Raw genomic sequence first — 115,343 nt, 5'->3', positions numbered from 1 at the left:
TCCTGAAATGGTGTCACCAGTACGTAAGTTAAAACGGCGGATTTGACTAGGGGAAACATAGATATCATCTGGGCCTGCGAGGTAGGAGCTGTCAGCTGAGCGGAGGAAACCAAATCCATCCTGCAATATTTCCAGCACGCCATCGCCAAAAATATCTTCTCCACTTTTCGCATGCTGCTTCAGAATCGAAAAGATAATATCTTGCTTGCGCATACGGGCCAGGTTTTCCAGTCCCATATTTTCGCCGAGAGTAATCAACTCAGAGACCGGCGTATTTTTTAGTTCGGTAAGATTCATAATGGTGGGTTCTTTAACTCGGGGTCTGTCTCGAAAAGTCTTCGTGAATAGCTGGCGGTATACGCCGCGCCTGTATTATTAGAATATTCGGTCATTATTTTATATCAGAAAAGTAGTATGACGATGCCTGACCACATATCAGAAACTCAGAAATAATGCCCGGATATACATTCTAAACCTGTTTTAAAATCATAGCATTCACAGCCTATGCTCATGATTGAACTGCTCTAAGAACTTTAAGCTACGATTTTAAAACGAGTACGTATTACGTATATAGATAAGATTGCATGAAGCGTGATTAAAGGTAGCACGCTTTATTACCAGAGTCTACGGTTCAGCCAATAAATTAGCACCCACAGACAGCTTTTCCGGTAAAACTCGCTTTGATATCACTATTTTTTATTTAATCTGATAACCAGCGCCTCTTGTTTACCCATAAAAAAATGGATAAACAAGAGCAAACGCACAGTAAGAATTAATTCAATATCAATTAAATACTGGCATCCAAAAACTCTTTCAATTGAGATTTTGACAGTGCGCCAACTTTCGTTGCAGCAACCGCGCCATCTTTAAACAGTAGCAGAGTGGGAATACCACGAATACCGAACTGAGGTGCCGTCGCTGGGTTTTGATCGATATTCAATTTAGCAACCGTTAGTTTACCTTCATACTCAGCCGCCACTTCATCCAGAATCGGGGCAATCATTTTGCATGGACCACACCATTCGGCCCAAAAATCCACCAGTACAGGACCATCAGCTTTTAATACATCATTTTCAAAGCTGCTATCGGTTAAGTGAATAATTTTTTCGCTCATGTTTGACTCCACAGGATTAGATATGTTTCATTGGTGTTATATTAGCCAAAGAAACGTTGAATATATGTTGACTTTATTTCAACGGATACGCATTCGTAAAGCAATACTTTCGTGAATACAAGGTTAGCTGATATTCTACACCACTATGAGCAAAACACACTTAACAGAACAGAAGTTTGCCGACTTCGCACTACACCCTTCGGTAATCAAGGCCCTTGAAAACAAAGGCTTTCATTACTGTACGCCAATACAAGCACTGGCGCTTCCTTATACGGTTGCAGGGCATGACGTTGCAGGACAGGCACAAACGGGTACCGGAAAAACACTGGCTTTTCTGGCATCTACCTTCAATTATTTACTGACTCATGAGGCTGATAGCAATCGCAAAATCAATCAACCTCGTGCGTTAATCATGGCTCCCACCCGTGAGCTTGCAGTCCAAATTCATAACGATGCAGAAGCACTGGCTCAGGAAACTGGTCTGAAAATTGGGCTGGCCTATGGTGGCGATGGCTATGATAAACAGTTAAAAGTACTGGAAGCCGGCGTTGATATTCTGATTGGTACTACCGGTCGCCTTATTGATTACGCCAAGCAAAACCATATTGATTTAGGTGCTATTCAGGTTGTTGTTCTGGATGAAGCCGATCGTATGTTTGATCTGGGATTTATCAAAGATATCCGCTGGATTTTCCGTCGTATGCCACCGGCAACTCAACGCTTAAGCATGCTATTCTCAGCAACGCTTTCTTTCCGCGTTCGTGAACTGGCATTTGAACATATGAATAATCCTCAATATGTTGAAGTGGAACCTACACAAAAAACTGGCCACCGAATTCAGGAAGAGCTGTTCTACCCTTCCAACGAAGACAAAATGCGCTTACTTCAGACGCTTCTGGAAGAAGAATGGCCTGAGCGCTGTATTATTTTTGCTAATACTAAACATGCCTGTGAAGAGATCTGGGGGTATTTGGCCGCTGATGGACATCGCGTTGGTTTATTAACTGGTGATGTAGCACAGAAAAAACGCTTACATATTCTGGATGATTTCACCAAAGGTAATCTGGATATTCTGGTAGCAACGGATGTTGCAGCCCGTGGTTTACATATTCCTGAAGTTACCCACGTATTTAACTATGATCTTCCGGACGACTGTGAAGACTATGTACATCGCATTGGTCGTACCGGGCGAGCGGGCGCCAGTGGGCATTCCATCACTCTGGCTTGTGAGCAATATGCATTAAATCTGCCGGCTATTGAGCAATATATTGGTCACTCAATTCCTGTTAGCCGCTATAGTTCTGAAGCGCTACTGACCGATCTTCCGGCACCAAAACGTCTTTCACGTCCGCGTAATACCGGAAATCCAAGACGTAGTAGCGGACCTCGTCGGAATGGGCCGCCGCGTAACAGAAAGCGTCCAGGTTAATATTGATGCAGCCAGTACGGGTAACTAATTAAGCTTTATGAACAGACAGACAGATGAATTGCCTCTTTATGCCGCCATCGATCTTGGTTCGAATAGCTTTCATATGCTGGTTATCCGGAAAATTGCTGGCCGTATCCAAATTATTGACCGCATCAAACGAAAAGTCCGGTTAGCTGCCGGGCTTGACGGTGATAATTGTTTATCCGAAGAAGCAATGCAGCGTGGCTGGCAATGTTTACGTCTGTTCGCTGAACGCCTGTATGACATTCCCCCATCCCATATTTGTATTGTTGCTACTGCTGCGTTACGGGCAGCTAAAAACGCCAATACATTTATTACCACAGCCGAAACCATTTTAAATTATCCGGTTAAGATTATCAGCGGTGAAGAAGAAGCCCGGTTAATCTATCAGGGTGTGGCCCATACCACTGGGGGTGCACTATCCCGACTGGTGGTCGATATTGGTGGCGGCAGCACCGAACTGATTACCGGAAATGCGGATAGCATTTCTCAATTGGTGAGTTTACCAATGGGCTGTGTGACCTGGCTGGAACGTTATTTTAACGACAGAACGTTAAACACCAACAACTTTCATCAGGCAGAACTCGCAGCGCATCATCTCCTGCTTCCCATTGCCAATAAGCTAAAATATCAGGGATGGGATATTTGTGTCGGTGCATCAGGCACCGTACAAGCGCTACAGGAAATCATGGTAGCCCAGGGAATGGATGAGCAAATTACGCTGGATAAGTTACAGCAATTAAAAGAACGTGCGATTCAATGTGGCAAGCTGGAAGAGCTGGAGATCCCTGGTCTGACTTTAGAAAGAGCACTGGTTTTTCCTAGTGGGCTCTCTATTCTGATCGCTATTTTTGAAACCTTAAATGTAAACAGCATGAATTTGGCCGGCGGCGCACTGCGTGAAGGTCTGATATACAACATGCTAAATCAACCGGTAGAAAAAGATATTCGTCAAACGACCATTGAGGCTATGCAATATCAGTATGCCATCGATCGACAACAGGCCGACAGAGTCAGCCAGCTAACCCATCATTTTTGCCGCCAGCTAAAAGAGATCTGGGATATCAATGAGAGCATGACAGAGATGCTTCATTGGGCCAGCCAGATACATGAAATTGGATTAAGTATCGATTTCAAACAATCCCCCCAGCACGCGGCTTACTTGCTAAATCATACTGAAATGCCAGGATTTACCCCCGCACAAAGGAAATTGCTGGCAGCTTTGCTGATAAATCAAACCGATATCATTAATCTGTCAGTGCTGGCAGAGCAGAACGCATTATCACTACCGCAGGCACAACGACTGGTACGTTTACTGCGTATTGCCATTTTATTGTGCCGTTCACGGCATTCTGACCGCATTCCGAATATCACGCTTATCGGGCAGGGAGAGCAACTTAATCTGAAAATCAGCAAAGAATGGCTTTCATTGTACCCCTTGCAGACCGAAGCATTACAGCAAGAGAGCCGTTGGCAAACTTATAGCCATCTTCCTCTGGTAATAATTAAAAATTAGTCTTGGGACCGTGCTTTTGCCAGCTGTTCACGAATATTAGCCAGATGCCCTTTGCCTTTTTCCATTCTCTCTTCGGCAGACACAACCTTACGAGCACTTTCCCAGCGCAAATCATCCTGAGGCAACTCCAGTAAGAATCGACTTGGCTCCGGGCGCACCAACTCGCCAAACTGACGGCGTTCACGACAGAGTGTAAACGTCAGCTCCTTCTGAGCTCTGGTAATGCCTACATATGCCAGACGGCGCTCTTCATCAACATTATCTTCATCAATGCTGCTTTGATGAGGAAGCAATCCTTCTTCCATCCCCACCAGATAAACATAAGGGAACTCAAGGCCTTTCGAGGCATGCAGCGTCATTAATTGAACCTGATCGAAATCTTCTTCATTTTCACCCCGTTCCATCATGTCACGCAGCGTAAAGCGAGTGACTACTTGTGTTAGCGTCATAGGCTCATCCAGATCGGAGCCTTCTAACATTTCAGTCATCCAGCCAAACAGCTGATTGACGTTTTTCATACGCATTTCAGCCGCTTTCACGCTGGGAGAGGTCTCATATAGCCAGCTTTCATAATCCATACCGTGAATCAGATCTCTGACGGCAGCAACGGGCTCTCTTTCAGACGTTTCAGCGACAGAAGATAACCAGCGGGTAAAACGTTGTAGCGACTCAAGTCCACGCCCGGTGAGATATTGTTCCAGTCCAACGTCAAAGCTGGCACGGTATAAGCTAACGCTTCTCTGATTAGCCCATGTCCCTAATTTTTCCAGCGTTGCCGGGCCAATTTCACGGCGAGGAGTATTCACAATACGTAAAAATGCGCTGTCATCATCCGGATTGGTCAACACACGTAAATAGGCCATCAGATCTTTAATTTCTGGTCGGGAAAAGAAAGATGTCCCACCAGAAATCCGGTAGGGAATACGGTTTTGCATCAGCATTTTTTCAAAAATACGTGACTGGTGATTTCCCCGATACAGAATGGCGTAATCTTTGTAATCGGTTTTATTGATAAAGTGATGGGCAATCAATTCACCTACAACCCTTTCGGCTTCATTGTCTTCATTATTGGCCGTCACTACCTTCAGTTCTTCACCGTATCCCAGCTCTGAGAACAGCCGTTTCTCAAATACGTGCGGGTTGTTGGCAATCAGAATATTAGCTGCTTTAAGTATTCGCCCGGACGAACGGTAATTTTGCTCCAGCTTAATCACTTGTAAAGCCGGAAAGTCCTGACTCAATAACACTAAGTTTTGCGGGCGAGCCCCCCGCCATGAGTAGATTGACTGATCGTCATCTCCCACCACAGTAAAACGAGCACGATTACCCACTAACAGCTTAACCAGTTCGTACTGGCTGGTATTGGTATCCTGATATTCATCCACCAGCAGATAACGCAGACGATTTTGCCAACGTTCTCTAACTTCTTCATTTCGCTGTAATAATAAAGTAGGTAATAAAATCAGATCGTCGAAGTCGAGAATGCTGCAGGATTTGAGCTGTTTATCATACAGGTCATAACAGTGAGCAAATAACTTATCACGCTCGGATTTCGCCGCCGCGGCAGCCCCTGCCGGACCAATCAAATCGTTCTTCCAGTTAGAAATGGACGATATCAACTGCGAAATTAATACCTTGTCATTATCCAGCCACTTCTCTGTCAACTCTTTCAATAATGCTATCTGATCCTGATCGTCAAACAGCGAAAAGTTGGACTTCATATTCAATGCGACATGTTCACGCTTGATAATTTCCAGCCCAAGAGTATGGAACGTTGAGATAACAATCCCTCTGGCCTCTTTACGCCCCAGCGTTTGTGCCAGACGCTCTTTCATCTCTCTGGCCGCTTTATTGGTAAAGGTTACTGCCGCAATATGACGAGCCTGATAGCCACACTCACGAATCAAATAGGCAATTTTATTAATAATCACCCGAGTTTTACCCGAACCAGCACCAGCCAGCACTAAACAAGGGCCGGTAACAAATTCAACTGCCTGCTGTTGGCGGGGATTCATGCGCATAACAAAGCTACTTACTCAGAAGACCTAGGGGGAAGGATTATAGCAAAAATATGATTCCCCTATACACCAGGAAGGCTTGATGAATAGCGGAAACAAAAAAGCCTGCAATTTATACAGGCTTATACACTACATAACCATTAGTTATTATTTTGATGCTGGTCCAAATTAGTTAGCACCTGGCGTTCCTTCCAGACAGAAGAACACCAGTAAAACGATAGAACCAAACGGAATGAAGGCAATTAAATACCACCAACCGCTTTTATCCAGGTCGTGTAAACGACGAATAGCAACGGCCAGACTAGGCATAAAGATCGCTAACGCATACACAACCAGTAAAATCATACTAACGATGCCATTTGAACCAAAAATAGCATCTAACACACCGCCAACAATCATGAGTACAACCATGGCAATCATGCTAAACAGTACAAACATCCAGTACTCTTTACGACGCGCACGGCCGGAAAAATCAGCGTATTTCTCTAACAAACACTTTTTAAACCATTCCACAATTTCTTTCCTTGAAAAATAAATAAACTAAAAAAATCGAACGCCCGAATTATATCTGAAACCATTACATAAGTAATAATCATCCAACTGTAAATATTTCGAAAAGATTGATTATAAATAAAGGATTAAAATTCAATTGGGTAAAATTTTTCCAAAAAAAACCAGAGAAAAATTCTCTGGTTTCTGTATTCATTAATCTGAATTAACCGGCAACAGCGATACGTTTCATATCAGTCATATAACCACGCAATTTCTTACCAATCACTTCAATTGGATGATTACGGATAGCTTCGTTAACATCACGCAGTTGGGCATTATCAATTTCTGCTGCAGCAACAGATTTACCTAAGTCACCAGCCTGCAATGAACCCATGAATTTTTCACGCAACAGTGGTACTGCAGCATTAGAGAACAGATAGTTACCATACTCAGCAGTATCAGAAATAACCACGTTCATTTCATACAGGCGCTTACGAGCAATGGTGTTAGCAATTAGCGGTAACTCGTGCAGAGACTCATAGTAAGCAGACTCTTCGATAATACCGGAAACCACCATGGTTTCGAACGCCAGCTCAACCCCGGCTTTAACCATCGCGATCATCAATACGCCGTGATCAAAGTATTCCTGCTCGCTGATTTTACCTTCCTGTTGAGGTGCATTTTCGAAAGCGGTACGGCCTGTCTCTTCACGCCAGCCTAATAATTTGGCGTCATTATTTGCCCAGTCAGCCATCATGCCTTCAGAGAAGGCACCAGAGATGATGTCATCCATATGCTTTTGGAACAGTGGTGCCATCAACGCTTTTAGCTGTTCAGACAGTGCGAAAGCACGCAGTTTTGCCGAATTAGACAGGCGATCCATCATCAAGGTAATGCCGCCTTGTTTCAGAGCTTCAGTCGTGGTTTCCCAACCATACTGTACTAATTTCTCAGCATATGCCGGGCTGGCACCATCAGCCACTAGCTTGTCAAAACATAGAATTGAACCAGCCTGTAACATCCCGCACAGGATAGTTTGCTCACCCATCAGGTCAGACTTAACTTCAGCAACAAAAGAAGACTGCAGAACGCCAGCGCGATGACCACCGGTTGCTGCCGCCCATGCCTTAGCAATCGCCATGCCCTCACCTTTTGGATCGTTTTCCGGGTGAACAGCAATCAGCGTTGGTACACCGAAACCGCGCTTATACTCTTCACGAACTTCCGTTCCCGGGCACTTCGGCGCAACCATCACCACGGTGATATCCGGACGAATAGTTTCGCCAACTTCAACAATATTGAAACCGTGAGAATAACCTAATGCTGCACCTTGTTTCATCAGCGGCTGAACTGCCTGAACGACTGCTGAGTGCTGCTTGTCTGGCGTCAGGTTAACGACTAAATCTGCCTGAGGAATCAGTTCTTCATAGGTACCTACTTTAAAACCATTCTCTGTCGCTTTACGCCATGATGCACGTTTCTCATCAATCGCTTCTTTACGTAGCGCATAAGCGATATCCAGACCAGAATCACGCATATTCAGACCCTGGTTAAGACCCTGAGCACCACATCCGACAATAACGATTTTTTTACCCTTCAGAAAACCGGATTCATCAGCAAACTCATCACGCCCCATAAAACGGCACTGACCTAATTGGGCCAACTGCTGGCGTAAGTTTAATGTATTGAAATAGTTAGCCATTATTATTCTCCATTCCTGGTTGTTATGTTGCGCTTTGTTGTGTTGGTACTCATTAACTGCAGTACGCCTGAAATTCATAATAAGACAAGATCTGCATTGCTTAAATTGATATATTAAGAAGATGATATTGCAATTTCTGCAATACAAAATTTGGTGCCTTAATGTGGATCTTCGTGATTTAAAATTATTTCTTCATTTAGCCGACAGTCAGCATTTTGGCAAAACGGCTAAAGCAACCTATGTTAGCCCTTCCACCCTGTCAAGACAGATACAGCGAATGGAAGAGGAACTTGGGCAGATGCTGTTTCTGCGAGATAACCGCACGGTACAACTCACACATGCAGGTCAACAGCTTAAAGTCTTTGCTCAACAAACATTATTACACTATCAACAGTTAAAAAATGCCCTGACACAGGAGGGAGAGTCTCTCAGTGGTGAACTGCGCATCTTCTGCTCGGTAACGGCTGCCTACAGCCACCTACCAACCATACTTGATCAATTTCGCGCCCTGCACCCCAATGTAGAAATAAAATTGACCACCGGTGACGCTGCGGATGCAGTTGATAAAATTCAGTCTAACGATGCAGATCTGGCCATTGCTGGTCGCCCGGAAACCCTGCCTTCTACCATTGATTTTCGCAAAATTGGTGAGGTTCCACTGGTGTTAATTACGCCCGCACTACCTTGCCCGGTACATACTCAAATGCTGGAACATAAGCCTGACTGGGCAAATATTCCTTTTATTTTACCGGAACACGGTCCAACACGCAGACGTATCGACCAGTGGTTCCGTCGTTACCATATCAGCAACCCGCAAATTTACGCCACGGTTGCCGGTCATGAAGCCATTGTTTCTATGGTTGCGCTTGGCTGTGGTATTGCACTGATCCCCAGTGTAGTACTGGATAACAGCCCGGAAACTATACGCAGTCGGATTTCAGTAGCAGACCACGTCACCCTGACATCCGCCTTTGATCTGGGCGTATGCGTACAGAAAAAACGTCTTAATGAGCCTCTGATTCACGCCTTCTGGCAGTTGATATGATTTTAATTGCTATCATTCTTCAGGATTGCGTTTAATCATTTCTGCCCGCATCAGGTAATGATAAAGGGGTGCCAATTGCTTAAACCCTTTCTCTAACTGAGAAACCAGGCCGTTATTAAAGACCATTTCCATCTCCTGACTGGTATGCATAACGGCAAATGACTTACGGTTATACCAGTTAGCAATACTGGCATCCTGCTCTTTAATTAAAGGTCGTTTATAGCTCTCACCCACCAGTTCAAAGGGTGATTTACTGCATTTGGCTACGGCTAAAAAATCTTTAGGCTCGGTACGCATCAATAAACGTAGCACATCCATCGTTTGTCGGCTGGCGGAGTAATAACCCAGACCATAACGATAAAAATCAGGCGCTATTTCAAAAAAGTAGACCGGAGCATCTTTCCAGTCTTTGCTGTGTCGCTTGAAGGTTAGCCACATATGGCTGCGATAACGAGATTTATCATGGCTGAAGCGAGTATCACGATGAATTCTGGACAGAGTTTTACCAATTGCCGGGCGGGTTTCAAACTCTGGATCAATCAGCATCATGCACTGAGTCAGATCGGTCACCAGAGCACGAAAAGGGGTGAGTATTTCATCATCATAGATATGACGATGATCGTCGAACCAATCTTTGCTGTTTTGAATTCTGACATCCTGCAAGAATGTCAGCCCTTGCTGGCTAAACCCATTGAATTGCATTATCACTCCTGCCCGTTAGCCCATCATCAGAAAAACCAAATGCTGCGGAATATCATTCTTCGACAGCATTCAGATCATTGCCCTGATTATCCCGCCAGAAAAAAGCGGAACGCCGGATTATCCGTCTCATCGTGGTAATCATACCCCAACTGTTCAAGATGCTGTTCAAACTCAGCATCGTGCCCAATCAGTTCAAAAGCCGCAAGTACTCGGCCGTAATCGGTACCATGACTGCGATAATGAAACAGAGAAATATTCCAGTAGGTTCCCAGCGTCTGCAAAAACTTTAACAAGGCCCCACCCGATTCAGGAAATTCAAAGCTGTATAACCGCTCACTTAACGGTTTCGCCGGACGGCCTCCAACCATATAGCGAACGTGTAGCTTAGCCATTTCATCATCAGATAAATCAACCACCTGATAACCATCATCGCGCAGTTCGCGGATAATCTCTTCTCTTTCAGTCTGACCTCTGGTTAAGCGAACCCCAACAAAGATACAGGCATCTTTATCACTGGCGTAACGATAGTTAAACTCAGTCACTGAACGGCCACCTAACAGCTGGCAAAATTTCAGAAAACTGCCTTTCTGCTCAGGAATAGTGACCGCCAGCAGCGCTTCCCGCTTTTCACCTAACTCACAGCGTTCGGAGACATAGCGCAAACCGTGGAAATTCAAATTAGCACCGGACAAAATACAGGCCAGACGCTCGCCTTCCAAATTATGCTGTTCAGCATATTTTTTCAGGCCCGCCAGCGCTAACGCGCCCGACGGTTCTGCAATCGCCCTGACATCTTCAAATAAATCTTTTACTGCGGCACAAATTGCGTCGCTGTCGACGGTAATAACATCATCAAGATATTCACGGCACAGGCGGAAAGTCTCATCACCAATACGTTTTACCGCTACGCCATCGGCAAATAGCCCTACTCGATCAAGATCGACAGGCTGTCCGGCATTCATTGCCGCCACCAGACAGGCAGAATCTTCAGCTTCAACGCCAATAACTTTAATTTCTGGCATCAATTGCTTAATCAATACCGCTACACCGGCGGCCAATCCACCACCACCCACCGGAACAAAGACACGATCAAGATGCGCATCCTGTTGGATCAACTCCATACCGATGGTGCCCTGCCCGGCAATCACTGCCGGATGATCGAACGGAGGAATAAAGATATAGCCTTCCTGTTCAGACAGGGCAATAGCTTTGGCTTTCGCCTCATCAAAGTTAGCACCGTGCAGCAGCACTTCGCCACCAAAGCCACGTACAGCATCAACTTTGATATCCGGTGTCGTTAACGGCATAACAATCAGAGAACGAATACCTAAACCAGTCGCCGACAGCGCAACACCCTGAGCATGATTACCCGCTGAGGCTGCAATTACACCATTAGCTTTCTGCTGCTCATTCAGCCCGGCAATCATCGCGTGCGCACCACGCAGTTTAAAACTGTGCACCGGCTGTCGGTCTTCGCGCTTTACCAGCACGGTATTATTCAGACGAGCTGAGAGCTTATTCATCACCTGCAATGGCGTAACCTGAGCTACGTCATAAACCGGTGAACAGAGCACGGCTCTCAGATATTCTGCACCTGTCGGTGCAGAAGAGAGTGGTAATGGAACTGCCATAACAGTTAGCCTCCCAGCTTACTTTTATCCCTGACGGCGCCTTTATCTGCGCTGGTTGCTAAACTGGCATAAGCACGTAACGCGAATGAAACCTGACGCTCACGAGCCGCTGGCGTCCAGGCTTTGTCACCACGGGCAACTTCTGTCTGACGGCGGCTGGTTAATTCACTGTCTGATACATCCAGCACAATACTGCGTTTTGGAATATCAATATCAATCATATCCCCATCACGGACTAAACCAATTAAACCGCCATTGGCTGCTTCCGGCGAGATATGACCAATAGACAATCCGGAGGTACCGCCAGAGAAACGGCCATCGGTGATCAACGCACAGCTTTTACCTAATCCCATGGATTTCAGGAACGTCGTTGGATACAACATCTCCTGCATGCCCGGTCCACCCTTTGGACCTTCATAGCGGATAACCACGACATCACCGGCAACCACTTTCTTGCCCAGAATAGCGTCAACCGCATCTTCCTGACTTTCATATACTTTTGCCGGGCCGCGGAATACCAGATGTTCATCATCAACACCGGCCGTTTTAACAATACAGCCATCCACCGCCAGGTTACCGTTTAATACCGCCAGACCACCTTCCTGACTGTATGCATGCTCTTTATCACGGATACAGCCTTCTGCACGATCGTCATCCAGAGAATCCCAGCGACAATCCTGAGAGAAAGCCTGAGTGGTACGAATACCTGCAGGACCAGCACGGAACAGGGTTCTTACCGCATCATCACTGGTACGCATAATGTCGAACTTGTCTAACGTTTCCGTCAGGCTCAGCCCCATAATATTTTTTGTATTACGGTTTAGCAGGTCTGCACGTTCCAGCTCACCCAAAATACCAATTACACCACCGGCACGATGAACATCTTCCATATGGTATTTCTGGGTACTTGGAGCAACCTTACATAGTTGAGGAACCTTGCGCGATAAGCGGTCAATATCATTCATGGTGAAATCAACTTCACCTTCCTGTGCGGCAGCCAGAAGATGCAATACGGTATTGGTTGAACCACCCATGGTAATATCCATCACCATCGCATTTTCAAATGCCGACTTATTCGCAATAGCGCGAGGCAATACGCTTGCATCATCCTGCTCATAATAGCGTTTGGTTAATGCCACAATCTCTTTACCCGCATTCAGGAAAAGTTGCTTACGGTCTTTATGTGTGGCCAACAGAGAACCATTTCCTGGCAGCGCTAAGCCCAGAGCTTCGGTTAAGCAGTTCATGGAGTTGGCAGTAAACATACCGGAACAGGAACCACAGGTAGGGCAGGCAGAACGTTCTATTTGAGCACTGTCTTCATCGCTGACATCAGGGTTGGCACCCTGAATCATGGCATCAATCAAATCCAGCTTGATGATTTTGTCTGATAGCTTAGTTTTTCCTGCTTCCATCGGACCACCGGAAACAAAAATAACCGGAATATTCAGGCGCAAAGACGCCATTAACATTCCCGGGGTAATCTTGTCACAGTTAGAGATACACACCATCGCGTCAGCACAGTGAGCATTCACCATGTATTCTACCGAATCGGCAATCAGTTCCCGGGAAGGAAGAGAATAAAGCATGCCTCCATGCCCCATCGCGATACCGTCGTCCACCGCAATAGTATTGAACTCTTTGGCAACGCCACCTGACTCATGGATCTGATCGGCAACCAGCTTACCTAAGTCACGTAAATGCACATGGCCCGGTACGAACTGTGTAAAAGAGTTCACCACGGCAATAATTGGCTTACCGAAATCAGCATCGGTCATACCCGTTGCGCGCCATAGCGCACGGGCTCCTGCCATATTGCGACCATGTGTAGTTGTAGCTGAACGATACTTAGGCATGCTTTATTCACTCCCGTTGTTTTATCCGGGCGGAGTTACTCCGCCCGTTGGTATTATGTTTGCTTTATTTATTATTGATTTACTAAGTCTAACCAGCCGTATTTATCTTCTGTCTGACCATTGAACAGACCAAAGAAACGCTGTTGAATTTGCTTAGTGATAGGACCACAGCGGCCAATTCCGACTTCAATACCATCAACGCTGCGTACTGGTGTAATTTCAGCAGCGGTACCGGTCATAAACACTTCATCAGCAAGATAGAGTGACTCACGGGACAGAACCTGCTCACGAATTTCAAAGCCCAGGTCTTTAGTTAGCTTCATGATGGCATCGCGAGTAATACCCGGCAGGGCCGCAGAAGTTAAGGTCGGAGTAAAGACTACGCCATCTTTAATAATGAAGATGTTTTCGCCCGCACCTTCAGAAACATAACCATGAACATCCAGAGCAATACCTTCAGTATAACCATGGCGACGAGCCTCACTACCAACCAGTAAAGAAGAAAGGTAGTTACCGCCAGCTTTCGCCGCAGTTGGAATGGTATTTGGTGCAGAACGATTCCATGAAGAAACCATCGCATCGATACCCTGATCCAAAGCTTCTTCTCCCAAATAAGCTCCCCAAGGGAAAGCCGCAATGATGACATCAGTTTTGTATCCTGGTGGTGGGTTAACCCCCATACCAACATCACCGATGAATACGAGTGGACGAATATAAGCGCTGGTCAGGTTATTTTTGCTTAGTGTTTCACGACAGGCTGCCATCAATTCATCTACGGAGTAAGAAACCGGCATACGATAAATTTTTGCTGAATCACGCAGACGCTGCATATGCTCGCGATGACGGAAAACCGCAGGGCCCTTATGGGTGTTATAGCAGCGCACACCTTCAAATACCGAAGTACCATAGTGTAATGCATGAGACATCACGTGAACTTTTGCATCAGCCCATGGGGTCATTTCGCCATTGAACCATATGTAGTCTGCTTTCTTCGTACTCATTGTCTCTATTCCTTGTCGCGCTAGGCGCGTATTTGTTGTGATGTTTGATTGAGGATCTCAACGCTGTTGACATCCGCAAGTTTAGTTAACTGAGAAGATAATAAATTGACAGGGCGCTCACTGGAAACGGTTAAATGAATATTTATATTATCTCCATTGCCTGTCTGATTCATGTTCATTTTGCACACACGGAAACCTCTGTGGCGAACAACCCGCAGTAGACGTTCTAAAACCTCTGAGCGAAAGCGGGTTTGAATATAAAGTTGATGTTCTGTCATGATACTTTCTCCAGCATGGTTTCGTTACCAGCACCTGGTGGAACCAGAGGCCAAACATTTTCTAATTCATCAATTGAAACGTGAAGCAAGTAGGGACCTTCACTGGTTAACATTGCATTTAAAGCATCATCAACCTGATCTTTACGAGAAATACTCTGCCCAGGAATGCCAAATGCGCTGGCCAGTACCAGAAAATCCGGATTATCAGATAAATCGGTTTCACTATAACGTGCATCAAAAAACAGTTGCTGCCACTGTCTCACCATACCCAAACGCTGGTTATCTATTAGCACTATTTTTACCGGCAACTTTTTGCGCTTTATCGTGCCCAGCTCCTGAACGTTCATCATGAAAGAGCCATCCCCTGAAACACAAATCACCATGTCGTCAGGACGGGCCATTTGTGCACCAACCGCAGCCGGAATACCAAAGCCCATAGTTCCTAAGCCACTTGATGTAATAAAGTTTTCCGGACAACTGAATGACATATGCTGAGCGCTCCACATCTGATGCTGTCCCACATCAGTGGTGATTACGGCGCTTTCAGGCTTTTTATCAGAAAGTTGTTTTAACAATAGCGGGGCATAGATAGGTTGGCCAGGATGGTCATAGCGAGCAGCAAATTCGGTTTTCATTGTCATTACCGATTTACGCCAGCTCTCGATGGACATCGGCTGCTGCAACGCAGGCAATATCTCATTTAAATCTCCCTGCAGCGCAACATGAGGTGTTCTTAATTTACCTAATTCGGCCGGGTCGATATCCATATGGATAACTTTGGCATTCGGTGCAAAAGCATTTAATTTTCCTGTTACCCGATCGTCAAAACGCACCCCGATAGCCACTAACAGGTCACAATCCTGTACGGCTAAGTTACTGGCTTTGGCACCATGCATTCCTAACAGGCCTAAATAACATGGGTCCTGGGCATCAAAAGCACCTAAACCTTTCAGAGTCGATACGCCAGGCATTCCCGTAACGTTAACGAAGGTACGTAATGCATCAACTGCCTGAGCCATACCAACCCCGCCACCAACGTATAACATTGGCTTTTTGGATTGCGTAATCATCTCTCTGGCTAACGCCAAATCAGCATCAGCGACTTTAGGAAGCTCTTCAACAGAGAACAGAGCCGGCTTGAGATGATCTCCCGCGGCTAGCTGAATGTCTTTCGGAATATCGATGAGTACAGGCCCCGGACGACCGCTGCAGGCGGTAGCGAAAGCCTGAGCAATGATGGCTGGCAGCTCTTCCAGAGACTCCACCAGATAGCTGTGTTTAGTACAGGCCAATGATAATCCTAAAACATCAACCTCCTGAAAAGCATCAGTACCAATCAGTGGAGAGGCAACCTGACCCGTAATAGCCACAACGGGTACTGAATCCAATAATGCATCCGCCAGTCCGGTTATCAGATTCGTTGCCCCCGGGCCAGAAGTCGCAATACAAACCCCAACTTTCCCCGTTGCTCTGGCATAACCAAGAGCGGCTATCGCAGCACCTTGCTCATTGCGGCACAGCAAATGTTCAATACCGCCGTCAAACAGCGCATCATAAACTGGCATAATAGCCCCACCGGGGTAGCCAAAAACCGTCTCAACACCCTGTTCGCGTAATGTATGTACAACCCACTGTGCCCCATTCATCATTCTTACCCCGTTTGTCTTCATGCTCAGAACAGTTTTTTATACTGTTTGCTTCGTTATGCTTTATGTTGTGTTTTGCTTGAATTTTTATTACGCATAAAAAAACCCCCGACTTCTCAGTGCGGGGGTTCTTGAATTTCAGACCACTAATCAGGTCATTCTTCGTCCAAGTGCTGCCCCGCACGGTGGGATAATAATCACCACCACACTAATAATCACGAGGCTAATCACTTGGCTTACAGACTTCATAGTTTCAATAAAATTCTTTATCAGTCGAACGAATGAATACAGAGTTATCATAATTGTGTGTTAAGTGACAAGTTATTTTTTCATTCCATTTCAAAAACTCAAGATAATAAATTAAAAAATATCTTTATTTATCATTTAAATAAAACTCAATTCAGAATAAAATTTATTTTTTCTCGATCGGGGACACATAAAACCAGTGATATAAGCCATATAACTAGCAATTATTTGGAATATAAATCTAAAAAATGAAGCTCAGTTCTAAAATAAATAAAACTATTTCCCTCAAACCTGACAGGATCCGCTGAAAAATAAGTCGGATAATTCAGTATGTCATTAGCCATCGTTCACACCCGAGCATCAATAGGAATTCAGGCGCCAGCCGTCAGTGTTGAAGTTCATATCAGCAACGGAATGCCCAATTTTACTTTAGTTGGTTTACCTGAAATAACGGTAAAAGAGGCAAAAGATCGGGTAAGAAGTGCCCTGATAAACAGCGGATTTACTTTTCCTCCTAAAAAAATCACGGTGAATTTAGCGCCAGCAGATTTACCCAAAGAAGGGGGGCGATTCGATCTACCCATTGCGTTAGCCATACTGGCGGCTTCTGAACAAATCCCCGCGACAAAATTACATCAGCATGAGTTTTTAGGCGAACTCGCTCTTTCTGGAGAAATAAAACCAATCAATGGCGCAATACCAGCAGCTCTGGCAGCATCCAGAAACGATCGTATTTTGGTTCTTTCACAAGGAAATGCCACTGAAGTGGCGCTCATTGAACAAGGCAATAACCTGATTGCCGCGAATCTTGCCGAAATATGTCATTACCTGTCGGATAATGAAACTACGCTTTGCAAACCGGCTAAACAAGTTATTCAGGATGATTCATTATCCTTACCCGACCTGAAAGATATTATTGGTCAGGAGCAGGCAAAACGAGCACTGGAAATTTCTGCTGCCGGAGGGCATAACCTGCTGCTACTCGGTCCTCCGGGTACCGGTAAAACCATGCTTGCTACTCGACTCAATGCACTTTTACCTCCTCTAAGCGATCAGGAAGCTTTAGAGAGCGCAGCTATATCGAGCCTAGTCCATACACCACAAAATTCGTCAAACTGGCGTAAACGGCCTTTCAGAGCCCCTCATCATAGTGCATCGATGGCTGCACTGGTGGGTGGCGGTTCAATTCCCAGACCTGGTGAAATTTCTCTGGCACATAATGGCGTGCTATTTTTGGATGAATTACCTGAATTTGAGAGAAAAGTATTGGATGCTCTCAGAGAGCCATTAGAGTCAGGAGAAATTGTTATTTCCCGGGCTAGTGCAAAAGTCTGCTTTCCTGCAAGAGTTCAACTGATTGCGGCAATGAACCCCAGCCCTACCGGACACTATCAGGGGATACTCAGCCGTTCGAATCCTCAGCAAATTATGCGCTATTTAAACCGATTATCCGGCCCCTTTCTCGATCGATTCGACTTATCTATTGAAGTACCGCTGTTGCCTCAAGGTGTATTAAGCCAGCGCAGAGAAGAAGGGGAATCCAGTCAGTCTGTCCGGCAACGGGTGCTAAATGCCAGAGAACTTCAAACCAAAAGAAGTGGCAAAGTAAATGCGCAACTAAGCAGTAAAGAGGTGGAATCAAACTGTAAGCTTAATCCGGAAGATGCATTATTCCTTGAGCATGCCTTATTAAAACTTGGGCTTTCTGTTCGTGGATGGCATCGCATTTTAAAAGTCTCCCGAACTATTGCTGACTTATCCGGTAGCGAAGCGATAAGCAGAAGCCATATTGCTGAAGCATTAAGCTATCGCTGTATGGATCGGCTACTGTTACAGCTTTATAAAGCGGTAGGATAAAAAAACGGGGCTTTAAGCCCCGTTAGTTAATCATCAGTGTCGTTAAAGTCTTCGACAGTATCTACCTGTGGCTTACCACCAGATAGCGTGTGGAAGCGCTTAGGGCGACGAATACGATCAAGGTATTTAATCCATACCTTTTCAGACTCAGTTGCAGGTTCACGCTCTCCACGGCAAACAGCGACGAATAGTTTTTCTTCTTCTGTTGCTGGTTCACGCTTGCCTAAATCAAGCTCATTAAAAGCATAACCTAAACGTTCTAGCAATTGAGCTTCTTTAATGGTGAAATCCCCATGGCGGGAAAAGCCTCGAGGATAATTTTTATTGTCAAAAAAACGATGCGTCGTAGTGAAGCTTTCCGCCATCTGACATACTCCTAAGTATCTAAATTAATGCCGTTATGGCGCGGAGTATTAGTGAGGCTTGCCGGTGTGTAAAACAAAAAATTTAAATCGTTACGATAAAATTATTTGGAGATAGTGTGGATACAGAATTACTAAAGACTTTTCTGGAAGTGAGCAAGACCCGTCATTTTGGTCGGGCAGCTGAATCTCTGTATCTCACACAATCAGCAGTGAGCTCTCGCATACGACTGTTAGAAAATCAGTTGGGCGTTAATCTTTTTACTCGCCACCGCAATAATATTCGGCTCACGGCCGCGGGCGAACAGCTTCTACCCTATGCAGAGAATCTGATCATTACCTGGCAGCAGGCACGCTCGGCTATCACCAAAAGTAACCAAAAAAAGAATACGTTATCGATTGGCGCATTGCCTTTAATCTGGGAAACCGGCCTGACAGACTGGCTTGAATCGCTCTACTTAGTACATAAAAATTTACAGTTTGACGCCAGAGTTGCGCCACGAAATATTCAAGTACAGCAACTTCACGAAAGACAGCTAGATCTTTTGATTACCACAGAGCCTTCCAAAATGGATGAGTTGGTCAGTGAAAGGATAACCACAATCCCATTACAGTTAGTGATGTCTGAGCGAAAAACCAATGATAAAAAAAGAGCTTACATCTCCCTTGATTGGGGAATCGACTTTTCACAACAGGAAAAAGAGTGCTTCACCCAGGAGATCCTACCAATCCTGACAACCAGCTCGGCACTGATGGCAAAACAGCTGTTAAGGAATACCGCTGGCTGTACTTTTTTACCTGAATTCTGGCAAAAGCAACATCCTGAACTGAAACCTGTGTTACCACTTCAATCAATCAATCTTCCTTTATATGCCATCTGGCTACAAAATAGTGAGCATCATCAACTGATTCATAAATTGATTAGTAGCTTCAACGCTGCTGAAGATCTTGAATAATAGATTGATATTAATGAATTAATCTAAATTTTTAAGCTAAATTGCAGACAATAAAAAACCCTTTGTGAAAACAAAGGGTTTTTTACTTTTTTATGGCAGGGGCGGAGAGACTCGAACTCCCAACACCCGGTTTTGGAGACCGGTGCTCTACCAATTGAACTACGCCCCTAAAGAACGCTTACTACTACGCCTGCTAATATAGCAGGCATAATATAAATAAGTGGCGGAACGGACGGGACTCGAACCCGCGACCCCCTGCGTGACAGGCAGGTATTCTAACCAACTGAACTACCGCTCCACCGATTCTTTTTCATTACAAGAACAAATCATCTTGTAATCTATATTTAAAGCCTGGCAGTTCCCTACTCTCGCATGGGGAAGCCCCACACTACCATCGGCGCTACGGCGTTTCACTTCTGAGTTCGGCATGGGGTCAGGTGGGACCACCGCGCTGTCGCCGCCAGGCATATTCTGTACATGAACCGTTGTATGTCAATATCACTATCCACACAACCATCCATTTCAATCCTGAACATTCGCTGAAATTCGACTTCTCTCTCTCAATCTCATCTCACCAAAACACCTTCGGTGTTGTAAGGTTAAGTCTCACGGTTCATTAGTATCGGTTAGCTCAACGTATCGCTACGCTTACACACCCGACCTATCAACGTCATAGTCTTTAACGTTCCTTCAGTGGACTCTGGGTCCAAGGGAAGACTCATCTCGAGGCAAGTTTCCCGCTTAGATGCTTTCAGCGGTTATCTTTTCCGCACGTAGCTACCGGGCAATGCCATTGGCATGACAACCCGAACACCAGTGGTGCGTTCACTCCGGTCCTCTCGTACTAGGAGCAACCCCTCTCAATCTTCCAGCGCCCACGGCAGATAGGGACCGAACTGTCTCACGACGTTCTAAACCCAGCTCGCGTACCACTTTAAACGGCGAACAGCCGTACCCTTGGGACCTACTTCAGCCCCAGGATGTGATGAGCCGACATCGAGGTGCCAAACACCGCCGTCGATATGAACTCTTGGGCGGTATCAGCCTGTTATCCCCGGAGTACCTTTTATCCGTTGAGCGATGGCCCTTCCATTCAGAACCACCGGATCACTAAGACCTACTTTCGTACCTGCTCGAGCCGTCACTCTCGCAGTCAAGCTAGCTTATGCCTTTGCACTAACCTCACGATGTCCGACCGTGATTAGCTAACCTTCGTGCTCCTCCGTTACTCTTTGGGAGGAGACCGCCCCAGTCAAACTACCCACCAGACACTGTCCTCAACCCGGATCACGGGCCAAAGTTAGAACATCAAACATTAAAGGGTGGTATTTCAAGGTTGGCTCCACGATGACTGGCGTCACCGCTTCAAAGCCTCCCACCTATCCTACACATCAAGGCTCAATGTTCAGTGTCAAGCTATAGTAAAGGTTCACGGGGTCTTTCCGTCTTGCCGCGGGTACACAGCATCTTCACTGCGAGTTCAATTTCACTGAGTCTCGGGTGGAGACAGCCTGGCCATCATTACGCCATTCGTGCAGGTCGGAACTTACCCGACAAGGAATTTCGCTACCTTAGGACCGTTATAGTTACGGCCGCCGTTTACTGGGGCTTCGATCAAGAGCTTCGCTTACGCTAACCCCATCAATTAACCTTCCAGCACCGGGCAGGCGTCACACCGTATACGTCCACTTTCGTGTTTGCACAGTGCTGTGTTTTTAATAAACAGTTGCAGCCAGCTGGTATCTTCGACTGGCTTCAGCTCCATGGGTAAACCACTTCACCTAATGCCAGCGTGCCTTCTCCCGAAGTTACGGCACCATTTTGCCTAGTTCCTTCACCCGAGTTCTCTCAAGCGCCTGAGTATTCTCTACCTGACCACCTGTGTCGGTTTGGGGTACGATTTAATGTTACCTGGAGCTTAGAGGCTTTTCCTGGAAGCAGGGCATCAACTACTTCACCACCGTAGTGGCTCGTCATCACGCCTCAGTGTTAATAAGCAATCGGATTTACCTAATCACTCCACCTACACGCTTAAACCGGGACAACCGTCGCCCGGATAGCCTAGCCTTCTTCGTCCCCCCTTCGCAGTAACACCAAGTACAGGAATATTAACCTGTTTCCCATCGACTACGCCTTTCGGCCTCGCCTTAGGGGTCGACTCACCCTGCCCCGATTAACGTTGGACAGGAACCCTTGGTCTTCCGGCGAGCGGGCTTTTCACCCGCTTTATCGTTACTTATGTCAGCATTCGCACTTCTGATACCTCCAGCAGACCTCACAGTCCACCTTCGCAGGCTTACAGAACGCTCCCCTACCCAACAATATTTTCATATCGCTGCCGCAGCTTCGGTGCATGGTTTAGCCCCGTTACATCTTCCGCGCAGGCCGACTCGACCAGTGAGCTATTACGCTTTCTTTAAATGATGGCTGCTTCTAAGCCAACATCCTGGCTGTCTGTGCCTTCCCACATCGTTTCCCACTTAACCATGACTTTGGGACCTTAGCTGGCGGTCTGGGTTGTTTCCCTCTTCACGACGGACGTTAGCACCCGCCGTGTGTCTCCCGTGATAACATTCTTCGGTATTCGGAGTTTGCATCGAGTTGGTAAGCCGGGATGGCCCCCTAGTCGAAACAGTGCTCTACCCCCGAAGATGAGTTCACGAGGCGCTACCTAAATAGCTTTCGGGGAGAACCAGCTATCTCCCGGTTTGATTGGCCTTTCACCCCCAGCCACAGGTCATCCGCTAATTTTTCAACATTAGTCGGTTCGGTCCTCCAGTTAGTGTTACCCAACCTTCAACCTGCCCATGGCTAGATCACCGGGTTTCGGGTCTATACCTTGCAACTTGACGCCCAGTTAAGACTCGGTTTCCCTACGGCTCCCCTATTCGGTTAACCTTGCTACAAAATATAAGTCGCTGACCCATTATACAAAAGGTACGCAGTCACACCCCAAAGGGTGCTCCCACTGCTTGTACGTACACGGTTTCAGGTTCTGTTTCACTCCCCTCGCCGGGGTTCTTTTCGCCTTTCCCTCACGGTACTGGTTCACTATCGGTCAGTCAGGAGTATTTAGCCTTGGAGGATGGTCCCCCCATATTCAGACAGGATGTCACGTGTCCCGCCTTACTCATCGAACTCACAATCTGTGCATTTTGGTGTACGGGACTATCACCCTGTACCGTGCGACTTTCCAGACGCTTCCACTAACACACAAACTGATTCAGGTTCTGGGCTCCTCCCCGTTCGCTCGCCGCTACTGGGGGAATCTCGGTTGATTTCTTTTCCTCGGGGTACTTAGATGTTTCAGTTCCCCCGGTTCGCCTCATACGACTATGTATTCATCGTATGATAGTGCAACGAATTGCACTGGGTTTCCCCATTCGGGTATCGCCGGTTATAACGGTTCATATCACCTTACCGACGCTTATCGCAGATTAGCACGCCCTTCATCGCCTCTGACTGCCTAGGCATCCACCGTGTACGCTTAGTCACTTAACCTCACAACCCGAAGGTGTCTCGAAAGACAACATTCTAAAGTTGCAAACAATTGAGAGACTCGCTCAGTCCACTACATGTCAGTGTATTACTCATGTATGGCTGAGGATTCAAATTTCAGCTTGTTCCGGATTGTTAAAGAGCAAATATCTCAAACATGGCTCAGTAAGCCAGTTTTGAGATATTCATCGACAATGTCTTTCACCCATTATCAGCAAGTGGCGTCCCCTAGGGGATTCGAACCCCTGTTACCGCCGTGAAAGGGCGGTGTCCTAGGCCTCTAGACGAAGGGGACACAGATATGTCAGCTTCGCAGACGCTTTGCTCTCTTTTTATTTCATCAGACAATCTGTGTGGACACTGCACGCAACTGCATATCTTTCAGGTAAGGAGGTGATCCAACCGCAGGTTCCCCTACGGTTACCTTGTTACGACTTCACCCCAGTCATGAATCACAAAGTGGTAAGCGCCCTCCCGAAGGTTAAGCTACCTACTTCTTTTGCAACCCACTCCCATGGTGTGACGGGCGGTGTGTACAAGGCCCGGGAACGTATTCACCGTAGCATTCTGATCTACGATTACTAGCGATTCCGACTTCATGGAGTCGAGTTGCAGACTCCAATCCGGACTACGACGTACTTTATGAGGTCCGCATGCTCTCGCGAGGTAGCTTCTCTTTGTATACGCCATTGTAGCACGTGTGTAGCCCTACTCGTAAGGGCCATGATGACTTGACGTCATCCCCACCTTCCTCCGGTTTATCACCGGCAGTCTCCTTTGAGTTCCCACCATTACGTGCTGGCAACAAAGGATAGGGGTTGCGCTCGTTGCGGGACTTAACCCAACATTTCACAACACGAGCTGACGACAGCCATGCAGCACCTGTCTCAGAGCTCCCGAAGGCACTAAAGCATCTCTGCTAAATTCTCTGGATGTCAAGAGTAGGTAAGGTTCTTCGCGTTGCATCGAATTAAACCACATGCTCCACCGCTTGTGCGGGCCCCCGTCAATTCATTTGAGTTTTAACCTTGCGGCCGTACTCCCCAGGCGGTCGACTTAACGCGTTAGCTCCGGAAGCCACTCCTCAAGGGAACAACCTCCAAGTCGACATCGTTTACAGCGTGGACTACCAGGGTATCTAATCCTGTTTGCTCCCCACGCTTTCGCACCTGAGCGTCAGTCTTTGTCCAGGGGGCCGCCTTCGCCACCGGTATTCCTCCACATCTCTACGCATTTCACCGCTACACATGGAATTCTACCCCCCTCTACAAGACTCTAGCTTGCCAGTTTCGGATGCAGTTCCCAGGTTAAGCCCGGGGATTTCACATCCGACTTGACAAACCGCCTGCGTGCGCTTTACGCCCAGTAATTCCGATTAACGCTTGCACCCTCCGTATTACCGCGGCTGCTGGCACGGAGTTAGCCGGTGCTTCTTCTGTGGGTAACGTCAATACATGGTGCTATTAACACCACATCCTTCCTCCCCACTGAAAGTGCTTTACAACCCTAAGGCCTTCTTCACACACGCGGCATGGCTGCATCAGGGTTTCCCCCATTGTGCAATATTCCCCACTGCTGCCTCCCGTAGGAGTCTGGGCCGTGTCTCAGTCCCAGTGTGGCTGGTCATCCTCTCAGACCAGCTAGGGATCGTCGCCTAGGTGAGCCATTACCCCACCTACTAGCTAATCCCATCTGGGTTCATCTGATGGCGCGAGGCCCGAAGGTCCCCCGCTTTGGTCTTGCGACGTTACGCGGTATTAGCTACCGTTTCCAGTAGTTATCCCCCTCCATCAGGCAGATCCCCAGACATTACTCACCCGTCCGCCGCTCGTCACCCAAGGAGCAAGCTCCTCTGTGCTACCGCCCGACTTGCATGTGTTAGGCCTGCCGCCAGCGTTCAATCTGAGCCATGATCAAACTCTTCAATTAAAAGCTTGATGCTCAAAGATTACTTTCAATAATTCAAATGAATTACTGTCTGGTCACTCTTTAAGACTTGGTATTTTTTTGTGTCGTTACACCGAAGTGTAATGACGTGAGATACCGTCTTGTGAGTGCCCACACAGATTGTCTGATAAATTGTTAAAGAGCGATGTTGCGGCGAAAAACTTCCCGCAACACGGGCTGCGTATACTACGCTTTCCCGCGTCAGAGTCAAGTGTTAAATCACAGATTTATGCACGATAACGTCTGAACTGAAGCGGCTGTTGCCGTGTCAGTGGAGGCGCATTATAGGGACTCAGAATCATCTGGCAAGTGCTAATTGATAAAATAATTCTGACTGCTGATTGTTTAGCCAAAAAGCCTTCAGATTGACTGCTCATCGAGTGATTTAAAACCAAAGTGTTGCAAAACCGGAATTAACTTCCTGGATTCATCATCAACTTTCGAACAATACGCCAGATTAACGGCCTTCTCTTCTTGTTGCCAGTCAACATCCGCCAGCAGCGAGGATACCCGGCGGGCAATCGCTGCACCAGAATCAACCAACAGAGTGCCTTCCGGCAATACCGCACTTAATTCCTCTTTTAATAAAGGGAAATGAGTGCAGCCTAATACAATAGTGTCTGGCTTTTTATCACCATTAAGCCATGGAGATAAAATAGTTCTTAGCTCATCAGCGCTTACTGGTTTTCCATGCAACTTCTCTTCTGCCAGTTCCACCATTCTGCTGGATCCCATCAGTTCTATCTGGCAATCCTGCGCGAAATTAGCAATTAACTCATGTGTATAAGGGCGATTAACCGTTACCTTAGTTGCCAGTAACCCTACGATGCCATTACGCGTCAGACGTGCAGCGGGTTTTACCGCAGGAACCACACCAACAACAGGAATATCGAAGTGTTCGCGTAATGCAGGAAGAGAGACTACGCTGGCGGTATTACAGGCAATAACAATAATATCGATATGATGGCGTTGGCAAAGCGCACCAACCATTTTGACAACCCGCTCAGCAATCAGCTGCTCAGGTTTTTCACCATAGGGGAAAGCAGCGTTGTCAAAAGCATAAATGATGGATAAATCCGGCATCAACTGCCGGATTTCCTGAAATACGGAGAGCCCGCCCACGCCTGAATCAAAAACCAGTGCTGTTGGCATTGCGATCTCTCCTTATAGTGCCGTTAGAAAGTATAGGTGGCAGTGAGGTAGTATTCCCGCCCTGCCGTTTCATAATTGCTGGCTGTTTCATACTCTTTATCAAACAGGTTAGCCACTCTGCCACGAACGGTTAGCTGTTCTGTCACAGGGTAAGCCGCTGACAAGTCAACCGTACTGTAGCTGGATAAGCGTTTTTGCTCATTCGCATACTCAGAAGTGTTGTTGTCATAGCGTTTTCCATAATATTGGTATGATACATCCATATCTAAACCAAGCATATTCCAATCAATCTGATATTTTGCCTTATGCTTGGAACGGCGGGCTAAAACTTCATTGTCTTTATCCCGACGCGGATCCAGATATTCCAACGTGATTCGATGTTCGAATGGACCGGTATCAAAGGTTCCTGTCCACTCAATACCCTTAATGGTAGCAGATTCGATATTGTAATAACGACCTTCCCAGGTAACAGGATCGGACTCATAACCAATCAAATTGGTTATCTTGTTACGGTATGCTGCCAGACGCCAGTTTAATGGCCCGGTATCCCCTTCCAGCCCCGCTTCCCACTGGCGAGATTCTTCTGGTTTCAAATCGTCATTAGAGGAGATATAAAAACGTTCTGAACCATAAAGTTGTCCCAATGTAGGTGCCAGGAATCCTGTACCATAAGAAATGGTAAAGCGATAATCAGGAATAAATTCCCATGCCGCCGCAGTTTGCCAGGTTTCGTGCCAACCAAACTGTTGGTTTTTATCGGTTCTGAACGCTCCTTCCAGCGTAAAATCACCCAGTGATTTTTGCCCTGTCAGATACAAACCCGTGTTATCTCGTTTATAGCGATCGGAGGCATAGTTATCTGAAGATTCTAATTTCTCCTGACGCCAGTCAACGCCTGCACTCACTACACCACGATCTAACTTATAGCTATTTCCCCATTGAATATTGCGTTGAGTTACGTCATCCAGCGAAGTGCCATCGTTATACAAACCTTTATGACTATCGTAATTGTAATCTTTATAAGTTTGGTAGCTGGCTATCAGTTGAGATGAGTAGTTCCCTTCAAGGAAACGCAGTCCCATATCATAGTTACGGCTATACAATTGACGCTCATCACCATAGCTGCCGTCATACTCTGAATTGTTACCATAACCATAGCCGCGCAAGAAGCCAGAGAATTGAGATGAGAACTGATGTTCAATACCCGCCCAAATCGATTTGCTACGAAATCCGTCTTTATCGCTGTCCGGCGGATAGGAAGACTTTGGCTGTATATTGAAACCGCGGCTGTCCTCGAAAGCACCCGCTGCCGTCAGCGTAGTTTTATCACCAACGGTTTGACGAATGCTGGCATCATAAAGTTGGTAGTGATTGGAACCCAAACCCGCTTCCAGCTTCGCGCCATCTTTTTCAGCATTAGTAATAATATTAATAACGCCACCAATGGCTTCTGAACCATAAACAGCCGAACGTGGACCACGAATATATTCCACGCGTTGTATCAGAGAAATAGGAATTTGGTTGAAATCAGCGGTTCCCATAATGCCCGATATCGGTACACGAATGCCGTCCACCAACACCAGCACATGACGAGATTCAGTTCCGCGCACATAAAGGGTGGATAACTGGCCACGACCGCCGCTTTGGGAAATATCAACACCCGGTAAACGACGCAAAACATCGGTTAAGCTTTTTGCTTGCCAAAGATCAATCTGGTCACGATCAACCACATCTATTGGTGCCAGTACCGTAGAAACCGGTTGAGGAAACCGGTTGGCAGTGACCACCATCTTATCGCTCTCTTCCTGAGCCCATACGGAAAAGGCCGTAGCGGAAAGGGCTACGACTAATACTCTCTTTTTTATAGACATAACGTAAAGCATCCAACTTAAGTTGCAGGATGCCGCAAAAAAACAGCGCGTATACGCGACGGCTGCAATCAATGCGACAGAATACCGGCAGGTCTTCGGGCTCAAGGAGATTAACCTAACAACGACTTCCCATCTGTATCGACAGTGTCTGCCCTGCTCCAACCTGTTTGTGGAGAGAGCGGTTGTTATTTCCTGTTTACCGCTGCGCGTCAGCTCTGGATTTACACCAGATTCCCTTTTAACTCTAATGGGAGGCCGGAACACACACATGCTACAAGCAATCCTGTATGGATGTCTAGACTGCTATTGTTTTTTAATCATTTATCAAAGCTGGACATCACGTCATCATTCCCTACAATTCCGCCTTAATAAATGAATTTCTGATACTGATACCTGAGAAGACTTATGACCCCAGAGATGCTGCCTACCGACCAATACGATGCCCAGTTGGCAGAGAAGAAACATCGATTAATTTCGATGATGGCGCCTTATTCAGCGCCTGAGCCGGAAGTATTTCGCTCACCGCTTAGCCATTATCGTATGCGGGCAGAATTTAGAATCTGGCACCAAGGGGATGACCTGTACCACATCATGTTCGATCAGGCGACCAAACAGCGTATTCGGGTTGATGTTTTTCCTGCCGCCAGTGAACTGATTAACCGACTGATGCCAGAACTGTTAGCCGGTGTAAAACCTCATGCTTCACTACGTCATAAGCTATTCCAGATTGATTATCTCTCCACCCTCAGCGGTGAAATTGTAGTTTCCCTGCTTTATCATCGTCAACTGGACGACCTGTGGTTACAGCATGCGGAGCAATTAAGAGACGACTTGCGTTCTCGTGGGTTTAATTTGCAGTTAATCGGTCGGGCATCGAAACAAAAAATCTGTCTGGATCGAGATTATGTTGATGAACGCTTACCGGTAGGCGGACAAGAGATGATCTATCGCCAAACAGAAAATAGCTTCACTCAACCTAATGCGGCTGTAAATATTCATATGCTGGAATGGGCAATCGATGTCACTCAGGGCTCAAAAGGCGACTTATTAGAATTATATTGTGGTAACGGCAATTTTTCTTTAGCACTGGCTCGCAATTTCAACCGGGTGCTGGCGACAGAAATCGCTAAGCCATCAGTAGCTGCCGCCCAATTTAATATTGCCGCCAACCAAATTGATAACGTGCAAATTATTCGTATGGCAGCAGAAGAATTTACTCAGGCCATGTTGGGGGTCAGGGAATTTAATCGACTGAAAGGCATTGATTTAACCAGCTATCAATGTGAAACCATTTTTGTCGACCCTCCCCGCAGCGGATTGGATCAACAAACGGTGAAAATGGTACAGGCTTACTCGAGAATCCTCTATATCTCCTGTAACCCGGAAACCCTGTGTGAAAATCTACTCACGCTTAGTCAAACACATAAGATTTCTCGACTGGCACTGTTCGACCAGTTCCCCTATACCCACCATATGGAATGCGGCGTTCTGTTAGAAAAACGAGTCTGAATCAAACAATATAAATAGCGCAACAAAAAAGCCCCAATATCTATTGGGGCCAGTTTATACATCAAATTATAATTGTTATTGTTTTAGATGAACAACATTAGTCCATTTGTTTTGCTGCCTGATGGCGGGTAGTGATTTTTAGTTTATATCCAATCCAGAATACCAGCGCGACACAAATAATAGTCAACAAGAAGTTAGAACCCATTCCTGCATATTCAGCCCGAATAATTGCACTGTACAAAAATAGTCCCAGCAGGAAACAAGAGAAAGCCAGCATTGGTGTTCCTTCCGGCATAGGCTGGGTCACATAACGCTGGTGCAGGCAATAAATAGAGAATCCCAAAGCGATTAACGGAAAAATCGAAAAGGCAATCACTGAATCAAACAGCGCATTAAACGATCCGTTAAGTGATATACCGGCAATAAATGCCAGCAGTAGTGTTGCGTATTCTTTAGTCACTTTTTCTGTCATTGCTCTTTCTCCTTTAATTCGTCAATGCCTCTATTCGTGAGGCAATACACCTTTTTCTTGTTCACGGCGATACAGGTAATACACGCCTTTTGAAATCATTCTCAACTGTAAGACTAACTTTTCTTCTAAGAGTTTACGTTGGGCTATATCAATATCTAACGCTTCTGCACCAGCACTAAACACAATAGTGACCATTGCTTCGGCCTGAGCCTCTGAATAGCTACGTGGCATCTGATTTGCCAGCTCCAGATAATCCGCAAGTTCAGCGATAAAATGTTGGATTTCTCTAACAACCGCAGCACGGAACGCTGCCGAAGTACCAGAACGTTCACGCAGCAACAGACGAAACGCATTGGGATTATCGTTAATGAACTCCATAAACGTCGCCACCGATGTACGGATCACGCTGCCACCTTTGGCAATACGTTGGCGAGCCTGACGCATAAGTTGACGCAGCATCAGCCCGCTTTCATCAACCATGGTTAATCCCAGTTCATCCACATCACGAAAGTGACGATAGAAAGAGGTTGGCGCAATACCGGCTTCGCGAGCCACTTCCCTCAGGCTTAAGCTGGCAAAACTTCTTTCTGCACTTAGCTGACTGAAAGCCGCCTGAATTAATGTACGGCGAGTACGCTCTTTCTGTTGTGCTCTGACGCCCATCACGCCTGAATCCTTACTTATCATTTTGCGGCTTCAAATATCAACGGTTGGCCTCAAAACCATTAACCGTAAATTGTGTTAAAACCTGACCGTTGAAAAGCAAAAGGAATATCACTTTTACCCCCAACCGACAGAGCGATCATCCAATTGCAGCAATCTTCTTCTGTTCTGATTCAATCACGCCCGGCATATGTCCGGCAATTGTCTCAGCCAATTGCTCATAGCGAGCCCGCAGTGGTGAGCCAGGACGATAGACTAAACCGATGGTTCTTTTTGGCTCTGGCTTATAGCACGGTAAATAGCAGATACCATCACGTTCTTTCTCCGCAGGCGTTGCCAGCAACGGCAGCAGAGTGATACCACTGGCCGCAGCAACCATGTTGCGCAGCGTTTCCAGACTGGTAGCGCGAAAATGTGAATCTTCGTCCGCACCCGCCTGGAAGCAGAAGCCCAGAGCTTGCTCTCGCAGACAATGACCATCCTCCAGCATTAATAGCTTTTCACCGGCCAATTCGGACATCACTATCTTGTCCCGTCCGGCCCATGGATGATCGGAATAAATAGCCAGACGCATAGGCTCATCATATAGCGGAATCTCGATAAAAGATTCTGTCTCTTTTACCAGTGCCAGAATGGCGCAATCCAGCTTGCCACTGTCTAACTGAGCCAGCAAATCTTTAGTTTGAGCCTCGTGCAGATACATTTCCAGCTTAGGAAACTCTTTATGCAACATAGGGATAATATGCGGCAGCAAATAAGGCGCAACAGTTGGAATCAAACCAATGTGCAATGGCCCGGACATCGTTTCGCCCTGTTGGCTGGCCATTTCTTTTAATACTTTAACTTCCCGTAACACTTTTCTTGCCTGATCGACCAGCAACATCCCTGCCTGTGTGAACAGCACCTTACGGCTGGTTCTTTCCAGCAACATGACACCCAGCTCATCTTCCAGTTTGCGAATTTGCCCACTCAGCGTTGGCTGGCTCACATGGCAAGAATCTGCTGCACGCCTGAAGTGGCAGTGCTCAGAGAGTGCAACCAGGTATTCCAGATCGCGAATATTCATAGCTTAATCCCTTGCGTTTAGATAGATGGTGACAATAGATAGGATAGCGACTAACGATTATACCTATTAATCCCCAATATGGATAATCTTCATTAACAAAAACATGACGCGCGGCGATAAAAATTAACGCCAGGTCCAATCAATAAATAGAGGTTAAAGCATGTTCACTACTCAGGAAGGAAAAAAAGTCCCTGCAACCGTATTCCATACCCGTCAGGGAGATAAATGGATTGATATCACTACTGACGAACTGTTTGCCAATAAGACCGTTGTTGTATTCTCTCTACCTGGCGCATTTACCCCAACATGTTCTTCCAGTCACCTGCCACGCTATAACGAACTGACTCCAGTATTCAAGCAATACGGCGTTGATAGCGTCCTGTGCGTTTCTGTTAACGATACCTTTGTTATGAACGCATGGCAATCTGAGCAACATGCCAGCAACATTACTTTTATTCCTGATGGTAATGGTGAGTTCACCAAAGGCATGAATATGCTGGTTGAGAAGGCAGATTTAGGGTTTGGCCCACGTTCATGGCGCTATTCAATGCTGGTTCGCAACGGCGTCATTGAAAAAATGTTCGTTGAACCAAACAAACCGGGCGACCCGTTTGAAGTATCTGACGCGGATACCATGCTGAAATACCTGGCACCAGACTGCAAACTGCAAGAGTCTATTTCTGTATTGACCAAACCAGGTTGCCCATTCTGTGCTAAAGCTAAGCAGATGCTACAAGAACGTGGTCTTCAGTACGAAGAGATCATTTTAGGCACCGATGCAACAACCGTTAGCCTGCGCGCCATTACCGGCCGTTCTACCGTTCCACAAGTTTTCATTGGTGGACGTCACATCGGCGGTAGCGATGATTTAGAAAAGTATTTTTCCGTTCATAAACAAACAGAGACTGTTTAAAACTCATTTAAACCACCGTATTTAAAGTTAGCCAATGGTAAGTTTTGGCGGACTCTTGTCCGCCTTTTTTTTTGCATTTCAGGAGTTTTAAGGATGAAAAGATTACAGGTCGATGTTGCTGTTATTGGTGGAGGAACAGCAGGATTAGGTGCATACCGGGCAGCAAAACGCTTTACTCCCAGCGTCATCATGATTGAAGGCGGACCTTACGGTACAACCTGCGCCAGAGTTGGTTGTATGCCATCAAAACTCCTTATCGCTGCAGCAGAAGCTGTACATCATATTGAAGTCGCACCAGGATTTGGTGTTCATCCACAAGGTGAGACCCGTATCGACGGGAAAGAAGTCATGGATCGCGTTAAACGCGAACGTGACCGTTTTGTTGGTTTTGTACTGGAAGGGGTCGGTGAAATCCCTCAGCAGGATAAGATCGACGGCTATGCCCATTTCATTGATGACAATACCTTACAGGTAGACGATCACACTCAAATTCAGGCTAAACGTATTGTTATTGCCACAGGTTCTCGTCCAAGCTGGCCTCCGCACTGGAACGACCTTGGCGATCGTCTAATCATTAACGACGATGTATTTAACTGGAATGATTTACCTACCTCCGTTGCCGTATTTGGTCCTGGAGTTATTGGCCTTGAGTTAGGTCAGGCACTGCATCGTCTGGGTGTGAAAGTCACCATGTTTGGCGTAGGCGGAGCCGTTGGTCCATTAACCGATGGAGCAATTCGTCAATATGCCGCAGATACATTGAGTAAAGAATTTCCTCTTTATCCGGATGCTAAAGTAGAGCTGATGGAACGCCGGGATAATGGCGTATTTATTCGTTATCAGGACGATCAGGGGCAATCCCAGGAAATCACTGTTGAATACGTTTTAGCTGCCACTGGTCGCCGTCCTAATGTCGACAAGATTGGACTGGAAAATACGTCACTGGAACTTGATGCTCGCGGTGTGCCAACAGCCGATCGACTGACGATGCAAACCAGCGTTTCACATATATTTATTGCCGGTGATGCCAGCAACCAACTACCACTCTTGCACGAAGCCAGCGATCAGGCGCGTATTGCCGGTGAAAATGCCGGGTCATATCCAGAAATTCAGCCAGGCCTGCGCCGCAGTGCTATTTCCGTTGTATTTTCTGATCCACAAATTGCCATGGTTGGTTCTACTTACCGTGAATTAAATCAGAAATTTAGTGCCTGTGGCTGTTTTGAAATTGGTGAGATTTCCTTTGAAAATCAAGGCCGTTCACGAGTAATGCTGCGTAATAAAGGGTTGCTGCACGTCTATGGCGAACAGGGAACAGGTCGTTTTCTTGGTGCTGAAATGATCGGACCAAATGTTGAACATATCGCTCACCTACTGGCCTGGGCTCATCAGCAACAAATGACCATCAGCCAAATGCTGGATATGCCATTTTACCATCCAGTTATTGAAGAAGGATTAAGAACGGCATTGCGCGATCTTAATGCTAAATTAAGATTAGGCGACGATGAGATAGAGCGTTGTCAGCGCTGCCCAGGTGAATAAACTTCTAATTTACCGCTTTACCTGTTAAAAGCACCGCCAAACCTGTTATAACACAGGTAACTGGTGCCTTTTACCACACATTCATCTGATGAAATTATCAAATGTGAGGGAGTTAATACTACCCTCACATTTTGTAAATATAATACCTTATCACTATCAATAGCTGTAATATAAACAACGAGTAAGAAAAACCTTACTCGTTTTCGAGAAACAACTTCTCTGATTTAATGCGCTTGCAACTATTACGCTATTTATCTAATGGTGCTTAAATAGTAGTAGACAGCGTAATGCCTCTTATATAACTTACGCTCAGGCTCTTATCAATTGACATGGAACGCGTTCGTTTTTGGAATAGATGGAATTATTATTTTCTCAAAAATATAACTATATAAAATCATTTCCATTACTAATAACACTGATCCCTTTGATTAGTGAGGCCGCCCCTGAACTTAATCAAATCAACGATCAGCAAGTTATTAATCAACAAGAACGCCAAAAAGCACTAGAACAACAACTGTCCCCTAACCGTCCGGATGTACGAACCGAGCTGCCTGAAGGCAGTTCAACTATTGACCAGTTCCCTATTGAAGAGACCTGCTTCCCCATAAATCAGGTGGAATTGAGCGGCAGTCAATATTTGACCAATTGGTTATCGCTCCAGTCTATTGCCAATCAGGCTAATGGCCAATGTTTGGGTGGTGAGGGGCTCAATTTGCTAATGAGCGCCCTGCAAAACCGTTTAATAGATAAAGGCTACATCACTACTCGAGTACTGGCTCCACCACAGGATTTAACCAGTGGCAAACTAGAGTTGAAGATACTGGAAGGGAAAATCAGCCATATCGTACTATCTGCGGATAGCGACAGGTATATTCAAACATTTAATACGCTTCCTGTATCCGAAGGCGATCTACTCAATCTAAGAGATATTGAACAAGGGCTGGAGAATTTACGTCGCGTCCCGACGGCTCAGGCAGATATCAACATGATGCCTGGTCAGGAACCAAGGGAAACCGAGCTGGCCATCACCTGGAAGCAGAACCGTCACTGGCGATTAGGGGCTTCACTGGATGACTCTGGTACCGTAAGCACTGGCCGCTATCAGGGAGGACTAACCCTGTATGTGGATAACCCTTTATCACTTAACGATACCTTCTATATTTCCGGTGGTCACGATTTACAATGGAAAAACGATCGTGGAAGCCACAACTATGCTGCTCACTATTCTGTACCTTATGGATACTGGAGCCTGAATGCTACCACCAGTGCCTACAGCTACAACCAAAAAGTCGCAGGTCTGATAGAAGACTACAACTACAGCGGTGAAAGTAAAAATCTGACCTTTGGCTTAAGTCGTTTACTACATCGTGATGCATCACAAAAAACGACATTAACATATGATGTATTACTAAGAGAAAGCCGTAACTACATTAACGATACTGAGATAGAAGTTCAGCGTCGAAATACCGCAGCATGGCGAGTAGGATTGATACATCGCCACTATATTGATGCTATAACGCTGGACGCCGGCATCACCTACCAGCAGGGTACCCGCTGGTTTGGAGCACAGCCTGCACCAGAAGAATATGTCGGGCAAGCTACCGCGTTGAGTAAGATCACCCAATTGTCTGCAAATCTGGATTGGCCTTTTAACCTGCTTGAACAACAATTCAGTTTTCGCTCACAATATCAACGCCAGCTTCCTTCAAGTACCGCCCTGACCTCTCAGGAACGCTTTTCTATCGGTGGTCGCTATACGGTACGTGGTTTTGATGGTGAACTGAGCCTGTCGGCAGACCGCGGTTGGTTTACCCGTAATGAATTAGCCTGGCGAACACCGCTGCCAGCGCAAGAGTTGTATATTGGAATGGATTATGGCGAAGTCGGTGGCCCGGGAAGTAATTACCTGCTAGGAAAGCACCTCGCAGGTGCCGTTCTGGGGCTGAGAGGCTATGCCTTACGCACCAGTTATGATGTTTTTGCCGGAATCCCCACCTCGAAGCCGGATGGCTTCCGCACCGATCCGGTGACGTTGGGGTTCAACCTTAACTGGCAATATTGAGACTGCATGGATGCTGAAATTATCTAACAGAAAGACAACAAATAATAATTATGATGCCTTTGAAATAAAAGGAATTTATTTATGAACAAGAAATTGTATCGCGTGATCTTCAACCGGGTGCGAGGCATGCTGATGGTAGTTCCTGAAATAGCAGGCACTCACTCAGCAGAAGGATCATCATCCGGTCGTGGACAAACATTTGGTCAGCTCATTGCTGGCCTGTCCCCGTTGGTATTAATGACCAGTATTGCATTAGGCTTAATCAGCATAAGTTTACCTGCTCAAGCCAATATTGTGGCTGACCCAAACGCGCCTGGCAATCAGCAACCTACGGTGCTTGGTAGCGGTAATGGAACACCGCAAGTTAATATCCAGGCTCCCAGTTCTGGAGGGGTTTCACGCAACACCTACAGCCAGTTTGATGTAGATAACCGCGGTGTGATTCTTAATAACTCTGGTTCATCAGTCCAAACGCAATTGGGTGGCTATATTGATGGTAACCCTAATATGGCTAAGGGCAGCGCTAAAGTTATTCTAAATGAAGTCAACTCTCGCGACCCAAGCCGCCTGAATGGTTATGTGGAAGTGGCCGGACAAAAAGCACAGGTTGTTATTGCCAACCCGTCAGGTATTACCTGTGATGGCTGTGGATTTATCAACTCCAATAGAGCTACGCTAACCACCGGTACGCCGATAATGAATAACGGCAACCTTGAAGGCTATGATGTTCGTCAGGGAAAAATTACCATTCAGGGCAAAGGACTGGACGGCAGCAAACAAAGTTATACCGATATTGTTGCCCAATCTGTTGAAGTTAACGCCGGCGTCTGGGCCAATGAATTAAATGTGGTCACGGGTAAGAACAAAGTCAGTGCCGATACTAAACGTGTAGAAAAACAGGGTGGGCGTGACGCCAATAGCCCACAATTCTCAGTTGACGTATCTGCACTGGGCGGTATGTACGCGAACAGTATTCGCATGGTAGGCACCGAAAACGGCGTGGGTGTTCGTAACGCGGGTAATATTGGTAGTCAGGCGGGTTCCGTAGTGATTACTGCCGATGGTCGAATTGAAAACAAAGGTACCATCAGCAGTGCACAAAACCTGCAAATCTCTACTCAGCAAGGTATAAGCAATCAGGGAACTTTGCTCGGTAAGCAGGATGTTACTCTCTCCGCACAAGGCAAAATAGAGAATAGCAATACGGGTAAAATTAATGCTGCAGGAAATGCCACCATTAGTACTCAGGATAATCTGACTAATCAGGGCACGATTTCTGCCAGTAAAAATACCACGATCAAAAGCAACGTAAATATCAATAACAGCGGTACTATCGTTACCGGTCAAGAACTGTCTGTTTCTGCCAAAACGCTTGATAACAAGGGCACTTTAAAAAGTAGTGGCCGTACTACTGTCAGCACTCAGGGATATCTCAATAATGCGGCAGGCTCTAAAATTATCAGTGATGGCTTTCTGAATATTGAGAGTGGTGGTAGCCTGACGAATCAGGGCGACATCAGTGCATCTGACAGTGCAACACTCACCAGCCGAAATGCATTTGTTAATAGCGGCCGTCTATACAGTCAAGGTGACCTGTGGATTAACGCTGACCAGTCAATTTCTAACTACGGTACTATCAGTGCTAACCGCAATCTCAGTCTGACGACCTACGGAACCTTGTTTAATCAGGAGATGATTTACGGGAAAGGTCTGGTTTCACTGAATGCTGGCGGCAATATTACCAATCAAGGCACTATTGGGTCTGACAGTAGATTAACATTGACTACGCCAGGTAGTCTGTTAAATAGCGGCACACTACACAGCCACGGTACTGTTGAAATTAAAGCAGATAGCGGTATAAACAATAGCGGTACCATCAGTACCAACAGCGACCTGAACCTGACGACTAAAGGAAGTTTGCTCAATGATGGCTCCATTAATACTAAAAATAATGCCACCATCAGCGCCTCTGGTCCAGTCACCAACACCGGCACAATAGCGTCTGACCGTAACCTAACTTTAACCACTGCTGATTCACTGCATAACAGAGGCACGCTGTATAGCAAAGGCACCGGTAATTACCAGACCGGCGGCAACTTCATCAACAGCAAATTAATGCGCAGTGAAGATCAGTTATTACTCAATGCCGATGGCTCGATTGTTAATGAAGCGGACATATTCGCCTTTGCCGGCCTGAATCTTAGCTCGGGACAAAGTTTCTATAATCGTTCTAAAGTTTACAGTGGCGGCGAGCTCAATCTGCGAGCAACTAACAATATTGTTAACGCATCGGCACTGGTGGCCTTAAATAATATTATGTTAGTGGCTGCTAACTTTAATAACTCCAGTGAAGCACTACTCGCTGCTGGCGTTAATGATAATGGCGATATGGCTGGCCACGGCAATATCACCATCAGAGCTGAACAGCCGGCTAACCTACAAGGACAAATTGTTGCTACTGGCAAAATCGATGTGATGGCTAATGGCATCAATCTGTCCGGCGCTCAAGTCAGTGCTGACAGCATGATGTTACAGGCGCAGCATGGAGATATTATTACCGACTCAGCTCACCTGTATGTCGACAATGCTCTCAATGCTGAAACCACCGGCAGTTGGAGCAACTTGGGCGGTCGAATGTATGCCAACCAACTGACCCTGAATGCCGCCTCACTCAATAATGATGCTTTGGGTGAAATCAGAGCGAATACCACACAATTCAACATCAGCGGAACACTAACCAACCGCGGATTGATTGACGGTGTTCTTACCCGGCTACAGGCCCGGCAAATTGATAACTATGGCTCGGGCCGTATTCATGGTACCTGGCTGCAACTGCAAGCGGATACTATAAATAACCGTGCTGAAAATGGTAATGCCGCCACGCTGCTTGGCCGTGAGAGTATTAATATCGGTACCAATGTTTTAAATAACTACACCCATTCACAGATTTTCAGCCTTGGCGATATGTCAATTGGCCGAACACTGGATGAAAATGGCCATGCTTCAGGTCAGGCGAACGAGATCAACAACCACAGTGCTACTATCCAGGCTCTTGGAAATCTGGAGCTTACGGTTAATCAGCTACAAAATATTAATGATAAGGCTGTCACTGACTCTCCCCTTAACGACACTGATGTGGTAGAAAGCGATCCGGCCAAAATTTTAGCTGGTGGTAATTTGGACATTTTTGCGGATACCGTTCTGAATAATAAAAGCCAGATCGAAGCAGGAAAAGTTCTGAATATTGATGCCAATCAGATAATTGATATTAAAATGCCCGGTGTTCAGACTGCAGATAATGCTGATTCCCTGGCACCTCGCGGTGACGCCCCCCAGGCAAACCTTAAGCTTCATGCACCTGATACCGCAGTTCAAAATAGCACTTCCCATCTGGCTGAAATGCTGAGTAATTCCGTATCAGGCAGCGGCCAAACCTCAGTGAGCCCATATCTGGAAAGCTATAGGCCAAATATCAATCTTGGTGCGATGAATATTGATCGGGTCACTGTGCAATTTAATGAAATAAGTGCTCCGGGTGAAATAAATATTGTCGCCAGTTCACCGGTTCAAAATATGCCGTTACCAGACTCCAGCCAGTACACCACACCGCCTGCGGTAGGTAATAATGCTCAGGTAGAAAGCGATCCGAAGTTTACTGATTATAAAACCTGGTTAGCTTCAGACTATATGACCAGCAGGCTAACAACCGAGCACAATAGTACCCACAGACGTTTAAGTGATGGCTACCATGAACAACAATTTATTCGGGACCAGATAATCAACCTGACAGGACAACGTCTTTTAAATCATTACACCAATGATGAAGATCAGTACGCTGCCCTAATGAATGCTGGAATTGAATTTGCTCAAAAATATAACTTATCGTTAGGGGTTCCCCTGACAGCAGAACAGATGAATAATCTGACTTCAGATATCATTTGGTTAATCAATCGTGAAGTCATTCAGGATGATGGCACTAAGCAAAACATTCTGGTTCCACAAGTTTATGCTGTTATGAAGCTATAAGAATATTCAGCTAAAACCTGGCAACGGATAGTCATCCCTATCCGTTGTTATTTTTATATCTCAGTATGTTAGCATTCTGGCAATTAGTCCTTTTTTGCCACTACACCATGAGAAATATCCCGAGACATCCTGCGAACTGAGCGTAACTCACTTTCATCGATAATTTGAGCCTGTTCTGCCAGAGCTGAGAAATTGTTCACCGTCCAATAATTATCCGGTACCGGTAGCCGTTCCATATTATCGCCGGGCAGAAGACGAAACTCACCAATCTGATTTAGCACAACCCCCTGCCATACATCAGGCAAGCTCAGACGTAACAAGTTATCAGTTAACAATGAATCATGAGAAGGGATACGATTACTGCCCGTATCATAATTACGATAAAGCACTAAAAACTTTTCAGGTACCCGACGCTGGCTATCCCACCATTTTCCATCCAACAGCATAAATTGCCGCTTAGTACCTTCATAAGATTCTGCACCAAGTTGCTCCAGCGCTTTTGGTAGCAATTGAGTCATCGATTGTTGATATTGCTCCAGACTACCAGCATGCCCTTGCAAAATAGAAGTTAAAGCTAAACGTGAACCTAATAAATTAGAATAAAGATCTTCAGGTGAAAAACCCGATACCTCTTCGGAAAAACCAGGAACATCCAATAACCCATACCACTGAGCAATTTCATGCCAGGCGGCCATTTGAAAAGCGAGCTGTGCGGCTAAATAGGCGCTTAAGGTATAACGCTCTTCCGGACTGGATGGAGGGGTAAAAGCGGTAAACACAAACTGACGTTTAGCCAATTCATCACCCAACTCAAGTTGCCATGCCTGGCCCAAACGCGGATAAATTTGGCTAAACAGATAGAAAGTATTATCTGCCGTATCGCGAATATGAGCGATATCCAGAAAACCTCCCCGGTCGGTATAAATATGCCCAACTTGTTCATCAGAAACGTTCAGCAGGTTAGCAGCCGTGTCCAACAGGCTATCACTATAATGATGAGTACCCAGTTTATTGGCTTCAACAATATTACCAATTTGATAGACCGGCAGTGGAATACCAATAATGCTGACGCCAAGATTATACCCAAACGCACAACAAGGGCGTAAACCATCAGGTGGGTTTATTGGTGCAACCACCGGGTAAACCTGACGGGCTGATTCAACAGGAATGATTGAAAGATCGGGCTCTGAAGAGGCTATTGGTAATACATCATTTTTGCAGGCGGTCAGTAGTAACAGAAATAAAAAACTAAAATAGCGCATTAAAGAAGCCCCTCGGGCCAAATGAAAAATTATCAAAATCGTATTATTTCTTTGCCGCTATTCTATCTGGCACGCTCAGAAAAAATGAATAAGAATCGAAAACGCCTACTCTTGCCACTAATTATACCGCAGATAATAAAAAACCGATGACAAAAGCAATTGAAATCTCAGTAAATCAATATGATTATTATCTCCTTAATATATAAATAATAACTCTGAAAAATAATCAACAGCCTTACTTAATCACGAAGAATTCTTATATTTATTTATAAAATATTTCCATATAATGTGCTGCTATCAATGTTGAAATTTTTAGCAGGCAGTGAACCAATTAATAATCAATAAAATAATTAGCATTAAGAATTTAAGACACTCTGATTAAATAACACTATTAACAATAGGTTAATTAATCCATATTTAAAACCGTACAACCAAGAGTGCTAAAATTAATCAAAACAGCTAATTTAGATACAAAAATAATTTTATTTGTTATTAATTAAAGCCTGATTTCCATTTAATGAGAAATATGATTATTAATCATAGATAAAACAGTATTTATTAAAGATAACATCAAATTTTCAACAAAATAAAAGGGGTTTTATTTAATTAAAAAATAATATTTTTTATTAAATAATCAATTGGATAGTTTTTACAATAGCATAAAAGCAGCCTGCTTTTAATATAAACATACCAGGAGGGTAGTTAATGAATAAGGCTATTTTATCAGCAATGATGTTACTGAGTTTAGGCTCCACTCAAATTTCTCAGGCACAGAATCAAACCATTACATTAGGTTATTCTCAAAGCCACTTTGAAGAATTTGGTAGCGTTAACGGTGTGAACGTTAAATATCGCTATGAGTGGAACTCCCCATGGAGCATCATCTCTTCATTCACTTATATGAGTGGTGATACAGAGAAAAATTATCAGCGTAGCAGCTATAACGTCAAAGCCCATGGCGATGTGGATTACTACTCATTGTCCGTTGGACCAGCCTATCGTATTAATGATTACGTTAGCCTGTATACCACTCTTGGTGTGGCTACTGGCAAGTTTGATTACTCGGCTGACAAATACAGTAAACAAAACCAATATATGTACCATATGAATAAGGACGGCAGTAAGCGCAAGTCCACATTTATGTATGGTGCAGGTGTACAAATTAACCCGATGGAAAATTTTGCTATCGATGTTGGTTATGAAGGTACCCACATGGAATATGATGGTATGCAATTTACTTCTAATGGCTTTAACGTTGGTGCTGGTTACCGCTTCTAATTTCGTATGAGTTAAAAAATTAAAGCCCGTAAATAACAAAGTATTTACGGGCTTTTTATAACAACATGATTATCAGAATCAAATATCTAATCGAACTTTAGCCGCATCAATTGCACTGGCAACCTGTTGGGGATTAACTCCCCCCTTAGCACAGCGTTTTTCCAGACAGGATTGCAACGATAACGCAGGATAAACATCCTCATCGATTACCGCATTAAACTGTTTAAGCTGCGATAAGGATAATTCTTCTAAAGCCTTACCCTGTTTAATTGCTTCCAATACCGCAGAACCTACAATATGGTGAGCTTCACGGAACGGAATACCCTTAGCCACCAGATAATCCGCCAGTTCTGTCGCATTGGCATAACCCTGTTGAGCAGCTTCCTGACAGCGTGGGCGCTTAACCTGAATGCCGTCTAATACCAGCACCGCCATATGCAGACAGTCCAGCCAGGTATCCAGCGCATCAAAAATCCCTTCTTTGTCTTCCTGCATATCTTTGTTATAGGCTAACGGCAGACCTTTCAGCGTCATTAGCATACCGCTGAGTGCGCCCTGAACACGGCCACATTTGCCGCGAATCAACTCCAATGCATCCGGGTTTTTCTTTTGTGGCATCAGAGAAGAACCAGAAGTCACCCGGTCAGACAATTCAACAAAGCTAGACTCACCGCTGTTAAAGAAAATTAAATCTTCAGCAAAACGGGACAGATGCACCATACTGATAGACGCATCAGACAGTAACTCCAGTACATGGTCACGGTCAGAAACGCTATCCAGGCTGTTGCGAGTTGCTGAACTAAAACCTAACCAACCCGCTAACTGATCGCGATCAATAGGATAAGCGGTACCGGCTAATGCACCACTGCCCAGCGGGCTGGTATCCATTCGCTTTAATGCATCCTGCAATCGGCTTTCATCACGAGCTAACATTTCCGTATAGGCAAGGCACCAATGGGCGAAAGTCACCGGTTGAGCTCGTTGCAGGTGAGTATAACCAGGCATTACCGCATCCTGATTCTGCTCAGCCGTTATCACCAGCGCCTGTTGTAGCTCTTTAACCGCATTCAACAACAGACTAACCTGAACCTTACACCACAGTTTTAAATCAGTAGCGACCTGATCGTTACGGCTACGCCCGGTATGCAATTTCTTACCAAGATCCCCCACTTTACCAATCAGCTTTTGCTCTACCCAGCTATGAATATCTTCTGCATCGCTGGCTAAAATGGCTTCTGGTTCAGCCTGAACTTCAACTAACAGCTCATCTAACGCCTTTTCTAATTTTTTTTGTTCTTCAGCCGTTAATACATTCACCGTCACCAATGCTTTCGACCACGCCACTGAACCAATAATATCCTGCTCGGCTAAACGATAATCAAAACGCAATGAGTCATTAAACAGTTTAAAACGCTGATCTGCCGCCTGGCTAAACCTGCCGCCCCACAATGCCATACTTTTTACTCCTGAAAAATCAAAGCAATACCTATCACTTTGGATTGATGACCATAACTATATCTACGCCAGCGCTAACCCGAGGCTAACACAGACGCTGCATTCTTATGGCAAAATCTACACTAAAGTGAAAATAAACAACATGCTAAAGTAAAAGGGCGATACCAATATCGCCCTTTTATTATAAAACCCAATCGTTGGACCAGTTAAAAGAACTACTTCTTCAACTCATTCAGCGCACGAATACGGCCAGACAGCGAGAACAACCGAATGAATCCACCCGCATGGCTGTGATCGTAAACTTCATCTTCACCAAAGGTAGCAAACTCTTCTGAGTAGAGGCTGTTGGATGATTTCTTCTGAATCGCCGTTGCCTGTCCTTTATACAGCTTAACGATCACTTCACCGTTTACATCCTGCGCCAGCGACTCAGCGGCAGCCTGAAGTGACTTACGCAGTGGTGCAAACCAACGACCGTCGTAAACCACATAGGCCATTTCCAGACCTAACTGCTCACGCCATTTGAAGCTATCGCGATCCAGTACCAGTTGCTCAACGCCACGTAGCGCGGTCACCATAATGGTGCCCCCCGGGGTTTCATAGCAACCGCGGGATTTGATACCAACCAGACGGTTCTCAACGATATCGATACGGCCAACGCCATGCTTAGCACCCAGCTCGTTCAATGCTTCCAGACACTTGAATGGGCTCATCGCTTTACCGTTTACAGCGGTTACCCGACCTTTTTCTACCGTTACGGTAACCAGTTCAGCCTGATCCGGTGCATCTTCAGGAGAAACGGTCCACACCCAGCAATCTTTATTCGAAGCATTCCATGGGGTTTCTAATACACCACCTTCTGTGGAGATGTGCCATGCGTTTTCATCACGGCTATAGATTTTTTCCAGAGACGCCGTGGTTGGAATATTACGCTCTTTCAGATAGGCCAGCAGCGCTTCACGAGAACGCAGGTTCCACTCACGCCATGGCGCAACCACTTTCAAATGAGGAGCCAATGCTGCATAGGTGGTTTCAAAACGCACCTGATCGTTACCTTTACCCGTCGCACCATGACACACGGCATCTGCACCCAGTTTCAACGCCAGTTCAACCTGAGCTTTAGCAATCAGGGGACGAGCCATTGAGGTACCCAGCAGATAGCTGCCTTCGTACAGTGCACCCGTTTGCAGAACCGGGTAAACATAGTCTTTGATAAACTCTTCACGCAGGTCAACAACGTAGCAAGAGGAAGCACCAGAATTCAGCGCTTTTTGCTCTACACCTTCCAGATCCGCACGTTCCTGACCAATATCAGCCACAAACGCAACCACTTCACAGTCGCCATAGTTCTCTTTTAACCATGGAATAATCGCAGAAGTATCCAGGCCGCCGGAGTATGCTAAAACAATTTTCTTAATACCGCTCTTATTCATCACAAATTCCTTGATTGCTAAGTCTTAAAGTTATTCAGTTACTACTGGTTAATTAATATCTTACTGTTCTAAATCGGTTCTGACTGCATTAACTAGGCCAGAATACGGGTTCCTACCGGAACGCCATTAAATAATGCGGGTAGCTGTTCCGCATTGCGCCAGCTGGCAATATCCACCGGGCGCCCCAATGAACGGGCAGCATCCAGTGCTGCATTCACTTTTACCACCATGCCATCAGTGATAATGCCCTGGGCAATCAGCTTTTCGGCTTTATCCGCGGTAAGTTCAGCAATGCGCTGACCTTTACCGTCAAGAATACCGCTGACATCGGACAACAGAACTAAATCAGCGCCCAACGTTGCCGCCAGTGCTGTAGCTGCCTGATCCGCATTGACGTTCATCAACGCGCCTTCCGGTGTAATGCCAATGGAGCTGATAATCGGTAAATAGTCACCGGCCAGCAGCGTTTGAATCAGCTTATTGCTGCCCGCTTTGGCTTCACCTACGTGACCTAAATCTTCAGAAAGCTGGCTAACTTCTACCATATTGCCATCCGCCAGACACAAGCCAATGGCATTAATATCGTGCTTTTTGGCCGCTGCCATCAGGGTTTTATTCGCGGTTCCTGCCAGTGCGCCAGTAATGGTACCGATTTGATCTTCAGGCGTAACGCGCAGACCATTGCGACGAATCACCGGCAGAGTCAGTTTTTTCATCAGCTCATCAACCAGACAGCCGCCGCCGTGTACAATCACCAGTTGACGCTGATGTTTTTGCTTGTACGTTGCCAGGGCCACAAACAGACGTTCCATCGCTTCATCACTGTCCAGCAACGCACCGCCAAGTTTAATAATTAATGGATTCATCCTTCTTCTCCCTAGAGTAAGGACTGGGTTTCATTGAAGCCAAAGCGTAAATTCATACACTGTACGGCCTGAGCAGCGGCACCTTTCAGCAGATTATCTTCCGCCGACACCACGATAATATGTTGACCATCAACGGCAAAACCGATATCGCAAAACGGCTGACCAATCACCGATTTTAGCGCTGGCATCCCTTTTTCATAGACCCGGACTAACGGTTTATTGTGATAAGCATTGTAAAAAGCCGTTTTAATCTGTTCTTCACCCACACCTGGCTTTAAACGGCAGGTAATGGTTGCCAGAATCCCACGAGGAAAATTGCCAAGGTGAGGGGTAAAAATCACCGGAATACCCAAATGCGCAGCAATTTCTGGCTGATGGCGATGAGTGAACACGCCATAAGGTTGCAGGCTGACTTCGCAAAAACTGGTCGTCATACTGGCCTTACGCCCTGCTCCGCTAACGCCGCTAATCGCGTTGATCACCGGCCATTGTTGCTCGTCCAATAATCCGGCTTCAACCAATGGCTTAAGCGCTAACTGCGATGCAGTAGGATAACAACCGGCAACCGCCACCAACTGCGCCTGCTTAAGCTTTTCTGTTTGCCATTCCGCCAGACCATAAACAGCCTGTTTCAGCCAGTCGCCGTGTTGATGAGCAAACCCGTAATAACGCGTATAAAACTCAGGCGAGTCGACCCGAAAAGCGCCTGATAAATCAAACACCACGCAACCCGCAGCTAAAAACTGCGGTGCAAGATCGTGACTGACTTCATGAGCCGTGGCCAGAAACACCACATCGACGCCTTTTGCCGCTTCAGCTACATTAGTTAATGGTTGAAGCGGCAAATCCACTAAACCTTTCAACTGTGGATGCAGATCTGAAAATATTTTTCCCGCATCAGCACTCTGCGCTGATACCATCAATCCTTTGATATGTATCTCAGGATGACGGCGTAAGTACGCTGCCAGTTCTGCACCGGTATAACCACTTGCGCCGACGATAAGTGTCTCAAGCATAAAATAGACCTGTTTAGTTGCGTACAAGGTTTGGAAACAACGGTACGCTTACGGTAATGTGGACGAATATTGCTTAAGGTACGAAATTCTGTTCCCTTAGACAATCCCTTATTGTATTTTTATGCAAAATAAATGAATTTATATTGAATTAACCCGCAAAACAGGCCGTGAATTGTGAATAAAACATTACCCTCTTTTATCGAGTTGTACAGTAAGTTGATTGCCACGCCAAGCATTAGTGCTACCGATGCGGCGTTGGATCAGAGCAATGAGACACTGATTAACCTGCTGGCAGAATGGTTCACTACGCTGGGATTTAAGGTTGAAGTACAGCCCGTTCCCGATACCCGCAATAAATTTAACCTGCTGGCATCACTGGGTTCAGGATCTGGCGGACTGTTGTTAACGGGGCATACGGATACCGTTCCCTTTGATGACGGGCGCTGGACACGCGATCCGTTCACCCTGACCGAACATGACAACAAGTTATATGGTTTGGGAACTGCTGATATGAAAGGCTTCTTCGCTTTCATTCTGGATGCCTTAAGAGATATGGACAGCAGCAAGCTCACTAAACCACTGTATGTACTGGCTACAGCGGATGAAGAGACCTCAATGGCGGGTGCTCGTTACTTCTCCTCCACCAGTCATCTGAAACCGGACTGCGCCATTATTGGGGAACCCACCTCACTCCAGCCGGTACGAGCTCATAAAGGTCATATTGCGGAAGCTATTCGCATTACCGGTCAGTCCGGCCATTCCAGCGATCCATCGCGCGGTATTAACGCAATTGAACTGATGCATGATGCTATCGGTCATTTGATGGTACTGAGAGATTCACTCAAAGAGCGCTATCACCACCCGGCCTTTGCTATTCCATACCCAACCATGAACTTTGGTCATGTTCACGGTGGAGATGCCCCAAACCGTATCTGCGCCTGCTGTGAACTGCATATGGACATTCGCCCATTACCGGGCCTTACTCTGAATGATTTAGATGAACTGGTCCATCAGGCACTGGAACCGGTCAGCAGCCGCTGGCCGGGCCGGGTAACCATTGAGCACCTGCACAGCCCTATTCCCGGTTACGAATGCGCCGCTGACAATGCGCTGGTACAAGTAGTAGAGAAGCTGGTAGGTACCCCGGCCGAAGTGGTTAACTACTGTACCGAAGCACCTTTCCTGCAGCAAATGTGCCCAACGCTGGTACTGGGTCCCGGCTCTATCGATCAGGCGCATCAGCCCGATGAATTTCTCGCCACCTCTTTCATTCAACCAACCCGCCAGCTTTTGACCCAGGTTATTCACCACTTCTGCGCGGAAAAATAGTACACCATTAATCTTACATACCACCCCGACTTATTCGGGGTGGTTGGTTTCTTGTATGGTACGAAAGTAGATTTTTTTGTTGAAATTTTCCGGTTATAAGAAATGCTTAAAGGATTCAACAAAATTATGTACATACCCAAATTGTGTGATACAACTCTAACTTTAGTAGCCATAAAAATAACGCGACAACACAACATCATCTTCATGTTTTGACTAACCCGGCAGGAGACCTATGAACGAACAATATTCCGCGATGCGAAGTAATGTCAGTATGCTTGGCACCCTTCTAGGCGATACCATTAAAGACGCTTTAGGTGAAGAAATCCTCGATCGGGTGGAAAGCATCCGTAAGCTGTCAAAATCGTCCCGCGCCGGTAATGAGACTAACCGTCAGGCGTTACTCTCTACGCTACAGAACCTGTCTAACGACCAGCTATTGCCCGTTGCCAGAGCGTTTAACCAATTTCTCAACTTTGCCAATACCGCCGAGCAGTACCACAGCATTTCTTCTCGCGGTGAGGCGGCAAATAATCCCGCAGTATTTGCAGATCTATTCAATAAATTAAGACAGCAAAACATTACCGATGAAGCGGTCAGTAAGGCCGTCGATCAGCTATCTATTGAGCTGGTACTTACTGCGCATCCAACGGAAATTGCGCGTCGTACAATGATCCATAAACTGATTGAGGTGAATAACTGCCTGAGTCAGTTAGATCATAACGACCTGGCCGACTATGAACGGGATCAAATCATGCGTCGCCTGCGTCAGTTGGTTGCCCAGTCATGGCATACCGATGAGATCCGTAAGATTCGTCCAACTCCGGTTGATGAAGCTAAATGGGGCTTCGCCGTTGTAGAAAATAGCCTGTGGGAAGGTGTACCTGCGTTTATGCGCGAGTTTAACGATCAGCTGGTTGATGCCCTTGGTTACAACCTGCCGGTTGAAGCTGTGCCGGTGCGTTTTACCTCCTGGATGGGTGGCGACCGCGATGGTAACCCAAACGTTACCGCCAAAATTACTGAACACGTGATGATATACGGTCGTTGGAAAGCGGCAGAACTGTTCCTGAAAGATATTCAGGTACTGGTTTCTGAGTTATCGATGTCTGACTGTACCCCGGAACTACGGGCTATGGCCGGCGGCGATGAGGTTCAGGAACCTTATCGTGAGCTGATGAAGAAGCTACGTACCCAGTTAATGAGTACGCATAGTTATCTGAGCGCCCGCCTGAACGGTGAACGCGTCAATTGCCCGGATGATATGTTGGTTGATAATCAACAGCTTTGGGAGCCGCTCTATGCCTGTTATCAATCTCTGCAAGCCTGCGGCATGGGTATTATTGCCAATGGGCAACTGCTGGATACCCTGCGCCGTATTGGCTGCTTTGGCCTGCCGCTGGTACGTATTGATATTCGTCAGGAGAGCACTCGCCACAGCGATGTTCTGGCAGAGCTCACTAAATATCTTGAGTTAGGCGATTACGACGAGTGGACAGAAAAAGAGAAGCAGCAGTTCCTGATTAGTGAACTGCAGTCAAAAAGACCATTGTTCCCGCGTGACTGGCAGCCAAGTGCTGAAACTCAGGAAGTACTTGATACCTGTAAAGTCGTCGCTAAAGCGCCACAAGGTTCTATTGCTGCTTATGTTATCTCTATGGCTCGTACACCGTCTGACGTTCTGGCCGTACATCTGCTGTTAAAAGAGATGGGCTGTACTTTTGCTTTGCCGGTCTGCCCGCTATTCGAAACGCTGGAAGATTTAAATAACGCCAATGATGTCATGACCCAGTTACTGAATATCGACTGGTATCGCAATTTTATTGGCGGCAAGCAGATGATCATGATTGGTTATTCTGACTCTTCGAAAGATGCTGGCGTGCTGGCAGCCTCATGGGCGCAATATTACGCTCAGGAAGCGCTAATCAAAACCTGTGAACAGGCAGGCGTAGACTTAACGCTATTCCATGGACGTGGCGGTACTATTGGTCGTGGAGGTGCTCCGGCTCACGATGCGCTGCTGTCTCAGCCTCCGGGCTCGTTAAAAGGCGGCCTGCGTGTTACGGAACAGGGCGAAATGATCCGCTTTAAGTTTGGTTTGCCGGAGATTACGCTAGCCAGTCTGGCAAGCTATGCCAGTGCCATCCTCGAAGCTAATCTGCTACCACCGCCAAATCCGAAGCAGGAATGGCGTGACATTATGGATGAGCTGTCGGAGTTCTCCTGTAAACAGTATCGCGATATCGTACGCGAAGAACCGGACTTTGTTCCTTACTTCCGCGCTGCCACACCTGAACTGGAATTAAGTAAGCTACCTCTGGGTTCTCGCCCGGCAAAACGTAAGCCTAATGGTGGAGTAGAAAGCCTGCGAGCCATTCCATGGATTTTCGCCTGGACGCAAAACCGTCTGATGCTGCCAGCCTGGCTGGGTGCCGGTGCAGCGTTACAGCATGCGATTAAAAACGGTAAACAACAGCAGCTGGCAGAGATGTATCGCGACTGGCCGTTCTTCAATACCCGTATCAATATGTTAGAAATGGTTTACGCCAAAGCGGACCTGTGGCTGGCAGAATATTATGACCAGCGTCTGGTGGATAAAAAACTTTGGACGTTAGGTAGTAAGTTACGTAGCCAATTGGCGGAGGATATCAGCGTTATTCTCAAGCTGTCCAACGATCAGAAACTGATGGAAAAACTGCCGTGGATCGCTGAATCAATCGCCTTGCGTAACGTATATACCGATCCATTAAACGTCCTGCAGGCCGAGCTGCTTTATCGTTCGCGCCAGCAAGAAACTCCGGATCCAAGGGTAGAACAAGCCCTGATGGTTACTATTGCCGGAATTGCGGCAGGAATGAGAAATACCGGATAATAAAACTCTTCGGTCTTTATCCCAATAAATTGGTACATTATTGGGATAATTTACCGAAAAATATCGTCAAAAAAATAGCGCCAGACTTCAGGCGCTATTTTTTTATGATGGATTTAGTTCTTTATACTTTTCAGTACATGCCGCCTTCCATAAAGTTCCGGCTAAATTATCGTCTGTTTCACCAATAGTCCATTGCCCCGGTAAATTTAAACTGTATGCAGGCTCACCAGTGGCATATTCTGTCGTATATAAAACTGGTGGAAATAAAGAAAATTTATTTTTTATTGAGCAATCAAACAGAAATATTGATTTGGATGAACCAATCTCTTTTCCGCCGACTTCTTTCGGCTCTTCATAGTGCTGAATATAATAAAAATAGGATAAAACCGGATTATCATTATAAGTATGATTAACTTTTGATAAATAAATATCTCTCTCACCATCACTGTTTAAGAAAGTCAGTTCCTGCTCATCAAAATTATCATTCGCACAACCTGCGGTTATTAATGCAACCGAAAATACCAATAGTTTTATCAGTTTATTTTTCATTAATAACCGCCCTTAAGTCTGGTCTGATATTCAATAGATCTTCTGCCGTAACCGTTCCCTGAATAGAACAGAGTACATTTGTCTTTCCATTAACCTCTTCCAGCACCAGAAGCTTTTCCATCGTCGATGGTGCCGGAGCAACACCATCGGTTGCGCCAAGGTTTATTTGCCATGAGCCATCACCAACGCCCTTTATCAATGGGTTATGTTGAAAAAGTCCTCTGGATTTCTTAAGTTCAATATATTGACTTAATGTTTCATGGGCAGTGGCGAAATCTTCTTCCAGCTGAAATCCCCAAAAATAATACTCGCCATATTTATCCAGATTAACATATTGATTTAGGTATTTGACTATCGTTACGCCGCTGTCTTGCAAACGATTAATGTCAACACTAACATCTTTCGCTGTCTTTATATTATTGGTATTACTGACAGAAATAATTTTCTTTAATTCTTTCTTTTTATTCATCTGATTAAAAAACGTTGAATCACAAAGCGAAAGTGACTCAATTAACGTTTTTGCCTGTGTCGTAGATGATAAAAAGAAAATAATCAACGACAAGAATATCTTTATTCTCATTCAACTCTCCTTAGTGAAAAAGAAAATATCATATATCGATATATTAATAGCTCGCTTGAAAATAGAGTAAACAACATAAGCCATTATTCCCTTTTTTAAGGGAATAATGGCTGGAGCAAATTAACATACCACTCAGATAATTTCTAATAGATACTAAGAACAACTGAAAAGAGAAGGATATAAATAAGTCTTAAACTGGTCTTACTCCCAGCGTATGACAAATTGCATAACTCAGTTCCGCCCGATTCAAAGTATAAAAATGAAAATCTTTCACTCCTTCGCGGCTCAGAATCTTCACCATATCCATAGCAATAGAAGCACCGACGAATTTACGGGTTTCAGGGTCATCATCCAGACCAGAGAACATTTGACTCATCCACTGTGGAACACGCACGTTAGTCATGGTGGCAAAGCGCTGTAGTTGTTTAAAATTGGATACTGGCAAAATCCCCGGCACAATTTCCACGTCAATCCCTGTTGCTACACAACGGTCGCGGAAACGCAGATAGCTTTCTACATCAAAAAAGAATTGGGTAATTGCCCGGTTAGCACCTGCATCAATCTTCTTTTTCAGATTAATTAAGTCAGCCTGTGCGCTTTTTGCCTCAGGATGTACTTCCGGGTAGGCCGCAACGGAAATATCAAAATCACCAACGCTTTTCAGCAACTCAACCAGATCGGACGCATACATATTCGGTTTACCACCACCGGCAGGTAAATCACCGCGTAATGCCACAATGCTGCGAATGCCGCTATCCCAGTAATCTTTAGCAATTTCTCTTAGTTGCTCTGGGGTAGCATCGATACAGGTCAGGTGAGGCGCCGCGTCCAGACCGGTTTTGTCTTTAATGCCTTTAATGATGCTGTGGGTTCGATCACGCTCGCCAGAATTTGCACCGTAGGTCACAGACACAAACTTAGGCTTTAAATTCTTCAGGCGATCGATGGATTGCCAAAGGGTCTGCTCCATTTCCACATTGCTTGGCGGAAAGAATTCAAAAGAGACGTTAATCTGGCCGTTAATCTCTGCCAGGCTCTGATTCAGCGCTTCCCTCTGGTTAGCATGAAAAAAACTCATATTCTGTCCACCCTGTTTGTCTTTTCTGGTTTGCCTGATTTGTAGTTATACTTCTGAACGTTTAGACGTCTAAACATCCAAATAAGATGACGTAAGTAGGATGTTCTGTCAACAGGTAATTTGAAAATTAATGGAGAATTAGAAATACGAACGAGGGAGAGTCAGATCTGAATGGCAGTAAAAATTGAGTTGATGATAAGAATATCTATTTTCAGCTTTAGCAGACATTCCGGCCGTAAAGACAAAGCGCTCAAATCATCTTTGTGCCCAGCCGGAGGGGGCGTACTTTTAACATAAGAGTACGTCGGGCGTAGCCCGACGATTAACTGTTTTCAAACAAAATCACTATAGCAATTTCGCCAGCCTGTTCAGGTCCGACTGAATTGCGCCGGCGGTAACGTCTCGCCCGGCTCCCGGGCCACGGATAATCAGTGGATTATCCCGGTACCAGCGGCTTTCAATGGCGAACAGGTTATCGCATGGTAATAATGAAGCCAGAGGATGATCGTCCCGTACCGCTTCCACACCAACCCGCGCTTTGCCATTGGCGTCATAACGTGCCACATAGCGCAGAACCAGTCCCATCTCTCTGGCGGCTTCTAACCGTTCCAGCATTTGGTGATTGAGTGCTTCGGCATTTTCGAAGAAGTTATCAACCGAGCCTTTTTCAGCACCTTCAGCCACCAGTGATTCAACCCGAACCTGATCCGGTTCAATGTCGTAACCCGCTTCGCGCGCCAGAATCACCAGCTTACGCATCACATCCTGACCTGAGAGATCAACCCGCGGGTCTGGTTCAGTAAGCCCTTGTTGCCATGCCTGTTCCACCAGTTCAGAGAACGGAATCGAACCATCAAACTGCAGAAATAGCCAGGAGAGCGTACCGGAGAAGATGCCACTCAGGGAGAGAATAGTATCGCCGCTGTCGCGTAAATCCCTCACCGTATAGTTAATTGGTAATCCAGCCCCTACGGTGGCGTTATACAGCCAGTGGCGACCAGTTTTGGCGAATGCATCCCGAATCTGACGATATTCATTTCCGGACGATGCACCAGCCAGTTTGTTGGCACTAATAACGTGGAAACCATAGCTGGCGAAGTCCAGATATTTGCTGGCCAGCTCTTCGCTGGCGGTAATATCAAGAATCACCAAATCGTCAAACGGATGGTCACGCATCCAACTGACTAACGAACTGTCATCCATCGTTTGGGCTTCATCATTAAAGAAAGCCAGTACTCTGCTGGCATCCAGCCCCTGATAATCGAGCACACTGCGGCTGCTGTCGACGACCCCCGCCAGAATAAATTCAAATCCGGTACGAGCCGAAATATTCTTTTGTTCACGAGCAAACAGCTCTAACCAACGGGAACCTATATTGCCCTTACCGCACAACACCAGACCAATACACTTTTCAGCCCGGAACAGGCTGGCGTGCAGCCCCTGAATCAGATGCTCAGTTGGCCCAACGCGCAATACCGCCACCAGGCTGATATCATCTTCCGCGTGCCAGATAAACTCCACTGGCTGATCTTTAAGCTGTTGGTAAAAGCGATGACTATGCAACGGATTCTTACATACACCAGCCCCCACCAGTGCAACTAATGCCAGCCCTTCCCGCAATTGCAAGCGACCCGGTAATCTGGCGTCGTCCAAAATTTGCAATACGCTGTTCACCACTTCGGAGGTATAGCACAGTTGAAGCAGGTTACGGTCGTAATGAACTCCGGTTGCCAATGGTTTAACCTGCACCCGATTAAGAATGCGTTCTACTTCTTTTTGTATTTGAGAAAAGTCGTGCTGGGCTTCAACCTGTATTTCAATCAGGCAAACATCATCATGACTGGTAACGATTCTGGCGCCGGTACCGGATGCCAGAACGCGTTCAATACGAGTAGAGCCCTGTTCTGGCTGATAACTACAGCGCAGTTGCAGGTCGATATCGCTGCCAGACACTGGTTGCAAAGTACGGGCATGCAGTACCGGAGCCGCCAGACGAGCCAACTCGCTGGCTTCATCTAAACGCAGCAGCGGCAACAAACAAGCATCTTTTACTTTACGAGGATCAGCGCTATATACCCCGGCGACATCACTCCAGATAGTCACTCTAACTACCCCGGCCAGTGCACCAATCTGAGTCGCAGAATAGTCACTACCATTGCGTCCCAGCAATACCGTTTCCCCCGCTTCGTTACGGGAAATAAAACCGGTTACAACCAGGCGCTTATTCGGATATTGAGTGAGCAGTTGCTGTAACAGCGGGTAAGAACGACCTTCATCTACCTGCGGCTGAGCCGAGCGCTCTGCCCGCAGAAAATCACGCGCATCCAACCATTCTGCTGCCATGCCTTGCTGGTTCAGCAGTGCCGCCATCAAACGGGCCGACCAGATTTCACCATGGCCAACCACTTCAGCATAGACGGCATCGGACATCGCCCCGTCCAGCAGCGCGGCTAATCGTTCAAGATCCTGGATAAAGACTTTAACCAGTTCAGCAGCTTGCTGTTCCGGCAACAGACCATTAATCAACTCGCTCTGGTAGCGGCGCAACTCTTGCTGCACCTGATGAGAGGCAATGCGATCGGTCTGGCTAAGCTGTAGCCATTTAATCAGTTGATTAGTGGTACTACCCGCGGCGGACACTACCATCATGTCCCCTTCGCGGCTGTATTCTGCCATTATCCCTGCCACTCGCAGATAGCATTTGCTGTCTGCCAGGCTACTTCCGCCAAACTTATGCAACTGACGATTTGCAGGAAGCCCGGAAGCTCCTAATGTAGTCATACTTACCTCTTCGCTGACGCCTGGAAAGCCTGTTCCAGATCGGCAATTAAATCTTCACTGTCTTCGATTCCAACAGAAATACGCAACAATCTGTCTGATATTCCGGCAGCCTTACGAGCTTCTGCTGCCATCCCCGCGTGCGTCATGGTCGCCGCATGGGAAATTAAACTTTCAACGCCACCTAACGATTCAGCCAGTGTAAACAGTTCCAGCGCGGCAAGAAACTGCCGCATCGCCTGTTCATCACCATCAAACTCAAAACTCAACATGGCACCAAAGCCCAATTGCTGTTTGCGGGCAATTTCATGGCCCGGATTCTCCGGCAAGGATGGATGATACAACGTTTTTACCTGAGGTTGCTGCTGTAAATAAGCGATCACTGCCTGTGCATTTTGTTGCTGCTGTTTCATGCGTGGCCCCAAGGTACGCAATCCGCGTAATAACAGATAACTGTCAAAAGCCGCGCCGGTGACACCGATATTATTTGCCCACCAGGCCAGATCGACCCCCAAGGCTTCATCTTTACAGATGACCACACCCGCTACGACATCAGAATGACCGTTCAGATATTTAGTACAGGAGTGCAGAACAATATCCGCCCCCAGTGTGAGAGGTTGCTGCAGAATTGGGCTCAGGAACGTGTTGTCTACCACTGCCAGAGCCCCAGCCTGATGCGCCGCCTGGCAAACTTTAGCAATATCCACTACCCGTAACAGCGGATTACTCGGTGATTCAATTAACACCAGCTTAGGCTTTTGCGCCAGAGCAGCAGCTAAAGCCTGTTCATCTCCCTGATCTACAAACAGTACCCGATAGGCTCCCCGACGCGCCTGACTGTCAAACAGACGGTAGCTGCCACCATAGCAATCGTGTGGCGCAACCAGTAAATCATCCGGTGTTAATAACGCCGTACATACCAGATGAATGGCTGACATTCCGCTGCTGGTCAATACCGCACTGCTTCCCCCCTCCAGCTCCGCCAATGCCGACTGAACGACATCGCGAGTTGGGTTACCACGACGTGAGTAGTCATGTGCCCGGGGCTGATTAAAATCGATAAAGTTATAGGTGCTGGAAAGATGAATCGGGGGAACAACACAGCCATACTGCTCATCTGAATTGAGCCCACCCCGCACTGCAATCGTTGCCTGTTTGCGTTTCACTGAATCACTCCGGGAGAAAACCATAAAGTATGATGAATAAGATAATGCTTTCAATTATGGACGTCAATACATCTGGACATCTAAACTTCTTGCCGTGTAGATTGAGGAATCGCAAAATATCCGTTAAAATTGTCAGGTATAATCTTTTAATGCACTCGTGAGCGATGCCCAAGGCTCTGCTCATGAGCAGGTAAAGTTAGTTCACAATGGACTATCTTTAAAGTTTCAGCTTTCTATTGATTAAGGTGCCCCATGGCTGAGTGGAACGGCGAATATGTCAGCCCCTATGCTGAACATGGCAAAAAGAGCGAACAGGTCAAGAAAATCACGGTTTCCATCCCGTTGAAAGTATTAAAAATACTAACGGATGAACGTACCCGCCGTCAGATTAATAACCTGAGACATGCCACCAATAGCGAATTACTTTGTGAAGCGTTTCTTCATGCATTTACCGGACAACCTCTGCCGAATGATGAAGACTTACGTAAAGAACGCAGCGATGAAATTCCGGAAGCGGCAAAAATATTGATGCGTGAAAAGGGTATCGATCCGGACAGTTGGGATTATTAATTCCGGTTATCATATCGTTGCATAAGCCAAACGATCGCTGACGATTGAAGAAGATTAGTTACCTGCACCATCGGGGTAATGGATATTTTTACCGGGTAGGTATTACCAACAGCAATAATTCAATCTGCCGTGGTAAACAAAAAAACAGAATATTCAGATACAAAAAAGGCGCCCAAGGCGCCTTTTTCTTTCAGCTCAGTAAAATTACTTAGAGCCGCCAACCATGTTGAAACGCTTGTTGAAGCGGTCTACACGGCCACCGGTAGCAACATCACGCTGCTTACCAGTATAGAACGGGTGGCATTCGCCGCACACGTCCAGGTTCAGATCGTGACCCACAGTTGAGTGAGTTTTGATAACGTTACCGCAAGAACAAGTTGCAGTAATCTCTTTGTATTCTGGGTGGATACCTTGTTTCATGATGAACCTCTCTAATGTCGTGTCGCTATACGGTCACTATTGCCGTACACCACACGAAGTAAAAAATAGTTGAGTGGTTTGATCCAAGCACTGAAATTCGAGTACTGAATCAAAGGTTGCGTATTATACAGATCTAATATTCACCACGCAAGCAGCCAACCATTCATCTATTCATCACACTCTGTCGCCTGTGGTATGCTGCTGCATCCCATAAGATTTTAATTCTGCTTTGGCTATGTTTGTTTACCCAAAGCCCATTAACTGAGATTTGGACTACCTGCATAATGAGCGTTGTGAATGTCGTTTTACCGGTGCCGCTGGACCGTTCGTTTGATTATCTCCTGCCACCAGGAGAACAGGCGATTATCGGAGCCAGAGTCAGCGTGCCATTTGGCAAGCGGGAAGCCATCGGTATTATTGTCAGCACCAGCGAACAAAGCGAATTCCCACTATCACAGTTAAAAACCATTAATCACCTGATTGATGACCAGTCGCTGTTTACTCCCTCCTTATGGAAAACCTTACTTTGGGCCTCTGGCTACTATCAATTTCCTCTGGGGGAAGTACTGTTTCATGCCTTACCGGTTTTACTCCGTCAGGGAAAACCTGCTCAGGAACCGCCCATCTGGCAATGGCAACTCACCGAAGAGGGAAAAATAACCGACCCGGTTACCTTAAAACGAGCGCCTAAACAGCAACAGGCGCTGGCAGCGCTACGTAAAGCCAATATCTACCGTCACCAAATCAGCTCGCTGGATTTAAACGAGGCTGCTTTTCAGGCCCTGAAAAATAAAGGGCTGGCTCAGTTAGCAGCGCTCTATCCGGCAGCCACTCGCTGGCAGGATGATTTTAAAATTAATGGTGAACGCCTCAGACTGAATACCGAACAGGCAACCGCCATTGGTGCTATTCGTAGTGATGACCAGCAATTTGGCGTCTGGCTGCTGGAGGGAATTACCGGTTCCGGTAAAACGGAAGTGTACCTGAGCGTACTGGAAAATATTCTGTCCGAAGGACGACAGGCACTGGTTTTAGTCCCTGAAATCGGTTTAACGCCTCAAACCATTGCCCGTTTTCGTGAACGTTTTAATGCACCGGTTGACGTTGTTCACTCCGGTCTGAATGACAGTGAACGCCTTGCGGTGTGGCTACGGGCACGGCGAGGAGAAACCGCCATCGTTATTGGTACTCGCTCAGCGCTGTTTACGCCATTTAAACACCTGGGCGTTATCGTCATCGATGAAGAACATGATAGCTCTTATAAACAGCAGGAAGGATGGCGATACCACGCCCGTGATTTAGCCATTCTTCACGCCCGCGAAGAAAACATTCCAGTGATTCTGGGATCGGCAACGCCGGCGATTGAAAGCCTGCATAACGCTCAAAGCGGTAAGTATCACCATCTACGTCTTACTCTGCGTGCTGGCCATGCTAAGCCAGCCACCCAATATATTCTCGATTTGAAAGGCCAGCCGCTCACCGCCGGACTGGCACCCGCAATGCTCAAACGCATGAAAGAGCATTTGCAGGCCAATAATCAGGTCATTCTGTTTCTTAACCGGCGAGGCTATGCTCCGGCACTGTTATGCCACGAATGTGGCTGGATTGCAGAATGTAGCCGCTGCGAGCGTTATTACACGCTACATCAGAACCAGCGTATGTTGTGTTGCCACCATTGCGACAGCCAGCGTCCGGTTCCTTATCAGTGCCCTAAATGTGGTTCAACCCATTTGGTGCCGGTCGGTGTGGGAACAGAGCAATTAGATAACGAGCTTGCCCGCCTGTTTCCGGATACGCCAATCACCCGAGTCGACCGGGATACCACCAGTCGTAAAGGCGCACTGGAGCAACATCTTGCGGATATTCATCAGGGTGGCGCTCGTATTCTGATTGGTACACAGATGTTAGCAAAAGGGCACCATTTCCCGGATGTTACGCTGGTTGGCCTGATTGACGTTGATGGCGCACTATTCTCTGCCGATTTCCGCGCCGCTGAACGTTTTGCTCAGCTGTATACGCAGGTTTCTGGTCGTGCCGGTCGTGCGGGTAAACAGGGTGAGGTTTTACTGCAAACCCACCATCCGGAGCACCCTCTGCTACAAACCCTGCTGCACCAAGGCTATGACGCCTTTGCTAAACAGGCAATTGAAGAGCGTAAAAGCGTCTTCCTGCCACCGTTTACCTTCCATGCCCTGTTTCGTGCCGAGGACCATGATAACCAGCAGGCTTCACAGTTTTTGCAGCAACTGAAAGAGCTGTTGGAAAACGTCAGAGCCAGTGACAGTTCGCTCTGGATCCTTGGCCCTGTCCCCGCTTTACAAGCCAAACGCGGCGGTCGTTTCCGCTGGCAATTGTTGATCCAACACCCATCTCGTGGTCGTTTGCAGCAAATTTTGCACGCGCTGAGATTACAAATAACCGCTATGCCACAGGCCAAAAAAGTAAAATGGACACTCGATATTGATCCAATAGAAGGTTAGAGATCACATTATTGAGAACTGGCTCTAAAAAGTTGATTCACAACATACAAATTAGTAGCGGAATAGCATAAAACTGTTGCCATAAACGATAGGTCCCAACTATTTATTCATTGAGACAGTCAGATTAACATCAGGTCATCGATCTGCGTTCAGGCAGGGGTATATTGCTGCGCTTGATTTACTATTTCCTCTGAAAAACGAAAGAATAAATATCAGGGAGAATAACAGGCTATATCCTAATATATGCATAGGGCATATCGCCATTTGGGAGGATCCCCTCTTTGGAACAGAATAAATCCCCGGCACAGGTGACGATGAAAGATGTCGCCGATTTGGCTGGCGTATCAACAGCCACTGTCTCCAGGGCATTGATGATGCCGGAAAAGGTCTCCTGGCAAACCAAGGACAGAATAGAAAAAGCCATTAAGCAAACGGGATATGTTCCTTACGCGCTGGCTAAAGGCCAGAAACAGGGAGAATCCAAAATATTACTGGCTATGGCACTGGATATCACCGACCCTTTCTTTACCGATGTGATGCAAGGTATTCAGCAAACCGCAGCTGATTATGGCTATATTGTTCTGTTTCTGGATAATCGCCAGCAGCCTATAGAACCCATTTCGTTATCAACGATATTGCATCAGGTTAACGGCGTTATTCTGCTGGGAGCCAATTTTCCATTTGAAAGACACGATGAAACCAACCATCCATTACCCCCCATGGTGATGGCCAATGAATATCTGCCTGAGCTGAAATTACCTACCATTCATATTGATAATCTGACTGCCGCGTTTAATGCGGTGAACTACTTACAACGATTGGGGCACCGCCGTATTGCCTGCATTTCAGGCCCTGACCATTTGCACCTTAGCCATTATCGTCGGCAGGGTTACGTTCAGGCGTTACAACGGGGGGGAATTGCGGTAGAAAAGTGTTATATCACCTCAGGCCCTCTCAGTTTTGAGACCGGAGCGGATGCCCTCACTCAGCTAATGGCATTGCCTCAGCCGCCCAGCGCCATATTCTGCCATAGTGATATTGTGGCAATTGGCGCCATTTCTCAGGCAAAAAAGATGGGGATCCGTATTCCGGAACAGCTGTCTATCGTTGGATTTGATGATATTGCTCTGGCACAATATGTCGATCCGCCACTAACTACCGTAGCACAACCCCGGTATAAAATTGGCAGACAGGCAGTACTGATGCTGCTCGAGCTGCTACAGGGTAGCGAAACCAAGGGTGGATCCGTCCTGCTCGACAGCGAATTGATTGTTCGCGCCAGTACGGCGAAACCACATAACTAGCCAAAGTACCGCATATTACGTACTATAACGGTTCTCTTTTCATCTTTTTCTAAAAACAAACGTAGTGAAGTCATAGTGGCACAACGAGATTATGTAAGCCGTAGCCGATCGGGGACGCGGAGTAAAAAAAATAGCAGAAAGAAAAAAAGCTCATCAGGCGGCGCATCCAAGCTGATGATTGTGCTTGCCCTCGCCGTATTGGTCGTATTTGGCGGAGGCCTTTACTATATTACCCAGCATAAGCCTGAAGCAACACCTGCTGCCGGAACACCGCCGGTAAAACCAGGCAATGGCTTACCACCAAAACCGGAAGAGCGTTGGAGCTACATAAAAGAGCTGGAAAACCGTCAGGTTACCAATTCGCCTAATTCAACCGGCCAGCCTAAAACGAATACTCAGACACCACTAACGGCTGAACAAAAAAGAATGCTGGACCAAATTCAGGCCGATATGCAAAAGCCTCCGATTCAACTTTCTGGCGTCGATGCCAGTGGGCGTCCGTCTACTGCTCGTGATGGCGGAACTAAACCGGCGTTAAATAACACGGCTGCGACCAATACTCAGACACCGGCTCAGACGCAAACCCAGGCGCCACCAAAGAAAACCAATCCGCCAGCGTCAACACAAACCCAGACGCCACCACCGGTGACGTCAACGCCAAAAACCACCAGTCAGACTGCTGCTCAGGCACAAAGCCAACGCTGGATCATCCAGTGTGGTTCATTCAAAGCTCTGGATCAGGCCGAGTCAGTGAAAGTTAATCTGGCATTTTCCGGTATTGAAAGCCGAATCAGCACCAGCGATGGTTGGAATCGGGTCATCCTCGGTCCTTATAACAATCGTGAAGCCGCAGACAAAACTTTACAACGGTTAAAAAGTAATGGAGTAAGCAGTTGTATTCCGGTAGCTTCAGGAAAGTAATTAACTGTAATTTATAATGTTTATTCCTCATATCGGGCTACCTTATGGCAGCCCGATTGTTATTTATCACCCTGATTGCCTCCTGAATATTTTACTTCTGCAGGGTTGAAAACCTGACGCCATCCCCCCATCTAAATACCAATTATGCCTTGCCTCTGATGTAAGGCTGCTCTTATCAGCTAATGAGGATCTGCACGTGACAACAATTGTAAGCGTTCGCCGCAACGGTCATGTAGTAATTGGGGGTGATGGTCAGGTAACTCTGGGTAACACCGTAATGAAAGGTAATGCCCGCAAAGTTCGCCGCCTGTATAACGACAAAGTGATTGCTGGTTTTGCCGGTGGCACCGCAGATGCCTTCACCCTGTTTGAACGCTTTGAGCGCAAGCTGGAGATGCATCAAGGGCATCTGACTAAAGCCGCCGTTGAGCTGGCAAAAGACTGGCGAACCGACCGTATGTTGCGTCGGTTAGAAGCGCTGTTGGCAGTAGCCGATGAAACCGCTTCTCTGATCATCACCGGTAACGGTGATGTAGTTCAGCCAGAAAACGATTTGATTGCCATTGGTTCTGGTGGCCCTTATGCCCAATCTGCCGCCAGAGCACTGTTGGAAAATACCGATATGAACGCCAGAGATATCGTGGAGAAATCTCTGTCTATTGCCGGTGATATCTGTATTTACACCAACCGTTTCCAAACCATCGAAGAATTAAAAGCTAAAGAATAAGGACCGTAATGATGTCTGAAATGACCCCTCGCGAAATCGTCAGTGAACTTGACAGCTATATCATCGGTCAGAACAAAGCCAAGCGTGCAGTGGCCATTGCTCTGCGTAACCGCTGGCGTCGTATGCAGCTTGATGAAGTATTACGTCATGAAGTCACGCCTAAAAATATTTTAATGATCGGCCCTACCGGGGTCGGTAAAACTGAAATTGCCCGCCGTCTGGCTAAACTGGCCAATGCACCATTTATCAAAGTCGAAGCCACCAAGTTCACCGAAGTGGGCTACGTAGGGAAAGAAGTTGACTCCATCATTCGTGATTTAACCGATGCCGCCATCAAAATGGTGCGTCAGCAATCCGTTGAGAAAATGCGTTTTCGTGCTGAAGAGCTGGCAGAAGAACGCATTCTTGACGTCTTAATTCCACCAGCACGTGACAACTGGGGCCAGACTGAAAACAGTTCTGACAGCTCTACGGCTCGCCAGGCATTCCGCAAAAAGCTGCGTGAAGGTCAGTTGGATGATAAAGAGATCGAAATTGAGCTGGCGTCGATGTCCATGGGTGTAGAGATCATGGCACCTCCGGGCATGGAAGAGATGACCAATCAGCTCCAGTCGATGTTCCAGAATCTGGGTGGCCAAAAGCAAAAGCCGCGCAAGATGAAGATCAAAGACGCCTTTAAGTTGCTGATTGAAGAAGAAGCCAGCAAGTTAATCAATCCGGAAGAGCTGAAGCAACAAGCCATTGATGCCGTAGAACAGCACGGTATCGTGTTTATCGATGAGATTGACAAAATCTGTAAGCGCGGCGAAGTTTCCGGCCCGGATGTATCCCGCGAAGGGGTTCAGCGTGACTTACTGCCGCTGGTAGAAGGTTGTACCGTATCCACTAAACACGGCATGGTTAAAACTGACCACATACTGTTTATTGCTTCCGGTGCCTTCCAGACCGCCAGTCCTTCGGATCTGATCCCGGAATTACAGGGTCGTTTACCTATTCGTGTCGAGCTACAAGCCCTGACCACCGAAGATTTTGAACGTATCCTGACGGAACCAAGCGCATCATTAACCGAGCAGTACAAAGCGTTAATGGCAACGGAAGGGGTAACTATCAACTTCCAGGCAGACGGTATTCGCCGTATTGCGGAAGCGGCATGGCAGGTTAACGAACGCACAGAAAACATTGGTGCCCGTCGTTTACATACCGTTTTAGAGCGTTTAATGGAAGATATCTCCTATGATGCCAGTGAGAGCAACGGCACCAGCATTGATATTGATGCAGAGTACGTTCGTCGTCATCTGGATGAATTAGTTGATGATGAAGATTTAAGCCGTTTCATTCTGTAACGTTTTTTATTGCTCTACTCAATCAGTCGTATTTACGGGAGGCACTAGCCTCCCGTAAACTTATCCCTTAGTATTCGCTTGGTTTTATCCCAGAATCAAAGCAAACTCTCGTTAAATTCTCTATAATACGCGTATAGTTAGCGGCTAGCCGATCTGCCCGCTATGAAATTATTCTTAAATTAAAAGTTACTAAATTAAAACTAAAACATGAGCCAAACTCACTCAACAAGTAAAACAGCAGCCTGGATTGAAAGTCTGCGCCCCCGGACATTGCCTCTGGCATTAGCATCGATTGTTACCGGTTCTGCGCTGGCTGCCTGGATGCACCATTTTCAGTTGGATATTGCGCTGATGGCGCTGCTGACTGCGGCAATGCTACAAATTTTATCAAATCTGGCGAATGACTATGGGGATGCGATAAAAGGCAGCGATACAGAAACACGCATCGGTCCTAACCGGGGTATGCAAAAAGGGCTGATTAATCAGGCTCAAATGAAGCGGGCCCTGATTATTGTGATTATTCTTACTATCGCCTCCGGCATCGTGCTTATCGCTCTGGCCTGTAAAAAGCCAGAAGATATCATTGGCTTTTTAGGACTGGGCTTACTGGCTATTGTTGCCTCCATCACCTATACCGTTGGCCGCAAGCCATATGGCTATATGGGACTGGGGGATATTTCTGTCCTGATTTTCTTTGGCTGGTTAAGCGTTGCCGGTACCTATTATCTACAGGCCGGAACCTTCGATACTGTGGTCATGCTACCAGCGACTGCCTGTGGTTTATTGGCAACCGCTGTTTTGAATATCAACAATTTACGTGATATCGACAATGACCGCATGAACGGTAAAAACACGCTTGCAGTACGCTTAGGCCCACTATGGGGCCGTCGCTATCACTTTATGTTACTGGCCGGCGCACTTTTGTGTCTGGTTCTGTTCGCCCTGTTTGATTTACGCAGTTGGAGTGGCTGGTTATTTATTCTGGCGGTACCGCTACTTTACCGTCACGCCATGTATGTATTGCATGAACCAACGGCAGTGGCAATGCGCCCCATGCTGGAGCAGATGGTTAAGGGTGCATTACTGACCAATATTCTGTTTGCTATTGGTGTAGTACTTAGCTAACTCTGCTCATCAATCATTTTTATCATTATCCCTATTGCGTAAGCCGCTCCGGCGGCTTCAATACCAGGATGATTTTGCTATCCTTGTAAAAATCAGGATATACTGATTATTCATGGCGAAAAATGAACCAACGGAAACAGGCGACGATCTTATGAAATATGATACTTCCGAGTTATGTGACATCTATCATGAAGAAGTCAACGTTGTAGAACCCCTGTTCTCTAACTTTGGCGGACGCCCCTCTTTTGGTGGTCAAATCACCACGGTTAAATGCTTCGAAGACAATGGGCTGCTGTATGAGCTATTGGAAGAGAATGGTCAGGGTCGCGTATTGCTGATCGACGGCGGCGGTTCCGTTCGTCGTGCACTGATCGATGCCGAGTTAGCCCGTCTTGCCGTTCAAAACGAGTGGGAAGGCTTAGTCGTTTACGGCGCTGTTCGTCAGGTCGATGAACTGGAAGAGCTGGATATTGGCATTCAGGCTTTAGCGGCTATCCCGGTTTGCGCTGACTCACAAAACATCGGCGAAAGCGATATTCGCGTAAACTTTGGTGGCGTGACCTTTTTCTCCGGCGACCATCTGTATGCCGACAATACCGGTATCATTCTGTCAGAAGAAGCACTGGACATCGAATAAGCCATGATACGCGGAGACATTCAGGTTTCCGCTATTTTTGAAACAGACCCCGGGCAGCAACGGTTTCAGATAACATCAACCGCCTGTCCGCTGTTTTAGTTTGAACTTAATTTTCCTCCTGCCCGATATTCCCACATAATATTTATCATCACTCTGCATCTCAGCAAGATCGGTCAGGCTGTGCCGACGGTTTTCTGCCAAAGTATTGAACATGGAGGATGTAATGTTCGATGACAAAACCGATGCCTATGCCAGGCGCTTTAATAAGGTGTTCAGCTATATTGAACAACACCTGGATGACCCACTGACCGTTGAGTTACTGAGTGAAATTGCCCATTTTTCACCTTTTCATTTTCACCGGCAATTCACCACTTATTGTGGAATGCCGATAGGTCGTTATATTCAGTGGATGCGAATCAGGCGTGCATCGTACCGGTTGGCCTTTAACCCGCTGGAAAAAATCATCGATATTGCACTTGATGCCGGATTTCAAAACCCCGAATCATTTAGTCGCGCCTTCAAGCAAGCGCTGGGAAAAACACCCAGCCAGTTTCGACAGCAACCTGACTGGCTTGACTGGCATCAGCGCATTCCTGAGCAAAAATATATAAGGACCCAAACCATGGAAGTGAAGATAGTCAGTTTTCCTGATACGCCGATTGCCATGTTGACCCACCGGGGTAGCCCGGACTTGATCAATGCAACGGCTACACACTTTATTGAATGGCGTAAAAGCACCGGACTATCGCCGGTATGCACCAGTCAAACTTATGGTATTGCCTTTCACGATCCGGAGACAACAGCGGCTGAAGAGTTTCGCTTTGATATTAGCGGCTCGGTAAACGCACCTATCCCCGAAGATAATCCATTTGGCGTAGTCAATGGCCTGATACCCGGCGGACGATGTGCCGTGGCACGCCATCAAGGCTCACACCAAACCCTGACCGAGAGCGCTCGTCGTTTATACAGTGAATGGCTGCCCGCCAGTGGCGAGGAGCTACGTGATTTTCCGCTCTACTTCCATTACTTCAATTTTGTACATGAAGTGGCAGAGCATGAATTACTGACGGATATTTATTTACCGCTTAAGTGATATTCAATGAAAAAATCTTAATAAAAACGCCGCATAAGCGGCGTTTTTATTGTCTGATGGCTAACCGTTACAACGATTAAACTTCATCCATTTTACCCAACAGAAGACGTAAACGCTCCTGCCAGGCTTGTTGTTCTTGCTTCAACTGAGCGTTTTCGTTCACTAATGACTCGCGGCCGTTAGCAGACGTTTCAATTTCACGGGTTAAAGAGTTATTTTTTTCTTTCAGCTCTTCAATTTCCATCTGCAACAGGGTAATGGTATCAATGGCCTGTTGGACCTTAGCTTCCAGTTTTTCGAATACTTCAAATGACATTATTTTGTCCTCATATAGACATAACCGCAAAGCGGAAAACCTAACATTTATAACAGCCGCTAGCGGCAAGACGCGCACATCCCATCGGTGGAACGCCAAAATCAACAGCCTGATTGTATTTACCTGATCGAACGCTGTCCAGACATAGACCCATATAAACAGCGAATGTTCAGAAATTTTGTCAATCTGGCAGTACAGTTAGCGAATTAACGGCAAAAAACGATCAAACCCGTGGTTACTTATTCTTACTATGGCAACTACTCATTTCATCTGAAACGAATTCTACTCTAAGAGAAACCTGCTTCACTTATCACTTTTCGAACTCATAAGAGCAATAATTTGACCGAATACACAAAATTATACTTTCGTTATTTTTCGGTATGGCGCGATAACGATAAAATCAGTCCACTTCCTCTATAACTAAAAAAATAGAGGCTAATACGGGTAATCAGATTACCACTCTACCCTTCAATGGAGGATTATATTTATGAGCCAAAATTCTGGCCCTACTTTAAAAGGGCAATGTATTGCTGAATTTCTTGGTACGGGACTGTTTCTTTTTTTTGGTATCGGTTGTGTTGCTGCACTAAAAGTTGCCGGTGCCAGTTTTGGACAATGGGAAATTAGTATTATCTGGGGTCTGGCGGTGGCGCTGGGCGTTTACTTAACCGCGGGCGTATCCGGTGCTCACCTGAATCCGGCCGTTACCATTGCTCTATGGCTATTTGCCTGCTTCGATCGTAAAAAAGTTATCCCTTATATTCTCTCACAAGTTGCCGGCGCATTTTGCGGTGCGGCAATGGTATATGCACTTTACTTCAGCCTGTTTTACGAAGTAGAAGCCGCTCAAAATATTGTCAGGGGCAGCGTAGATAGCCTGTCACTGGCAGGTACCTTCTCTACTTACCCAAACCCAGCCATTAACGTCTTCCAGGCATTTTGCGTGGAAGTGGTAATTTCTGCCACCCTGTTAGCGTTAATTCTGGCCTTAACCGATGACGGTAACGGTGTGCCACGTGGTTCACTGGGGCCATTGCTGATCGGTATTCTGGTTGCGGTTATTGGTGCATCAATGGGCCCATTAACCGGTTTCGCCATGAACCCGGCCCGTGACTTTGGTCCAAAACTGTTCGCCTATTTCGCTGGCTGGGGTAACATCGCCCTCACTGGTGGAAGAGACATCCCTTATTTTATTATCCCAATTTTGGGGCCAATTATCGGTGGCTGCCTGGGTGCATGGGGCTATAAGGTATTTATCGGTGGTAATTTACCCTGTGAAGCCTGCGCTATCGAAGATAAAGAATAACGATCGTTCTTACCCCTTTTTACTACGTCAATTCACGGAGTTACCGCAATGACGACTGAGCAAAAATACATTGTCGCCCTCGATCAGGGAACCACAAGTTCACGAGCGGTGGTATTAGACCACGATGCCAACATTATCGGCGTATCACAGCGTGAATTCACCCAAATCTACCCACATGCAGGTTGGGTAGAACATGACCCAATGGAAATTTGGGCAACCCAAAGTGCAGTACTGGTTGAAGTACTGGCGCAAACGGGTATCAGTTCTGATGAAGTTGCCGCTATCGGTATTACTAACCAGCGTGAAACTACTATCGTCTGGGATAAGGCTACTGGTAAACCTATTTATAACGCTATCGTTTGGCAGTGCCGCAGAACCGCCAGTATTTGTGAGCAGTTAAAGAAAGAAGGAATGACCGACTATATCCGTGAAAATACCGGTCTGGTCGTCGACCCTTACTTCTCAGGCACCAAAGTAAAATGGATTCTGGACCATGTAGAAGGCGCTCGCGACCGTGCTAAACGCGGCGAGTTGCTGTTTGGTACCGTGGATACCTGGCTGGTATGGAATATGACTCAGGGCCGTACCCACGTCACTGACTATACCAACGCCTCCCGTACCATGCTGTTCAATATTAAAACCCTGCAATGGGATGAGCGCATGCTGGAAGTGCTGGATATTCCACGGGAAATGCTGCCGGAAGTTCGCCCATCGTCTGAAATCTATGGCAAAACCAACATTGGTGGTAAAGGCGGAACGCGTATTCCAATCTCCGGTATGGCCGGCGATCAGCAGGCGGCTCTATTTGGCCACCTGTGTGTTCAATCAGGCATGGCGAAGAACACTTACGGTACTGGCTGCTTCCTGCTAATGAATACCGGTAAAGAAGTGGTTAAGTCAGAACATGGCTTGCTGACCACTATTGCCTGTGGCCCACGTGGCGAAGTGAACTATGCGCTGGAAGGTGCGGTATTTATTGGTGGAGCGTCCATCCAGTGGCTGCGCGATGAACTGAAATTGTTCACCGACGCCATGGACTCCGAATATTTCGCCACCAAAGTGAAAGACAGTAACGGCGTTTACGTTGTACCTGCATTTACTGGTTTAGGTGCACCTTACTGGGACCCATACGCTCGCGGAGCCATTCTTGGCCTGACCCGTGGCGTTAACTCAAACCACATTATCCGCGCAACGCTGGAATCTATTGCTTATCAGACTCGCGATGTACTGGACGCCATGCAGGCTGATGCCGGAACCCGTCTGAAAGCCCTGCGAGTTGATGGTGGTGCCGTCTCTAACAACTTCCTGATGCAGTTCCAGTCAGACATTCTCGGTACTTCTGTAGAACGTCCTGCGGTTCGCGAAGTCACTGCACTGGGTGCTGCTTACCTTGCCGGCCTGGCGGTTGGTTTCTGGAGCGATCTGGATGAAGTGAAGAGCAAAGCAGACATCGAGCGCGTGTTTAAACCAGGCATTGAAACCACCGAACGTAACTATCGTTACAAAGGCTGGCAGAAGGCTGTAGAGCGCGCCCGTGATTGGGAAGAACATGACGAGTAATATTACTCAGTAACGTTTTTCTCTTTTCAGAGAGACTATTAAGGTCATTCCGACCGTAAAAACAAAGTACCGGTATTATCTTTGTTTGCGGTCGGAAAACCATCTCACTCAATAACAGAGAACGTAGGGCTTAGCCCGACGATGAATTCTGATGATAGATAAAGGGCCGGTATACGGCCCTTTATCTATGGATTATTCTCTCACCCCGCCATTTCACCACGCTTTAACTGTGATAAGATCCCGGCAGTTTTTTAATCATCTTAATTTTTCAATATATTACGGACTCCAATAAATGAAACGTGAACTTGCGATTGAGTTTTCTCGCGTCACCGAGGCTGCTGCACTGGCTGGTTACCGCTACTTAGGTCGCGGTGATAAAAACAAAGCGGATGGTGCGGCAGTTGAAGCCATGCGGATCGTGCTCAATCAGGTCAATATCGACGGCGAGATTGTCATCGGTGAAGGTGAGATCGATGAAGCACCCATGCTGTATATCGGTGAGAAAGTCGGTACTGGCCATGGCGATGCCGTTGATATCGCGGTAGACCCGATCGAAGGAACACGTATGACTGCCATGGGGCAGGCCAATGCGCTGGCAGTATTAGCGGTTGCGGAAAAAGGCGCTTTTCTGCACGCACCTGATATGTATATGGAAAAACTGGTTGTAGGCCCTGGCGCTAAAGATACCATCGACCTGAATCTGCCTTTGACAGAAAACCTCAAGCGTATTGCGTTAAAACTCAATAAGCCACTGCCTGAGCTGACAGTGATTACCTTAGCTAAACCGCGTCACGATAAAGTGATTGAAGAGATGCAGCAGCTTGGCGTTCGGGTATTTGCTATTCCTGACGGCGATGTCGCTGCGTCCATTCTGACCTGTATGCCGGACAGCGAAGTTGACGTTATGTATGGCATTGGTGGCGCACCGGAAGGGGTTATTTCCGCTGCGGTTATTCGCGCACTGGATGGCGATATGCAATCCCGCCTGTTGGCCCGTCATCAGGTAAAAGGCGACAGCGAAGAAAACCGCCGTATTGGCGAGCAAGAACTGGCGCGCTGTAAACAAATGGGAATTGACGCAGGTAAAGTGCTCAAGCTGGGAGAAATGGCCCGCAACGACAATATCATCTTCTCTGCTACCGGCATCACTAAAGGTGACTTACTCAATGGCATTCAGCGTACCGGCAATATGGCAACTACCGAAACGCTGATGATTCGCGGTAAATCTCGTACCATTCGTCGTATTCAGTCAATTCACTATCTGGACCGTAAAGATCCGGCGCTGTGTGATATTTTGCTGTAATTAACTATCCCGATACCTATTTCGTCCACTGATAGCACAGCGGACGAAATTTTTCGGCTCATAACACAATATCAAACACCATATTCATTCTGATAAGCCTTAATCGCCACCAGATGTTCTGCCATCTCCGGCTTTTCAGCCAGATATTCAACCAGATCGTCCAGAGTGATGATAGTGATCACCTCACACTGGTAGTCGCGTTTTACTTCCTGAATGGCGGACAGTTCTCCACGTCCTCGTTCCTGGCGGTCCAGAGAGATCAATACGCCGCTTAACGTAGCATCGTGCTGACGAATCACTTCCATTGACTCGCGAATAGCGGTACCGGCGGTGATAACATCATCCACCAGCATTACACGCCCCGCCAGCGGGCTCCCTACTAAGTGACCGCCTTCGCCGTGATCTTTGGCTTCTTTGCGGTTAAAGCAGTAAGGCACATCACGATCGTGGTGTTCAGACAACGCCACCGCCGTAGTGGTCGCAATAGGGATACCCTTATAGGCCGGACCAAACAGCAGGTCAAACTCAATGCCAGAATCCACCAGTGCCGCCGCATAAAAACGTCCTAACAAAGCCAGATCGCGACCGGTATTAAAGAGACCCGCATTAAAAAAGTAGGGGCTGATTCGTCCTGATTTCAGGTGGAATTCACCAAACTTTAATACCTGCTTGTTAAGCGCAAACTCAATAAACTGGCGCTGATAGGGTTTCATAAAAGGCATCTCCTTAACTGATTACACAACTTTAAATCGTAAAAATTCGATCGTAAAAAAAGCGACGTCTCCGTCGCTTTTCAACTTATTGTCCAAGTACTGCTTTTTGCGCCTTGATGATGGTATCAATTCCCTGACGCGCCAGCGCCAACAGACTCAATAGCTCTTCATGGGTGAAGGGTTCCCCCTCGGCGGTGCCCTGCACTTCAATCATGCGACCATCGTCAGTCATCACCACATTCATATCAGTTTCTGCTGCGGAGTCTTCTACGTATTCCAAATCACACACCGCTTCGCCGCCCACAATCCCAACGGATACCGCTGCTACCATGCACTTCATCGGGTTTTGCTTCAGTTTACCGTCGGCAACCAGCTTGTTTAATGCATCTGCCAGCGCCACGCAGGCACCAGTAATAGAAGCAGTGCGGGTACCACCATCAGCCTGTAACACATCGCAGTCTAAGGTAATGGTAAACTCACCCAGTTGGGTCAGATCCACCGCTGCGCGCAGTGAACGAGCTATCAGGCGTTGAATTTCCAGCGTTCTGCCCCCCTGCTTACCTTTTGCGGCTTCGCGTGGGTTACGAGTATGCGTTGAACGAGGCAACATACCGTATTCTGCGGTGATCCAACCTTGTCCCTGACCTTTCAGAAAACGCGGAACGCCTTCTTCAATAGTGGCAGTACATAATACTTTGGTTTCGCCAAACTCTACCAGAACAGCGCCTTCTGCATGCTTTGTGTAGTTGCGAGTAAGGGTGATAGGGCGTACTTGTTGAGCACTTCGACCTTCTGGACGCATGCAATAATCTCCGCTGATTTAGTTTCAGGATTGGCTCAGGAGGTGTTCCACAGTAGCTTCTCGATAATACTGAGGAACACACCCTGCTTCTGTGACCGCGCATTATACTGACTTCGTGACCTAATGCCTATCATGGGTTGGCACTCAAGGGTATAATCTTTTTTTCTTCGACAAACGGGTACCTGATTATGATCCGCAGTATGACCGCTTATGCACGCCATGAAACCAAAGGGGAATGGGGTAGCGCAACCTGGGAACTCCGTTCCGTTAACCAGCGTTATTTAGAGACTTACATCCGTCTGCCGGAACAATTCCGCAGTCTGGAGCCGGTAATTCGTGAGCGCTTACGTACGCGTCTGACCCGTGGAAAAATCGAGTGTAACCTGCGGTTTGAAATTGATCCTTCCGCCCAAACCGAGATGATGCTGAATAAAGAGCTGGCACAACAGCTGGTTCAGGCCGCTAACTGGGTGAAGATGCAGAGCGATGAAGGTGAGATTAATCCGGTAGATATCCTGCGCTGGCCAGGCGTTATGTCGGCCAAAAGTCAGGATCTGGATGCGATCAGTACTGAACTGATGGAATCTCTGGAAATCGCCATTAATGAATTTATCGATGCCCGCGAGCGGGAAGGCGCTTCACTGAAGACCCTGATTGAACAGCGTCTGGAAGGGGTAAGTGTAGAAGTAGTGAAAGTCCGTGCCCGTATGCCTGAAGTTCTGGTTTGGCAGCGTGAAAGACTGCTCAGCAAACTGGAAGAAGCACAGGTACAGTTAGACAATAACCGTCTGGAGCAAGAGTTAGTGATGCTGGCACAGCGCACCGATGTGGCCGAAGAGCTGGACCGCCTTGATGCTCATGTGAAAGAAACTTATACCATTCTGAAAAAACCGGAAGCCGTTGGCCGCCGTTTAGACTTTATGATGCAGGAGTTTAACCGTGAGTCGAATACGCTGGCGTCTAAGTCGATTAATTCAGAAGTGACTGCATCGGCGATTGAGTTGAAGGTGTTGATTGAGCAGATGCGGGAACAGATTCAGAATATTGAGTAGGTTTTATATTAACTCACAAGACCCCATAACTAAGTCCGTACAAATACGGGCTTAGTTAATCTTTTGAAATTCAATATAATGCCAACACAATACCTGTAAAGTATTACATGCAAATTTGAAAAATATCTCAGATATAAACATGAGAAAGTCACTTTATGTTCTATCCATTGTGTAAAAGGGTAAGGTTAAGGAAATGGTGAAGAAATCCTCTTGGTCTGGTGGTTGGGCTACATTAAGAGATTTAGAAATAATAAAAACAGTCATTGAAGTTAGAACCGCGACCTTAGCAGCAGAACTTCTGGGGATTTCTCAACCAGCCATAAGCCGAACATTAAGTCTCATTGAATCAAGATCCGGATGTGTTCTGTTTAAAAGGGAGAAAGGTAAGTTAATCCCAAATTCAGATGCATTATCACTCTATGAAGAGATCGTTAAAATTTCAGACTCTTTTGAGAGGTTAACAAATTTTGAGTGGAATAAAGAAGAAAAGAAATCGCTGAATATCATCTCTACCCCAACAATTGCCTATTGCTTCCTCATTCCTTTAACTGCTGAATATATAAAAGAAAATCCAGATGTAAATATCAAAATTGATATTGTTACCGCATCAAAATTATTAAGTAATTTAAATGAAGGCAGAGCAGACATTGCGCTTGGTGATTCGTCTCTTAATACGGCGAGTTTCAACGTTAGTGCTTTCCCTTTAAGGAGAACAAGAATTGTCTGTGCGATGAATCGATTGAATGAATTGGCAAGTAAAGATGTTATTACTCCAGAAGATCTTAATCAAAAGAGAATGGTCGTTTTCACTAAAAGAAATATCTCAAGAACCAAACTTGATCGAGTATTAGATAAATCAGGTGTGTCATATAACGTTATTGCTGAAGTTTCTGATGCATACTCAGCGTTAGACTTTGTCAGGGCTAATACCGGTGTTTGTTTAATGCCATATTTTCCTGTATCAACGCTTAACGACCCCCAAATTATCTTCAAAGACTTTATGCCCGAAGTATTAAATGATTCGTCATTTTTTACCGTTTCAAATTTAAACTCACCACACATACAGCGCTATCTTGAATATATTCATCAAAAACAACCGGCGCCCGATAGAAACTCTGAACCACTTTAATATATAGCTTAAGGTTGCGGTGTGATTAGAAATAATCGTATCGCAACCTTAAATTTTTTAGTCTGCCCAATATTGATTCATACAACCAAAAAATGAGTAAGTATTAGCATTAGAATATATGCACTTCCAAGTTGTAGCGCATTTCTCTTAATAATATCGAATGGTGTCAACCCAACTAATCCTGCCACAGCAATAGTTACCCCAGCTATGGGAGAAAAACTCCGTCCTAAACTTCCAGAAAAATGCATCGGAATAAGAACTTTGTATACAGATACGCCCGCACCTTTAGCAACTTCGGCAGCTAATGGGGCAAACGCATTAAAGGTTGAACCGGTGCCGAGTACAATAGAGCTAAAAAACACTAAGATACTAAAAGAAAGGACAACAAGAATATGTGTATGGGTTCCGGAAGGAATAAAACTAAACAAGGTATCGATGAATCCTATTTTTATCATTCCCTGAGCAAGAACTTGAGCACAAAGTAAAATTGAAACAATCATAATAAAAGATTGCCCCATTTGATCAAAAAGACCCGCTATTTTACCGGCTGCACTTTTTATATTTAACGTACGAATAAAGTCACAGATGAAAGCGATGAAAAATGAAATAAACATTGCAGTAATGACATCCATTTTAAATCTGATACTTTCCGGAAGCCATTCTTCAACCAAACTGGAAAATATAAATAGCAAAATCATCGGGACAATTGGAAGTAAAGCAAACAGATAAGGCACTTTTTCTTCCGAAGGTGTTTGCTGATGGGCTAACAAACTATCGTCTTCTGATGTTACGGCTTCTTTTTTATCCCAGTAGGCCTGGACAAACATATGCATAACACCGATGAAGATAAAGAGGATCCATACAACAGGCACTTGTTTTTCAATAAAAAAACTAAATAAATCATAGTCCGTTATTTCGGATATCAAAATACTGCCTGTGGCAGAGGGACCATAATCAATACAAACCCCTGATGCGATAACAGCAGCTACAGACGCCTTACTACACCCAATAGAACGCAAGATAGGGTATAACGTCGACATCATCAAAAGAGCTAAACCTGACGGGCTTGAAATGAATAATGCCAAAAGTTGCATGACGATATAACACACACCGAGAAGCATATATCTTGATTTTAGTTTCCCCAGCGGCTTCACACAGATCTCAACCAGCTTCCCGGATGCACCTATATCATTCATATAGCGTGAGAAACCAGCAATAACCATAATAATCAGGCCCAGACTGGCAATATTCTTACTAAAAATACTTTTTATTTCGACAAATACATCAATAACTTTCGAACCAGAGCTCGTACTCGTTATTGCTGCTTCCGGAAAAATAAATGCAGCGATCAATAAAAGTATACATCCGCCAACTAATACCAGCGCTTGTGCATATATCTTCCTCATTATTCCCATACCAATCAATACGATAATAGTAAATGATACGGAAAGAATAAATGCCTTTTGACCGAAGCAAAAATACATAAAAGCTAAAATAGTGGGGATGCTGATTATCCATATAAACAAGGATTTTTTGATTTTTTTCATATCAGTAGACTCAGTCATTTTATATCTCACAAAGAGTTAATCATAATTATGTGAAAGAGTAAGTGTCATAATCTGACGTTCACAACCGATGCAAATTTGGTTATATTAGTATAACCATTTAATTATCAAACAAAGCATGACACCTGTCATATTTTCAATAAAAACCATTTTTCACATAAAAAACAATCAAGTGATCATTTTATTTCTTATGTGATTTTCATCACTTTATAAATGGGTATTTATATTAATATAACCAAAATCAAAAAAACAAGGTGATATGTTATGGCTAGCGTAGGAATGTTTGATTCATGTATTACTGGACATTGGTTCAATCAAAAAGCGAAAGATATCTGGTCTGATTCAAGCACAATACAAAGTTGGCTCGACGTAGAAGCGGCATTAGCATTAGCCCAGGCTGAGTTAGGAATGATTCCAAAAGCAGCTGCAGACATAATTGCAAAAAAGGCTGACGTTAATTTATTAGATGCAGATAAAATCTCTGCAGGTATTAAAGAAACCATGCATCCTTTTGTTCCTGTATTACGCCAATATGAAGCCGTTTGTGGTCCTGAGGCAGCGTCATATATTCATTGGGGCGCAACAACTCAAAATGTTTTCGATACCGGCGCGGTATTACAATTAAGAAAGACTCATAACATTATTATTTCAGATCTCGATAATGTTCTGGCTGCGATGGCAAAGCTGGCTGCTGAAACAAAAAATATCCCTCAGGCTGGCAGAACCCACGGTCAACATGCATTACCTATTACCTTTGGTTTTAAAGTGGCTGGCTGGCGAGCTGAAATCCGTCGTCATAAGTCACGTTTAATACATGCCGCTGAAGACGCATTCGTTGTCAGCATGGGGGGAGCCGTTGGTACATTCTCTGCAATGGGTGGAAATGGCCGAAATGTACAAAATAAAATGGCAGAATTACTTAACCTTAGATCCGCATCTATTCCAATCAGAGCATGTTGTGATTCATTAACCGCCTACATCAACGTTTTTGGTTTACTGGCCGCGACGGTAGAAAAAATCAGCCAGGAAGTCATATTTTTACAACGAACTGAAATTGCTGAAATTGAAGAGAGTTTCCATCATGGCAAAGTAGGCAGTTCTACTATGTCACAAAAGAGAAACCCTCAACATGCCCAAAATTTGGTTGGCGTATCACAACTACTACGCTCAAGAATAATGTTAGGTAATCAGTCGATGATAAGGATGAACGAAGGTGATGCTGCAGAAAGTAATATTCTTGATGTGTCGTTGCCAGAAGTCTCTATTTTTGCTGTATCTCTTGTTGATGGGTTGAATAAGTTAATCACCGGTTTGAATGTCTACTCTGACAATATGAAAAGGAATCTGGATTTATCGGGTGGCTTAATTCTTTCTGAAGCGGTGATGATGCAACTAGCCGAATGTATTGGACGCCCTGCCGCACATCATATTCTGTATGAAGCGGCCATGAATTCTATTGAGAAAAAACTCACCTTTGCAGAGTCAATTCATGAGGAACTGAAGAAAGCGAATGTTCCGGATACGTTAGATATTGATAGGATATTAGATCCTACCCATTACCTTGGTGAATCAATCGAGTGTGTCGATGATGAGTTAAAAAAATGAGGTTCTAACACCCAGCTCAGATAATAACGCTAACCACCATCACTCTACTTTATATATTGCAGAGTGGTATGTAGAAAACTGATTCATTAAGTCCGCATAATTGCGGACTTTCTCATTAATTACGACAAATTTACTCATCGATTTCCGACCTATCATTACTTTTAGGAAAACAACTGGCTTTTCTCCGCAGCCTGTTTCAAAAGCAGTTTTACTGCCCTGGATATCGGTTTTCGGGACTGAATAGCATTCATAATGTGGCGTATGCATTCGAGTGCATCCAGATTTAATGCAATTTGCAGAAGCGCTTCTTGTTGAGGATGAATAGACGGAAAATGCCTTCCTACACGATTGCAGTGCTGTATTGCTTCATTGAACAAAATCTCAAACTCTTTTTTACTCTTGGTTTCAGCATTATAAAGAAGATAAGAGTACGCCCATTCCACCATATGTACATCATTAGGTAAAAAACTGGGCCAATCATATTTTAATGCTTCATATAACATTGGTTCGGCAATACTGTATTTACCTGCCTGATTAAAATTGAATGCGGCTCGAATATAATAATTCATAGCCTCACCATGGTGAGAACCTTTGCTCAAGCTTTCTTGCTGCATCCGTCTGGCCGCTTCACAGAATAGAATGGCGGCATCTTCATATTCTTGTTTTTTCCAAAGGCTATAAGCTTTATCAGCGATATCTGATGTGCTGATTTCAGATTTTTTGAATAGTTTAGAAACCATAGTGAAATCATAATCAGGTAAATTCATTACTTTATTTTCCTTGTAATCAGTCCGAAGCTATCAAACAATCATTACACGAATCATGTTGAACTGTGCCAAATTTAGTACTATTACCTGACGATAAAACCCGGCCCTTTCCTTGAAATCACCAAAATGCCCTAACCAAGTTCAGGAAGAGAAAAAACCAACATGGACATGACCAACATCGCCTGCACCGAAAAATACCAAACCCAGCGAAAAGAACAGGAAGCTATCTTCACCGCAGCCCATTTTCAGGACAGCGAAGTCATTCAATTGAGCCCGGAATATCGAATTGAAAAGAATACTTACGCCCAAAACAATACTTCCGCTACTGAAAATACTCTATTAAACAGTAAAAATGAGATTATTTACCGTTATCGAAACCTTGATGACAGCGGGGATTTCTGCAAGTTAATCACTCACTCAAATGGAAATCTCTATCTCGTCTTCCGTATAGATCTTTATGGATATAGCGTTTTTAATATCACAGAAAATAAAGCGTTCCACTATATTCCTGAAGAAAATGAAACCTTCATCTGGACAGATATTCTCTATAACCCACTGAATAATATTCTTGTAGTATCGGGATGCTTCTGGGCCTGCCCTTTCAGTATTCACATTTTGAATTTCAGCCAACCAATGATTGAAACAGCATGGGTCGATATTCATAAGGAATTAGAGAATGGCTACGACAAATATGATGATATCGATTTTGCCCGCTGGGAAAATGACAACTTAATATTGAAAGCCAGTGAGATATATCAATGCGGTGAAACCAGTAAAAACCGAAACATCGAAATATCAATATCTAAACGGCAATATAGAATGTGGTTAGATGGAATAACTGACCAGTAAAGGCAGATACCAAGGACTGATAGTAATATGTTACATGCTCATTTAACCACCCAATATTTAAATAATGATGAGTTAGCTGATTTTACTCGCGTTTGTCGAATGCTTAACTGCAAGCCATTGCTTATTGAGCTAGCTCGCGGCGAGCACCAACAACAAGCAATGGCAACTGCTTATATTGATGAACTAACTCAGGCCCACAAAATATCCCGGTGCTTTAATGAATCCGGTTATGCTATTCAACGTATTAAAATAGAAGCTTCCTTGAAAGAACATACTCGTTACCCAGAAGCTCTCTATTATGAATGGCACGGAAAACTGATAGCTGAGCCATCTCCATCTCTATTAACACTATGTTTAGAGCATGGAGCTCATTTATCCCACAATGCTTTACAACACCAACCGAATAAACGTTTTATCACATTACGCCAAACAGCCAGCAGTACAGTCAAACTCAATCATTCACTATTTAACCAGCAAATTCAGACATTAGTATCCGCATTACAAAAGGGCGGCTGGCCTATTATTCAGCATCTGTATGAAATATGCCTGTATGATAGTAATGAAAAGCTCGATGCTGGTTGGCTCTCTGACATTGAAGGACCAATATATGACTAAGATTACTCCGGCAGATATTGATGATTATTCAGTAAAACATGGTATCCATCGCCATAGCGTTCTTGAACTTTTTGCTTTTGAAGCTTTTGCTCGTCGGGCTGCTCAAGTTAATCAACCATTCATGCTCAAAGGCAGCTTGATAACCCGGCAATATCTGGGACCGCAGGAACTGGAATCATCCCAACGGCAGGTTGCCGATCTGGACTGGGTGTATATAGTTCCTGTAGATACGAATAATGTTAACCACATTAGAGTAACACTGGATAACTGGATGCTGGCTGTAACAGAAACTCATATTGATGATGGCGTTCGATTTCGTAGCTTCTCTGAAAACAGATTTTGGCGCATGATCGATTATGCAATGGATGATGATTTTCCCACAGTAAACACCGACTTATTAGTGTGGATTGGTGGTGAAGAATTTGAGTTTTCTCTTGATGTTAGCCTGAATTTGAAAATCGATCCTCCCCCGGTGCCTTTGCTATATAAACCAGTTTCAGGTGAACCTTTTCACTTATCTTATACCGTGCCGTTATCCCTTCAAATCGCATGGAAACTGCACCAAACTATTGTTCGTCCACGTTTTAAAGATTTACTCGACCTGATTTGGCTACTGAGAAACAATCAAATTGATATTGCCGCAGTTTGGCGTGCATTATGGGATGAATGCCAACATGATAAGGCTGATATTAATCTGCTAAAGCTTTTACTTGATGTCGACGATCCTAAAGCCCCGGGATTAAGCCGTCACCCACTGTACACAAGAAAAATAAAAGGCTATCGCGGAGCACTTATTAATCCCGATTCATTGGATGAAGCATGGCAATCTTGGCGGCATTCCAGTGTCGGGGGTTACAGAAATAATTTAGCCAGTGCACAGACAACGGTTCATCACGTTGATCTTCTACCGGATAATGTTTATGACGTTTTGAAAGACATAGCCCATGAGTTACACCAATCAGGCCTGGCGTCACTGATTGCAGCAATTGGAGTACCGCGTGTTGATAAATCCTGGAGAAACATCTGCAGCAGAATATTTAAGAATAATACTACATCATCTTAGTTCTTAAAGGTGGTTTCAGAATTTCTTAATTTATTTCAAACAAATAGAGAGGAGAGAACGATAAACTTCCATCACCTTTCTGATAAAAATTCTGTCCCAGACAAAAACCCTCTTTGGTTAATGCTTTTTAATTGCTCCACAATATCTATATTAACTTTTCAACCCATTGTGTTAATTTATTTCTTCGGAGTAATTCAAGAGATAAGAGTAAATTTGAAAAACAAAATAAAGCTCTTTGCAGTGAGCTTAACTCAGCTACCTAGTCTATTTATGTTGGTATTATTTCTTGCCGCCTGTAACCCACAATCGGCTGAAAAGACTCATCATTTTCTTGTGTTATGCAGGGATGGGCAACTTAGCGATATTAAAGAGGCGCTGGCAACAGGCATTGACGTTAACGCATCGTCGAAAGAAGGAATTACGGCCCTGATGGTCGCGGCAGATCAAAAACGTCAGGACGTAGTTGAATTGCTGTTAGCCCATCAGGCTAATCCCATGGATAAGACCCGCTTAGGCATAACACCTCTAATGTTTGCCGGAAGTTTCTCAGAAAATCCTCAGATAGTGAAACTATTAATTGATGCCGGTAGCGATGTTAACGCAAAAGATAATGAGAACAACACGCCGCTAATGATTTTAGCCGGAAAACCTTTTGCGGTTTATAAGGACAGCTCGACTATTTCCGATTTAGAAATTCCCGCCCCTCAACCCGAACACTATCAGAACACAAAAAATGAAAGTTCCGACAGCCAACGTACAAATACACCAATCGCAAGCAAAACGGAAAAACTGGAATCAGCCAGATGGCTATTAAACGCCGGTGCGGAAGTTAATGCTAAAAATAAAGAGGGCATGACGCCTTTAATGTACGCGTCTCGAAAAGCAATTCGGCAGCCAACAGATTTATTATCATTATTGATCGATGCAGGGGCTGAGGTTAACGCTCAGAATAATAGCGGAATGACCGCATTAAGCCAGACTGCTATGTCAGATAATCCCGCCATGACCAAACTGTTGTTGGATAACGGTGCCAGTGTAGATCTCCGTGATACAAGCGGCATGACACCGCTGATGTATGCTGCGCAATACAGTACGCCTGAAACTATCGACATATTGATTAATAGTGGCGCTGATATTAATGCACAATCTAAGTTATCTGATGACTCAAATACGCCTCTGATATGGGCAGTAAAAGAGAGAAAACTGGATAACGTTAAAGCACTGTTAAAACACAACCCTGATATGACGATAAGAAATGCTGATAAATATACGGCGATTTCGTTAAGCAAAGGTGAGATACGAGAATATTTAATTCAACGCAATGGTGCAACTGTCGGACAAGAGGTGGCCATGGCTGAAACCGAATTGAATAGTTGCATTGATGAGATGATGAATCGTGTCTTAACGCTCATGCTTAACAATAAGCTTCAGGGGAACAAGGATGGTATATCCTATTATCATGATGAGAAAGAGTGCGGGCCCTTCGGACGACTCTCGTTGTTTAATTACAAGAATGGGACAATCCCTAAAATAACCTTTACTGATAATATGCTGATTAACCTTAGTTATTCTAACCGGTCGTTACAATGTGAAATTATTGAAAACATAGGTCATTGTAAAATTGCCGATGGCGCTAAATAAGCTTAGCCCTGACGCAATAGTTTTTGGCCTGGCAGCATAAAACTGTCGTTATCGACATCCATTATTTAATAATAAATCTGCGAGATTACGCCTAACCCCGCAGATTTAATGAAACAGCTTATTCAAAAAAAGTCACTAATACTTTTGAAGATATATTTTTATCCGTTGCCGTAATTAATGCCTGCTCGACATTCTGGTAAGGAAATTCATTTGAAATAAGAGGACGTGGATTAATAATCCCTTTTTCAAGCCATTTAACCGCGGTCGAAAACTCATTAATAAACCGGAAGGATCCCTTCCAGTTAATTTCTTTAGCTAACATCTGCGCCACAGGATACTCAACAGGGCTGGCTCCCATACCAACTTGCACTACGCTGCCATTAGCCCGCGTGACCAATACGGTTGAAGCAATCGCTGATGACGCACCGCACGCTTCGAAAGTGACATCAAAATAGCCCTTATTTTTGGAGAACTCCTCAAAAATGGCTTTATCTGTCGGGCTAACAGCGCGATCGGCTCCCATCTGTAATGCAATTTTTTGGCCGCGTTCACTAATGTCAGAGGCAACAACTTCTACTGCACCAGCCGCTTTTGCGGCGGCGATAATTAACCCGCCAATTGGCCCTGCTCCCATCACTAATACTTTTTTACCAACCAGATTACCGGCAATGTTTATGGCATGAATTGCCACTGCTGTAGGTTCAGAGAATGCCATCACTTGTGCTGGAATACTTTCGTCATAAGGAAAGCACTGCTGTTCTGAAACAACAACATACTCAGAGAATCCACCATGAACATGAGGATTAAACTGCGCACTTCCCATAAAACGCATATTAGGACATTGGTTCTGCTTGCCTTCCAGACAAAACTCGCACTGATTACAAGGCTGTGATGGATTGACTGCAACCTTCTGCCCTACTTTCAAGTTTGAATTTTTTGGCGCTTTATGAATTTTACCGGCAAATTCATGACCGATAACCATAGGATGTTTTAATACTGACAGCCCTGCATGACCTTCCTGATAATAGTGGATGTCTGAACCACAAATACCACCCGCCTCAACTTTGACGACAACTTGCTCGTCCGTATATTCTAAAACTCGCTCATCAATACGAATGTCTTTCTTCGCGTGGGCAAAACATGCTTTACATGACAATTGATTGCTGCTCATGTCGTACTCCTGGCCACATATACCTGAAAATAGATTACAAAACGGCTAACCAACCACCATCAACATAAATTACCTGACCATTGATATAGTCAGAGGCTTGGGAGGAGAGAAAAATAGCGGTACCAATTAACTCTTCAGGCTTACCCCAACGCTTAGCCGGATTGCTATTTTTTACCCAGGTATCAAACTCTTTGTTTTGAATTAATGCTTCATTCATATCAGTCAAAATATAACCGGGTCCAATCGCATTCGCTTGAATGTTAAATTCACCCCATTCCGCTGACATAGCTCTGGTCAGCATTTTAATGCCGCCTTTTGCGGCGGTATAAGGTGCCACTGTCGGTCTTGCCTGTTCGCTGGTTAGCGAGCAAATATTAATAAACTTACCGCCGCTATTACGTTTTACCATCCGGTTAGCGGCTTCCCGTGAAACTAAATAGGTGCCGGTTAAATGAATATCAATCACCCTTTGCCAGTCTTTAAGCTGTAATTCCAATAATGGCTGACGGTGCTGAATACCTGCGTTATTAATAACAATGTCAATCTCAATGCCTTCTTTGTCCATTTGATTAAAAGCATCAACTATCTGCTCTTCTTTAGAGACATCGATAACATAGCCCCTCGCCTGATAGCCCTTAGCTTTTAATTTATTGACCGCTTCTTGCAATGTTTCTTCTCTGATATCACTCAGTACAATCGACGCTCCCGCAGAAGCTAATCCTTCAGCATAAGAGAAACCCAATCCACGAGCAGAGCCCGTAATCAGGGCGGTTTTACCTGTCAGATCAAATAATTTATTCATATCGTTACCTTGTTCATTGTATAATGACGACCGTATTGTGCGAATGGATACGTCATACAATATGTTGTATGACAACATACAATTGCGATATACAATGCAGAGGTGAAATAAAAAAGACAATCAGCAAAAGAATTATTTGTGATCTATATTGCAAATTACACTGATAATCTTTTTAAAATGAAGAGGTGACTTCCAGCTCTATTGGACTGATAAACAAGATAATTTATTGAATCCAATAATATATTTATGCGGTTAGGAAAACGACTATTATGAATATTGAATCTATCCCTAAAAATAACATTGCCGATGCGGTTTATAAGCAAATGTTAAATAAAATTTTGGACGGAAGCTGGAAAGAGAACGAGCGTTTACCCTCTGAATTTGAACTCTCCACGATGTTTAACGTTAGCCGAACAAGCACCAGAAGCGCAGTACAGAAGCTACGTGACCGGGGAATCATTTACACCAAACATGGTAAAGGTTCATTCGTATCGGCTGATATTGATAAAGAAAGAATATCTAATTCTCAAAAACCGATAATGCATCTAAGCCAGGAAGAGTTCATGGATATGATGGTCTTTCGGCAAACCGTTGAATTTAAGTGTATAGAGCTGGCCGCAGAGAATGCTAACGAAGAGGATATTAAAGCGATTGAAGATGCTTTAAATCGCATGCTGGTCAATAAAAATAATTATAAGAAATACTCCCAGGCCGATCTGGACTTTCACATCGCAGTAATCAAAGCCTCCCATAATAAAATATTTATTCATATTATCAATGATATAAAAAACGTTTACTACTTCTATCTGGAAGAGTTAAACCGTGTCTTAGGCATTACGCTTGAAAGTATTGAAGCACACATAAAAGTGTTTATGGCGATCAAAGAACATGATGTTGATACGGCTAAAACATCGTTAAATGACGCCATGAAAAACAATATTGAAGCGATCAATAAAGTCGTTCCATAACATTATTTCAAAATAACAGACTTGCTTTATTCATTAAATCAGTGTTATTTTCATTTCGCGAATAGGTACGATGTCATACAACAAGTGAAGTGAAGTAATATTTCTGGAGATCTTAATGATTAAAGTAACTAATGTTAAAACGATTTTAACAGCTCCCGGTGGTATTGATCTTGTTGTAGTAAAAGTAGAAACCAATCAGGACGGACTATACGGCTTAGGCTGCGCAACGTTTACCCAACGTATATTTGCAGTTGAAGCAGCCATTAATGATTACATGAAGCCATTTCTGATTGGCAAGGATCCGCGTCGTATTGAAGACATTTGGCAGTCCGCGGTAGTAAGTGGCTATTGGCGCAATGGCCCCGTTATGAATAACGCCGTTTCTGCCATTGATATGGCTCTTTGGGATATCAAAGGGAAAATGGCCAACATGCCGGTTTACGAATTGTTGGGTGGAAAATGCCGCGATGGTATTCCTTTATATCGCCACTGTGATGGTGGTGATGCCGTGGCCGCTGAAGACAATATTCGTGCAGCAATGGAAGAAGGCTATCAGCACGTCCGATGCCAGATGGGTATGTATGGCGGTGCCGGAACAGAAGATTTAAAGCTGATTGCAACTCAACTTGATAAAGCGCGAGATTTAAACCCTAAACGTTCCCCCAGAACTAAAACAGCTGGAATTTATTTCGATCCGGAAGCCTATGCCCGCAGTATTCCCAAGTTTTTCGATCACTTACGCAACAAAATTGGCTTTAACGTTGAGTTTATTCATGATGTTCATGAGCGAATCCAACCTGTTGCTGCAATGCAAATGGCTAAAGACCTCGAAGAGTATCGGTTGTTCTATTTAGAAGATCCGGTAGCGCCTGAGAATGTTGATTTCCTGAAAGTTATGCGCCAACAGACATCAACACCAATTGCAATGGGCGAGCTCTTTGTTCATGTTGCAGAATATAAGCACCTGATAACAAATCATCTCATTGATTTTATTCGCTGTCATATCAGTATGATAGGTGGAATTACCCCTGCCAAAAAGTTAGCCACTCTGTGTGAATATCACGGCGTGCGCACAGCATGGCATGGTCCTGGTGATATATCTCCCGTTGGTGTTGTCGCTAACATGCATATTGATATGAGCACCACTAATTTTGGTATTCAAGAATATACGCCAATGAATGAGGCATTAAGAGACGTTTTCCCTGGCTGTCCTGAGATCGATCGGGGTTATGCATATCTTAATGATAAACCTGGACTTGGCATCGATATTGATGAAGAAAAGGCAAAAAAATACCCCGTTGAAGGTGGTTTACCCTCCTGGACTAATGCGCGCTTGCCTGATGGCACGGCAGCACGTCCGTAGGAAGGTCTAATTACATAATATGACGGAGTGGTTAGTTTATGGCCTTCTTCTTACAAATATCCATTGATGAAGAAAATGGTTTGGTAAATTCGATTGTATATACAACCATTAATAAACTAACCCTTTGACTAACCAATATTTTGGGTTCCATGAACTTAAATAAAATAATTAATGGTGGAAAATATGAGTCAAACAGAAAATGGAGTTGAAAGAAATACCAGTGACTTGATTAGAGCTGCAATGTCCGGTTGGCTAGGCACTGCATTAGAATTTATGGATTTCCAATTATACTCTTTAGGGGCCGCATTAGTATTCCATCACATTTTCTTTCCAGAGCAATCGGCCGCCATGGCGTTAATATTAGCCATGGGTACTTATGGTGCAGGTTATGTTGCCCGTATCGTCGGTGCATTCATTTTTGGCCGAATGGGGGACAGAATTGGCAGAAAGCAGGTCTTGTTTATTACCATCACCATGATGGGGCTATGCACTACATTAATCGGCGTCCTTCCCACTTATGCTCAGGTAGGTATTCTTGCACCTATCTTGTTGGTTGCTCTTCGAATTGTTCAGGGCTTAGGCGCAGGTGCAGAAATATCAGGTGCCAGAACCATGCTGGCCGAATATGCACCCAAAGGTAAAAAGGGCATTATCGCCTCCTTAGTTGCTCTGGGAACCAACTGCGGCACATTAAGTGCAACGGCTATTTGGGCCATCATCTTCTTCGCAGTAGATAATGAAACTTTATTAGCATGGGCCTGGCGGATTCCTTTTTTAGCCAGTGCGGTAGTCATGATATTTGCCATTTGGCTACGTTTGAACCTTAAAGAAAGCCCGGTTTTTGAAAATGCAAATGATGATGAAAAACCTGTCGGTAAAACGTCATTTATTGATATTGCTAAAGGAAAATCATTTTGGTTAGCCATGGGCTTACGCTTTGGTCAGGCAGGTAATTCAGGTCTGATCCAAACGTTTTTAGCCGGCTACATGGTGCAAACTTTGTTATTTAATAAAGCCATTCCAACAGACGCCATGCTGATTAGCTCCGCAATTGGTTTTATTACCATTCCATTTGCCGGCTGGCTATCTGACAAATGGGGAAGACGACCGGTTTACCTGGTCTTGAATACGGCATCGATATTTTTAGCCTTCCCGATGATTTCCATCATTGTTGATAAAAGCTATAACCCCGGCACAATTATGCTGTGCATCATCATTATTCATAATGTTGCCGTATTAGGTCAGGCGGCTATTGAAGCGATTTCAATGGCAGAAATGTTTGGTTCACGCGATCGGTTTACTCAAATGGCAGTAGCCAATGAGATTGGTGGGTTACTCGCCGTTGGGTTAGGACCACTTATTGCAGGAATACTCTGTAATTGGACTGATTCATGGTGGCCAATTGCCATTATGATCGTGTGCTATTCAGTCGTTGGATTATTCTCTGCTATCTGCATGCCAGAAATCAGAGATCGGGATTTAAGCGACCCCAGAAATGCTACAGACGTTTAAATTAGCCTGACAATTTATCTCTGTTTGTTTGAATAAAAAATCCTATTGTTTGATTTATCGGAACGGTAGGATTTTTTAATTCCTCATATTTTTCTTCTGTAAAAACTTCATATATGGATGATATCAATATGGTTTTCCTTTAACCTTATTAATCATTATCCTTTAGCCTTTGCCAGAACCTTGTCGGAATCCCTTTAAGTACATGCCGTTCAAACAACCGCTGCTCAATCTGCTTAACTTCCCGGTCGTCAGTCCGATAAATAACCATATTATTGTTTAGAGACAATCCAAATCCCGTTCCTTCAGGCATCACTAAAGTGCGTCCATATATCCGACTTAAGGCCAGATAAATCGTGCCTTCCCCATCCCCTTGCTCATGAAGTTTCACGTCTTCAGCGTAAAAATGACATTCATTGCCCCAGTTACGATTGACCTTCAACAGGTAACGTCCATTGGGGATGGTCAGGCCATAAGATTGAGTGATATCGAAGTAATCCACATAAACTTGCCCTTCGGCGTCAAATTCAGGATGAATGCTGCCCTTCACCACCGCAATAATCTCTTTACTGCCGATGGGATGACTCAGCATATTAGCTAAATCTGGTGAGGTATCATCACAGTTAGCCCATGCGCCAGAACAGATAAATATTAATAAAAGAAATAGTCCTGTTTTCATTACGATTCCCTTCGAACCTCTATCAATAATATGAACAAAATACAGGCTACCCTAACCAACCCAATAAACTAAAGCCCAATAAAACAAAAAGCCCGCATTTCTGCAGACTTTTTCGCTATCAATATTCAGTTAAGAATCAGATATTCAATGGTCATCAGGGCCGTTTTCGCCCGGTAAACAGGCTAACAATAAACAGGATAATCCCGACAACAAATACGATTTTCGCTGCTGAGGCGGCAGTACCCGCCAGGGTGCCAAAACCTAATGCGGCAGCAATCAGCGCGATCACCAAAAAGATAATTCCCCAACGAAACATAACCAGCTCCTTACTCATTAATTGCAATGAAATTAGATAAACTAATAGTTAGGGGGAGACATTGTGACGCTCTTTAATTAACTAAGAGCCGTTCAATCAGGGTTTAATCACCAAATCATTTTTAACGCTGGTCACACCTTCAACTTTACCAACCAGTTGAACCACTTGTTCAGCTTGTGCTTTGCTGGCGACATTACCGGTCAGATAGACCATGCTGTTAATGGTTTCTACCGAGATTTCGGTACTTTTAATATCTTTAGCATCCAGTAATGCAGTTTTAACTTTTGCAGTGATGGCACTATCGCCCATATAAAGGTCAGCTTTCTTTGCTGAGTGCTCAATTTTATCACCGGCATCGCTGGCTGCAGACTTAGCCTTATCTACAACGCTTTCTTCAGCAAATACGCTACCACTTAATAACACTGAACCTAATACAGCAGCAGTCATGACTTTTACTAATTGAGTATTCTTCATTACGCTTTCCTTCTTGTTGACAAAATATTTAACCATATAGCTAACACTATATTCATTAAGTATAGACCATCAGCGAAAAGTATGATGAATTCACAACAAATTAGATTAAACAGCTAAGAAAATTAGAATTAAACCTATAAACATTGAGGTTATTAGAAGGGAAATCGAATATTTCAATGTATCATTGTGCTGAAGATATTCATTCATAATGACATTATTAACCAATATTCATTTAGCCATAAAACCATTCATTCTGTTTCACTGATAAAACTGACTTCTGCACCCAAAAAGCATAAGACCCCAAAGGGACTTTGAACAGTAACCATCAAAAATGGGGTAGAAATTACTCTCTACCCCATTTTTATCTGACTATAAATTTACTTCACCCTGAGTTACTTCGGTGAAGTAACGCCCACAATCCGAATGTTATAGATAATGGTAGATCCCGGTGGAATTAGCGGAGCCAGTCCCCGATCGCCATAGGCTAACTCTGGCGGCACCACCAGTGTCATACTGCCATGATCGCGCAACCGGGCCAGTGCAGCTTTAAATACCGGAGGATATTTGGCCAACGGTTGAGTCACATAGCGACGTTGAACATCCATATCTTCGATCACCGTACCATCGACCAGACTCTCTTTTACTGAAATCATGATATTGGCATTATCAGGGATCTTATTATCCCCACCATATTCAGTGCGGTAGTAAAAACCCGTTGGATCTTTATTCACCTGAGGTTTTGCCGCGAACTCTTTTTGATACTGCTTACCGCTTTTTTCTGCCTCTTGTTTTTTCGCCAGCATATTGCGGCGGATGGTATCACTGACTTTATTCAGGCTATCCATCAGAACACCACGGTCTACCTGTAGCTGCTGTTTCACCGTATCGACCAGACCCAGCAATGCCCAGTTAGTATTAACACTCAGCCCCAACTCAGCATTTTCTGTCAGTGAATCCTGAACCTTATCACCCAGCTGCATACCTAGTGCATAAGCAATGATCTCATCATCCTTTTTAGGAACCGTTGGCTTATCACCGGAAGCTTTTGCTTCCACAGATTCAGGCGCTGAAGCCGTTTGTTTTTCCTGCAATGCCTTCAACTGAGCCTGAGCTGTCTTTAACGCATTTTCTAAGTCAGCGACCTGCTTATCTGGCGTTCCTTCAGGTTTACTGACTGCACTACTGGCCAATGGCTGTTGAGCCGTAAGCTGCTTATTAAACAAAGCCAGCAGCTCTTGTCCGGCGACTTGCTGTTTAACCAGCGCATCCGCACGACTCTTCTGCTGCTCATGTTGCGATTTTTCTTCAGCCAATTGCGCTTTTAGTGTTTCAATTTCCTGAACGGACTGGGTTGCTGCCAATTGCTGCTTAGACGGTTCTCCGGTATTTAACGCTGGTGTCATCTTCGCTTCTGCCAACTGTTTTTCCAGAGTGGTAATCTTTTGTTGTTGCTCGCTGGCTAATGCCTGCTGTTTGGCTAGCTCTCCGGCACTATTTTGTAGTTTCTCACGTTGTGCTTTCTCGTCTGCCAGCTGCTTTTCCAAATCGGTGATTTGCTTTAGTTGTCCTGCCAGTACTGTTTGTTGCTGCTTTTGCTCCTCATTACCGCTGGACTGTAACTTCTCGCGCAGTGCTTTCTCTTCGGTCAGCTGCTTTTCCAGATCGGTAATTTGCTTCAGTTGCGCCGCAAATGCCGTTTGCTGTTTTTTCTGCTCTTCACTGCTATTACCTTGCAGTATTTCCCGTTGAGCTTTTTCTCCCGTCAGCTGTTTTTCCAGTGCAGCAATCTTCGCTACTTGGGCAACAGCAGCAGCCTGTTGTTTCTTTTGCTCTTCGGTACTGACGCTTTGCAACTTCTCACGTTGTGTTTTTTCTTCAGCAAGTTGCTTTTCCAGCGCGGCGATCTGCTTCACCTGAGCGGCGGAAGCGGTTTGCTGCTTTTTCAGCTCTTCGGCACTGTTACCCTGCAGTTTTTCCTGCTGTGCTTTGGATTCAGCCAGCTGTTTTTCCAGCGCGGCGATCTGTTTCACCTGAGTGGCGGAAGCGGTTTGCTGCTTTTTCAGCTCTTCCGCGTTGCTGCCCTGTAATTTTTCCTGCTGTGCTTTGGATTCAGCCAGCTGTTTTTCCAGCGCCGCGATTTGCTTCACCTGAGTGGCGGCGGCGGTTTGCTGCTTTTTCAGCTCTTCGGCGCTGCTGCCCTGCAGTTTGTCATGCTGTGCTTTGGATTCAGCCAGCTGTTTTTCCAGCGCGGCGATTTGTTTAGCCTGTACTGCTGAGGCTGCCAATTGTTTCTTCAACTCTTCGGCACTGTTATCCAGCTGCTTTTCATTTCGGGCTTTCAACTCAGCCAGTTGTTTCTCCAGTGCAGCAATTTGAGTTATCTGTGCACCTGAAGCGGATAACAGCTTCTTCTGTTCTTCGGTTTTATTGCTCTGTAATTTTTCATTCTGAGTTTTCAATTCTGTCAGCTGTTTGGTAAGAGCATAAATCTGGGCTTGTTTTTGTTCCCGCTGTTTTTTTTCTGTATCTGCCGTTTTTTGTAATGTCTGCAAGCGAGATTCCGCATCAGACAATTGCGATCTCAATGTAGTTAACTGCTGATTAAGTTTACTATCCTGCTGAGTAGCGCCATCCCCATCAGATACCGGGCGTTTGGCTTTAGCTAATTTTAACTCTGACTCAAGGGATGAGATCTTTCTTTCAAGGTCAGCGACCTGTTTAGCAGAATTAGCCTGATGCTGTCGCAAACGTTGTAGCTCGCTTTGGCTTTTGGAGGATATCTTGGTGGACTCTTCCGAAGGTGTCGCTCTCTTCTCCGGATTGGACTTGCTATTTGGGGATTCTGTCTCAGAAGAAGGCGTTGATGTTTGGCTATGAGAAGCCCCACCTTTAACCCTTACCCCTATAATGCCTTCATCCAATGAAGCCGCATTAACAGGCAAAACTAAAGGTAAAATTAGAGCGAAAAAAAATCTATAACGACTCTTATTATTACATTCCATCATTCCCTCAACATACCCATCTTAGAGACACCCGCATATATAATCGCCGTATAATAAGTAAAAAATCGATTGATTAACAGATGTATACCTTAAAATAAAGCATAAGAATCAACTCAATTATACTTCATAAACATTGATACGTTTTCACTACCCGCTTAATAACAAACAACTATTCTAACTTGCAAAGCATAGCCATTTAATTTCAATTTGTTATAAACTTTTATTCGTATTTTAATTAGAGAGGCTAAATAGCAAATCATAATATTTTCTCGATACTTGACGTTATCATTTAAAAATAAATTATTACTATGAAAAACAACAATATATTAATTATAAAATCACTTATAAAATAACAAAATAAAAACACTTCAAATAGTACTGTTGATACTGGGGTTACTTTTACTATGTTTAATCTATATTCTAATTTTATATTCAAAAATAGCTTACCGTTACTTTTAGTTACTTCTAATATTCTATATACATGCTTAATCTAATTAACTTTTCTCGAGTAGTAAAATCCTAACGCTGTATAACTATTTAAATAATAACCGATTTAAGATTCTATCTATTGACAGGTGAAGGTATTCGGCAATACTGGCTACCATAATAAACGGAAAATACCGGTCCACAGGTCTACCTGTAACAGGCCGCCTGTTTATTAAGTAACGACGTTTATGCTCCGTCAGATACCGCAACCTGATTCTTTCCTGCTTGCTTGGCGCGATACAACTGCTGGTCTGCTGTTTTATAGATTTGTTCTGCCGTTAATGGGTTGCCCGATAAAAACATGGCTACACCAATACTGATAGTCACCGGAACATGCTGACCGTCGGAGCTAATAAACTGATAGCTATCAACCTGCTGGCAAATATTCTTCGCCCGGCCTACGGCTTCCTGAACCGTGATATTAGGGAAAAGCAAACCAAACTCATCACCACCCAGTCGGCCAATAATATCACCGGACCGTATCTGACCTTTCAGCATACGTACCAGTTCTATCAGCACCTTATCCCCCATATCGTGGCCATATTGGTCGTTAATACTTTTGAATGAGTCAATATCCATCATCATCATGGCAAATGACGAATGTTGATAGCGGGTGATTTTATGAACCCGCTGCACCTCTTCAAAAAAATGGCGGCGATTGATAGAGTCAGTAAGCACATCACTTTCAGCAATCGTCTCAATGGTTTGGAAAGTTTCGCCACGGATCCGTTCGCCAATAAACCCCCAAAACAGTGCAAGTATCAATGCGCCTACCATATTAATCATCGCTGCCGGGGTATAAGCAAACTCTGGCCAACTTTTCAGGTGAAGCAAAACTATGGCAACAATGGTTAAGCCATATCCCAGTCCAAACAACGTTCCATGACGGCGGCCCAACAATAAAAAAGCGAATCCGGGAGGAATGATCAAAAAAGCGCTTATTTGCGATCTCCCCTGAAACAGCCAGAACAGCGAGACCACCAGTATTGAAGGTAATAAAACGGTAATCCACAACGTCTGATTCAGGTTGCCACGAAACCATAAATCAACCAACGACAGTAAGCACAACGCAATGCAGATAATGTTAAACAATGCACCCAAAGGCAAATCGCTAATAAAAAGATGAATGGGGATAAAGATTAAGGCCCCGGTGATGGTACAAGCATGGGTGCCAATAATATGACGAGTTCTTCTTTCATCATCCAGGCAACTGAATGAAGTCGGGTATTCAATTCGGCTAGAGAATCGTTTAGCAATTCTGATGATGAGTTCTATCATGGTCACGTTATCTGTAAGAGATGGATATAATCAGGTCTACGGGCAACGTCACTCATCCTTAAGACGCTTTATCATCGTAAGTGTAGCGTCAAAAGATCAAAAAAGCATTTCAATGCAATGAACTAGCGTTAAACATCACAATAGTACTGACTGACAAATGCACCTCTCAAAGACAAATGCACCTCTCAAAGAAAAAATACAGCACCCACTCATCAATACCAGAGAGCTACGCCTGACATCAATCCAACATTAGTTCGCGACAACATCCCCGATTATTGATTCTCATCTCCCTGCTATCTGATGATTATGCTAATCTTTCGGCATTGATACCAACAAGGGTTAGCGGACTGTGAGCAGCAAATCAGAAGGGAAATCATCCGGACGCGCGACGATTAGCGATGTCGCCAAAACAGCTAAAACGGGTAAAACCAGCATCTCCCGCTATCTGAATGGTGAACAACATCTGCTTTCTGACCATCTCAGACAACGAATTGAAGATGCCATTCGTCAGCTAAACTATCGTCCCAGCCAAATGGCCCGCAGCCTGAAAGGCGGGCAAAGCCAGCTAATCGGTCTGATTATTGCTGATATCACCAATCCCTATTCAGTAAATGTACTGAGAGGTATCGAAGCTGCCTGCCGTGCCAATAACTACACATTATTGATGTGTAACACTAATAATGAAGTCGATCAGGAAGAGCATTATCTCCAACTGTTAAACAGCTATCAGGTAGATGGCATCGTGGTTAACGCCGTGGGTATGCGGGAGGAAGCGCTGAATAAGATGCAGCAATCGCTGCTGCCAATGGTGCTGATCGACCGTAAGATCCCCGATTTCGCCTGTGATGCCGTAGGGCTCGATAATATCCAGGCGGGTACTCAGGTTACGGAACATCTGCTACAACAGGGTTTTGAAGCCATTTTGTTTGTCAGTGAGCCTTTCGGTCTGGTGAATACCCGCCTGGAGCGTTTACAAGGCTTCAGGCAGGCGATGGAGCTACATCAGGGTGCTGTAGCTGAACATGCCGAAGTTACGCTGGAAGATGTCGCAGGTCTGGAAACTATTCTGCGAGAATTTAACCATAAATATCGTGGCATGCGTAAAGCGGTGATCTCGGTCAACGGCGCATTAACACTGCAAATTGCCAGAGCATTGCGCCACATTGGCCTCCAGTGGGGTAGCGATATTGGCCTGTTAGGTTTTGACGAACTGGAATGGGCCGAACTGGCTGGCGTAGGTATCACCACGCTAAAACAACCCACCTATCAAATCGGTTATGCCGCGCTGGAACAGGTGCTTAAACGCATTCAGGGAGATGACCAGCCGGTGCAAGATCAACAATTCCACGGTGAGCTGATTATTCGGGGCTCAACCACCCACTGATTAAAAAATATACGTGACTGAGATCATAAATTTGATCTCTGGTTCTTTTTTATGGAACCGATTCCATTTAGTCTGCCAGCATGATGAATCATTCATCACAAGGAGACAAAATGAACAGACAAGTGATGGTGGTTACCGCCGCTTATGGCAGGGATAAAGTCGCAGAACTCGGCGGCCAGCGTGCCTTACTGCCGGTAATCGCTCAATCAGGCGCTGACGGCGTTGAAATTCGCCGGGAGTTATTTATCACATCGGAATTACAACAGCTTACTGAGTTAGGCGACGAAATTTGTAGCCATAATTTAGTGACCTTCTACTCTGTACCGGAAGGCCTTTTTGACCGTCAGGGGCAGATTAATCCCAACCTGATTCAACGTTTCAGTGAAGCAGAACAGCTTAACGCCCGATTAATTAAATTTTCCCTTGGTCACTACCAACCGGGCAGCAACCTTTCTGACCTGCGTATCTTTCTCTCATCCCACCCGATTCAACTGGTGGTAGAGAATGATCAGACCGCAGACTGTGGAATTCTGGCTCCTGTAGCGGCCTTCTTTGATGATATTACCGCTCAGCAGTTACCCATTAAAATGACCTTTGATATGGCTAACTGGCACTGGGTTAATCAGTCGCCACAACAGGCTGCAGAACGGCTGGCTCATTATGTCGGTTACATTCACGTTAAAGCCGCCACACACACCAACAATAGCTGGCAGGCTGTGGCACTGGATCAATCTGACGGTTCCTGGTCTGGTTTGATTCAGCAGCTGCCTGCCAATGCCCCGAGAGGCATTGAATTTCCACTGGAAGGTGACGATTTGCTGGCTGTCACCCGTCATTATGTCGATATCGTCAGAAAGGATTAGGTGCTTATGTCGAATATTACTACTTTTCCCGCCGCTCCCCTGGATGTCGTCACTCTGGGTGAAGCCATGGCCATGTTTGTCGCCACTCAAACCGGTGATTTAGTGGATGTGGAAACCTTCACTAAACGCATTGCTGGTGCTGAACTTAATGTCTCGATTGGTCTTGCGCGTCTGGGTCTGAAAGTTGGTTGGGTTAGCCGGGTTGGCAATGATGCATTTGGTCGTTTTACCCTGCAACAGCTGAAAAAAGAAGGTGTAGACCACCGTCAGGTTACCACCGACTGCCGTTATCCAACCGGTTTTCAGCTTAAATCTAAGGCCGAAAATGGAACCGATCCCATTGTAGACTATTTCCGTAAAGGCTCAGCGGCCAGCCATTTATCCATTGAGGATTTTAACCCTGACTACTTTTCCAGCGCCCGTCATCTGCATCTGAGCGGCGTGGCCGCTGCTATCTCCACCAGCTCACTGGAACTCAGTCGTTATGCAGCACAACAGATGCGGGCGATGGGAAAAACCATCTCTTTCGACCCAAACCTGCGTCCAACTTTATGGTCCAGCCAGCAGGAGATGACCCATCAGTTAAATCAGTTGGCCTTTATGGCAGACCTGGTACTACCTGGCCTGAAAGAGGGACAAATTCTCACCGGTAAAACATCACCGGAAGAGATTGCAGACTTCTATCTGGGTCAGGGCGTCAAAGCGGTAGTGATTAAAACCGGCGCTGACGGTGCCTGGTTTAAATCCGCTGACGGCAACAAAGCAACCATTCCGGCGGTTAAAGTAGAAAAAGTGATTGATACCGTCGGTGCAGGTGATGGCTTTGCCGTTGGTGTTATCAGCGCCCTGCTGGAAGGAAAAACGCTGTCTCAGGCAGTGGTTCGCGGTAACAAAATTGGTTCATTAGCGATACAAGCCATTGGCGACAGCGAAGGTTTACCAACCCGAGCTGCGCTGGGCGAAGAATAACAATAACGTTGTATCTCACCTCCGGATTTAACTACCGGAAGATGAATACAGTTAGCTTAATTACGAATTTGCAAAGGATGTGTCTATGAGTACGAAAAAACTCTCCAGCAAGCGCTGGTGGTACATCATGCCGATTGTGTTTATTACTTACAGTCTGGCATATCTCGACAGAGCAAACTTTAGCTTCGCTTCTGCCGCAGGAATCAACGAAGACCTTGGCATCCCCAAAGGGATGTCCTCTCTGTTAGGTGCTCTGTTCTTTCTTGGCTACTTCTTTTTCCAGATCCCTGGCGCTATCTACGCCGAGCGCCGCAGCGTTAAACGCCTGATCTTCTGGTGTCTGATTCTGTGGGGCGGCTGCGCTACCTTAACCGGCCTGGTGAGTAATATCCCTATGCTGGTAGGTATCCGCTTTATGCTGGGGGTGGTGGAAGCTGCCGTTATGCCAGCCATGCTTATCTATATCAGTAACTGGTTTACCAAATCAGAACGATCCCGGGCCAATACCTTCCTGATATTAGGTAATCCGGTGACGGTGCTCTGGATGTCCATTGTTTCCGGTTATCTGATTCATGCTTACGGCTGGCGTGAAATGTTTATCATCGAAGGGATCCCTGCCGTTATCTGGGCCTTCTGCTGGTGGGTACTGGTGCATGATAAACCTTCGCAAGCTAAGTGGCTGAACGATGATGAGAAAGAGGCGTTACAGGCTCAGTTGGCTAAAGAGCAGGAAGGCATCAAAGCGGTACGAAACTATGGTGAAGCTTTCCGTTCACGTAACGTAATCATTCTGTGTGGCCAATATTTTGCCTGGAGTATCGGGGTATACGGTTTCGTATTATGGCTACCTTCTATTCTGCGCAGCGGTTCCCAAATGGGTATGGTAGAAGCCGGCTGGCTGTCCGCGGTGCCTTATCTGGCCGCAACCATTGCGATGATTTTAGTCTCATGGGCATCGGACAAGATGCAAAACCGTAAGCTGTTTGTCTGGCCTTTATTGCTTATCGGTGCACTGGCGTTTTTAGGATCTTATCTGGTGGGCAGCGATAACTTCTGGCTCTCTTATACCCTGTTGGTGATTGCCGGTGCGGCTATGTATGCCCCTTATGGTCCATTCTTTGCCATCATTCCGGAAATGCTACCGCGCAACGTAGCGGGTGGTGCTATGGCGCTAATTAATAGTATGGGGGCGCTGGGCTCCTTCTTTGGCGCATGGTTTGTTGGCTATCTGAATGGCAGTACCGGTTCGCCTGCCGCCTCTTATATCTTTATGGGCGCCGCATTACTGGTGTCCGTCTTCCTGACATTGATTGTGAAACCGGCTCAAAACCAAACGGCCTGATGGTTATCTCATACGCCCGCCAGTAACCCACAGGCGGGCGTTTTCCCTGATAGTTTCAGCTTATGGAAAACATTATGAAGCCCTCTATCATACTGTATAAAATTTTACCCGATGATTTGCTGGCTCGCCTAGAGCAGCACTTCACCGTTTTACCATTCAATCGTCTAACCAGTGAGAATCGTCAGGACTTTTTGCTCGCCCTGAAACAGGCTCAAGGATTAATTGGTTCCGGTGGACAGATTGATAAAAGCGTTCTGGATTGCGCACCAGCACTAAAAGCAGTCTCAACCATCTCGGTGGGATACGATAACTTTGACGTTCAGACCATGACCGAACGGGGAATTATTATGATGCATACCCCAACGGTACTGACCGAAACCGTCGCCGATACGGTAATGGCCCTCATACTTTCCACCGCCCGTCGGGTGGTGGAAGTTGCCGAATGGGCCAAATCAGGACAATGGAAAGGCAGCGTCGGTAGCGAACTGTTTGGTCTGGATGTGCATCATAAAACCATTGGTATTCTGGGAATGGGACGTATCGGACTGGCATTAGCCCAGCGTGCCCATGGCGGATTTAATATGCCGGTGATATACAACGATCGACAGCCAAATCCGGAAGCCAATAGCCGTTTTAATGCGCGCTTCTGCGATTTAGATACGCTACTGGCAGAGTCTGATTTTGTCTGCGTTAGCCTGCCCCTTACCGAGCAAACTCACCACTTAATCAGCGATGAGCAATTGGCAAAAATGAAACCCAGCGCCATTCTGATCAACACAGGCCGTGGCCCGGTAGTCGATGAAGCGGCGCTGATTAAGGCGTTAAAACAAAAACGTATTTATGGCGCTGGGTTAGACGTGTTTGAAAAAGAACCGCTTTCCGCTGATTCTGAGCTGTTTCGTTTACCTAATGTTGTTGCCTTACCTCATATTGGATCGGCAACCCATGAAACCCGTTACAATATGGCCGCCTGCGCGGTGGATAATCTGATTACCGCTCTGACCGGCAAAGTCACGGTGAACTGCGTTAATCCTCAGGTGATTAAATAACCCCGTTTGCGTTTCTCTATCTGCCAGAGATGATGGTCATTTTCTGGCAGATATTATTTCCACTTGTTGATTCGTTATCCTGCCTTCATCTCACTTTTTCTTGATTATGCTCAGCCAATTCCATTCATCATAAGCCCGATATCCAACACTTCTTTACAGTATCTTCATCTTTTCTCCACCTTTCCTTCTCATTAACAGGTTAAAATGCATTAATATCGCCGTTCTTTTCTCCACGGCTCACCAAACTTATAAAAACAGAGAGTAGACGTATGAGAGGCGCTGTTTATGGCTAACTTTTTTATCGATCGCCCAATTTTTGCCTGGGTTATTGCGATTATTCTCAGCCTGTCAGGACTGCTTGCTCTCAATTCGCTACCGGTGGAGCAATACCCTAATCTGGCTCCGCCTACGGTAAGAATTTCTGCCAGTTATCCCGGAGCATCCGCCCAAACGCTGGAAAACTCAGTCACGCAAATTATCGAACAGAGCATGACCGGGTTGGACAACTTGCTGTATATGTCATCCCAAAGCAGCAGCACCGGTAGCGCCTCGGTTACCTTAACCTTTATGGCCGGAACTGACCCCAATGAGGCCATGCAGCAGGTACAAAACAAGTTAGAAAGCGCCACCCGAAAACTTCCTCAGGATGTACAGCAACAAGGGGTTACCGTATCAAAATCTGGTGACAGCAGTCTGATGACAGTGGCGTTTGTCTCCACAGACCACAGCATGGATCGGCAGGATATTTCCGACTATGTAGCCAGTAATCTGCAAGATCCACTAAGCCGAATTAACGGCGTCGGCAGCGTAGATGCCTATGGTTCACAGTATGCGATGCGTATCTGGCTCGATCCTAACAAACTTGTTAACTACAGCCTGACCACCAAAAACGTGGTTGACGCAATCTCGTCCCAGAACCAGCAGATTGCTGTAGGTCAGGTTGGTGGTACGCCATCGGTACCCGGACAAACATTAAACGCCACCATGAATGCCCAGGCGCAGTTAGAAACACCAGAACAGTTTCGCGCTATTACGTTAAGGGTTAATCAGGATGGTTCGGTTGTCACTCTGGCTGATGTTGCTACCGTAGAGCTGGGTGCAGAAAGATACGATTATTTAAGTCGTTATAACGGTATGCCTGCTTTCGGCATGGGGATAAAACTGGCTTCCGGTGCTAACGAATTGGAAACCGATAAGCTGGTAAAACAGAAAATAGAGGAGCTCGCCCCTTACTTCCCTCACGGGCTAAAAGCCGAATATGCCTATGAAACCACACCCTTTGTTCAGGCATCAATAAAAGACGTGGTAAAAACGTTACTGGAAGCTATTTTGCTGGTGTTTCTGGTGATGTATCTGTTTTTACAAAACTTCCGCGCCACACTGATTCCCACTATCGCCGTACCAGTAGTGTTGTTGGGTACTTTTGCCATCCTGTATGCCTTTGGTTTTAGTGTAAACACCCTAACCATGTTCGCCATGGTGCTGGCCATTGGCTTGTTGGTGGATGACGCCATCGTGGTAGTAGAAAACGTAGAGCGGGTCATGGCGATTGAAGGGTTGTCACCCAGAGAGGCGACCCGAAAATCAATGGGACAAATTCAGAGCGCCCTGGTTGGCATCGCTCTGGTTCTGTCTGCTGTTTTCGTTCCAATGGCCTTTATGGGCGGTACCACCGGGGCTATTTACCGGCAGTTTTCTATCACTATCGTTTCCGCCATGGTGTTGTCGGTACTGGTCGCCTTGATTCTGACACCAGCACTTTGTGCCACCATGCTAAAACCGATTCCTCAGGGCCAGCTTCATGCTAAACGTGGTTTCTTTGGCTGGTTTAACCGCTCCTTTGAGCGTAGTGCCAGCAAGTATGAGCGGGGAGTCGCCAAAGTTATTCGCCGCAGCAGCCGCACTATTCTGGTTTATATTCTGATTATTGGCGGTATGGCCTGGTTGTTTATGAAACTTCCGACCTCCTTCCTGCCGCTGGAAGACCGTGGCGTATTCATGACTCAAATTCAGCTACCGGTGGGTTCCACCCAGCAACAAACGCTGAAAGTGGTGGAGAAAGTTGAAAAATACCTGATGGAAGATGAGAAGAAAAACGTTCGCTCGGTATTTTCCATTGTTGGTGCAGGCCCTGGCGGTAACGGGCAAAACGTAGCGCGTATGTTTGTTCGGTTACAGGACTGGAAAGAGCGCACAGCCCCAGCGGACAGCTCTTTCGCTATTATTGAACGCGCCACTAAATCCTTTAGTCAAATTACCGAAGCCCGCGTTTTCGCCAGCAGCCCTCCAGCCATCTCCGGATTGGGTAGCTCATCTGGTTTTGATATGGAGCTGGAAGACCACGCTGGTCTGGGCCATGAGGCTTTGATGAAGGCGCGTGATACCCTGCTGCAATTGGCCGCTAAAGAACCCAGCCTGACCCGGGTTCGCCATAATGGTCTGGATGACAGCCCTCAGTTACAGGTGAATATCGATCAGCGGAAAGCTCAAGCATTGGGGGTAAAAATTGATGATATCAACAGTACTCTGAGAACTGCCTGGGGTTCTACTTACGTCAACGATTTTATCGACCGTGGTCGGGTGAAAAAAGTCTACGTTCAGAGTGATGCGCCTTACCGTATGCAGCCGGGAGATATCAACCATTGGTATGTAAATAACAGCAATGGAGCAATGGTTCCCTTCTCGGCATTTGCATCTTCCACCTGGACTTACGGCTCACCACGATTAGAACGCTATAACGGTAGTTCTGCTGTAGAAATTGTTGGTGAAGCTTCACCGGGTATCAGCACCGGTACCGCGATGGACACCATGGAAAAACTGGTGGCTCAACTGCCAGAAGGCTTTGGTCTGGAGTGGACCGGCATGTCCTATCAGGAACGTTTATCCGGCTCTCAGGCTCCGGCGCTGTATGCCATTTCCCTGTTAGTGGTATTCCTCTGTCTGGCCGCACTGTATGAAAGTTGGTCAATTCCGTTCTCCGTTATGCTGGTGGTCCCATTGGGCGTTCTCGGTGCTATTTGTGCCACCTGGCTGCGTGGGCTGGAGAACGATGTTTACTTCCAGGTAGGGATTCTCACCATTATTGGGCTATCGGCGAAAAACGCCATCCTGATAGTAGAGTTTGCCAACGATCTGAATCGTAATGGTAAAGATCTCATATCTGCCACCCTTGAAGCCTGTCGCTATCGATTACGCCCCATTCTGATGACCTCACTGGCCTTTATGTTCGGTGTTCTGCCAATGGCTATCAGCAACGGTGCAGGTTCCGGCAGTCAACATGCGGTTGGTACTGGCGTGCTGGGCGGCATGGTAACCGCCACCTTCCTGGCGATATTCTTTGTTCCGGTGTTCTTTGTGCTGGTGCGAAAAAGATTTCCGGGAAGAAAAAATATTGCTGAAGAATAATGAATTTCTGAGTGATGGTATAAAGAACAGTGATTTAGATGATATTTCGGGCTGCCAGAAAACCTAATAAATTGGAATCAAGGGATATTCCGGTCGTAAAATCTTAAGTGTTTATATTCACTTAGTGCCCGACCGGAAGACCATCGGTACTCAACGCTGGCGCAAACTACGCCATAATCAGGTATACTTGCTTTTTTTTATCCATCAGATTAATTTATAAAGGTTTTTCGTGTTTTACCATATTCGCAGTATGAATCCGTCTGATTTAGACGCCATCCTTGATATTCAGGCATCGGTCTATTCCTCCGATATTCTGGAAAGTCCTGAGTTTTTTGAAAACCGTCTGGAACTGTCGGCAGAAACCTGCTGGGTTGCCGCGACACCAGACCGTTTATTGGGCTACCTGATCTCGTATCCATGGATTCGCACTTTCCCACCGTCTCTCGATGGCATGCTGAATAACCTGCCTGTAGAAGCCGACAGCTGGTTTGTGCACGACTGCGCTATTTCTCCTCTCGCTCAAGGGTTGGGCGTTGGTAAGACACTGTTTACCTCTGCAAAAGAAAATGCTCTGGAGCAAGGTTTTCAGCATACCAGCTTGGTATCTCTGGCTCAGGCAAACAGCTACTGGCGCAGTCAGGGTTATCTACCCGTTGATCAGACGCCACAACTTAGCGAAAAACTTGCCGCTTATGGCGAGAATGCCTGCTATATGTATCAGGAAGTTAATCGTTGTATTAACGATAATTTAAGTTAGAAACCCTGAACGCCTGCCGCTTTAAGCTGTTCAACTAACGCTAATAGCGGCGGGTGGTGAACAAATTCTACCGCCCGTTTGGCACTTTTTTCTCCCATCCCGTTCTGCTGCCAGTCGGTTGCTGTCCAGTGAAGTAAATTATCCCAACCCACTTTCCGCATGATTTCCGGAGAAATAAACGTCATCCCCAATCCTGTCAACCATTGGGCGGCATCACGCTGACGGGCAATGGCAATTTGCTGCAACATTCGTTGAGAATTTCTCTGACTAAAACCGGATAGGCTCAGCAGGTCAGCCTCCGATAACCACAGCCAGGATGCTAAATCCGTCACTTTTCCTGCAATCAATAACCGCTGCCAGGTTTTCTGGCTTATGCCTTTCAAATCCAAACCTTTCTTGCCGCTAAGCCATACCAGTCGGGCAATAAACTGCTGCTCACATTCCCCTTCTGTGTTCCAACAGCTTAAAGAATCATGCTGTGTCTCATCCGGAATTTCTGGCACAACTCTTTCAGCGACGCGCCAGACCACCTCCGTCATTTTTGGAATCCCTTGCCCCGCCAAGGTCACCGCTACCCGATCGCCGGGAACAATATCCCATGATCTCCAGCGGGCTATCGATCCCAAAGATATTCGACGTACCGTTTTATCATCAATTTTGACTGGTTCCAGCTGTACTACCGTTGAGACTCGACCAGTACGTCCAATGTTAAAATTGATGGCCTGCACCTCGGCAATCACCTTTTCTGTCGGGTACTTCCATGCAGCAGCCCAAAGAGGCGGTTGCGCACTCCAACTGCTACCTGATGGGCGAATCCCCTGACGAATAACCACACCATCACGGGCAAACGGCAATGGATTATCAAACCAGTATTGATACCAGCTTTCTACTTCATCGACATTTGCCACTGGATGGGTATCGTCTGGACCATACTCAAACCCCATACTTTTTAACTGTTGCAGACGAAATGCCATATCTTCCGGGCCATCAGGCCAATCCCAGACCCAGAAAGCAATATTCGTCACCGCCTGTGGTGACAACGCTTTTGCCATCATGGCTCCGGCAACTTTGGCTCTGGCATTCTGCCCACCATCACGATGTTGAATATGGTCTGCCAGATACCAGAACAGCTCCCCCTGCACCACGACTCGCGGCAAGTCAGTACTAATTCGTCGGGGAATACCGTTAATATTCAGGGCATGAGCGGTCCAGTCTTGCCCTTTAATACCATCCCCCCGACTGATTGCAGACACCAGATGACCGTTTTGATACACCAGCGTAACCGCCACGCCATCAATTTTTGGCTGTATCCACAGGTTAGAGCGAGATTTCATCCAGTCCGCAACTGCCTGCCTGTCAGCCAGCTTTATCAGTCCGGTTTGTACAACGGGATGAAACATAGGCAGATTTTGACCCTCTTCACCGAATACATTGTGCTCTGCAACAACATCGGAGAAACAGCCAGCCCACTGCCGTCGTTGGGCAAGCAAATGGTCATAAATATCATCATCAATCAATGAAACACCCTGAAAATAGTACGCCTGATTCCATCGCTGTAATTCGGCATCTAATGCCCTGATTTCGCGTGTTGCCTGAGTCTTATTCCATTTTGGGCACTCGGTTAACGTTTGCCCCCAGGCTATACCTCCACTCAGATAGAGCAGCAACCAGCCAATTAACAGTTTGATAAGAAAAAGCATTCCGTTCTCCCTCCATGTAAGAGGGGTCTATTTCAATGGGAAACGAAAACCAAAAACAGTACCAAACGCAAGCTCTGGAAACCGTCACGAAAAAAGGATTTGTTCTTTCTGCAACGGATAATTATTTTGTGAGAGGGCTCGAAATACCTTTAATCAGCCCAACAATAAATAAAATTGATGCGTTATGGTGTGACAAGGATGTAAGCCAGACGGCAGCGGTGTATACTATGCAGGGATTTTGCACGCTTCTTTTCTGATAATTCAACGACAGTAAACAGACATCATAATGGTTAAAGGTACTCTTTATATTATTTCGGCACCCAGCGGTGCGGGAAAATCCAGCCTTATTCAGGCACTGTTAAAAACGCAACCGACTTACGATATGCAAGTGTCTATCTCTCATACCACCAGAGAGAAACGCCCTGGTGAAGCGGAAGGTGAACACTACTATTATGTCTCTGTAGATGAATTTCAGCGTTTAATCGCAGAAGAGGCTTTTTTAGAGTACGCCGAAGTTTTTGGTAATTATTACGGGACTTCCCGGCCAATGATTGAACGGGTTCTCTCTCAGGGAATTGACGTCTTTCTCGATATTGACTGGCAAGGTGCTCGTCAGATTCGGGAAAAAATGCCGCAAAGTCGCAGCATTTTTATTTTACCCCCGTCGAAAGATGAATTAGTCCGTCGCCTTCAGGGGCGTGGGCAAGATAGTGATGAAATTATTGCTAAACGCATGAATAAAGCAGTACAGGAAATTTCTCACTATGATGAATATGATTATCTGATCATTAATGATGACTTTGATTTGGCATTACACGACCTGAAAGCAATCATTCGTACTGAACGTTTGCGTTTAGACCGCCAAAAAATGCGAAATGAAGCATTAATCAGCAAATTATTGGCAGACTGAAGCAGGTTTCAGTATCATGCCCAGTCTTTTCTTTATCTGTGGAGCTACACACTTATGGCACGCGTAACCGTACAAGACGCTGTTGAAAAAATTGGTAACCGCTTTGACCTGGTTCTGGTCGCGGCACGTCGGGCTCGTCAAATCCAGACTCAGGGTAAAGATCCTCTGGTTCCTGAAGAGAACGACAAATATACCGTTATTGCACTGCGTGAAATTGAAGAAGGTCTGATCAACTCTCAGATTCTGGATTCTCACGCTCGTCAGGAACAGCAAGAGCAGGATGCCGCAGAAATGCACGCTGTCACCGCGATTGCTGAAGGTCGTCGTTAATCAAGGCTGCCTATTTTGTACCTGTTTGAAAGCCTTAATATACTGGCTAAACAATACTTGCCGGATGAGCAAATTGAGTGCCTCAAACAGGCATACGTTGTTGCTCGCGATGCCCATGAAGGGCAATCACGTTCCAGTGGTGAACCTTATATCACCCATCCCGTTGCTGTGGCCTGCATTCTGGCAGGCATGCGGCTGGATTATGAAACGCTGATAGCTGCGCTGCTACACGATGTTATTGAAGACACATCCGTTACTTATCAGGATGTGGAGCAACGCTTTGGAAAAAGTGTTGCCGAACTGGTGGATGGCGTATCCAAACTGGATAAGCTTAAGTTTCGCGACAAGAAAGAAGCTCAGGCAGAAAACTTTCGCAAAATGATCATGGCGATGGTGCAAGATATCCGCGTCATTTTGATCAAACTGGCCGACCGCACCCACAATATGCGTACCCTTGGTTCGCTACGTCCGGACAAACGTCGGCGCATTGCCCGCGAAACGCTCGAGATCTATAGCCCTCTGGCCCACCGTCTCGGTATTCACCACTTAAAAATCGAGCTGGAAGAGCTTGGTTTTGAAGCGCTCTATCCTAACCGTTATCGCGTACTTAAAGAGGTAGTGAAAGCCGCTCGCGGTAACCGTAAAGAGATGATTCAGAAGATCCTGTCAGAAATCGATGGTCGTCTGAAAGAGGCGGGAATTCCCTGTCGCGTCAGTGGTCGGGAAAAACATCTCTATTCCATCTATCGGAAAATGCACCATAAAGAACAGCGTTTTCACTCGATTATGGATATCTATGCATTCCGTATTATCGTCAATGAAGTCGATACCTGCTATCGGGCACTGGGTCAGGCACACAGCCTGTATAAACCGCGTCCCGGCAGAGTGAAAGACTATATCGCTATTCCAAAAGCTAACGGCTACCAGTCTCTGCACACCTCCCTGATTGGGCCACACGGTGTACCCGTTGAAGTACAAATTCGTACTGAAGACATGGACCAAATGGCAGAAATGGGGGTCGCGGCTCACTGGGCCTATAAAGAGCAGGGTGAGTCCGGAACCGCAGCACAAATCCGTGCCCAGCGCTGGATGCAAAGCCTGCTTGAACTGCAGCAAAGCGCCGGTAGTTCGTTTGAATTTATTGAAAGTGTGAAATCCGATCTGTTCCCGGATGAAATCTACGTGTTTACGCCAAAAGGCCGCATTGTAGAACTTCAGGCTGGGGCAACGCCGGTTGACTTCGCCTATGCGGTACACACTGATATCGGCCATGCCTGCGTTGGGGCACGAGTAGATCGCCAGCCTTATCCGCTATCGCAAGAGCTGCATAACGGTCAAACCGTCGAAATTATTACTGCGCCGGGTGCTCGTCCGAATGCAGCCTGGCTAAACTTTGTCGTCAGCTCTAAAGCCCGTACCAAAATTCGTCAGATGCTGAAAAACCTGAAGCGCGATGACTCTATCGGGCTGGGACGTCGTCTGCTGAACCATGCGTTGGGTCAGGGGCGTAAAGTCACCGATATCGATCCGAAAAACCTGAGTCGGGAGCTGAAGCGCCTGAAGCTGGCAACCCTTGATGATTTACTGGCAGAAGTAGGTTTAGGCAACGTGATGAGCGTAATGATTGCCAAAAACCTGCTCAATGACGGTTCTAACAGCGATGATGAACCGGCAGTTAACGGTCGTAAGCTGGCGATTCGCGGCGCGGACGGTATTCTGTTGACCTTTGCCAAATGCTGTCGCCCGATCCCTGGAGACCCAATCATTGCCCATGTTAGCCCGGGGAAAGGTTTGGTTATTCACCATGAATCCTGCCGTAACATTCGCGGTTACCAGAAAGAACCAGAAAAATTCATGGCCGTTGAGTGGGCGGAAGATACTGAGCAAGAATTTATTGCTGAAATCAAAGTCGAGATGTTTAACCATCAGGGCGTACTGGCTAATCTTACCGCTGAAATTAACTCGGCAAAATCCAATATTCAGAGCCTGAATACGGAAGAGAAAGACGGCCGGGTTTATATCGCCTACATTCGCTTAACCACGCACAACCGCGTTCATCTGGCTAATATTATGCGTAAAATTCGCATCATGCCGGATGTGATTAAAGTCACCCGCAACCGAAATTAATTGCTATGTCGCCCGAACGTTACGCCCGGATCCGCCATATGCTTGCTACCAGACAGATTGATTTAACCGTCTGTCTGGAGCAGGTACATAAACCTCATAATGTTTCCGCCATCATCCGCACTGCCGATGCCGTTGGCGTACATGAAGTTCACGCCGTCTGGCCCCATGAACGCATGAGAACTCAGGTTGCCAGCGCCGCCGGCAGCAACAGCTGGGTGCAGGTCAAAACCCATCGAGATATTCATTCTGCCGTTAGCCATCTGAAGCAGCAGGGAATGCAAATTCTGGCGACCAATCTGTCAGAAAAAGCAGTGGATTTCCGCGAGATCGACTATACCCTGCCAACCTGCATTTTGTTGGGGCAGGAAAAAACCGGTATTACCGCCGAAGCGCTGGCACTGGCCGATAGCGATATAATTATTCCAATGATCGGCATGGTTCAGTCGCTAAACGTTTCCGTAGCCTCTGCCCTGATTTTGTATGAAGCACAACGTCAGCGTCAGGCGGCCGGTATGTATCAGCGGGAAGGCAGTCCCTTAAGCTATCATGAACAACAGCGTTTCCTGTTTGAAGGTGGTTATCCAGTCTTGGCTAACGTTGCCAAACGCAAAAATCTACCGCGTCCGCACATTGATGACAACGGTGAAATCGTTGCCGATGAAGCCTGGTGGACGGCGATGCAAGCGCTGAAACCTAAAGCGCAAGAGGCCTGAGATGAAAGGCCGCCTGTTGGACGCCATACCGCTGAATACCCTTTCGGGGGTTGGCGCCAGTCAGGCTGCGAAACTGGCCAAAATTGGCCTGTTTACCATTCAGGACCTGCTATTCCATCTTCCTCTTCGCTATGAAGATCGTACTAAACTCTATCCCATCGGTGACTTACTGCCCGGCTTACATGTCACCGTGGAAGGAGAAGTGATCCGTAGTGATATCGCCTTTGGCCGCCGTCGGATGCTAACCTGCCAGATTACCGATGGCACGGGAGTTCTGACCCTGCGGTTCTTTAACTTTAATGCCGCAATGAAAAATAGCCTGTCCGCAGGCAAACGGGTGAAAGCCTACGGCGAAGTGAAACGCGGTAGCCATAACGCAGAGATAATCCATCCGGAATACAGTATTCAGGGCGATTACGGTGCTATCCAGTTGGAAGAGACACTAACGCCGGTCTACTCCACCACTGAAGGTGTTCGTCAGGCAACGCTGCGTAAGCTAACCGATCAGGCATTAAAACTGCTGGAAACCTGTGCTATCAGTGAATTATTACCTGCAGAACTGAGCGGTAAGCTGATGAGCCTGCCGGAAGCACTAAGCGTACTGCATCGCCCTCCACCGGATACTCAGCTTACCGATCTGGAGCAAGGGAGACATCCGGCCCAACGCCGTCTGATTATGGAAGAATTACTAGCCCATAATCTGAGTATGCTGGCCGCACGTGCCGGAGCCCAAAGCTATAGCGCCTGGCCGCTAACTGACAATGGCACCCTAAAATCAAACATGCTGGCTTCTCTGCCGTTTAAACCTACCGGAGCACAAAGCCGGGTAGTGGCTGATATTGAGCAGGATATGGCAAAACCGGTACCCATGATGCGTCTGGTACAGGGGGACGTCGGTTCAGGTAAAACATTGGTTGCGGCACTGGCAGCGCTGATCGCCATTGAAAATGGTAAGCAGGTTGCCCTGATGGCCCCAACCGAATTGCTGGCAGAACAACATGCCAATAATTTCCGCCAGTGGTTTGAACCGCTGGGAATTAATGTAGGCTGGTTAGCCGGTAAACAAAAAGGTAAAGCACGCCAACAGCAAATGGAGGCGATTGCGGCCGGTGAAGTATCCATGATTGTTGGTACTCACGCAATTTTTCAGGAGCAGGTGAAATTCTCCGGTCTGGTGCTGGTCATTATTGATGAACAACACCGATTTGGTGTACATCAGCGATTAGCGCTATGGGAGAAAGGTGAAGAGCAAGGTTTTCATCCTCATCAACTGGTGATGACCGCTACCCCAATTCCCCGCACGCTGGCGATGACGGCCTATGCGGATATGGACACCTCCGTTATTGACGAGCTGCCACCGGGCCGTACACCGGTCACTACCGTCGCAATCCCTGATTCCCGACGGGAAGATATTATCAGCCGGGTACGAGATGCCTGTAAGCAAGAAGGCCGTCAGGCTTACTGGGTTTGTACTCTGATTGAAGAATCGGAAGTGCTGGAGGCTCAGGCCGCAGAGGCAACAACCGAAGAGCTCAAAATAGCCCTGCCGGAGTTGAATATTGGTCTGGTTCATGGCCGTATGAAAGCACAGGAAAAGCAGGATATGATGGATGCTTTCAAACGGGGCGAGGTTCAACTGTTGGTTGCCACCACCGTCATTGAAGTTGGCGTTGACGTACCAAACGCCAGTCTGATGATCATTGAAAACCCTGAGCGTTTAGGCCTGGCTCAGCTTCACCAGTTGCGTGGTCGCGTTGGTCGTGGTGCCATAGCCTCTCACTGTGTACTGCTATATAAAGCCCCTCTGAGTAAAACTGCACAGAAGCGCCTTCAGGTACTGCGCGACAGTAATGATGGTTTCGTTATTGCCCAAAAAGACTTAGAGATCCGCGGCCCTGGTGAGCTATTAGGTACCCGTCAGACCGGTATTACCGAATTTAAAGTAGCTGACCTGATGCGGGATCAAAGTATGATCCCGGAAGTACAACGCACCGCCCGCTATATCCATCAAAAACACCCGCAACACGCTCAGGCACTGATTGAACGCTGGCTGCCAGAAAGCTCAAGATATACTCACGCCTGATTACTCATCAGCCAGACCATCGCTGACTAAACGTCGACAAATCTGTACCGCACTTAATGCCGCCAGTGTAGAGGTTTTTGGATTTGTCGCCAGAGGCTGACCATTCAACTCAATATCAAATTCACCAAAACGCCCTGCGACATGAATTTTATGAGTATTCTTTTGGGTATGGGGATCGACAATCATTTGCACCCGAGTTTTATCCATACCGATACCCATTAACGCAATGGTGGCGGCCACATTAGCATTCGCCGGAAAAGAGCTGGCAGCCTCGCGAGCACTCCCTTCAAAAAATACCGTTGCCTGAGAGACATTATCCAAATCAACCCGCTGCTCTGCCGGGCTTCCACGCCAACTGGCGGGACTTTTGCGGGAAATATAGGTTACGTTATCCAATCCACCTTCACGCGCAGCAGACAAGCCATCCATACCGGCAACGGCACCGGATAAGATAATCAACTCACCATTAGCCTGAAGAGCGGCCTGACGCAGTCGGTAAAATAGC

The 115,343-nt window shown here is 45.8% G+C and carries 91 protein-coding genes, 3 tRNA genes, 3 rRNA genes and 1 riboswitch (2 of these 98 only partly in view); of the genes, 48 read left to right on the top strand and 49 right to left on the bottom strand.

Going from position 1 to position 115,343, the window contains the following annotated elements:
• Positions 1-297: the 5' end (the start) of a transcription termination factor Rho gene (gene rho / locus EKN56_RS00915; protein ID WP_047782390.1), read on the bottom strand. Its footprint begins 963 nt before the window's first position; the window shows 297 of its 1,260 coding nt (coding positions 1-297); the start codon lies at positions 295-297; the stop codon falls past the left edge of the window.
• 490 nt (positions 298-787) lie between these two features.
• A complete protein-coding gene (gene trxA / locus EKN56_RS00910) occupies positions 788-1,114 on the bottom strand; it encodes a thioredoxin TrxA (RefSeq protein WP_130590096.1) in 327 nt (108 codons plus the stop codon).
• Positions 1,115-1,259: 145 nt separating this feature from the next.
• Here trxA and rhlB point away from each other — a divergent pair, with 145 nt between their 5' ends.
• Together rhlB and gppA are read left to right on the top strand one after the other, a co-directional pair.
• Entirely contained in the window at positions 1,260-2,543 is a 1,284-nt protein-coding gene (gene rhlB, locus EKN56_RS00905; protein WP_130590095.1) for an ATP-dependent RNA helicase RhlB, read from the top strand.
• A gap of 37 nt (positions 2,544-2,580) precedes the next feature.
• The gene (gene gppA / locus EKN56_RS00900) at positions 2,581-4,080 is read left to right on the top strand and encodes a guanosine-5'-triphosphate,3'-diphosphate diphosphatase (protein ID WP_130590094.1); all 1,500 of its coding nucleotides are present in this window, start codon (positions 2,581-2,583) and stop codon (positions 4,078-4,080) included.
• Here gppA and rep read toward each other — a convergent pair.
• The 3 genes from rep to ilvC form a co-directional block, all read right to left on the bottom strand.
• Positions 4,077-6,101 carry a DNA helicase Rep gene (gene rep, locus EKN56_RS00895; RefSeq protein WP_130590093.1) on the bottom strand — a complete coding sequence of 675 codons (2,025 nt, stop codon included), beginning with the start codon at positions 6,099-6,101 and terminating at the stop codon, positions 4,077-4,079. The two genes, gppA and rep, sit on opposite strands and share 4 nt — an antisense overlap.
• 165 nt (positions 6,102-6,266) lie before the next feature.
• The gene (locus tag EKN56_RS00890) at positions 6,267-6,611 is read right to left on the bottom strand and encodes a DUF805 domain-containing protein (protein ID WP_130590092.1); all 345 of its coding nucleotides are present in this window, start codon (positions 6,609-6,611) and stop codon (positions 6,267-6,269) included.
• A gap of 202 nt (positions 6,612-6,813) precedes the next feature.
• Positions 6,814-8,292 (bottom strand): ketol-acid reductoisomerase, encoded by a 1,479-nt coding sequence (ilvC, locus tag EKN56_RS00885; RefSeq protein WP_130590091.1) that lies wholly within the window; start codon positions 8,290-8,292, stop codon positions 6,814-6,816.
• 163 nt (positions 8,293-8,455) lie between these two features.
• Here ilvC and ilvY point away from each other — a divergent pair, with 163 nt between their 5' ends.
• Positions 8,456-9,337, top strand: coding sequence for an HTH-type transcriptional activator IlvY (ilvY, locus tag EKN56_RS00880; protein WP_130590090.1), 882 nt, complete (start codon positions 8,456-8,458; stop codon positions 9,335-9,337).
• Between the two features lie 12 nt (positions 9,338-9,349).
• Here ilvY and EKN56_RS00875 read toward each other — a convergent pair whose 3' ends face one another.
• From EKN56_RS00875 to ilvL, 7 genes are all read right to left on the bottom strand, one after another.
• Positions 9,350-10,045, bottom strand: a complete 696-nt coding sequence (locus tag EKN56_RS00875; protein WP_130590089.1) for a DUF2461 domain-containing protein — start codon at positions 10,043-10,045, stop codon at positions 9,350-9,352.
• Between the two features lie 80 nt (positions 10,046-10,125).
• Positions 10,126-11,670: a threonine ammonia-lyase, biosynthetic gene (gene ilvA / locus EKN56_RS00870; RefSeq protein WP_130590088.1), complete on the bottom strand. Its 1,545-nt coding sequence runs from the start codon at positions 11,668-11,670 to the stop codon at positions 10,126-10,128.
• 5 nt (positions 11,671-11,675) lie between these two features.
• Complete coding sequence (gene ilvD / locus EKN56_RS00865; protein WP_130590087.1) at positions 11,676-13,526, bottom strand: dihydroxy-acid dehydratase; 1,851 nt, start codon at positions 13,524-13,526, stop codon at positions 11,676-11,678.
• Positions 13,527-13,597: 71 nt separating this feature from the next.
• Complete coding sequence (locus EKN56_RS00860; protein WP_130590086.1) at positions 13,598-14,527, bottom strand: branched-chain amino acid transaminase; 930 nt, start codon at positions 14,525-14,527, stop codon at positions 13,598-13,600.
• Positions 14,528-14,547: 20 nt separating this feature from the next.
• Positions 14,548-14,805 carry an acetolactate synthase 2 small subunit gene (gene ilvM / locus EKN56_RS00855; RefSeq protein ID WP_130590085.1) on the bottom strand — a complete coding sequence of 86 codons (258 nt, stop codon included), beginning with the start codon at positions 14,803-14,805 and terminating at the stop codon, positions 14,548-14,550.
• On the bottom strand, positions 14,802-16,451 hold the full coding sequence (gene ilvG, locus EKN56_RS00850; RefSeq protein WP_130593546.1) for an acetolactate synthase 2 catalytic subunit: 1,650 nt from the start codon (positions 16,449-16,451) through the stop codon (positions 14,802-14,804). The genes ilvM and ilvG overlap by 4 nt, the downstream gene beginning before the upstream one ends.
• A 150-nt stretch (positions 16,452-16,601) precedes the next feature.
• Entirely contained in the window at positions 16,602-16,700 is a 99-nt protein-coding gene (gene ilvL / locus EKN56_RS00845) for an ilv operon leader peptide (protein ID WP_130590084.1), read from the bottom strand.
• 327 nt (positions 16,701-17,027) lie between these two features.
• Here ilvL and EKN56_RS00840 point away from each other — a divergent pair, with 327 nt between their 5' ends.
• Entirely contained in the window at positions 17,028-18,554 is a 1,527-nt protein-coding gene (locus EKN56_RS00840) for a YifB family Mg chelatase-like AAA ATPase (protein WP_130590083.1), read from the top strand.
• Between the two features lie 26 nt (positions 18,555-18,580).
• Here the strand turns inward: EKN56_RS00840 and EKN56_RS00835 are convergent, their stop codons facing one another.
• The gene (locus EKN56_RS00835) at positions 18,581-18,919 is read right to left on the bottom strand and encodes a DUF413 domain-containing protein (protein WP_130590082.1); all 339 of its coding nucleotides are present in this window, start codon (positions 18,917-18,919) and stop codon (positions 18,581-18,583) included.
• Positions 18,920-19,035: 116 nt separating this feature from the next.
• On the opposite strand from EKN56_RS00835, the gene hdfR reads away from it, so the two are divergent.
• Positions 19,036-19,872 carry an HTH-type transcriptional regulator HdfR gene (hdfR, locus tag EKN56_RS00830; protein ID WP_130590081.1) on the top strand — a complete coding sequence of 279 codons (837 nt, stop codon included), beginning with the start codon at positions 19,036-19,038 and terminating at the stop codon, positions 19,870-19,872.
• Positions 19,873-19,965: 93 nt separating this feature from the next.
• On the opposite strand, the gene EKN56_RS00825 is transcribed toward hdfR, so the two are convergent.
• The 8 genes from EKN56_RS00825 to btuB all read right to left on the bottom strand — a co-directional run bounded on the left by EKN56_RS00825 (position 19,966) and on the right by btuB (position 28,340).
• Positions 19,966-20,041, bottom strand: a tRNA-Trp gene (locus tag EKN56_RS00825).
• A 52-nt stretch (positions 20,042-20,093) separates the two neighbouring features.
• Positions 20,094-20,170, bottom strand: a tRNA-Asp gene (locus tag EKN56_RS00820).
• Between the two features lie 51 nt (positions 20,171-20,221).
• Positions 20,222-20,337, bottom strand: a 5S ribosomal RNA gene (gene rrf / locus EKN56_RS00815).
• A 130-nt stretch (positions 20,338-20,467) separates the two neighbouring features.
• Positions 20,468-23,373: ribosomal RNA gene (locus EKN56_RS00810) — 23S ribosomal RNA — on the bottom strand.
• A 216-nt stretch (positions 23,374-23,589) separates the two neighbouring features.
• Positions 23,590-23,665, bottom strand: a tRNA-Glu gene (locus tag EKN56_RS00805).
• A 91-nt stretch (positions 23,666-23,756) separates the two neighbouring features.
• Positions 23,757-25,299: ribosomal RNA gene (locus EKN56_RS00800) — 16S ribosomal RNA — on the bottom strand.
• The 16S, 23S and 5S rRNA genes sit together here with 3 tRNA genes alongside, the layout of an rRNA operon.
• 378 nt (positions 25,300-25,677) lie before the next feature.
• The gene (gene murI, locus EKN56_RS00795) at positions 25,678-26,469 is read right to left on the bottom strand and encodes a glutamate racemase (RefSeq protein ID WP_130590080.1); all 792 of its coding nucleotides are present in this window, start codon (positions 26,467-26,469) and stop codon (positions 25,678-25,680) included.
• 23 nt (positions 26,470-26,492) lie between these two features.
• Entirely contained in the window at positions 26,493-28,340 is a 1,848-nt protein-coding gene (gene btuB / locus EKN56_RS00790; protein ID WP_142665302.1) for a TonB-dependent vitamin B12 receptor BtuB, read from the bottom strand.
• Between the two features lie 69 nt (positions 28,341-28,409).
• Positions 28,410-28,615: riboswitch (cobalamin riboswitch) on the bottom strand.
• Between the two features lie 130 nt (positions 28,616-28,745).
• Here btuB and trmA point away from each other — a divergent pair.
• A complete protein-coding gene (trmA, locus tag EKN56_RS00785) occupies positions 28,746-29,849 on the top strand; it encodes a tRNA (uridine(54)-C5)-methyltransferase TrmA (RefSeq protein ID WP_130590078.1) in 1,104 nt (367 codons plus the stop codon).
• A 97-nt stretch (positions 29,850-29,946) separates the two neighbouring features.
• Here trmA and EKN56_RS00780 read toward each other — a convergent pair whose 3' ends face one another.
• From EKN56_RS00780 to oxyR, 3 genes are all read right to left on the bottom strand, one after another.
• Positions 29,947-30,321: a YijD family membrane protein gene (locus EKN56_RS00780; RefSeq protein WP_130590077.1), complete on the bottom strand. Its 375-nt coding sequence runs from the start codon at positions 30,319-30,321 to the stop codon at positions 29,947-29,949.
• Positions 30,322-30,351: 30 nt separating this feature from the next.
• Positions 30,352-30,984 (bottom strand): HTH-type transcriptional repressor FabR, encoded by a 633-nt coding sequence (gene fabR, locus EKN56_RS00775; RefSeq protein WP_130593545.1) that lies wholly within the window; start codon positions 30,982-30,984, stop codon positions 30,352-30,354.
• Between the two features lie 139 nt (positions 30,985-31,123).
• Entirely contained in the window at positions 31,124-32,050 is a 927-nt protein-coding gene (gene oxyR / locus EKN56_RS00770) for a DNA-binding transcriptional regulator OxyR (protein ID WP_130590076.1), read from the bottom strand.
• Positions 32,051-32,210: 160 nt separating this feature from the next.
• On the opposite strand from oxyR, the gene EKN56_RS00765 reads away from it, so the two are divergent.
• From EKN56_RS00765 to EKN56_RS00750, 4 genes are all read left to right on the top strand, one after another.
• The gene (locus EKN56_RS00765) at positions 32,211-32,963 is read left to right on the top strand and encodes a glutathione peroxidase (RefSeq protein ID WP_130590075.1); all 753 of its coding nucleotides are present in this window, start codon (positions 32,211-32,213) and stop codon (positions 32,961-32,963) included.
• 93 nt (positions 32,964-33,056) lie between these two features.
• The gene (locus EKN56_RS00760; RefSeq protein ID WP_130590074.1) at positions 33,057-34,505 is read left to right on the top strand and encodes a dihydrolipoyl dehydrogenase; all 1,449 of its coding nucleotides are present in this window, start codon (positions 33,057-33,059) and stop codon (positions 34,503-34,505) included.
• A gap of 355 nt (positions 34,506-34,860) precedes the next feature.
• Positions 34,861-36,567: a ShlB/FhaC/HecB family hemolysin secretion/activation protein gene (locus EKN56_RS00755; RefSeq protein WP_130590073.1), complete on the top strand. Its 1,707-nt coding sequence runs from the start codon at positions 34,861-34,863 to the stop codon at positions 36,565-36,567.
• An 81-nt stretch (positions 36,568-36,648) separates the two neighbouring features.
• Positions 36,649-40,593, top strand: coding sequence for a two-partner secretion domain-containing protein (locus EKN56_RS00750; protein WP_130590072.1), 3,945 nt, complete (start codon positions 36,649-36,651; stop codon positions 40,591-40,593).
• 83 nt (positions 40,594-40,676) lie between these two features.
• On the opposite strand, the gene EKN56_RS00745 is transcribed toward EKN56_RS00750, so the two are convergent.
• Positions 40,677-41,855 (bottom strand): DUF4056 domain-containing protein, encoded by a 1,179-nt coding sequence (locus EKN56_RS00745; protein WP_130590071.1) that lies wholly within the window; start codon positions 41,853-41,855, stop codon positions 40,677-40,679.
• 705 nt (positions 41,856-42,560) lie between these two features.
• Here EKN56_RS00745 and EKN56_RS00740 point away from each other — a divergent pair.
• Positions 42,561-43,133, top strand: a complete 573-nt coding sequence (locus EKN56_RS00740) for an Ail/Lom family outer membrane beta-barrel protein (RefSeq protein WP_130590070.1) — start codon at positions 42,561-42,563, stop codon at positions 43,131-43,133.
• A 78-nt stretch (positions 43,134-43,211) separates the two neighbouring features.
• On the opposite strand, the gene argH is transcribed toward EKN56_RS00740, so the two are convergent.
• The 4 genes from argH to argC all read right to left on the bottom strand — a co-directional run bounded on the left by argH (position 43,212) and on the right by argC (position 47,903).
• Positions 43,212-44,588, bottom strand: a complete 1,377-nt coding sequence (argH, locus tag EKN56_RS00735; protein ID WP_130590069.1) for an argininosuccinate lyase — start codon at positions 44,586-44,588, stop codon at positions 43,212-43,214.
• Between the two features lie 215 nt (positions 44,589-44,803).
• Positions 44,804-46,021, bottom strand: a complete 1,218-nt coding sequence (locus EKN56_RS00730; protein WP_130590068.1) for an argininosuccinate synthase — start codon at positions 46,019-46,021, stop codon at positions 44,804-44,806.
• Positions 46,022-46,113: 92 nt separating this feature from the next.
• Positions 46,114-46,887 carry an acetylglutamate kinase gene (argB, locus tag EKN56_RS00725; RefSeq protein WP_130590067.1) on the bottom strand — a complete coding sequence of 258 codons (774 nt, stop codon included), beginning with the start codon at positions 46,885-46,887 and terminating at the stop codon, positions 46,114-46,116.
• An 11-nt stretch (positions 46,888-46,898) separates the two neighbouring features.
• On the bottom strand, positions 46,899-47,903 hold the full coding sequence (gene argC / locus EKN56_RS00720) for an N-acetyl-gamma-glutamyl-phosphate reductase (RefSeq protein WP_130590066.1): 1,005 nt from the start codon (positions 47,901-47,903) through the stop codon (positions 46,899-46,901).
• Positions 47,904-48,077: 174 nt separating this feature from the next.
• On the opposite strand from argC, the gene argE reads away from it, so the two are divergent.
• Complete coding sequence (gene argE / locus EKN56_RS00715; RefSeq protein WP_130590065.1) at positions 48,078-49,232, top strand: acetylornithine deacetylase; 1,155 nt, start codon at positions 48,078-48,080, stop codon at positions 49,230-49,232.
• Positions 49,233-49,464: 232 nt separating this feature from the next.
• Complete coding sequence (gene ppc, locus EKN56_RS00710; RefSeq protein WP_130590064.1) at positions 49,465-52,101, top strand: phosphoenolpyruvate carboxylase; 2,637 nt, start codon at positions 49,465-49,467, stop codon at positions 52,099-52,101.
• 102 nt (positions 52,102-52,203) lie between these two features.
• Here ppc and EKN56_RS00705 read toward each other — a convergent pair whose 3' ends face one another.
• The 5 genes from EKN56_RS00705 to metB all read right to left on the bottom strand — a co-directional run bounded on the left by EKN56_RS00705 (position 52,204) and on the right by metB (position 58,252).
• Entirely contained in the window at positions 52,204-52,650 is a 447-nt protein-coding gene (locus EKN56_RS00705; RefSeq protein WP_130590063.1) for a surface-adhesin E family protein, read from the bottom strand.
• Complete coding sequence (locus tag EKN56_RS00700; RefSeq protein WP_130590062.1) at positions 52,640-53,230, bottom strand: hypothetical protein; 591 nt, start codon at positions 53,228-53,230, stop codon at positions 52,640-52,642. The genes EKN56_RS00705 and EKN56_RS00700 overlap by 11 nt, the downstream gene beginning before the upstream one ends.
• Positions 53,231-53,420: 190 nt before the next feature.
• A complete protein-coding gene (metF, locus tag EKN56_RS00695) occupies positions 53,421-54,308 on the bottom strand; it encodes a methylenetetrahydrofolate reductase (RefSeq protein ID WP_130590061.1) in 888 nt (295 codons plus the stop codon).
• Positions 54,309-54,653: 345 nt separating this feature from the next.
• The gene (locus EKN56_RS00690; protein ID WP_130590060.1) at positions 54,654-57,089 is read right to left on the bottom strand and encodes a bifunctional aspartate kinase/homoserine dehydrogenase II; all 2,436 of its coding nucleotides are present in this window, start codon (positions 57,087-57,089) and stop codon (positions 54,654-54,656) included.
• Between the two features lie 2 nt (positions 57,090-57,091).
• Positions 57,092-58,252: a cystathionine gamma-synthase gene (gene metB, locus EKN56_RS00685; protein WP_130590059.1), complete on the bottom strand. Its 1,161-nt coding sequence runs from the start codon at positions 58,250-58,252 to the stop codon at positions 57,092-57,094.
• A 252-nt stretch (positions 58,253-58,504) separates the two neighbouring features.
• Here metB and metJ point away from each other — a divergent pair, with 252 nt between their 5' ends.
• The gene (gene metJ / locus EKN56_RS00675) at positions 58,505-58,822 is read left to right on the top strand and encodes a met regulon transcriptional regulator MetJ (protein WP_130590057.1); all 318 of its coding nucleotides are present in this window, start codon (positions 58,505-58,507) and stop codon (positions 58,820-58,822) included.
• Between the two features lie 204 nt (positions 58,823-59,026).
• Here metJ and rpmE read toward each other — a convergent pair whose 3' ends face one another.
• Entirely contained in the window at positions 59,027-59,242 is a 216-nt protein-coding gene (gene rpmE / locus EKN56_RS00670; protein ID WP_027273653.1) for a 50S ribosomal protein L31, read from the bottom strand.
• Positions 59,243-59,526: 284 nt separating this feature from the next.
• On the opposite strand from rpmE, the gene priA reads away from it, so the two are divergent.
• The 8 genes from priA (at position 59,527) to EKN56_RS00630 (ending at position 68,872) form a co-directional block, all read left to right on the top strand.
• Positions 59,527-61,722, top strand: a complete 2,196-nt coding sequence (gene priA / locus EKN56_RS00665; protein WP_130590056.1) for a primosomal protein N' — start codon at positions 59,527-59,529, stop codon at positions 61,720-61,722.
• A 281-nt stretch (positions 61,723-62,003) separates the two neighbouring features.
• The gene (gene cytR, locus EKN56_RS00660) at positions 62,004-63,026 is read left to right on the top strand and encodes a DNA-binding transcriptional regulator CytR (RefSeq protein ID WP_130590055.1); all 1,023 of its coding nucleotides are present in this window, start codon (positions 62,004-62,006) and stop codon (positions 63,024-63,026) included.
• 75 nt (positions 63,027-63,101) lie between these two features.
• A complete protein-coding gene (gene ftsN / locus EKN56_RS00655) occupies positions 63,102-63,947 on the top strand; it encodes a cell division protein FtsN (RefSeq protein WP_130590054.1) in 846 nt (281 codons plus the stop codon).
• Positions 63,948-64,143: 196 nt separating this feature from the next.
• Positions 64,144-64,674 (top strand): ATP-dependent protease subunit HslV, encoded by a 531-nt coding sequence (gene hslV / locus EKN56_RS00650; protein ID WP_130590053.1) that lies wholly within the window; start codon positions 64,144-64,146, stop codon positions 64,672-64,674.
• Between the two features lie 11 nt (positions 64,675-64,685).
• Positions 64,686-66,017, top strand: a complete 1,332-nt coding sequence (gene hslU, locus EKN56_RS00645; RefSeq protein ID WP_130593544.1) for an HslU--HslV peptidase ATPase subunit — start codon at positions 64,686-64,688, stop codon at positions 66,015-66,017.
• Positions 66,018-66,224: 207 nt separating this feature from the next.
• Positions 66,225-67,142: a 1,4-dihydroxy-2-naphthoate polyprenyltransferase gene (locus EKN56_RS00640; protein WP_130590052.1), complete on the top strand. Its 918-nt coding sequence runs from the start codon at positions 66,225-66,227 to the stop codon at positions 67,140-67,142.
• Positions 67,143-67,293: 151 nt separating this feature from the next.
• Entirely contained in the window at positions 67,294-67,779 is a 486-nt protein-coding gene (gene rraA, locus EKN56_RS00635) for a ribonuclease E activity regulator RraA (protein ID WP_130593543.1), read from the top strand.
• Positions 67,780-68,002: 223 nt separating this feature from the next.
• Positions 68,003-68,872: an AraC family transcriptional regulator gene (locus EKN56_RS00630; RefSeq protein ID WP_130590051.1), complete on the top strand. Its 870-nt coding sequence runs from the start codon at positions 68,003-68,005 to the stop codon at positions 68,870-68,872.
• 76 nt (positions 68,873-68,948) lie between these two features.
• Here EKN56_RS00630 and zapB read toward each other — a convergent pair whose 3' ends face one another.
• On the bottom strand, positions 68,949-69,188 hold the full coding sequence (gene zapB, locus EKN56_RS00625; protein ID WP_130590050.1) for a cell division protein ZapB: 240 nt from the start codon (positions 69,186-69,188) through the stop codon (positions 68,949-68,951).
• Positions 69,189-69,675: 487 nt separating this feature from the next.
• On the opposite strand from zapB, the gene EKN56_RS00620 reads away from it, so the two are divergent.
• From EKN56_RS00620 to glpX, 3 genes are all read left to right on the top strand, one after another.
• Positions 69,676-70,494, top strand: a complete 819-nt coding sequence (locus tag EKN56_RS00620; RefSeq protein ID WP_130590049.1) for an MIP/aquaporin family protein — start codon at positions 69,676-69,678, stop codon at positions 70,492-70,494.
• Positions 70,495-70,542: 48 nt separating this feature from the next.
• Positions 70,543-72,054, top strand: coding sequence for a glycerol kinase GlpK (gene glpK / locus EKN56_RS00615; RefSeq protein ID WP_130590048.1), 1,512 nt, complete (start codon positions 70,543-70,545; stop codon positions 72,052-72,054).
• Positions 72,055-72,346: 292 nt separating this feature from the next.
• Positions 72,347-73,357, top strand: coding sequence for a class II fructose-bisphosphatase (gene glpX / locus EKN56_RS00610; protein WP_130590047.1), 1,011 nt, complete (start codon positions 72,347-72,349; stop codon positions 73,355-73,357).
• 71 nt (positions 73,358-73,428) lie between these two features.
• Here glpX and pyrE read toward each other — a convergent pair whose 3' ends face one another.
• Both pyrE and rph read right to left on the bottom strand, forming a co-directional pair.
• Positions 73,429-74,070, bottom strand: coding sequence for an orotate phosphoribosyltransferase (pyrE, locus tag EKN56_RS00605; RefSeq protein WP_130590046.1), 642 nt, complete (start codon positions 74,068-74,070; stop codon positions 73,429-73,431).
• An 85-nt stretch (positions 74,071-74,155) separates the two neighbouring features.
• On the bottom strand, positions 74,156-74,872 hold the full coding sequence (gene rph, locus EKN56_RS00600) for a ribonuclease PH (RefSeq protein WP_130590045.1): 717 nt from the start codon (positions 74,870-74,872) through the stop codon (positions 74,156-74,158).
• A gap of 188 nt (positions 74,873-75,060) precedes the next feature.
• On the opposite strand from rph, the gene EKN56_RS00595 reads away from it, so the two are divergent.
• Complete coding sequence (locus EKN56_RS00595) at positions 75,061-75,924, top strand: YicC/YloC family endoribonuclease (RefSeq protein ID WP_130590044.1); 864 nt, start codon at positions 75,061-75,063, stop codon at positions 75,922-75,924.
• Positions 75,925-76,117: 193 nt separating this feature from the next.
• Positions 76,118-77,053, top strand: coding sequence for a LysR family transcriptional regulator (locus tag EKN56_RS00590; protein WP_130590043.1), 936 nt, complete (start codon positions 76,118-76,120; stop codon positions 77,051-77,053).
• Between the two features lie 77 nt (positions 77,054-77,130).
• On the opposite strand, the gene dcuC is transcribed toward EKN56_RS00590, so the two are convergent.
• Positions 77,131-78,618: a C4-dicarboxylate transporter DcuC gene (gene dcuC, locus EKN56_RS00585; protein ID WP_130590042.1), complete on the bottom strand. Its 1,488-nt coding sequence runs from the start codon at positions 78,616-78,618 to the stop codon at positions 77,131-77,133.
• Positions 78,619-78,882: 264 nt separating this feature from the next.
• Here dcuC and EKN56_RS00580 point away from each other — a divergent pair, with 264 nt between their 5' ends.
• Entirely contained in the window at positions 78,883-80,223 is a 1,341-nt protein-coding gene (locus EKN56_RS00580) for a class-II fumarase/aspartase family protein (RefSeq protein WP_130590041.1), read from the top strand.
• A 161-nt stretch (positions 80,224-80,384) separates the two neighbouring features.
• Here EKN56_RS00580 and EKN56_RS00575 read toward each other — a convergent pair whose 3' ends face one another.
• Positions 80,385-80,990: a hypothetical protein gene (locus tag EKN56_RS00575; protein WP_130590040.1), complete on the bottom strand. Its 606-nt coding sequence runs from the start codon at positions 80,988-80,990 to the stop codon at positions 80,385-80,387.
• Positions 80,991-81,152: 162 nt separating this feature from the next.
• Between EKN56_RS00575 and EKN56_RS00570 the strand changes: the two genes are divergently transcribed.
• Genes EKN56_RS00570 through EKN56_RS00555 form a run of 4 tightly spaced genes read left to right on the top strand, consistent with a single transcriptional unit; the run spans position 81,153 to position 85,158 of the window.
• Positions 81,153-81,839: a hypothetical protein gene (locus EKN56_RS00570; RefSeq protein ID WP_130590039.1), complete on the top strand. Its 687-nt coding sequence runs from the start codon at positions 81,153-81,155 to the stop codon at positions 81,837-81,839.
• Positions 81,840-81,866: 27 nt separating this feature from the next.
• Positions 81,867-82,454, top strand: a complete 588-nt coding sequence (locus EKN56_RS00565; RefSeq protein ID WP_130590038.1) for a hypothetical protein — start codon at positions 81,867-81,869, stop codon at positions 82,452-82,454.
• A complete protein-coding gene (locus tag EKN56_RS00560) occupies positions 82,447-83,517 on the top strand; it encodes a nucleotidyl transferase AbiEii/AbiGii toxin family protein (protein ID WP_130590037.1) in 1,071 nt (356 codons plus the stop codon). The genes EKN56_RS00565 and EKN56_RS00560 overlap by 8 nt, the downstream gene beginning before the upstream one ends.
• A gap of 9 nt (positions 83,518-83,526) precedes the next feature.
• On the top strand, positions 83,527-85,158 hold the full coding sequence (locus EKN56_RS00555; RefSeq protein ID WP_130590036.1) for an ankyrin repeat domain-containing protein: 1,632 nt from the start codon (positions 83,527-83,529) through the stop codon (positions 85,156-85,158).
• Between the two features lie 118 nt (positions 85,159-85,276).
• Here EKN56_RS00555 and idnD read toward each other — a convergent pair whose 3' ends face one another.
• Complete coding sequence (gene idnD / locus EKN56_RS00550) at positions 85,277-86,329, bottom strand: L-idonate 5-dehydrogenase (RefSeq protein WP_130590035.1); 1,053 nt, start codon at positions 86,327-86,329, stop codon at positions 85,277-85,279.
• 34 nt (positions 86,330-86,363) lie between these two features.
• Positions 86,364-87,131 (bottom strand): SDR family oxidoreductase, encoded by a 768-nt coding sequence (locus EKN56_RS00545; RefSeq protein ID WP_130590034.1) that lies wholly within the window; start codon positions 87,129-87,131, stop codon positions 86,364-86,366.
• Between the two features lie 269 nt (positions 87,132-87,400).
• On the opposite strand from EKN56_RS00545, the gene EKN56_RS00540 reads away from it, so the two are divergent.
• The 3 genes from EKN56_RS00540 to EKN56_RS00530 all read left to right on the top strand — a co-directional run bounded on the left by EKN56_RS00540 (position 87,401) and on the right by EKN56_RS00530 (position 90,974).
• Positions 87,401-88,099 carry a FadR/GntR family transcriptional regulator gene (locus EKN56_RS00540; protein ID WP_130590033.1) on the top strand — a complete coding sequence of 233 codons (699 nt, stop codon included), beginning with the start codon at positions 87,401-87,403 and terminating at the stop codon, positions 88,097-88,099.
• Positions 88,100-88,214: 115 nt separating this feature from the next.
• Positions 88,215-89,462 (top strand): enolase C-terminal domain-like protein, encoded by a 1,248-nt coding sequence (locus tag EKN56_RS00535; RefSeq protein WP_130590032.1) that lies wholly within the window; start codon positions 88,215-88,217, stop codon positions 89,460-89,462.
• Positions 89,463-89,645: 183 nt separating this feature from the next.
• A complete protein-coding gene (locus EKN56_RS00530; protein WP_130590031.1) occupies positions 89,646-90,974 on the top strand; it encodes an MFS transporter in 1,329 nt (442 codons plus the stop codon).
• Between the two features lie 148 nt (positions 90,975-91,122).
• On the opposite strand, the gene EKN56_RS00525 is transcribed toward EKN56_RS00530, so the two are convergent.
• The 5 genes from EKN56_RS00525 to EKN56_RS00505 form a co-directional block, all read right to left on the bottom strand.
• A complete protein-coding gene (locus EKN56_RS00525) occupies positions 91,123-91,650 on the bottom strand; it encodes a hypothetical protein (RefSeq protein ID WP_130590030.1) in 528 nt (175 codons plus the stop codon).
• A 154-nt stretch (positions 91,651-91,804) separates the two neighbouring features.
• Positions 91,805-91,966 carry a DUF1328 domain-containing protein gene (locus EKN56_RS00520; protein WP_140920521.1) on the bottom strand — a complete coding sequence of 54 codons (162 nt, stop codon included), beginning with the start codon at positions 91,964-91,966 and terminating at the stop codon, positions 91,805-91,807.
• 96 nt (positions 91,967-92,062) lie between these two features.
• Positions 92,063-92,440 carry a BON domain-containing protein gene (locus EKN56_RS00515; RefSeq protein ID WP_168189573.1) on the bottom strand — a complete coding sequence of 126 codons (378 nt, stop codon included), beginning with the start codon at positions 92,438-92,440 and terminating at the stop codon, positions 92,063-92,065.
• 392 nt (positions 92,441-92,832) lie between these two features.
• The gene (locus EKN56_RS00510) at positions 92,833-95,361 is read right to left on the bottom strand and encodes an FKBP-type peptidyl-prolyl cis-trans isomerase N-terminal domain-containing protein (protein WP_168189572.1); all 2,529 of its coding nucleotides are present in this window, start codon (positions 95,359-95,361) and stop codon (positions 92,833-92,835) included.
• A 753-nt stretch (positions 95,362-96,114) separates the two neighbouring features.
• The gene (locus EKN56_RS00505; RefSeq protein WP_130590026.1) at positions 96,115-97,206 is read right to left on the bottom strand and encodes a GGDEF domain-containing protein; all 1,092 of its coding nucleotides are present in this window, start codon (positions 97,204-97,206) and stop codon (positions 96,115-96,117) included.
• 349 nt (positions 97,207-97,555) lie between these two features.
• Here EKN56_RS00505 and EKN56_RS00500 point away from each other — a divergent pair, with 349 nt between their 5' ends.
• From EKN56_RS00500 to EKN56_RS00470, 7 genes are all read left to right on the top strand, one after another.
• Positions 97,556-98,590, top strand: coding sequence for a LacI family DNA-binding transcriptional regulator (locus EKN56_RS00500; protein ID WP_130590025.1), 1,035 nt, complete (start codon positions 97,556-97,558; stop codon positions 98,588-98,590).
• Positions 98,591-98,700: 110 nt separating this feature from the next.
• A complete protein-coding gene (locus tag EKN56_RS00495; protein WP_130590024.1) occupies positions 98,701-99,453 on the top strand; it encodes a sugar phosphate isomerase/epimerase family protein in 753 nt (250 codons plus the stop codon).
• A 6-nt stretch (positions 99,454-99,459) separates the two neighbouring features.
• The gene (locus EKN56_RS00490) at positions 99,460-100,422 is read left to right on the top strand and encodes a sugar kinase (RefSeq protein WP_130590023.1); all 963 of its coding nucleotides are present in this window, start codon (positions 99,460-99,462) and stop codon (positions 100,420-100,422) included.
• An 85-nt stretch (positions 100,423-100,507) separates the two neighbouring features.
• Entirely contained in the window at positions 100,508-101,764 is a 1,257-nt protein-coding gene (locus EKN56_RS00485; protein ID WP_130590022.1) for an MFS transporter, read from the top strand.
• A 74-nt stretch (positions 101,765-101,838) separates the two neighbouring features.
• Positions 101,839-102,813, top strand: a complete 975-nt coding sequence (gene ghrB / locus EKN56_RS00480) for a glyoxylate/hydroxypyruvate reductase GhrB (protein WP_130590021.1) — start codon at positions 101,839-101,841, stop codon at positions 102,811-102,813.
• A 285-nt stretch (positions 102,814-103,098) separates the two neighbouring features.
• Entirely contained in the window at positions 103,099-106,218 is a 3,120-nt protein-coding gene (acrD, locus tag EKN56_RS00475) for a multidrug efflux RND transporter permease AcrD (protein WP_130590020.1), read from the top strand.
• A gap of 229 nt (positions 106,219-106,447) precedes the next feature.
• Positions 106,448-106,975: a GNAT family N-acetyltransferase gene (locus EKN56_RS00470; RefSeq protein ID WP_210405323.1), complete on the top strand. Its 528-nt coding sequence runs from the start codon at positions 106,448-106,450 to the stop codon at positions 106,973-106,975.
• On the opposite strand, the gene ligB is transcribed toward EKN56_RS00470, so the two are convergent.
• Positions 106,972-108,675, bottom strand: a complete 1,704-nt coding sequence (gene ligB / locus EKN56_RS00465; RefSeq protein ID WP_130590019.1) for an NAD-dependent DNA ligase LigB — start codon at positions 108,673-108,675, stop codon at positions 106,972-106,974. The genes EKN56_RS00470 and ligB overlap by 4 nt on opposite strands.
• Positions 108,676-108,710: 35 nt before the next feature.
• Here ligB and EKN56_RS00460 point away from each other — a divergent pair, with 35 nt between their 5' ends.
• From EKN56_RS00460 to recG, 6 genes are read left to right on the top strand one after another with little or no spacing between them, the layout of a single operon-like run.
• Positions 108,711-108,932 (top strand): hypothetical protein, encoded by a 222-nt coding sequence (locus tag EKN56_RS00460; RefSeq protein ID WP_130590018.1) that lies wholly within the window; start codon positions 108,711-108,713, stop codon positions 108,930-108,932.
• Positions 108,933-108,961: 29 nt separating this feature from the next.
• Positions 108,962-109,585 (top strand): guanylate kinase, encoded by a 624-nt coding sequence (gmk, locus tag EKN56_RS00455; protein ID WP_130590017.1) that lies wholly within the window; start codon positions 108,962-108,964, stop codon positions 109,583-109,585.
• A gap of 54 nt (positions 109,586-109,639) precedes the next feature.
• Entirely contained in the window at positions 109,640-109,915 is a 276-nt protein-coding gene (rpoZ, locus tag EKN56_RS00450; protein WP_130590016.1) for a DNA-directed RNA polymerase subunit omega, read from the top strand.
• Positions 109,916-109,930: 15 nt separating this feature from the next.
• Positions 109,931-112,042 carry a bifunctional GTP diphosphokinase/guanosine-3',5'-bis pyrophosphate 3'-pyrophosphohydrolase gene (gene spoT, locus EKN56_RS00445; protein ID WP_130590015.1) on the top strand — a complete coding sequence of 704 codons (2,112 nt, stop codon included), beginning with the start codon at positions 109,931-109,933 and terminating at the stop codon, positions 112,040-112,042.
• A 5-nt stretch (positions 112,043-112,047) separates the two neighbouring features.
• Positions 112,048-112,755 (top strand): tRNA (guanosine(18)-2'-O)-methyltransferase TrmH, encoded by a 708-nt coding sequence (trmH, locus tag EKN56_RS00440; RefSeq protein WP_130590014.1) that lies wholly within the window; start codon positions 112,048-112,050, stop codon positions 112,753-112,755.
• 1 nt (position 112,756) lies between these two features.
• Complete coding sequence (gene recG, locus EKN56_RS00435; RefSeq protein WP_130590013.1) at positions 112,757-114,838, top strand: ATP-dependent DNA helicase RecG; 2,082 nt, start codon at positions 112,757-112,759, stop codon at positions 114,836-114,838.
• Here recG and EKN56_RS00430 read toward each other — a convergent pair whose 3' ends face one another.
• Positions 114,839-115,343, bottom strand: partial view of an aspartate dehydrogenase gene (locus EKN56_RS00430; RefSeq protein ID WP_130590012.1) — the 3' portion only. The gene runs 293 nt beyond the window's last position; only the last 505 of its 798 coding nucleotides appear in the window; its start codon lies beyond the right edge, outside the window; the stop codon is at positions 114,839-114,841. It abuts the gene before it with no gap.

This window comes from Limnobaculum zhutongyuii, assembly GCF_004295645.1.
In the GTDB taxonomy this organism is placed as follows: domain Bacteria; phylum Pseudomonadota; class Gammaproteobacteria; order Enterobacterales; family Enterobacteriaceae; genus Limnobaculum; species Limnobaculum zhutongyuii.
The sequence above is the reverse complement of the archived record's forward strand: the minus strand, read 5'-3'. Positions and strand labels throughout refer to the sequence as shown.

Excerpts from the sequence above, each read along its gene's own strand:
- trxA (WP_130590096.1), bottom strand. The coding sequence starts at position 1,114 with ATGAGCGAAAAAATTATTCACTTAACCGATAGCAGCTTTGAAAATGAT.
- rhlB (WP_130590095.1), top strand. The coding sequence starts at position 1,260 with ATGAGCAAAACACACTTAACAGAACAGAAGTTTGCCGACTTCGCACTA.
- gppA (WP_130590094.1), top strand. The coding sequence starts at position 2,581 with ATGAACAGACAGACAGATGAATTGCCTCTTTATGCCGCCATCGATCTT.
- rep (WP_130590093.1), bottom strand. The coding sequence starts at position 6,101 with ATGCGCATGAATCCCCGCCAACAGCAGGCAGTTGAATTTGTTACCGGC.
- ilvC (WP_130590091.1), bottom strand. The coding sequence starts at position 8,292 with ATGGCTAACTATTTCAATACATTAAACTTACGCCAGCAGTTGGCCCAA.
- ilvA (WP_130590088.1), bottom strand. The coding sequence starts at position 11,670 with ATGGCAGTTCCATTACCACTCTCTTCTGCACCGACAGGTGCAGAATAT.
- ilvD (WP_130590087.1), bottom strand. The coding sequence starts at position 13,526 with ATGCCTAAGTATCGTTCAGCTACAACTACACATGGTCGCAATATGGCA.
- EKN56_RS00860 (WP_130590086.1), bottom strand. The coding sequence starts at position 14,527 with ATGAGTACGAAGAAAGCAGACTACATATGGTTCAATGGCGAAATGACC.
- ilvM (WP_130590085.1), bottom strand. The coding sequence starts at position 14,805 with ATGACAGAACATCAACTTTATATTCAAACCCGCTTTCGCTCAGAGGTT.
- ilvG (WP_130593546.1), bottom strand. The coding sequence starts at position 16,451 with ATGAATGGGGCACAGTGGGTTGTACATACATTACGCGAACAGGGTGTT.
- ilvL (WP_130590084.1), bottom strand. The coding sequence starts at position 16,700 with ATGAAGTCTGTAAGCCAAGTGATTAGCCTCGTGATTATTAGTGTGGTG.
- EKN56_RS00840 (WP_130590083.1), top strand. The coding sequence starts at position 17,028 with ATGTCATTAGCCATCGTTCACACCCGAGCATCAATAGGAATTCAGGCG.
- EKN56_RS00835 (WP_130590082.1), bottom strand. The coding sequence starts at position 18,919 with ATGGCGGAAAGCTTCACTACGACGCATCGTTTTTTTGACAATAAAAAT.
- murI (WP_130590080.1), bottom strand. The coding sequence starts at position 26,469 with ATGCCAACAGCACTGGTTTTTGATTCAGGCGTGGGCGGGCTCTCCGTA.
- btuB (WP_142665302.1), bottom strand. The coding sequence starts at position 28,340 with ATGTCTATAAAAAAGAGAGTATTAGTCGTAGCCCTTTCCGCTACGGCC.
- trmA (WP_130590078.1), top strand. The coding sequence starts at position 28,746 with ATGACCCCAGAGATGCTGCCTACCGACCAATACGATGCCCAGTTGGCA.
- EKN56_RS00780 (WP_130590077.1), bottom strand. The coding sequence starts at position 30,321 with ATGACAGAAAAAGTGACTAAAGAATACGCAACACTACTGCTGGCATTT.
- fabR (WP_130593545.1), bottom strand. The coding sequence starts at position 30,984 with ATGGGCGTCAGAGCACAACAGAAAGAGCGTACTCGCCGTACATTAATT.
- oxyR (WP_130590076.1), bottom strand. The coding sequence starts at position 32,050 with ATGAATATTCGCGATCTGGAATACCTGGTTGCACTCTCTGAGCACTGC.
- EKN56_RS00765 (WP_130590075.1), top strand. The coding sequence starts at position 32,211 with ATGTTCACTACTCAGGAAGGAAAAAAAGTCCCTGCAACCGTATTCCAT.
- EKN56_RS00760 (WP_130590074.1), top strand. The coding sequence starts at position 33,057 with ATGAAAAGATTACAGGTCGATGTTGCTGTTATTGGTGGAGGAACAGCA.
- EKN56_RS00755 (WP_130590073.1), top strand. The coding sequence starts at position 34,861 with ATGGAATTATTATTTTCTCAAAAATATAACTATATAAAATCATTTCCA.
- EKN56_RS00750 (WP_130590072.1), top strand. The coding sequence starts at position 36,649 with ATGAACAAGAAATTGTATCGCGTGATCTTCAACCGGGTGCGAGGCATG.
- EKN56_RS00745 (WP_130590071.1), bottom strand. The coding sequence starts at position 41,855 with ATGCGCTATTTTAGTTTTTTATTTCTGTTACTACTGACCGCCTGCAAA.
- EKN56_RS00740 (WP_130590070.1), top strand. The coding sequence starts at position 42,561 with ATGAATAAGGCTATTTTATCAGCAATGATGTTACTGAGTTTAGGCTCC.
- argH (WP_130590069.1), bottom strand. The coding sequence starts at position 44,588 with ATGGCATTGTGGGGCGGCAGGTTTAGCCAGGCGGCAGATCAGCGTTTT.
- EKN56_RS00730 (WP_130590068.1), bottom strand. The coding sequence starts at position 46,021 with ATGAATAAGAGCGGTATTAAGAAAATTGTTTTAGCATACTCCGGCGGC.
- argB (WP_130590067.1), bottom strand. The coding sequence starts at position 46,887 with ATGAATCCATTAATTATTAAACTTGGCGGTGCGTTGCTGGACAGTGAT.
- argC (WP_130590066.1), bottom strand. The coding sequence starts at position 47,903 with ATGCTTGAGACACTTATCGTCGGCGCAAGTGGTTATACCGGTGCAGAA.
- ppc (WP_130590064.1), top strand. The coding sequence starts at position 49,465 with ATGAACGAACAATATTCCGCGATGCGAAGTAATGTCAGTATGCTTGGC.
- EKN56_RS00705 (WP_130590063.1), bottom strand. The coding sequence starts at position 52,650 with ATGAAAAATAAACTGATAAAACTATTGGTATTTTCGGTTGCATTAATA.
- EKN56_RS00700 (WP_130590062.1), bottom strand. The coding sequence starts at position 53,230 with ATGAGAATAAAGATATTCTTGTCGTTGATTATTTTCTTTTTATCATCT.
- metF (WP_130590061.1), bottom strand. The coding sequence starts at position 54,308 with ATGAGTTTTTTTCATGCTAACCAGAGGGAAGCGCTGAATCAGAGCCTG.
- EKN56_RS00690 (WP_130590060.1), bottom strand. The coding sequence starts at position 57,089 with ATGACTACATTAGGAGCTTCCGGGCTTCCTGCAAATCGTCAGTTGCAT.
- metJ (WP_130590057.1), top strand. The coding sequence starts at position 58,505 with ATGGCTGAGTGGAACGGCGAATATGTCAGCCCCTATGCTGAACATGGC.
- rpmE (WP_027273653.1), bottom strand. The coding sequence starts at position 59,242 with ATGAAACAAGGTATCCACCCAGAATACAAAGAGATTACTGCAACTTGT.
- priA (WP_130590056.1), top strand. The coding sequence starts at position 59,527 with ATGAGCGTTGTGAATGTCGTTTTACCGGTGCCGCTGGACCGTTCGTTT.
- hslU (WP_130593544.1), top strand. The coding sequence starts at position 64,686 with ATGTCTGAAATGACCCCTCGCGAAATCGTCAGTGAACTTGACAGCTAT.
- EKN56_RS00640 (WP_130590052.1), top strand. The coding sequence starts at position 66,225 with ATGAGCCAAACTCACTCAACAAGTAAAACAGCAGCCTGGATTGAAAGT.
- rraA (WP_130593543.1), top strand. The coding sequence starts at position 67,294 with ATGAAATATGATACTTCCGAGTTATGTGACATCTATCATGAAGAAGTC.
- EKN56_RS00630 (WP_130590051.1), top strand. The coding sequence starts at position 68,003 with ATGTTCGATGACAAAACCGATGCCTATGCCAGGCGCTTTAATAAGGTG.
- zapB (WP_130590050.1), bottom strand. The coding sequence starts at position 69,188 with ATGTCATTTGAAGTATTCGAAAAACTGGAAGCTAAGGTCCAACAGGCC.
- EKN56_RS00620 (WP_130590049.1), top strand. The coding sequence starts at position 69,676 with ATGAGCCAAAATTCTGGCCCTACTTTAAAAGGGCAATGTATTGCTGAA.
- glpK (WP_130590048.1), top strand. The coding sequence starts at position 70,543 with ATGACGACTGAGCAAAAATACATTGTCGCCCTCGATCAGGGAACCACA.
- glpX (WP_130590047.1), top strand. The coding sequence starts at position 72,347 with ATGAAACGTGAACTTGCGATTGAGTTTTCTCGCGTCACCGAGGCTGCT.
- pyrE (WP_130590046.1), bottom strand. The coding sequence starts at position 74,070 with ATGAAACCCTATCAGCGCCAGTTTATTGAGTTTGCGCTTAACAAGCAG.
- rph (WP_130590045.1), bottom strand. The coding sequence starts at position 74,872 with ATGCGTCCAGAAGGTCGAAGTGCTCAACAAGTACGCCCTATCACCCTT.
- EKN56_RS00595 (WP_130590044.1), top strand. The coding sequence starts at position 75,061 with ATGATCCGCAGTATGACCGCTTATGCACGCCATGAAACCAAAGGGGAA.
- EKN56_RS00590 (WP_130590043.1), top strand. The coding sequence starts at position 76,118 with ATGGTGAAGAAATCCTCTTGGTCTGGTGGTTGGGCTACATTAAGAGAT.
- dcuC (WP_130590042.1), bottom strand. The coding sequence starts at position 78,618 with ATGACTGAGTCTACTGATATGAAAAAAATCAAAAAATCCTTGTTTATA.
- EKN56_RS00580 (WP_130590041.1), top strand. The coding sequence starts at position 78,883 with ATGGCTAGCGTAGGAATGTTTGATTCATGTATTACTGGACATTGGTTC.
- EKN56_RS00575 (WP_130590040.1), bottom strand. The coding sequence starts at position 80,990 with ATGAATTTACCTGATTATGATTTCACTATGGTTTCTAAACTATTCAAA.
- EKN56_RS00570 (WP_130590039.1), top strand. The coding sequence starts at position 81,153 with ATGGACATGACCAACATCGCCTGCACCGAAAAATACCAAACCCAGCGA.
- EKN56_RS00565 (WP_130590038.1), top strand. The coding sequence starts at position 81,867 with ATGTTACATGCTCATTTAACCACCCAATATTTAAATAATGATGAGTTA.
- EKN56_RS00560 (WP_130590037.1), top strand. The coding sequence starts at position 82,447 with ATGACTAAGATTACTCCGGCAGATATTGATGATTATTCAGTAAAACAT.
- idnD (WP_130590035.1), bottom strand. The coding sequence starts at position 86,329 with ATGAGCAGCAATCAATTGTCATGTAAAGCATGTTTTGCCCACGCGAAG.
- EKN56_RS00545 (WP_130590034.1), bottom strand. The coding sequence starts at position 87,131 with ATGAATAAATTATTTGATCTGACAGGTAAAACCGCCCTGATTACGGGC.
- EKN56_RS00540 (WP_130590033.1), top strand. The coding sequence starts at position 87,401 with ATGAATATTGAATCTATCCCTAAAAATAACATTGCCGATGCGGTTTAT.
- EKN56_RS00535 (WP_130590032.1), top strand. The coding sequence starts at position 88,215 with ATGATTAAAGTAACTAATGTTAAAACGATTTTAACAGCTCCCGGTGGT.
- EKN56_RS00530 (WP_130590031.1), top strand. The coding sequence starts at position 89,646 with ATGAGTCAAACAGAAAATGGAGTTGAAAGAAATACCAGTGACTTGATT.
- EKN56_RS00525 (WP_130590030.1), bottom strand. The coding sequence starts at position 91,650 with ATGAAAACAGGACTATTTCTTTTATTAATATTTATCTGTTCTGGCGCA.
- EKN56_RS00520 (WP_140920521.1), bottom strand. The coding sequence starts at position 91,966 with ATGTTTCGTTGGGGAATTATCTTTTTGGTGATCGCGCTGATTGCTGCC.
- EKN56_RS00515 (WP_168189573.1), bottom strand. The coding sequence starts at position 92,440 with ATGAAGAATACTCAATTAGTAAAAGTCATGACTGCTGCTGTATTAGGT.
- EKN56_RS00505 (WP_130590026.1), bottom strand. The coding sequence starts at position 97,206 with ATGATAGAACTCATCATCAGAATTGCTAAACGATTCTCTAGCCGAATT.
- EKN56_RS00495 (WP_130590024.1), top strand. The coding sequence starts at position 98,701 with ATGAACAGACAAGTGATGGTGGTTACCGCCGCTTATGGCAGGGATAAA.
- EKN56_RS00490 (WP_130590023.1), top strand. The coding sequence starts at position 99,460 with ATGTCGAATATTACTACTTTTCCCGCCGCTCCCCTGGATGTCGTCACT.
- EKN56_RS00485 (WP_130590022.1), top strand. The coding sequence starts at position 100,508 with ATGAGTACGAAAAAACTCTCCAGCAAGCGCTGGTGGTACATCATGCCG.
- ghrB (WP_130590021.1), top strand. The coding sequence starts at position 101,839 with ATGAAGCCCTCTATCATACTGTATAAAATTTTACCCGATGATTTGCTG.
- acrD (WP_130590020.1), top strand. The coding sequence starts at position 103,099 with ATGGCTAACTTTTTTATCGATCGCCCAATTTTTGCCTGGGTTATTGCG.
- ligB (WP_130590019.1), bottom strand. The coding sequence starts at position 108,675 with ATGCTTTTTCTTATCAAACTGTTAATTGGCTGGTTGCTGCTCTATCTG.
- EKN56_RS00460 (WP_130590018.1), top strand. The coding sequence starts at position 108,711 with ATGGGAAACGAAAACCAAAAACAGTACCAAACGCAAGCTCTGGAAACC.
- gmk (WP_130590017.1), top strand. The coding sequence starts at position 108,962 with ATGGTTAAAGGTACTCTTTATATTATTTCGGCACCCAGCGGTGCGGGA.
- rpoZ (WP_130590016.1), top strand. The coding sequence starts at position 109,640 with ATGGCACGCGTAACCGTACAAGACGCTGTTGAAAAAATTGGTAACCGC.
- trmH (WP_130590014.1), top strand. The coding sequence starts at position 112,048 with ATGTCGCCCGAACGTTACGCCCGGATCCGCCATATGCTTGCTACCAGA.
- recG (WP_130590013.1), top strand. The coding sequence starts at position 112,757 with ATGAAAGGCCGCCTGTTGGACGCCATACCGCTGAATACCCTTTCGGGG.